This window comes from Paraburkholderia aromaticivorans (assembly GCF_002278075.1).
Classification (GTDB): Bacteria; Pseudomonadota; Gammaproteobacteria; order Burkholderiales; family Burkholderiaceae; genus Paraburkholderia; species Paraburkholderia aromaticivorans.
Window position 1 is genome coordinate 634,096 of the sequence record NZ_CP022990.1, and the last position, 114,390, is coordinate 748,485.

Annotated in this window: 98 protein-coding genes, 4 pseudogenes and 1 riboswitch (2 of these 103 cut by a window edge); of the genes and pseudogenes, 39 read left to right on the forward strand and 63 right to left on the reverse strand. The window is 63.7% G+C overall.

What is annotated here, in order from left to right; translation table 11 throughout:
• Positions 1-146, reverse strand: partial view of a ligase-associated DNA damage response exonuclease gene (locus CJU94_RS22585; RefSeq protein ID WP_095420919.1) — the start only. Its footprint begins 1,033 nt before the window's first position; 146 of the gene's 1,179 nt are visible here — the first part of the coding sequence; it begins with the start codon at positions 144-146; the stop codon falls past the left edge of the window.
• A 198-nt stretch (positions 147-344) separates the two neighbouring features.
• On the opposite strand from CJU94_RS22585, the gene CJU94_RS22590 reads away from it, so the two are divergent.
• From CJU94_RS22590 to CJU94_RS22610, 5 genes and pseudogenes are all read left to right on the forward strand, one after another.
• Entirely contained in the window at positions 345-1,247 is a 903-nt protein-coding gene (locus tag CJU94_RS22590) for a YihY/virulence factor BrkB family protein (protein WP_095420920.1), read from the forward strand.
• Positions 1,248-1,545: 298 nt separating this feature from the next.
• A complete protein-coding gene (locus CJU94_RS22595) occupies positions 1,546-2,349 on the forward strand; it encodes an alpha/beta fold hydrolase (protein WP_095420921.1) in 804 nt (267 codons plus the stop codon).
• A gap of 4 nt (positions 2,350-2,353) precedes the next feature.
• Positions 2,354-4,684: a hybrid sensor histidine kinase/response regulator gene (locus tag CJU94_RS22600; RefSeq protein ID WP_095420922.1), complete on the forward strand. Its 2,331-nt coding sequence runs from the start codon at positions 2,354-2,356 to the stop codon at positions 4,682-4,684.
• A 127-nt stretch (positions 4,685-4,811) separates the two neighbouring features.
• Positions 4,812-5,918 (forward strand): cell division protein ZapE, encoded by a 1,107-nt coding sequence (gene zapE / locus CJU94_RS22605; protein ID WP_095420923.1) that lies wholly within the window; start codon positions 4,812-4,814, stop codon positions 5,916-5,918.
• A gap of 139 nt (positions 5,919-6,057) precedes the next feature.
• Positions 6,058-6,308 (forward strand): annotated as a pseudogene (locus CJU94_RS22610) (hypothetical protein); the annotation flags it as partial.
• Positions 6,309-6,431: 123 nt separating this feature from the next.
• On the opposite strand, the gene tkt reads toward CJU94_RS22610, so the two are convergent.
• The 5 genes from tkt to CJU94_RS22630 form a co-directional block, all read right to left on the reverse strand.
• Positions 6,432-8,516, reverse strand: coding sequence for a transketolase (gene tkt, locus CJU94_RS22615; RefSeq protein WP_095420924.1), 2,085 nt, complete (start codon positions 8,514-8,516; stop codon positions 6,432-6,434).
• A gap of 267 nt (positions 8,517-8,783) precedes the next feature.
• Complete coding sequence (locus CJU94_RS22620) at positions 8,784-9,329, reverse strand: cupin domain-containing protein (protein ID WP_095422746.1); 546 nt, start codon at positions 9,327-9,329, stop codon at positions 8,784-8,786.
• A 265-nt stretch (positions 9,330-9,594) separates the two neighbouring features.
• Positions 9,595-9,765, reverse strand: a complete 171-nt coding sequence (locus CJU94_RS41450) for a hypothetical protein (RefSeq protein ID WP_167397568.1) — start codon at positions 9,763-9,765, stop codon at positions 9,595-9,597.
• Positions 9,766-9,815: 50 nt separating this feature from the next.
• On the reverse strand, positions 9,816-10,076 hold the full coding sequence (locus CJU94_RS22625) for a hypothetical protein (protein ID WP_095420925.1): 261 nt from the start codon (positions 10,074-10,076) through the stop codon (positions 9,816-9,818).
• Between the two features lie 147 nt (positions 10,077-10,223).
• Positions 10,224-11,471 (reverse strand): ISL3 family transposase, encoded by a 1,248-nt coding sequence (locus CJU94_RS22630; protein WP_095417046.1) that lies wholly within the window; start codon positions 11,469-11,471, stop codon positions 10,224-10,226.
• On the opposite strand from CJU94_RS22630, the gene CJU94_RS22635 reads away from it, so the two are divergent.
• Together CJU94_RS22635 and CJU94_RS22640 are read left to right on the forward strand one after the other, a co-directional pair.
• Entirely contained in the window at positions 11,470-11,889 is a 420-nt protein-coding gene (locus CJU94_RS22635; protein WP_095417045.1) for a hypothetical protein, read from the forward strand. The two genes, CJU94_RS22630 and CJU94_RS22635, sit on opposite strands and share 2 nt — an antisense overlap.
• 60 nt (positions 11,890-11,949) lie before the next feature.
• Positions 11,950-12,186 (forward strand): hypothetical protein, encoded by a 237-nt coding sequence (locus CJU94_RS22640; RefSeq protein WP_095420926.1) that lies wholly within the window; start codon positions 11,950-11,952, stop codon positions 12,184-12,186.
• 40 nt (positions 12,187-12,226) lie between these two features.
• On the opposite strand, the gene CJU94_RS22645 is transcribed toward CJU94_RS22640, so the two are convergent.
• Positions 12,227-12,472, reverse strand: coding sequence for a DUF6723 family protein (locus tag CJU94_RS22645; protein ID WP_095420927.1), 246 nt, complete (start codon positions 12,470-12,472; stop codon positions 12,227-12,229).
• 152 nt (positions 12,473-12,624) lie between these two features.
• On the opposite strand from CJU94_RS22645, the gene CJU94_RS22650 reads away from it, so the two are divergent.
• Together CJU94_RS22650 and CJU94_RS22655 are read left to right on the forward strand one after the other, a co-directional pair.
• A complete protein-coding gene (locus CJU94_RS22650; RefSeq protein ID WP_244221051.1) occupies positions 12,625-12,879 on the forward strand; it encodes a hypothetical protein in 255 nt (84 codons plus the stop codon).
• Positions 12,880-12,978: 99 nt separating this feature from the next.
• A complete protein-coding gene (locus CJU94_RS22655; protein WP_095420928.1) occupies positions 12,979-15,339 on the forward strand; it encodes an FdhF/YdeP family oxidoreductase in 2,361 nt (786 codons plus the stop codon).
• A gap of 34 nt (positions 15,340-15,373) precedes the next feature.
• Here CJU94_RS22655 and CJU94_RS22660 read toward each other — a convergent pair whose 3' ends face one another.
• Complete coding sequence (locus CJU94_RS22660; RefSeq protein WP_095420929.1) at positions 15,374-16,480, reverse strand: porin; 1,107 nt, start codon at positions 16,478-16,480, stop codon at positions 15,374-15,376.
• 175 nt (positions 16,481-16,655) lie between these two features.
• Here CJU94_RS22660 and CJU94_RS22665 point away from each other — a divergent pair, with 175 nt between their 5' ends.
• On the forward strand, positions 16,656-17,885 hold the full coding sequence (locus CJU94_RS22665; protein ID WP_095420930.1) for an AAA family ATPase: 1,230 nt from the start codon (positions 16,656-16,658) through the stop codon (positions 17,883-17,885).
• A 5-nt stretch (positions 17,886-17,890) separates the two neighbouring features.
• The gene (locus CJU94_RS22670; RefSeq protein ID WP_095420931.1) at positions 17,891-19,648 is read left to right on the forward strand and encodes a cobaltochelatase CobT-related protein; all 1,758 of its coding nucleotides are present in this window, start codon (positions 17,891-17,893) and stop codon (positions 19,646-19,648) included.
• A gap of 18 nt (positions 19,649-19,666) precedes the next feature.
• On the opposite strand, the gene CJU94_RS22675 is transcribed toward CJU94_RS22670, so the two are convergent.
• The 3 genes from CJU94_RS22675 to CJU94_RS22685 all read right to left on the reverse strand — a co-directional run bounded on the left by CJU94_RS22675 (position 19,667) and on the right by CJU94_RS22685 (position 22,126).
• Positions 19,667-20,527, reverse strand: coding sequence for an MBL fold metallo-hydrolase (locus tag CJU94_RS22675; protein WP_095422748.1), 861 nt, complete (start codon positions 20,525-20,527; stop codon positions 19,667-19,669).
• A 17-nt stretch (positions 20,528-20,544) separates the two neighbouring features.
• Positions 20,545-21,378: a class II glutamine amidotransferase gene (locus CJU94_RS22680; RefSeq protein WP_095420932.1), complete on the reverse strand. Its 834-nt coding sequence runs from the start codon at positions 21,376-21,378 to the stop codon at positions 20,545-20,547.
• 70 nt (positions 21,379-21,448) lie between these two features.
• The gene (locus tag CJU94_RS22685) at positions 21,449-22,126 is read right to left on the reverse strand and encodes a MarC family protein (RefSeq protein WP_095422749.1); all 678 of its coding nucleotides are present in this window, start codon (positions 22,124-22,126) and stop codon (positions 21,449-21,451) included.
• 353 nt (positions 22,127-22,479) lie between these two features.
• Between CJU94_RS22685 and CJU94_RS22690 the strand changes: the two genes are divergently transcribed.
• The gene (locus CJU94_RS22690; protein ID WP_095420933.1) at positions 22,480-22,695 is read left to right on the forward strand and encodes a DUF3311 domain-containing protein; all 216 of its coding nucleotides are present in this window, start codon (positions 22,480-22,482) and stop codon (positions 22,693-22,695) included.
• Entirely contained in the window at positions 22,692-24,164 is a 1,473-nt protein-coding gene (locus tag CJU94_RS22695; protein WP_095420934.1) for a sodium:solute symporter family protein, read from the forward strand. Before CJU94_RS22690 ends, CJU94_RS22695 begins: the two co-directional genes overlap by 4 nt.
• Before the next feature lie 405 nt (positions 24,165-24,569).
• Here the strand turns inward: CJU94_RS22695 and CJU94_RS42515 are convergent, their stop codons facing one another.
• From CJU94_RS42515 to CJU94_RS42690, 6 genes and pseudogenes are all read right to left on the reverse strand, one after another.
• Positions 24,570-24,854 carry an Imm50 family immunity protein gene (locus CJU94_RS42515; RefSeq protein WP_095420935.1) on the reverse strand — a complete coding sequence of 95 codons (285 nt, stop codon included), beginning with the start codon at positions 24,852-24,854 and terminating at the stop codon, positions 24,570-24,572.
• Positions 24,855-24,866: 12 nt separating this feature from the next.
• A complete protein-coding gene (locus CJU94_RS42520) occupies positions 24,867-25,154 on the reverse strand; it encodes an HNH/endonuclease VII fold putative polymorphic toxin (protein ID WP_095420936.1) in 288 nt (95 codons plus the stop codon).
• Between the two features lie 141 nt (positions 25,155-25,295).
• Positions 25,296-25,586, reverse strand: a complete 291-nt coding sequence (locus CJU94_RS22710; protein WP_095420937.1) for a colicin immunity domain-containing protein — start codon at positions 25,584-25,586, stop codon at positions 25,296-25,298.
• Positions 25,576-25,701: a colicin D domain-containing protein gene (locus tag CJU94_RS42525; RefSeq protein ID WP_095420938.1), complete on the reverse strand. Its 126-nt coding sequence runs from the start codon at positions 25,699-25,701 to the stop codon at positions 25,576-25,578. The genes CJU94_RS22710 and CJU94_RS42525 overlap by 11 nt, the downstream gene beginning before the upstream one ends.
• Positions 25,701-25,874 (reverse strand): colicin D domain-containing protein, encoded by a 174-nt coding sequence (locus CJU94_RS22720; RefSeq protein WP_157763799.1) that lies wholly within the window; start codon positions 25,872-25,874, stop codon positions 25,701-25,703. The genes CJU94_RS42525 and CJU94_RS22720 overlap by 1 nt, the downstream gene beginning before the upstream one ends.
• Before the next feature lie 739 nt (positions 25,875-26,613).
• Positions 26,614-26,673 (reverse strand): annotated as a pseudogene (locus CJU94_RS42690) (hypothetical protein); the annotation flags it as partial.
• 3 nt (positions 26,674-26,676) lie between these two features.
• On the opposite strand from CJU94_RS42690, the gene CJU94_RS42695 reads away from it, so the two are divergent.
• Entirely contained in the window at positions 26,677-27,057 is a 381-nt protein-coding gene (locus CJU94_RS42695) for a hypothetical protein (protein ID WP_244221052.1), read from the forward strand.
• 715 nt (positions 27,058-27,772) lie between these two features.
• Here CJU94_RS42695 and CJU94_RS22745 read toward each other — a convergent pair.
• From CJU94_RS22745 to tssF, 5 genes are all read right to left on the reverse strand, one after another.
• Positions 27,773-27,991, reverse strand: a complete 219-nt coding sequence (locus CJU94_RS22745; protein ID WP_095420942.1) for a DUF2283 domain-containing protein — start codon at positions 27,989-27,991, stop codon at positions 27,773-27,775.
• Positions 27,992-27,993: 2 nt separating this feature from the next.
• On the reverse strand, positions 27,994-32,388 hold the full coding sequence (locus CJU94_RS22750; protein WP_167397569.1) for an RHS repeat-associated core domain-containing protein: 4,395 nt from the start codon (positions 32,386-32,388) through the stop codon (positions 27,994-27,996).
• Positions 32,389-32,507: 119 nt separating this feature from the next.
• Positions 32,508-32,957: a DUF1795 domain-containing protein gene (locus CJU94_RS22755; RefSeq protein ID WP_095420944.1), complete on the reverse strand. Its 450-nt coding sequence runs from the start codon at positions 32,955-32,957 to the stop codon at positions 32,508-32,510.
• A 36-nt stretch (positions 32,958-32,993) separates the two neighbouring features.
• Positions 32,994-35,024 carry a type VI secretion system Vgr family protein gene (locus CJU94_RS22760; RefSeq protein ID WP_095420945.1) on the reverse strand — a complete coding sequence of 677 codons (2,031 nt, stop codon included), beginning with the start codon at positions 35,022-35,024 and terminating at the stop codon, positions 32,994-32,996.
• 174 nt (positions 35,025-35,198) lie between these two features.
• Positions 35,199-37,088, reverse strand: coding sequence for a type VI secretion system baseplate subunit TssF (gene tssF / locus CJU94_RS22765; RefSeq protein WP_095420946.1), 1,890 nt, complete (start codon positions 37,086-37,088; stop codon positions 35,199-35,201).
• A gap of 463 nt (positions 37,089-37,551) precedes the next feature.
• Here tssF and glgA point away from each other — a divergent pair, with 463 nt between their 5' ends.
• Together glgA and CJU94_RS22775 are read left to right on the forward strand one after the other, a co-directional pair.
• Positions 37,552-39,141: a glycogen synthase GlgA gene (glgA, locus tag CJU94_RS22770; protein ID WP_095422751.1), complete on the forward strand. Its 1,590-nt coding sequence runs from the start codon at positions 37,552-37,554 to the stop codon at positions 39,139-39,141.
• Positions 39,142-39,231: 90 nt separating this feature from the next.
• The gene (locus tag CJU94_RS22775) at positions 39,232-39,621 is read left to right on the forward strand and encodes a VOC family protein (RefSeq protein ID WP_095420947.1); all 390 of its coding nucleotides are present in this window, start codon (positions 39,232-39,234) and stop codon (positions 39,619-39,621) included.
• 75 nt (positions 39,622-39,696) lie between these two features.
• Here the strand turns inward: CJU94_RS22775 and CJU94_RS22780 are convergent, their stop codons facing one another.
• The 11 genes from CJU94_RS22780 to CJU94_RS22830 all read right to left on the reverse strand — a co-directional run bounded on the left by CJU94_RS22780 (position 39,697) and on the right by CJU94_RS22830 (position 50,759).
• Positions 39,697-40,563, reverse strand: coding sequence for a phytochelatin synthase family protein (locus tag CJU94_RS22780; RefSeq protein WP_095420948.1), 867 nt, complete (start codon positions 40,561-40,563; stop codon positions 39,697-39,699).
• A 214-nt stretch (positions 40,564-40,777) separates the two neighbouring features.
• Positions 40,778-41,842, reverse strand: a complete 1,065-nt coding sequence (locus CJU94_RS22785) for a GGDEF domain-containing protein (protein WP_095420949.1) — start codon at positions 41,840-41,842, stop codon at positions 40,778-40,780.
• 40 nt (positions 41,843-41,882) lie between these two features.
• On the reverse strand, positions 41,883-42,455 hold the full coding sequence (locus CJU94_RS22790; protein ID WP_244221053.1) for a hypothetical protein: 573 nt from the start codon (positions 42,453-42,455) through the stop codon (positions 41,883-41,885).
• Between the two features lie 921 nt (positions 42,456-43,376).
• Entirely contained in the window at positions 43,377-43,721 is a 345-nt protein-coding gene (locus CJU94_RS22795; RefSeq protein ID WP_095420951.1) for a cupredoxin domain-containing protein, read from the reverse strand.
• Between the two features lie 31 nt (positions 43,722-43,752).
• Positions 43,753-44,697: a metallophosphoesterase family protein gene (locus CJU94_RS22800; protein ID WP_095420952.1), complete on the reverse strand. Its 945-nt coding sequence runs from the start codon at positions 44,695-44,697 to the stop codon at positions 43,753-43,755.
• A gap of 460 nt (positions 44,698-45,157) precedes the next feature.
• Positions 45,158-47,341, reverse strand: coding sequence for a M1 family metallopeptidase (locus CJU94_RS22805; protein WP_095420953.1), 2,184 nt, complete (start codon positions 47,339-47,341; stop codon positions 45,158-45,160).
• Positions 47,342-47,930: 589 nt separating this feature from the next.
• Entirely contained in the window at positions 47,931-48,920 is a 990-nt protein-coding gene (locus CJU94_RS22810; protein WP_095420954.1) for an aldo/keto reductase, read from the reverse strand.
• 129 nt (positions 48,921-49,049) lie between these two features.
• On the reverse strand, positions 49,050-49,259 hold the full coding sequence (locus CJU94_RS22815) for a hypothetical protein (RefSeq protein ID WP_095420955.1): 210 nt from the start codon (positions 49,257-49,259) through the stop codon (positions 49,050-49,052).
• Between the two features lie 37 nt (positions 49,260-49,296).
• Positions 49,297-49,935 carry a glutathione S-transferase family protein gene (locus tag CJU94_RS22820; protein ID WP_095420956.1) on the reverse strand — a complete coding sequence of 213 codons (639 nt, stop codon included), beginning with the start codon at positions 49,933-49,935 and terminating at the stop codon, positions 49,297-49,299.
• Between the two features lie 39 nt (positions 49,936-49,974).
• On the reverse strand, positions 49,975-50,427 hold the full coding sequence (locus tag CJU94_RS22825) for an SRPBCC family protein (protein WP_095420957.1): 453 nt from the start codon (positions 50,425-50,427) through the stop codon (positions 49,975-49,977).
• Positions 50,424-50,759, reverse strand: coding sequence for an ArsR/SmtB family transcription factor (locus tag CJU94_RS22830; protein ID WP_095420958.1), 336 nt, complete (start codon positions 50,757-50,759; stop codon positions 50,424-50,426). Before CJU94_RS22830 ends, CJU94_RS22825 begins: the two co-directional genes overlap by 4 nt.
• A gap of 160 nt (positions 50,760-50,919) precedes the next feature.
• On the opposite strand from CJU94_RS22830, the gene CJU94_RS22835 reads away from it, so the two are divergent.
• The gene (locus CJU94_RS22835; protein WP_095420959.1) at positions 50,920-51,783 is read left to right on the forward strand and encodes a LysR family transcriptional regulator; all 864 of its coding nucleotides are present in this window, start codon (positions 50,920-50,922) and stop codon (positions 51,781-51,783) included.
• A gap of 86 nt (positions 51,784-51,869) precedes the next feature.
• Here CJU94_RS22835 and CJU94_RS22840 read toward each other — a convergent pair whose 3' ends face one another.
• Complete coding sequence (locus CJU94_RS22840; protein ID WP_095420960.1) at positions 51,870-52,484, reverse strand: HAD family hydrolase; 615 nt, start codon at positions 52,482-52,484, stop codon at positions 51,870-51,872.
• Here CJU94_RS22840 and CJU94_RS42285 point away from each other — a divergent pair.
• Both CJU94_RS42285 and CJU94_RS22845 read left to right on the forward strand, forming a co-directional pair.
• Positions 52,483-52,608, forward strand: a complete 126-nt coding sequence (locus CJU94_RS42285) for a hypothetical protein (RefSeq protein WP_279636655.1) — start codon at positions 52,483-52,485, stop codon at positions 52,606-52,608. The genes CJU94_RS22840 and CJU94_RS42285 overlap by 2 nt on opposite strands.
• Positions 52,609-52,709: 101 nt before the next feature.
• Complete coding sequence (locus CJU94_RS22845) at positions 52,710-53,795, forward strand: TIGR03118 family protein (protein WP_095420961.1); 1,086 nt, start codon at positions 52,710-52,712, stop codon at positions 53,793-53,795.
• Positions 53,796-53,840: 45 nt separating this feature from the next.
• Here the strand turns inward: CJU94_RS22845 and CJU94_RS22850 are convergent, their stop codons facing one another.
• A complete protein-coding gene (locus CJU94_RS22850) occupies positions 53,841-54,815 on the reverse strand; it encodes a hypothetical protein (RefSeq protein WP_095420962.1) in 975 nt (324 codons plus the stop codon).
• Positions 54,816-55,345: 530 nt separating this feature from the next.
• The gene (locus CJU94_RS22855) at positions 55,346-56,509 is read right to left on the reverse strand and encodes an epoxide hydrolase family protein (RefSeq protein WP_095420963.1); all 1,164 of its coding nucleotides are present in this window, start codon (positions 56,507-56,509) and stop codon (positions 55,346-55,348) included.
• 222 nt (positions 56,510-56,731) lie between these two features.
• On the opposite strand from CJU94_RS22855, the gene CJU94_RS22860 reads away from it, so the two are divergent.
• From CJU94_RS22860 to surE, 3 genes are all read left to right on the forward strand, one after another.
• Positions 56,732-57,103, forward strand: coding sequence for a CidA/LrgA family protein (locus CJU94_RS22860; protein ID WP_095420964.1), 372 nt, complete (start codon positions 56,732-56,734; stop codon positions 57,101-57,103).
• The gene (locus tag CJU94_RS22865) at positions 57,100-57,840 is read left to right on the forward strand and encodes an LrgB family protein (protein WP_095420965.1); all 741 of its coding nucleotides are present in this window, start codon (positions 57,100-57,102) and stop codon (positions 57,838-57,840) included. Before CJU94_RS22860 ends, CJU94_RS22865 begins: the two co-directional genes overlap by 4 nt.
• A 125-nt stretch (positions 57,841-57,965) precedes the next feature.
• Positions 57,966-58,745, forward strand: coding sequence for a 5'/3'-nucleotidase SurE (surE, locus tag CJU94_RS22870; RefSeq protein ID WP_095420966.1), 780 nt, complete (start codon positions 57,966-57,968; stop codon positions 58,743-58,745).
• A 144-nt stretch (positions 58,746-58,889) separates the two neighbouring features.
• On the opposite strand, the gene CJU94_RS22875 is transcribed toward surE, so the two are convergent.
• Together CJU94_RS22875 and CJU94_RS22880 are read right to left on the reverse strand one after the other, a co-directional pair.
• On the reverse strand, positions 58,890-59,879 hold the full coding sequence (locus tag CJU94_RS22875) for a hypothetical protein (RefSeq protein WP_095420967.1): 990 nt from the start codon (positions 59,877-59,879) through the stop codon (positions 58,890-58,892).
• A 337-nt stretch (positions 59,880-60,216) separates the two neighbouring features.
• Positions 60,217-61,116: a DMT family transporter gene (locus tag CJU94_RS22880; RefSeq protein WP_095420968.1), complete on the reverse strand. Its 900-nt coding sequence runs from the start codon at positions 61,114-61,116 to the stop codon at positions 60,217-60,219.
• Between the two features lie 329 nt (positions 61,117-61,445).
• Between CJU94_RS22880 and CJU94_RS41850 the strand changes: the two genes are divergently transcribed.
• The 5 genes from CJU94_RS41850 to CJU94_RS22895 all read left to right on the forward strand — a co-directional run bounded on the left by CJU94_RS41850 (position 61,446) and on the right by CJU94_RS22895 (position 65,722).
• A complete protein-coding gene (locus tag CJU94_RS41850; RefSeq protein WP_244221054.1) occupies positions 61,446-62,204 on the forward strand; it encodes a hypothetical protein in 759 nt (252 codons plus the stop codon).
• Positions 62,201-62,719: a hypothetical protein gene (locus tag CJU94_RS41855; RefSeq protein WP_244221055.1), complete on the forward strand. Its 519-nt coding sequence runs from the start codon at positions 62,201-62,203 to the stop codon at positions 62,717-62,719. Before CJU94_RS41850 ends, CJU94_RS41855 begins: the two co-directional genes overlap by 4 nt.
• Positions 62,694-62,987 carry a PA14 domain-containing protein gene (locus tag CJU94_RS41860; RefSeq protein WP_244221056.1) on the forward strand — a complete coding sequence of 98 codons (294 nt, stop codon included), beginning with the start codon at positions 62,694-62,696 and terminating at the stop codon, positions 62,985-62,987. The genes CJU94_RS41855 and CJU94_RS41860 overlap by 26 nt, the downstream gene beginning before the upstream one ends.
• A gap of 360 nt (positions 62,988-63,347) precedes the next feature.
• On the forward strand, positions 63,348-65,021 hold the full coding sequence (gene treA / locus CJU94_RS22890; protein WP_095420969.1) for an alpha,alpha-trehalase TreA: 1,674 nt from the start codon (positions 63,348-63,350) through the stop codon (positions 65,019-65,021).
• A gap of 119 nt (positions 65,022-65,140) precedes the next feature.
• On the forward strand, positions 65,141-65,722 hold the full coding sequence (locus CJU94_RS22895) for an alpha-ketoglutarate-dependent dioxygenase AlkB family protein (protein WP_095420970.1): 582 nt from the start codon (positions 65,141-65,143) through the stop codon (positions 65,720-65,722).
• 45 nt (positions 65,723-65,767) lie between these two features.
• Here CJU94_RS22895 and CJU94_RS22900 read toward each other — a convergent pair whose 3' ends face one another.
• The 6 genes from CJU94_RS22900 to CJU94_RS22925 form a co-directional block, all read right to left on the reverse strand.
• A complete protein-coding gene (locus CJU94_RS22900) occupies positions 65,768-66,883 on the reverse strand; it encodes an alkene reductase (protein ID WP_095420971.1) in 1,116 nt (371 codons plus the stop codon).
• Between the two features lie 150 nt (positions 66,884-67,033).
• On the reverse strand, positions 67,034-67,753 hold the full coding sequence (locus tag CJU94_RS22905; protein WP_095420972.1) for a carbonic anhydrase: 720 nt from the start codon (positions 67,751-67,753) through the stop codon (positions 67,034-67,036).
• A gap of 121 nt (positions 67,754-67,874) precedes the next feature.
• Positions 67,875-68,510 (reverse strand): carbonic anhydrase, encoded by a 636-nt coding sequence (locus CJU94_RS22910; RefSeq protein ID WP_095422752.1) that lies wholly within the window; start codon positions 68,508-68,510, stop codon positions 67,875-67,877.
• 453 nt (positions 68,511-68,963) lie between these two features.
• Positions 68,964-69,272 carry a DUF4148 domain-containing protein gene (locus CJU94_RS22915; protein ID WP_095420973.1) on the reverse strand — a complete coding sequence of 103 codons (309 nt, stop codon included), beginning with the start codon at positions 69,270-69,272 and terminating at the stop codon, positions 68,964-68,966.
• A 235-nt stretch (positions 69,273-69,507) separates the two neighbouring features.
• Positions 69,508-70,659 (reverse strand): porin, encoded by a 1,152-nt coding sequence (locus tag CJU94_RS22920; protein WP_095420974.1) that lies wholly within the window; start codon positions 70,657-70,659, stop codon positions 69,508-69,510.
• 352 nt (positions 70,660-71,011) lie between these two features.
• On the reverse strand, positions 71,012-71,272 hold the full coding sequence (locus tag CJU94_RS22925) for a DUF1488 family protein (protein ID WP_011492023.1): 261 nt from the start codon (positions 71,270-71,272) through the stop codon (positions 71,012-71,014).
• Positions 71,273-71,487: 215 nt separating this feature from the next.
• On the opposite strand from CJU94_RS22925, the gene CJU94_RS22930 reads away from it, so the two are divergent.
• Positions 71,488-72,981, forward strand: a complete 1,494-nt coding sequence (locus tag CJU94_RS22930) for an MDR family MFS transporter (RefSeq protein WP_095420975.1) — start codon at positions 71,488-71,490, stop codon at positions 72,979-72,981.
• A 118-nt stretch (positions 72,982-73,099) separates the two neighbouring features.
• On the opposite strand, the gene CJU94_RS22935 is transcribed toward CJU94_RS22930, so the two are convergent.
• Positions 73,100-74,032 (reverse strand): LysR family transcriptional regulator, encoded by a 933-nt coding sequence (locus CJU94_RS22935; RefSeq protein WP_095420976.1) that lies wholly within the window; start codon positions 74,030-74,032, stop codon positions 73,100-73,102.
• A 135-nt stretch (positions 74,033-74,167) separates the two neighbouring features.
• Between CJU94_RS22935 and metE the strand changes: the two genes are divergently transcribed.
• Positions 74,168-76,462 (forward strand): 5-methyltetrahydropteroyltriglutamate--homocysteine S-methyltransferase, encoded by a 2,295-nt coding sequence (gene metE, locus CJU94_RS22940; protein ID WP_095420977.1) that lies wholly within the window; start codon positions 74,168-74,170, stop codon positions 76,460-76,462.
• 84 nt (positions 76,463-76,546) lie between these two features.
• Here metE and cobM read toward each other — a convergent pair whose 3' ends face one another.
• Genes cobM through cbiE form a run of 4 tightly spaced genes read right to left on the reverse strand, consistent with a single transcriptional unit; the run spans position 76,547 to position 80,537 of the window.
• Positions 76,547-77,272, reverse strand: a complete 726-nt coding sequence (cobM, locus tag CJU94_RS22945; protein WP_095420978.1) for a precorrin-4 C(11)-methyltransferase — start codon at positions 77,270-77,272, stop codon at positions 76,547-76,549.
• 57 nt (positions 77,273-77,329) lie between these two features.
• Complete coding sequence (locus tag CJU94_RS22950) at positions 77,330-78,055, reverse strand: cobalt-precorrin-6A reductase (RefSeq protein ID WP_095420979.1); 726 nt, start codon at positions 78,053-78,055, stop codon at positions 77,330-77,332.
• Positions 78,052-79,149 (reverse strand): cobalt-precorrin-5B (C(1))-methyltransferase, encoded by a 1,098-nt coding sequence (locus tag CJU94_RS22955; protein ID WP_095420980.1) that lies wholly within the window; start codon positions 79,147-79,149, stop codon positions 78,052-78,054. The genes CJU94_RS22950 and CJU94_RS22955 overlap by 4 nt, the downstream gene beginning before the upstream one ends.
• The gene (cbiE, locus tag CJU94_RS22960; RefSeq protein WP_095422753.1) at positions 79,149-80,537 is read right to left on the reverse strand and encodes a precorrin-6y C5,15-methyltransferase (decarboxylating) subunit CbiE; all 1,389 of its coding nucleotides are present in this window, start codon (positions 80,535-80,537) and stop codon (positions 79,149-79,151) included. Before cbiE ends, CJU94_RS22955 begins: the two co-directional genes overlap by 1 nt.
• Before the next feature lie 84 nt (positions 80,538-80,621).
• Positions 80,622-80,800: riboswitch (cobalamin riboswitch) on the forward strand.
• A 53-nt stretch (positions 80,801-80,853) separates the two neighbouring features.
• Between cbiE and cobG the strand changes: the two genes are divergently transcribed.
• The 4 genes from cobG to cobJ are packed head-to-tail and all read left to right on the forward strand — an operon-like array spanning position 80,854 to position 85,586.
• Positions 80,854-82,464, forward strand: coding sequence for a precorrin-3B synthase (gene cobG / locus CJU94_RS22965; protein WP_425272230.1), 1,611 nt, complete (start codon positions 80,854-80,856; stop codon positions 82,462-82,464).
• On the forward strand, positions 82,457-83,083 hold the full coding sequence (locus CJU94_RS22970; protein WP_095420982.1) for a precorrin-8X methylmutase: 627 nt from the start codon (positions 82,457-82,459) through the stop codon (positions 83,081-83,083). The genes cobG and CJU94_RS22970 overlap by 8 nt, the downstream gene beginning before the upstream one ends.
• The gene (locus tag CJU94_RS22975) at positions 83,083-83,814 is read left to right on the forward strand and encodes a precorrin-2 C(20)-methyltransferase (protein ID WP_095420983.1); all 732 of its coding nucleotides are present in this window, start codon (positions 83,083-83,085) and stop codon (positions 83,812-83,814) included. The genes CJU94_RS22970 and CJU94_RS22975 overlap by 1 nt, the downstream gene beginning before the upstream one ends.
• Positions 83,811-85,586: a precorrin-3B C(17)-methyltransferase gene (gene cobJ, locus CJU94_RS22980; RefSeq protein ID WP_095420984.1), complete on the forward strand. Its 1,776-nt coding sequence runs from the start codon at positions 83,811-83,813 to the stop codon at positions 85,584-85,586. The genes CJU94_RS22975 and cobJ overlap by 4 nt, the downstream gene beginning before the upstream one ends.
• Positions 85,587-86,228: 642 nt before the next feature.
• On the opposite strand, the pseudogene CJU94_RS42535 reads toward cobJ, so the two are convergent.
• The 3 genes and pseudogenes from CJU94_RS42535 to CJU94_RS23000 form a co-directional block, all read right to left on the reverse strand.
• A pseudogene (locus CJU94_RS42535) lies at positions 86,229-86,816 on the reverse strand (type VI secretion system tube protein Hcp).
• A 269-nt stretch (positions 86,817-87,085) separates the two neighbouring features.
• Complete coding sequence (locus CJU94_RS22995) at positions 87,086-89,710, reverse strand: AAA family ATPase (RefSeq protein WP_095420985.1); 2,625 nt, start codon at positions 89,708-89,710, stop codon at positions 87,086-87,088.
• Complete coding sequence (locus CJU94_RS23000; protein WP_095420986.1) at positions 89,707-90,849, reverse strand: metallophosphoesterase family protein; 1,143 nt, start codon at positions 90,847-90,849, stop codon at positions 89,707-89,709. Before CJU94_RS23000 ends, CJU94_RS22995 begins: the two co-directional genes overlap by 4 nt.
• A 204-nt stretch (positions 90,850-91,053) precedes the next feature.
• Here CJU94_RS23000 and CJU94_RS23005 point away from each other — a divergent pair, with 204 nt between their 5' ends.
• Together CJU94_RS23005 and CJU94_RS23010 are read left to right on the forward strand one after the other, a co-directional pair.
• On the forward strand, positions 91,054-92,334 hold the full coding sequence (locus CJU94_RS23005; RefSeq protein WP_095420987.1) for a DUF445 domain-containing protein: 1,281 nt from the start codon (positions 91,054-91,056) through the stop codon (positions 92,332-92,334).
• A 138-nt stretch (positions 92,335-92,472) separates the two neighbouring features.
• Entirely contained in the window at positions 92,473-94,425 is a 1,953-nt protein-coding gene (locus CJU94_RS23010) for an AI-2E family transporter (RefSeq protein WP_095420988.1), read from the forward strand.
• 120 nt (positions 94,426-94,545) lie between these two features.
• Here the strand turns inward: CJU94_RS23010 and CJU94_RS23015 are convergent, their stop codons facing one another.
• From CJU94_RS23015 to CJU94_RS23035, 5 genes are all read right to left on the reverse strand, one after another.
• On the reverse strand, positions 94,546-96,942 hold the full coding sequence (locus tag CJU94_RS23015; RefSeq protein ID WP_095420989.1) for a carbohydrate-binding family V/XII: 2,397 nt from the start codon (positions 96,940-96,942) through the stop codon (positions 94,546-94,548).
• Positions 96,943-97,041: 99 nt separating this feature from the next.
• The gene (locus CJU94_RS23020; protein WP_095420990.1) at positions 97,042-98,508 is read right to left on the reverse strand and encodes an efflux transporter outer membrane subunit; all 1,467 of its coding nucleotides are present in this window, start codon (positions 98,506-98,508) and stop codon (positions 97,042-97,044) included.
• Between the two features lies 1 nt (position 98,509).
• Positions 98,510-101,752, reverse strand: a complete 3,243-nt coding sequence (locus CJU94_RS23025) for an efflux RND transporter permease subunit (protein ID WP_095420991.1) — start codon at positions 101,750-101,752, stop codon at positions 98,510-98,512.
• Positions 101,753-101,777: 25 nt separating this feature from the next.
• Complete coding sequence (locus CJU94_RS23030; protein ID WP_482811956.1) at positions 101,778-102,983, reverse strand: efflux RND transporter periplasmic adaptor subunit; 1,206 nt, start codon at positions 102,981-102,983, stop codon at positions 101,778-101,780.
• A 231-nt stretch (positions 102,984-103,214) separates the two neighbouring features.
• The gene (locus CJU94_RS23035) at positions 103,215-104,378 is read right to left on the reverse strand and encodes a porin (protein WP_095420993.1); all 1,164 of its coding nucleotides are present in this window, start codon (positions 104,376-104,378) and stop codon (positions 103,215-103,217) included.
• A gap of 467 nt (positions 104,379-104,845) precedes the next feature.
• Between CJU94_RS23035 and CJU94_RS23040 the strand changes: the two genes are divergently transcribed.
• The 3 genes from CJU94_RS23040 (at position 104,846) to CJU94_RS23050 (ending at position 107,950) form a co-directional block, all read left to right on the forward strand.
• Positions 104,846-105,781, forward strand: a complete 936-nt coding sequence (locus tag CJU94_RS23040; RefSeq protein ID WP_095420994.1) for a LysR family transcriptional regulator — start codon at positions 104,846-104,848, stop codon at positions 105,779-105,781.
• A 213-nt stretch (positions 105,782-105,994) separates the two neighbouring features.
• The gene (locus tag CJU94_RS23045) at positions 105,995-107,740 is read left to right on the forward strand and encodes an FAD-dependent oxidoreductase (protein ID WP_095420995.1); all 1,746 of its coding nucleotides are present in this window, start codon (positions 105,995-105,997) and stop codon (positions 107,738-107,740) included.
• An 18-nt stretch (positions 107,741-107,758) separates the two neighbouring features.
• Positions 107,759-107,950 (forward strand): hypothetical protein, encoded by a 192-nt coding sequence (locus CJU94_RS23050; RefSeq protein ID WP_095420996.1) that lies wholly within the window; start codon positions 107,759-107,761, stop codon positions 107,948-107,950.
• 57 nt (positions 107,951-108,007) lie between these two features.
• Here the strand turns inward: CJU94_RS23050 and CJU94_RS23055 are convergent, their stop codons facing one another.
• The 3 genes and pseudogenes from CJU94_RS23055 to CJU94_RS23065 form a co-directional block, all read right to left on the reverse strand.
• Positions 108,008-108,991, reverse strand: a complete 984-nt coding sequence (locus CJU94_RS23055) for a 2-dehydropantoate 2-reductase (RefSeq protein ID WP_095420997.1) — start codon at positions 108,989-108,991, stop codon at positions 108,008-108,010.
• 4 nt (positions 108,992-108,995) lie between these two features.
• Complete coding sequence (locus tag CJU94_RS23060; protein WP_095420998.1) at positions 108,996-109,787, reverse strand: class II aldolase/adducin family protein; 792 nt, start codon at positions 109,785-109,787, stop codon at positions 108,996-108,998.
• Positions 109,788-109,831: 44 nt separating this feature from the next.
• Positions 109,832-111,029 (reverse strand): annotated as a pseudogene (locus CJU94_RS23065) (amino acid aminotransferase).
• 239 nt (positions 111,030-111,268) lie between these two features.
• Between CJU94_RS23065 and CJU94_RS23070 the strand changes: the two are divergent.
• A complete protein-coding gene (locus CJU94_RS23070) occupies positions 111,269-112,210 on the forward strand; it encodes a LysR family transcriptional regulator (protein ID WP_095420999.1) in 942 nt (313 codons plus the stop codon).
• A gap of 92 nt (positions 112,211-112,302) precedes the next feature.
• Here the strand turns inward: CJU94_RS23070 and CJU94_RS23075 are convergent, their stop codons facing one another.
• From CJU94_RS23075 to CJU94_RS23085, 3 genes are all read right to left on the reverse strand, one after another.
• Positions 112,303-113,121 carry a helix-turn-helix transcriptional regulator gene (locus tag CJU94_RS23075; protein WP_095421000.1) on the reverse strand — a complete coding sequence of 273 codons (819 nt, stop codon included), beginning with the start codon at positions 113,119-113,121 and terminating at the stop codon, positions 112,303-112,305.
• Between the two features lie 91 nt (positions 113,122-113,212).
• On the reverse strand, positions 113,213-114,340 hold the full coding sequence (locus tag CJU94_RS23080) for a hybrid sensor histidine kinase/response regulator (protein WP_095421001.1): 1,128 nt from the start codon (positions 114,338-114,340) through the stop codon (positions 113,213-113,215).
• A 9-nt stretch (positions 114,341-114,349) separates the two neighbouring features.
• Positions 114,350-114,390, reverse strand: partial view of a chemotaxis protein CheB gene (locus CJU94_RS23085; protein WP_095421002.1) — the end only. Its footprint extends 586 nt past the window's final position; 41 of the gene's 627 nt are visible here — the last part of the coding sequence; its start codon lies off the right edge, out of view; it ends in the stop codon at positions 114,350-114,352.

A 114,390-nucleotide genomic window follows, 5' to 3' on the forward strand; every position in this document is an offset into this window, starting at 1 on the left:
GCATGATCGGAATGCGCATGGGTAATCACAGCCCGTTCGACGGGTCGCCACGGATCGATATAGAAGTCGCCGGGCGGGCAATACAGTCCCTCGGGCCGTGCAACCACCAGGTCCACGAGATCCGCGTGGTCAGAGGCTATATTCAAGTGGAGGTCCTGAAAGCAGGTTGATGCAACGTCGACACAGCCGCGAAGCAAGCTGCATTCCCGGCGCACTTTGCCCGCGCCGCCGACGCCGGTACAACAGCGGCAACCAGTATGGCCGCATACTTGCTTAAGTGACAAGGCAAGCGCGTTGACACGGCCTGCATTCCCGCAGTCCCGCAACGCGCGCGGTGAGATCCCATGCAAACCATCATCGACGATCACGCGTTGTTCGTGGCGAAACATCCCGGCGCGTTCCTGCTGCAAACCTTGAAGGCTTTCCGCGCGAACCAGGGCTTGCTGCTCGCGGGCGCGGTCGCGTATTACGCGTTGCTGTCGATCGTGCCGCTGATGATCCTGATCGTGATCGTGCTGTCGCGCGTCGTGCCGCAACATGTGTTGCTGGCGGCGCTCGCGCATCTGTTGCAATGGCTGGTGCCGGGCCAGTCGAATGCGCTGGTGCGCGAGCTGGCCAATTTTCTCGCGCATCGCGCGGTGATCGGCTGGGTCCTGCTGCTCACCATGATCTTCTTCAGCTCGCTCGCCTTCACCGTGCTGGAGAACGCGATGTCGCTGATCTTCGTTCACCGCGTGGTGGTGCGTCGGCGGCACTTCCTGTTGTCGGCCATGCTGCCGTATTGCTACATTCTCTTTCTCGGCGCCGGCTTGCTGATCGTCACCTTCGTGTCGAGCGGTCTCGAGGCGATCGGCGCCGAGGGCATCGAGCTGTTCGGCCTGCATGTTTCGCTGCAAGGACTCTCACGTGTCGTGCTGTATCTGCTCGGCCTCGCGGGCGAAATTTTCGTGCTCACTTCGATCTATATGGTGATGCCGGTCGGGCGCCCTTCGCTCAAACATGCGCTGTTCGGCGGGGTAGTCGCCGCCGTGCTGTGGGAAATCACCCGGCACGTGCTGGTCTGGTATTTCGCGACCCTTTCGCAAGTCAGCGTGGTGTACGGGTCGCTGACCATGGCGATCGTGATCCTGTTCAGTCTGGAATGGCTCGCCACCCTGCTGCTATTCGGCGCTCAGGTGATTTCGCAATACGAACGATTCGGCATCGAGCCACTCGAGGCGCCGCAGCCGAAGATCGAGACCGGTTGATGCAACCCGGAACGGAAATCCAGCCGCGTTCCGACTGTCAGCCAACCTTCGCCGCGCCGAGGGTTCATGCGGATTGCATCGCACATGGCGGCCGCTCACGGATCACCCCCGTTCGGAACCAAACCCCGGTCGCCGCGTCAGACGCACAACCTCTCGCTCCGCGTCACCCGCGGCCCCCGTGCAGAGACACAGGCACACGGCCTCGCGGCAAGACTGCGGTAACATTCTGCTGAATACCGGCTCAAGCGCGCGCCTCGCTCAATCGCCGCTTCCATCCGGCAGGCTTCAGGAACAGACCATGAGCATCACCCAGCGCAACAACCTACAGATTTCCGGCAGCGGCAAACGGACCATGGTGCTCGCGCACGGCTTCGGTTGCGATCAGACCATGTGGCGCTACCTCGCGCCGTCGTTTCATGGCGACTACCGGACCGTGCTGTTCGACCATGTCGGCAGCGGCTCGTCGGACCTGGCCGCTTACGACGTCGACAAATACAACTCGCTCCAGGGTTACGCCATCGATCTGATCGAGATCATCCGCGAAGTCGCCGAGGGCCCGGTCGTGTTCGTCGGCCACTCCGTGAGCGCGATGATCGGCCTGATCGCGAGCCTCGATGCACCGGAACTCTTCCGCGCGCATATCATGGTCGGCCCGTCGCCGTGTTATGTGAATGACGGCGACTACATAGGCGGCTTCTCTCGCGAAGATGTCGAAGACCTGCTGCGCACGCTGGAGAGCAACTACCTCGGCTGGTCGAGCACGATGGCGCCGGCCATCATGGGTGCGCCGGAGCAGCCGGAACTCGGCGCCGAGCTGACCAACAGCTTTTGCCGCACGGATCCCGACATCGCACGGCAATTCGCGCGCGTCACGTTTCTTTCCGATCATCGCGAGATCCTGCCACGCACCGTCACGCCCACGCTGATCCTGCAATGTAGCGACGACATCATCGCGCCGCGCGCGGTCGGCGAATACATGCACCGCATGATGCCCGGCAGCACCTTGCATCTCATCGAAAACGTCGGCCACTGTCCGCACCTGAGTTCGCCCGGCGCGAGCGCGGCGGCCATGAACGAATTTCTCGGGCCGATGCGCCTGTAACGCAATGCAAAGCACGCACTACCCGCTGCCCTCCGCCGATACGTTGTTCGAGCACGCCGCCTGCGGCCTGCTCGTCACGGATGTGAACGGCCGCATTCTGCGCGTGAACGCGACGTTCTGCGGCTGGCTCGGCTATGAAGCAACGGAGCTTGCCGGAGCGAGGCAAATCCAGGATCTGCTGAGCGCCGGCGGCAAGGTGTTCTATCAAACGCACTGGGCGCCGCTGCTGCAAATGCAGGGTTCGGTCGCTGAGGTCAAGCTGAACGTGATGCATCGCGACGGCCACATGCTGCCGATGCTGCTCAACGCGGTGCGCCGCCGTCATGGCGAGCTGACCTACCTCGAATTGGCGGTGCTGGTCGTCGCCGATCGCCATAAGTACGAGCAGGAGTTGCTGCTCGCGCGCCGCAATGCCGAAGCGTCCGTCGCCGCGCATCAGCTCGCGCAAAAAGAGTTGCAGGAAAGCCGCGATGTACTGAGTCTCGCCATGCGCGGCGCGCGCATGGGCGCGTGGTCGCATGAGCCGAAGTCCGGCAAGTTCTGGTGGAGCCGCGAACTGGAAGCGCTCGCGGGTTACGCCGAAGGACGCTTTGCCAACACGCCCGGCGGCTTTTTCGAACTGATTCATCCGGGCGACCTGATCGCGCTGAACGAGGCCGTGGATCATGCGGTGGAAACCGGCGACGATTACGTCGCCGAGTTCCGCTTTCTGCATGCGAGCGGCGACTGGTGCTGGATGGAAGGCCGCGGCCGCGCCGCCTACGACCGCCACGGCGAGCCGCTGATGATCTACGGCCTCGGCATCGACATTACCGAGCGCAAGGAAGCACAGACCGTGCTGCTGCGCCAGGCCGCGATCTTCGAGCACCTGAGCGACGCGATCGTGATCACCGATCTGCGCGGCAATATCACCGACTTCAACGTGGGCGGCGAACGCATGCTCGGTTATCGCATGCGCGAGATTCTCGGCAAGCCCGTCGCGATTTTCCTCGCGCCGGAAGATGCGCTGAAGATCCGCCGGGAAGCGCTGGCGGCGCTGGCCGCCGACGGCACGTGGCGCGGCGAGTTGCCTTTCGTGCGGCGCGACGGTTCGCGCGGCGTCTGCGAGACCGTCGTCAAACCGCTCGCGAACGCGCGTGGCGACATCTACGGCGCGGTCAGCATCAATCGCGACATTACCGAGCGCCGGCGTGCCGAACAGCAACTCACGCGGCTCAATCTCGAACTCTCCAAGGCCGACCGCCGCAAGGATGAATTCCTCGCCACGCTCGCACATGAGCTGCGCAATCCGCTCGCGCCCATGCGCAACGTGCTGGAGATCTTGCGCCTGAAGGAGTTCGCCGATCCGCAACTGAACTGGTCGCGCGACGTGTTCGACCGGCAACTGCAACACATGACGCACCTGGTCGACGATCTGCTCGAAGTCTCGCGCATCACCCAGGGCAAGCTCGAGTTGCGCAAGCAACGGCTCGAACTGGCGCGCTCGATGCAATCGGCCATGGAAGCGGCGCGGCCGACCGTGCAGGCCTCGTCGCATCATCTGAGCGTCACGCTGCCGCGCGAGCCGCTCTATCTGATCGCCGACCCCACGCGCCTGTCGCAGATGATCCTGAATCTGCTGAACAATGCGGCCAAGTACACGCCGCCGGGCGGCACCATCTCGCTCGCGGCCGAGCGCGAAGGCGACGAAGCGGTGATCGTCGTGCGCGATTCCGGTATCGGCATTCCGCACGAGCATCTGGACAGCGTGTTCGAAATGTTCTCGCAACTCGCGCCGGCGCTGGACCGCTCGCAGGGCGGCCTCGGCATCGGTCTCGCGCTGGTGCGCGGCCTCGCGGAACTGCATGGCGGCACGGTCGCGGCCTTCAGCGAAGGCCCCGGCAAAGGCAGCGAATTCGTGATCCGGCTGCCGGTGACGACCCTCGCCACGCAGCCTTCCGACAGCGCGCCGCCGGAAGCGCCGAACGCGGCCGGCCTGCGCGTGCTGGTCGTCGACGACAACGCCGACGCCGCCGAGAGTCTCGCGATGGTGCTCGAACTCGAGGGCCACGAAGTGCGCACGGCCGGTGACGGCATTGCCGGTCTCGAACTGATCGACGCGTTTGCGCCGCAGGCGGTGATTCTCGATATCGGCCTGCCGCGTCTGAACGGCTACGAAGTCGCGCGGCGGATTCGCCGCGATCATCACGACGCCGGCATTCTGCTGATCGCCGTCACCGGCTGGGGTCAGCAGCAGGACAAGCAAACCGCCGTGGAAGCCGGCTTCGACCACCACTTCACGAAACCGGTCGATCCGCGGGAACTGCAACGGGTGTTGAGCCGGCAGCGGGTTTGAGCGGCGGGCGCGGCTTGTTAAACTGACGCGATTTCCGCCACCCGCCCCGTTATGCTCAGCCACGCCTTTTCCACCTTTGCCGCCGCCCCCTTTGGCGCCGGCTCGCCGCAAACCGGCACGCTGCCCCATGTTTGACGAAGCGCAGGTGACACGCACGCTGGCCGCGCGCGGCGTCGTGCCCGATGCGAGCCAACGTGCCGCCATTGCAGCGCTCGCCAGTCTGCTCGGCGCACACGGCCAAAGCGCGAGATCGTCCGGTGGGGCATTAGCGCTTCAAGGCGTGTATTGCCATGGCCTGCCGGGGCGCGGCAAGAGTCTGGTGGTCGATACCGTGTTCGAACTGGCTAACTGCCGCAAGCGGCGTTTGCACTTCCACGAATTTCTGCGTGAGATGAACCGGCGGCTCGTGAGCGAGCCACGCGGCGACGACCGGCTCGGCTCGGTCTCGCGGCAATGGCTCGATGGTAGCGAGTTGCTGTGCTTCGACGAATTCCACGTGCACGATATTGCCGACGCGTTCCTGATGGGCCGCTTTCTCGATACCGCGATCGAACTGGGCACACGTATCGTGCTCACCTCGAACTACGCGCCGGACGGCCTGCTCTGCGACCAGGAGTTTCACGAGCGGTTTCTGCCGACCATCGATCAGATCAAACGCGGCTTCACCGTGATTCATTTCGACGGCGCGCGCGACTACCGTTTCGGTGGAGAACAAGCGGAAGCGCCGCGTTTCTTTGCACCGCTCGGCTCCGCCACCGCTGACGCGCTGCGCCAGGTTTTCGTGCGCTACGAAGGCAACGAAACGTTGCATCCGGTCACGTTGAGCGCGGCCGGCCGGCCACTCGCCGCGCGCGCGGCGGGCGCGGCCTTGCTATGGGCCGACTTCGAGAACCTGTGCGTGGCGAGCCGGTCGCATCTCGACTATCTGGAGCTTGCCGAGCAATGGCACGGTCTGATGCTCGACAATCTGCGCACCGAATGGCTGACGCACCCGCATACGCTGCAACGGCTCGTCTGGCTGGTCGATATCTTCTACGACCGCAAGCGCGCCCTGTTCATCGCGTCCGATGCGCCGATCGCAGCGGCGCTCGGCGGGCTCGAAGGCGCGCATGATTTGTCGCGCACGCTGAGCCGCCTCGCTGAAATGCAATCGCGCGCGTATCGCAGCACGCTCGACCGTGCGCGCGCGACGTCCGCGGATATGCCCGAGGACGCAGTAGACGATCCCGTGTAATCCGGCCCGCAGGCGTGTGCGATCCGCACGCACGCGACGCGCGCGTTGCTGCAAATATTGCAACGCGATAGCAAATCCTGCTCGCTGCCCGATCGTTCGACCCGGGCGAATGTATCGCGGATTCATCGGATGAAACGGCATCAGCGATGGATCGACCACGCCGACCGTAGGCCTGATCGGCGGCGAGACGCGGCCGACCCTCATCGCGTGCTCGGTCAGACGCCGCATGAGTACGCGTATGTGATGATCGCTTATGGTCCGTGGACGTATTGGGTCGATCGCAACGACTTCGATTCGAAATACGCATTCACGGTGGTGCAGAATCTGATGGCGCTCGCTGAGGCTCGATACGAGCAGCAAGGCGCCGGTGTGGCGATTCCGGCGAATTGATGCGGCGGATGTTGCCGCGCGTGATGCTGTGGCGGTAGCGGCGTGCCAGTCCCGGCTGCAATTGAAAAAACGGCGGTGTGAACTGCCCCCGCCGGTCATTTTTTTAGCGCAGCGCGCCCGGCTTCACTCCTCGCCGCGCCCGGACTTCACCCGCGCGATCTGCTGTTTCGCCGCTTCGTACACATGCTCCGGCGTGAAGCCGAACTTCTTCTTCAACTCGGCAAGCGGCGCGGAAGCACCGAACGTATGCATCACCACCTGCGCGCCGGGACGCCCGACATAGCGATCCCAGCCCAGCGACGCGGCCTGTTCGACCGCGACCCGCGCATTTACGTCCGGTGGCAACACGAAATCCTGGTACGCTTCGTCCTGACGCTCGAAGAGATCCCACGACGGCATCGAGACCACCCGCGCCGCGATGCCCTCGCTCTTGAGTTTTTCATACACGTCCACGCAAACCGACAGTTCGCTGCCCGTCGCGATCAGGATCACCTCCGGTTTTTGTCCGTCGGCTGCATCGGCGAGCACATAGGCGCCCTTGCGCGTGCCCTGCGCGGACGCATAGCGGTTGCGGTCCAACGTGGGCAACGGCTGACGCGACACGACGATGCAAGACGGCCGCCGCGGCTCGGCCAGCGCCGCCCGCCACGCTTCGGCCACTTCGTTGGCATCGCCCGGACGCAGCACCGTCAGTCCTGGCACGCCGCGCAGCGACGCTAGCTGCTCGATAGGCTGATGAGTCGGACCATCTTCGCCTACGCCGATCGAATCGTGCGTGAACACGTAAATGGCCGGCACTTCCATGATCGCCGAGAGGCGGATCGGCGGCTTCATATAGTCGCTGAAAATCAGAAAGGTCGAGCCGAATGGCCGCAGACTCGATAGTGCAAGGCCGTTCACCGCCGCACCCATCGCATGCTCGCGGATGCCGAAATGCAGATTGCAGCCGCCGTAGTTGTCGTGTTCGAAGCTGCCCGCGCCTTCGAACTTCAGATTGGTTTTGGTGGACGGCGAGAGGTCGGCCGCGCCGCCGATCATCCACGGCACGCGCGCGGCAATCGCGTTGAGCACCTTGCCCGACGACTCACGTGAAGCCACTCCCTTCGGGTCCGCGTCGAAGGTCGGGATGTCGCTGTCCCATCCCGCCGGCAATTCGTGCGCCTCGATCTGCGCGAATTCACGCGCCAGTTCCGGGTGTTTTTTATTGTAGGCGTCGTACCTGGCCTGCCATTGTTCGCGCGCCGCCTTGCCTCGCGCGCCGATGCCCGCCGCGAAGCGTTCGTGCACCCCGTCTGGCACATAGAAGAATTTGTCCTCGGGCCAGCCGTAGGCCTTCTTGGTGAGCGCCACTTCTTCGACGCCGAGCGGCTCGCCGTGCGCCGCCGAACTGTCCTGCTTGTGCGGCGCGCCCCAACCGATAATGCTGTGCACGACGATCAGCGTCGGCCTGTCGGTAATGCTTTTCGCCTCGACAAAAGCCGCTTCGAGCGCGGCGGCGTCGTTTGCGTCGTTCACGCGCAGCGTGTGCCAGTTGTAGCCGCGAAAGCGGCTTTCCACATCGTCGCTGTACGCGAGGTCGGTATGGCCTTCAATCGTGACGCGGTTGCTGTCGTAAATCCAGATCAGATTCGACAGCTTCAGATGACCCGCGAGCGATGCCGCTTCGTGCGATATCCCTTCCATCATGTCGCCGTCGCCACACAGGGCGTAGACGCGATAGTCGAACAACGACGCATCGGGCTTGTTGAAATGGCTTTCGTACCAGCGTGCCGCCATCGCCATGCCGACGCTGTTGCCTAACCCCTGCCCGAGCGGGCCGGTGGTGGTCTCCACGCCTGTCGTCATCCGGTACTCGGGGTGGCCCGGCGTCTTGCTGCCCATCTGGCGGAAGTGCTCGATGTCGTCGAGCGAAACCGCGGGTCCGTCGGTCGGCTTGCCGTCGTCATCCACGGCTTTCACGTTCGCGAGGTGCAGCAGCGAATACAGCAGCATCGACGCGTGCCCCACCGACAGGACGAAGCGATCGCGATTCGGCCACAGCGGTTCGTCAGGGTCGTAGCGCAGATGGTTTTGCCACAGATGGTAGGCGACGGGGGCCAGCGCCATTGGCGTGCCCGGGTGACCGGAATTGGCCTTTTGCACAGCGTCCATCGACAGCGTGCGGATCGTGTTGATGCACAGCTGATCGAGGGCGGGATCGTTTTGCATGGGACACTCCTTGTTCGGCATTGAAGAGACGGCGGGGTCGCGCCACCTGCTTGCGCGCGCCCGGCGAACCGTGTTGATGTGGCAGAACGCATGAGGAACCGCTGCGAGGCTCAACGATGATGCGCCGATGCGCGCGAACCTGCACGGAGCGTGACACGCGGCGTGGACAGGGTCGCTCGCGAAACGCGGACCTTCTTTCAGCGGGCTTGCAGTGCGAAGCCGTCCGGCTCGTCGCATGCGCGCGCGAGCAAACGATGCCAGCCAGCCTCAGGCGGCGCGCAGCCAGTGTTCGACCAGCGGACCCTGTTTGCCGTCGATCGGATCGAGCGGCGGAAACGGCAATGCCTCCATGGCCGCCAGTTCCTGCGGCGTGAGCGCCTCGCGGCGGATATCCCACTGCTGGCCCTCGGGGTAGCCCGCCACCACCTGGAAATGCCGCGCGAACGATTGCAGGCAGTGGCCGGTGCCGGCCGGCAGCAGGATCGCGTCGCCGGCGCAGAGCGTCACCACCCTGCCTCCCGGGCCGCCCACGATCACCTGCGCCGAACCGTCCGTCACGCCCAATATTTCGTGGGCGGTGGCATGGAAATGATGGTAGTCGAAAATGCCGTCGCGCCATTGCGGCGGCCATGCATTGCGCTCGAAGAGGATTTCGAACCCGGCCGCGAGGTCACCGCTTTCCGGCATGAGCGCGCGCCGGTAGATCACGACCGGCAGCTTGCGGTTATTCGGCACCCAATCGTGCGGGCTCAGCAGGAATGCTTCGAACTCCGTCTGGGCGGCGTCGAATCCATGCTTTAACTCGTTGTACATGGTTTGCTCCTTTGCGTCCTGCGGCTCGCCGCACTCCTCGCTGTACTCCTCTGAGGCCGACGCGTGCGCCGCTCCCGGCGCGCCTGTCAGCGCCGCATAAAGCGCGCCCGCGTGCGCGAGAGCGGTCTTCCGGGCCGCCTTGCGAGCGTGGCCGTGTCGATGGACGAATCGTGCAAACATATGAAGTTAATGATCCTGTGTCAGTGTTTGCGGGCGCTGCATCGATGCTTGGGATCGCGTGTCGTGCAGTCGCGCCGCGATTAGATCAGCCGCCGCCGATGCCTTGCAGCGCTTTGCCCGTGCCGCTGCATACCGTGCACTGCGCACCTTCGACCCGGCCAGTGCCATGGCGCGCGCGGCAAATGTCTTCGCCGGCGCCGGGTGCGTCTGGCGCTGCCTCATCGCCGGGGTTCGTCGGTAGGTTGTCCTGTTGCATGAGGTTCTCCCTTCGCGCTTACCGGCGCTTGCCGGACGGCACATGCCGCCTCAATCCTTGCGCTGCGGCTCGCGTCCACCGCCTCCGGGCGGTTCGGCATGAGTGCCGGTGCCCAACGGCACTTCCGCGGTTTGCGCCGGGCGGTCGCTCGAACGCGGCGGATTGGTTTGCTTGTCCACGCCGGTCTGCTCGACTGGCTCGATACCGAGCGGACTGGGTTCCACATAATGCGTGCCGCTCGGCTTGTTGCGCTGCTTTACGGCCTCGGCGGTTTGCGCGTCGGAGCTTTCCTGGGGTTTGCTGTCCGGCATGTCGCCCTCCTCATGGTGACGGGTGTTCCATCAGTGCAGCAACATCCGGTCCCTCTCCGTCAATCGTGCCCGGGGCGCACCTGCCACGAAGTGGGCACGGCCGTTGCGCTACTTCCTATGGAGGTCTGGGCCAACATTTGAGGTTCGTCAGTAAAAAGTGTGGGTTGTCGGCGGCTCGGGCAAATTGCCAAGTGCATGATATAGCGCGATTTCCGTCGTTCGAAACGTCCGGAAGCCGTACGCTTTTCTCATGGTGACTTTGGCCTTGTTGTTCAAACCCTCGACGATTCCGCTGGAGAACTGCTTGCGCGCATGAAAGTAGTTGAGAATCAGTTCTCGATGGGCGCGCACGGTGCGTGCGAACTTCTTCATTGGTTCGATGCGTGAGCGCATGACCCGGGTGCACCACTGATCGAGGAACTTGCCTGCCCAGACAGGCGAGATGTAATCCCAGATCTGCTGGAACTCCTCCTTGAGAAGATAGGCGCGGACACTGCGCAGGTTGTAGTGCAGCAGATCGCGCAGGCGCAGTCGCTGATTGTCAGTAAGGTTCTCTGGCCGCTTGAGCAAACACCAGCGGGACTTCTTGAGGACTGGCTCATAGCCGTCGCGGGTCATGCGGCGAGCTTCCTCGGCGCGAACCTCGTCGATCGCCTTGTTCATTTTGGCAACGATGTGGAAGCGGTCGAGGATGTTCAGCGCGTTGGGGCAATGTAGTGCGATCATCTCGATGTAGGGCCGCCACATGTCCGAGCAGACGAACTCGACCTGCTCGCACAACCGTTTGCCGATCATGACGAAGAACTTTGCGAAGCTTTCCTTCGTGCGCTCCTGGCCAACCCAAAGCAGGCGCACGCAGCTGGCCTCGATCTGATAGACCAGCGTGAGATAATTGTGCCCTCGGCCATACTGGATTTCATCGACGCCCAAAGCGCGGATGGTGCCGAGTTCGCGATGGGCCAGCCCCCAGTCGACCACCCACTCCACCGCCTGGGCAACCTTCTCCCAACTGGTGCGAAAGCTTTGCGCTGTCTCTTTCCAGGAGAGCTTGCGTGCCCACTGCGCGAGAAACAGCATGTAGGCCTTGGTCAGCGTGTGCTTGCCGATGGCCCACGGCACCGTCTCGACCTTCACGCCGCACTCACGGCAGTCGACGCGGCGCATGGCGTACAGCAAAATCACCGCGAAGCCCCAGATCGGAATAAATTCGAAACTACGCGATGCGAGCGTGTCATAGCCGCTGCCAGGCCGGTTGCAACACGAACAGATCGGCTTCGAACCCTTGCGTGGCCGCACGTCGATCTCGATGGTTTTGGACTGCTCGCACAGTCGGGCACTTTCATAGACGAAGCCGGGAAAATGATGGCAGGCATTGAGCAGGCGGGTCAGCAACATGGTTAGCAAGCGCGCGGGAATCAGTAAAGACGCTATTGTTACCTCAGATCCGCACGCACTGGAGCGCTACGTCCCGGACTTGCAGAACTGGCCTGCCTCATGGCGCTTCGAGGACGAGGACATCCCATTCGGACAGGCGCTCGTGAAGGTCTTCACACCTTTCCTGCAACACCTGCTGACCCACGGCTATGCCCGCAAAACGTTGCACCGCCACCGCGATCACCTTTGGATGCTTGGTGGCCATCTCATCGAAGTCCGTCACGTCGATCCGGACTTAGCCGCCATGGATGCCCGCACACTGCTTCTCAATGAGATCCACGAGTTCGGTGGCCCGCTTTCGAGGCACCTCTCCGAGCACGAGCAGAACGCCTTTGACGCTACCTGCAAGAAACTCTATCGCTTCCTCTGTCCCTCATGAATCGCATCAAACCACCCACAGATTCCGCCGACGAGCCACATTTGAAAAAAGGAGAACCTCATGACAATGACGACGATTCGCTTATCCGACACCGAAGTGCAGGTCGAGCGCACCCTGTACACCTTTGCGCAAAAGAACGACGCGGACGCATTTCAACGCTGCCTTGCCGACACCTCGATCGACAGTTGCTATCGCGCGCATCCGCCCGTATCGGCACGGCCGACCGTGCCCGACGAACATCCCGACGATACCCGTCGGGGCAGCACGATTTCGCCGTCGCTCGGCGGGATGCCATAACACCCTGCGCTTTTACGGCGGCGCGTACGTGCCGCCATCATCATTTTTCCGGGGCCGCGCGATCCGCGGCCACGATCTCCCGGCCATAGTCGATCGCCGCGCGGCGAGCCTCATCGGCGGTCGCGTATGGCCCGATCTCGGGCGCGCCGTCGAATGGAAACAGAAGCTTTCTGTCCGATTTTCTGACAACCTTCAGTCCACCTACGTAACGGCCGTCGCCTGTTCCGTGATAGCTGGCGTAAATCTCGAAGTCGTCGTCGACAACGTCGGCCTTATGTCGCGCCATTTGTGTTTCCCTTATCCCTGCACCTCAGTGCGTCATGTTCGGTTCGATATGACGGCGCGTATCGCCGCTCGGCGCGACGCGCATGTCGTGACCGAGCAATAGCCGTTCCACACGGGGGGCGCCCGCATTCGCAGCGAATCGAGACGAGTGGCATGCCGGTTGCACCCCACACACGCATGCCCACCACGGAGATCGCAATGAATCCGACGAGCACGCATTACATGGCGACGCCGCATCTGCATACGCCGGGGCCGCCCGAGGTCGATCCCGACGCGCCCCTCCCGACCAGCGACCCCGACCCGTCGCCCCCGCCCGACGATGTGCCGCCGCACGACCCGGCCCGTGCGCCGGACGGCGATCCGCCGCTCCAACCGCCGCCGGTCAGAGCCGCGTGCGGCCGGCCATGACGATGGTTGTGAGCGCAATTTAATGCAGTGGTCCGGTAATTGCGCACTCGTCTGGGACGAACCGGCGTTCCATCACCGGCCAACCCGCGAGGAGTCAGCATGAGCACGGATCAGATCACAGACACGGCGCCCGATGGCGCAGCGGCTCCCTCGACCGACAGCGAGCCGATCAAGGAATACCGCAACGCGGCGGGGGGTTGGGGCTCGGTGAAAGCGGTCGCCTCGATTCTCGTGCAGGAACACGTCACGTTGAACGGCAGCCGCATTCTGGCGCAGCAGAACAAGCCTGACGGCTTCGCCTGCGTGAGCTGTTCGTGGGCCAAACCGGCGGACCCGCACCTCTTCGAGTTCTGCGAAAACGGCGCGAAGGCGACCGCGTGGGAGCTCACCAGCAAACGTATCGACGCCGACTTTTTCGCGGCGCATACCCTGAGTGAATTGCGCTCATGGAGCGGCCTGGAACTCGAGTCGCGCGGCCGGCTAACCGCGCCGATGCGATGGGATGCCACGAGCGACCGTTACGTGCAGACCAGCTGGGAACATGCATTCGCGGAGATCGGGAAAGAGCTGCAAGCCATTCAGCCGAACGAGGCCGTGTTTTACACGTCCGGGCGCGCGTCGCTCGAAACCTCTTACATGTATGCGCTGCTCGCTCGCCTCTACGGCACGAACAATCTGCCCGACAGCTCGAACATGTGCCACGAGAGCACCTCGGTCGGCTTGCCGAAAACGATCGGCGTGCCGGTTGGGACCGTGCAGCTCGAAGACTTCACGCACACCGACTGTATGCTCTTCTTCGGCCACAACACCGGCACGAACGCGCCGCGCATGCTGCATCAATTGCAGGACGCGCGCAAACGCGGCGCGGAGATCATCACTTTCAATCCGCTCAAGGAACGCGGGCTCGTCACGTTTGCGAACCCGCAGTCGCCGCTCGACATGCTGACTCCCGCCGACACGCAGATCAGCACGCAATACCATCAGGTGAAGATCGGCGGCGATGCGGCGGCGATCGCCGGCCTCTGCAAGCTGCTGATTGAATGGGACGACGACGCGCAACGCAACGCGGCGCCGCGGGTGCTCGACGTGGCGTTCATCGCCGAACACACCCACGGCTTCGAGGCGTTCGCCGACGCCATGCGCGCCACCTCATGGGCGGAAATCGAGCAGCGCTCGCAACTCAGCCGCGCCGCGCTCGAACACGCGGCACGTGTCTATGCGAACGCGAAGGCCGCCATGGTGTTGTACGGCATGGGGATCACGCAGCATCGCAACGGCGTGCATAACGTGCAGATGCTGTCGAACCTGCTGCTTCTGCGCGGCAATATCGGCCGGCCGGGCGCGGGCATCTGTCCGATTCGCGGCCACTCGAACGTGCAGGGACAGCGCACGGTCGGCATCACCGAAAAGCCCGAGCTCGCCCCGCTCGACAAGCTGAAGCAACTGTATGGCTTCGAGCCGCCGCGCGACAAAGGCCTGAGCACGGTCGAAGCCTGCCGTGGCGTGCTCGACGGCAAGGTCAAAGCCTTCCTCGGCTTAGGCGGCAATTTCCAGGTGGCGATCCCCGATCATCATGTCATGGACCCGGCGTGGCGGCGGCTGCGGCTCACCGTGCAGATCGCCACCAAACTCAACCGCAGCCATCTGTTGCATGGCGAGGTCGCGTATCTGCTGCCATGCCTCGGGCGCATCGAGATCGACCGCCAGGCGAGCGGCGAGCAATGGGTCAGCGTGGAGGACAGCACGGCCTGCGTACACGGTTCGCATGGACTCGCGGAACCTGCCGGCGACATGCTGCTGTCCGAGCCCGCCATTGTCGCGGGCATCGCCAAGGCGCTATTGCCGCGCAATCCGAATCTCGACTGGGATGCGTGGGTGGGCGATTACGCGCTCGTGCGCGAGGCAATCGAGCGCACCTATCCGGATCAGTTTCAGGACTTCAACCAGCGCTTCAGGCAGCCTGGCGGCTTTCACCGGCCGCTGGCGGCTTGCGGGCGCAAATGGAACACCGACAGCGGCAAGGCGAATTTCATCGTGCCGGATACGCTCGACGAAGACGCGGATATGCCCTCGCGCGGCCCCGACGTGTTGCGCCTGATGACGACCCGCGGCGACAGCCAGTTCAACACCACTGTCTACGGTCTCGACGACCGCTTTCGCGGCGTGAGCGGCAGCCGCGAGGTGCTGCTCATGCATCGGGACGACATGACGCGGCTCGGCTTGGCGGAGGGCGACGCGGTATGCATCTCCACCGACTCGAACGATGGCATCGCGCGCGAGGTCGATGGCATGTATGTTCACGCGTTCGACATTCCGCCGGGCTGCATCATGGGCTACTTCCCGGAATGCAACCGGTTGATTCCGCTCTCGCATCACGCGAAATCGAGTCTGGTGCCGGCCTCGAAGTCGATTCCGGTGCGGCTGCGCAAATCGGCGGTGGTCGCGCCAACGGCGGCTTGATCACGCCGTACCGAAGTCAGCGAAGTCAGCGAAGTCAAAATTGATGCAGCATGCCCACATAAGCGCCGGTTTGCGATTCGCCGGCGAGCGGACTGGTATTGCCGGCCGCGTCGCGCGGCGACGCTTCGAGTGAAAAGTTCGAGTTGCTGCCGTTGTGCACGTAGCCCACGGTGCCGTACAGGAAGGTGCGCTTGGAGAGGTTGTAGGTGGTGCCGAGCACATACATCATCGCGTGCCCTGCGGGATCGTGCGCGGCATCGCCCGAGCCGTCGCCGACTTTGATGTAGTAGCCGCCCGCCGTTACCGCCCAGCGCGGCTGGAAAGTGTAGGTGGCGCCCAGCCAGTAGTGATCCGCGGTGTCGGCCACGCCCACCGGCGAATCGGGTGCCGAGTAATGGGTGTAGGCGCCCTGCACCTTCAGCGAGCCAAGGCGCGCATTGGCGCCCACGAAATATTCGCGCGACGCCTGGAAGATGTTGCTGAAACGGCCGTTGACATCGCGCAGTTCGTCGTAGATGCCGCGCACGTCGAAGAGCGGCGAATGATACGTCAGCATGATGCCGTCCGAGCGGCCGAACTCGCCGGCCGCGCCGCTATTGAACGCACCCGGCTGGTTGCCGAACGCATACTGCCCCTGCACGTCGAAACCCCAGAACACCGGGCTGTGATATTCGACGTTGTTACTGGTTTGCTGCCAGTTGCGCCCGCGCACGAGCGAAGCCGACGAAAACGCCTGCTGCACGAACGGGTCGAATTCCCACACGCCGTCGCTGTCGATAAACAGATTACGGCCGGCCTGCAACGTGCCCCACTCTTCGCTCTTCAAACCGGCGAACGCGCGCCGCGACCAGAGCCGTCCGCCGCTTGTCGTGCCGTTCATCACCTGCAAACCGGTTTCGAGGTTGAAGATTGCGTTCAGGCCGCCGCCCAACTCTTCATTGCCTTTGAGGCCCAGCATACTGGTGCCCCAATCGCCGCCTTCGGCGCTCCAGCGGTTCGAACTGCCACCCGCGCCGTTGCTGACGTGATTCAGATATTCCAGGCCGGCATCGAGGCGGCCATATAACGTCACGCTTGTTTGGCCATATGCGAGTGGACTTGCCAGTGCGAGAGCTGCGATGAGTTGTATAGGTAATCTCATTGTTGTGCCTTGAATTTATTCTGATGCGAGTTCTGATGCGAGATAGGGCAAAGCGAACCGCGGACCGTCCGGCACGGAAACAGAAGATCGAAAGCCGCTCAAGATAAGATAGTCGGTCATTGCGCGTCAGCCAAATCGCCACGCATTATTCGTTATTGACTATTCAACCCCTGCCATGAACGCGCCCGAACTGACCGAAGACGAAAACCTTGGCCTTTACCAACGCGTCACGGAACACGGCGCCGAATGGTGGCGAGTAAGTGTGGCCGACCGGCCGGAAAACTATCGCCTCGAACATGGCGTCGCCAACGGCGGCGGACCCGGCGTGGTCGATATCGATCTCGTGGTGGACGCGGAGAATCTGCGCGCGAAGCTCAAGAAATGGCGTCGCGAAGGCTTCGCGATCGACACCGACAAGAACGCAAGCGAGCAGTCCGCGGCCGGCCGCGTCGCATTCATGCCGGAATTGCAGCGCGCCGCGGCACGAGCCGCGGCGGCGAAACCCCGGCCGCCGGCAGAGACCGGCGAAACCGTGCGCATCGGCCACGTGGATGTGCCTTGCGGTGCCGGCAATCCGCTCGTGCCGCGCGTGAACCCGGCCTATCTGTTCTCCGGCCGCTTTAACGACATTGTCGAGGACATCGTCGAGAACCGGCGCGTGATGCTGATCGGTCACACCGGCGCCGGCAAGACCAGCCTGATCGAACAGGTCGCCGCGCGTTCGCATCACGGCGTGCTGCGCTCCAACATGAACGGGCAGACCACCGTCGGCGACTTTGTCGGCTTCTGGACGGTCAAGGGCGGGGAGACGATCTGGGTGGACGGCGTGCTGCCCACGGCCATGCGCGAAGGTCTGTGGCTGATCGTCGACGAAATCGATTTTGCCGAACCGTCGATTCTCGCCGCCCTCACCGCCGTGCTCGAACCGCACGGCCGCCTCGTGCTCAAAGAGAAAGGCAACGAGATCGTCACGCCGCATCCGGCTTTCCGGCTGTTCGCGACGGCGAACGCAGTGGGGGCAATGAGTCAGTTCAGGCATCTGTATCAGGGCGCCAATCTGATGAACGAGGCGTTTCTGGATCGCTGGCGCGTGTACCTGCTCGACTATCTGACACCCGCCGAAGAAGCCGACGTGCTGCTGGCCACGCTCGCCCCGCACATGACGCGCGCGCTCGCCACCACGCTCGCCGCGATTGCCGCCGACTGCCGCGCGGCGTTCGCTCGCGAAGACCTGTCGAGCGCGTTTTCCACCCGGCGCCTGCTCGATTGGGCCGAGTTGATGCTACGCACGGGCGACCCTGAACGCGCCGCCGGTCCAGCCATCTACGCGAAGGTGAGCCCGGAAGACGCCGCATTGATTCGCGGCATCATCCGCCATCACATCGCGCCGACCGCGGACGCGTGAGCGCCATGCACGCCACGCGCGATACCCGCAATATGCGCGATATGCGCGGCTTCGCGTTCGAGTCCACGCTCGGCAAGGTTGCCCGCGTGTTGACCGGGCAATACGGCGTGACGGTCGTGTTCAGTCCGGACGGTCCGCGCGTCGAGCCCGGCCGTATCGTGATTCCCGACTATGAGCTCGATGGCGACATCGAGCGCGATGTGCTGATCGGCTATCTGGACCTGCTGGTGGCGCGCGCGAAGCATGCGTCACTCGCGCAGCTCGACGCGCTGCCCTCGGGGGTCGCCGCGAATCTCGCGCAAGTGATCGAAGACCGCCGTGTATGCGGTCAATTGCTCGACGAATATCCGGGCGCGCGCTGGTTCATCGGCAAGCTGCGCCTGCATGCCGCCGAGCGCGTACGGCAACGCTGGCCGAAGCTTCATTGGCGCGACCGGCTGGTCTGGCTGGTGGAGCGCGCCCTGTGGGACGAACCGCCCACCCTGACCGAGGCGAGCCATTCGCTGCGCGCCGCCTTGCACGCCGCGCAGGATCTGCTGCACGAGGCCCGCGCGAGCCGCTCGACCACGCAGAGCATCGCGGCGGCGCGGGCGCTCGTGGCGCGTGTACGCGCGCTGTCGGCAGGCGAAGTGAACAGCATGGCGTTCACGGCGGATCCGCTTGAGGACATCGACACGGAAACGGCGGCGTCCTCCGCGCAGTTCGACGACGACACCGTGCTGCCGGATCAGGACAGCGCCCATTCGCCGCCGTCCGATCGCAGCGGTGGCGCACAGGCGGACGAAGCGGTCGGTATGGGGCAATCATTGGCGCAGGCGCAACAGCCGTCTGAACGCTCCGAAGGCGAAGCCGCCGCCTCTGCGACGGATGCGTCGCGAGCCCGGCTGTCGATCCCGCTCGCCACCGAATTCGACGAGATCCGCGATCTCACGGGCGACGGCGACAGCACCGCGTGGCGCGAGCTGCGGGCGCAGGCTCGCGCGGACACCGCGCCGCTCAAGGACAAGCTCGAGCGCGCGCTGAGCGCCGACGAACGCACCCGCTGGCGCCGCGAACAGGAGCGCGGCGAGATCGATCGCACCGCGCTTGCGAAGCTCGCGACCTCGCCCGGCTACCGCACGCCGTTTCGCACGCAGCGGCCCGCCAAAGGACGCGACGTGGCCGTGACCCTGCTGATCGACCGCAGCGGCTCGATGGCCGGGCGCAAGATCGAGCTGGCACGCCAGTGCGCGGCCGCCTTGTGCGATGCGCTGACGCAACTGTCGTTCGATTGCGAAGTACTTGGGTATTGCTCGGTCGAATCCGCGCCGATGAAGCAGCTCTACGCGCGGCAGCTTGCCGCCGGCGCGGATTTACGGCGCTATAACCGCTTCGTTGAACGGCTCGATCTGAAAATCTATAAACGCTTTGGCGCGACCGATTTGAGCGCAATCGCCGCGATCGACTGCGGGCACGAGAATCCGGACGGCGAAGCGCTGGCCTGGGCCGCGACACGGCTTGCCGACCACCAGGCCGAACGGCGCATTCTGATGGTGTTTTCCGACGGCTACCCGTCCACCGGCGACGGCGACCCGCAGGTGCTGCGCAGCGATCTGCGCGAGCGCGTCGCGGCCATCGCCAAACGCGGTATCGAACTGGTCGGGATCGGCGTGCTGACCGACGCGGTCGAGGACTTCTATCCGCACAACGTGGTGGTGAGCCGTCTCGCCGAACTGCCGTCGACGGTGTTCTCCGTGTTGAGTTCGATGCTGCTCACGCGCTGACACCCGCACACATCTCGCTCAAAACGCATTCAGCGGAATTTTCAGGTAACGCACGCCGTTGTCTTCCGGCTCCGGCAACCCGCCCGCGCGGATATTGATCTGGATGGCCGGCAGAATCAACGTGGGCATGCCGAGCGTACGATCGCGCGCGGTGCGCATCGCCACGAACTCCGCCGCGCTCACGCCGTCGTGCAAATGAATATTGCCGCGCCGCTGTTCGGCCACCGTGGTCTGCCACTGCGGCCCGCGCGACGGCGGCGGGTAGTCGTGACACATGCACAGCCGAGTGTCCGGCGGCAGCGCGAGCAGCGTGCGCACGGACTCGTACAGCATATGCGCGTCGCCGCCGGGAAAGTCGCAACGCGCCGAGCCGACGTCCGGCATGAACAGCGTATCGCCGACGAACACGGCGTCGCCGATCCGGTACGCCATGTCCGCCGGTGTGTGGCCGGGCACATGCAAGGCCTCGCCGCTCAACTCGCCGATGCTGAAAGTCTCGCCGGGCGCGAACAGATGGTCGAACTGCCGGCCGTCCACAGGCATGTCCTCGCCGAGGTTGAAGATGCGCCTGAAGGTGCTCTGCACGGTGCGAATGCTCTCGCCTATCGCGATCTCGCCGCCCAGGACCTCCTTCAGATATTGCGCGGCCGACAGGTGATCGGCGTGCGCATGCGTCTCGAGCAGCCATTGCACACGCAGCCCATGCGCCTTGACGAAGGCGATGACGCGATCCGCCGATACGGTCGACGTGCCGCCCGACTTCGGATCGTAGTCGAGCACGGGATCGATCACCGCGCACAGCGAACCTTCGCACGCGTAGACGACATACGTGAAGGTGCCGGTGGTGGCGTCGTAAAAGGCTTCGATCAGAGGCGTCATGGTCGGCTCCCCGCGGTTCATGCGAATTGCGGCTTGAACGGATACTGTTCGATCTGGCCGCCGCGCGCCACCACCACCGTGCTCTCGGGAATCTCTTCCCACCAGCCCGGCAAGTCCGCCAGCGGCTCGGACAACACCAGAAACGCATTCTCGCCGGCCGCCGCGATACGCGGATCGTCCGGATATAACTCGTGCAGATGACGAAACGAGGTGCTGTGAAACAGCGAGCGCGACTGCCCTTCGCTCGAATAGCGCACTGCGACGATCTGCTCGCCGTCGGTGACGCATACCGTCATGTTCAACGGCTCGTCCACGCCGTGCTTGCGGCCGGTTTCCTCGACGAAACCCACCATCCGCTCCAGCGCGGTGACCGGCGCCACCTCCAGGCCGAAGGTCAGCGCGAGGAAAAACATGACCTCGGAATCCGTCGACCCCTCGATGGAGGGAAACAGATCGGGCTCGATCATCACCATCAGATCGCGGCGCACGGCCGGATAGTTGCGGATCAGGCCGTTATGCGCGAACAGCCAGCGGCCGTGGCGGAACGGATGACAGTTGGTTTCCTGCGAAGGCGTATCCGTCGCCGAACGCACATGCGCGACGAACAGCGGCGCGCGAATCGCCCGCGCCGCTTCGCGCAGATTGCGATCGCTCCACGCCGGCTGGATGCAGCGGTAGCGAAACGGGATATCGGTCGGCTCGCCGTACCAGCCGATGCCGAAGCCGTCGCCGTTGGTCGTGGTGTAGCCGAGCCGCGAATGCAGACTCTGGTCGATCAGCGAATGTTTGGCGTTGAACAGCACCGTCTCGAGCTGAAGCGGGTTGCCCGTATAAGCGAGCCAGCGGCACATGAGGTGTTCTCCTGTCGGGTGCGTGAGCGCCCCCGGCGCCGGATGCTGCGATGGGCCGCCGGGTGCGCGTCTATTTGACCACCGGTTGCATGGTCGCAATCGGAATCAGGAATTCGGAGAAGCCGGTCAGCATGATCTGCACGCCGATGCACAGCAACAGGAACGAAGATACACGCATGGCGACCTTGGTTCCTTCCACGCCGAGGTACTTGGCGAAAATCACCGCGCGGCTATAGACCAGATAGACCGTGACGGCCACCGCCAGCGAGATCACCACCGACGCAATGCTCGAAATCACGAACGCCGAGAGCTTATGCGTGCGGTTCGCGGTCAGCGCGATGGCCGTGGCGATCGAGCCCGGCCCGGTGGTCAACGGAATGGTGAAAGGGAAAAACGCCTTCGACATCGCGTTTTCCGCGTCCACCCGTTTGACCGCCGGCTGCTCGCCCGGTTGCGTGTCCGGGGCATTGAGCATCTGCCAGCCGCCCACGGCGACGGCGAGGCCTCCGCCGATACGCAGCGCCTGCATGGAGATGCCGAAGAAATGCAGGATCGGCGTACCGATGAAAAATGCCACCAGCAGCACGCACAACACGTTGATGGCGATTTTACGGGCCAGCACCGTGCGCTCTTCCGTGCTCAGCGAAGCCGTCCGGTCGAGGAAGACGAAAGCAATGCCGATCGGGTTGATGATGCTGATCAGCCCGGTAAAGCCAAACAGAATGTCCGGGATCAGACTTTCGACCATAGGTGTTTCCGTGTCGAGCGGCGGCTCGGGAAGCTCGTCTGAGAACCCGGCGCGCCGCGCCATGTTGATAAAACCGGAGTCTCTCCGGCGTTTCGGATGATGCTCGCGCTGCGTGGCGAGATCATATCGCGGCGCGCCCGCCTGCACCGTAAAAAAGGCCGCCGCGCCGCGGCGCGGCACGCCGCGTGCTCGACCTTGCGATGCAGCAACCGAATCCATGAAGATGCGTTCGCAACTTTCAGAAAGCCTACACTTTTTTGACCTGCTTTACGCGACCAAAGCATCCGGCATACAGTCCCCAGCGAAGCCGCACTTTCAACGAGACGTACTTACTGGTTCGAGGAGTTGCCCCTATGTTGCTTCGTGTACTCGCCGCGCTGCCGTTCATCGGCATTCTGCTCGGTGTTCCGTTTGTCAATCGTGTCGAGCCGCTGATGCTCGGCATGCCCTTCGTGCTGGCCTGGATCGTCATGTGGGTGGTGCTCAGTTCGATCATCATGGCGATCATCTACCGTCTCGACCCGTCGAACCGTCAGCTCGCCGTGGACGGCGAGGAGGTGGGTTCATGAGCGCACTCATCATCATTGCGGCGATTACCCTGTTCGCGCTTTACCTGGGCGTGCGCGCCAAGCGCGGCCACGACATGAGCCTCGAACAATGGACCGTGGGCGGCCGCAGCTTCGGCACCGCCTTCGTGTTCCTGCTGATGGCCGGTGAAATCTACACGACCTTCACCTTCCTCGGCGGCAGCGGCTTCGCGTACGGCAAGGGCGCGCCGGTCTATTACATTCTGGCGTACGGCACGCTTGCCTATATTCTCTCGTACTGGATGCTGCCGCCGATCTGGCGTTACGCGAAGAAACATCGTCTTGTTTCCCAGCCGCACTTCTTCACGCGCAAGTACGAAAGCCCGGCGCTGGGTACGCTCGTTGCGCTGGTGGGCGTCGCCGCGCTGATCCCCTACCTCGTGCTGCAACTGAAGGGGCTCGGCATTATCGTGGCAACGGCCTCGTACGGCGCGATTTCGTCTACGGCGGCAGTATGGATCGGCGCGTGTGTCGTGACGGCTTATGTGATCGTTTCGGGCGTGCGCGGCTCGGCGTGGAATTCGGTGGTGAAGGACCTGCTGATTCTGGCGATCGTGCTGTTCCTCGGCATCTATTTGCCGCTGCACTATTACGGCGGCTTCGGCGAAATGTTCCACGCAATCGATGCCGCGCGCCCCGGCTTCCTGACCTTCCCGGCCAAGGGCTCGAGCGTGACCTGGTTCCAGTCGACGGTGCTGCTCACGGCGCTGGGCTTTTTCATGTGGCCGCATACGTTCGGTTCGATTTTCACCGCGAGGGACGAACGCATTTTCCGCCGTAATGCGATGGTGCTGCCGCTGTACCAGTTGATTCTGCTGTTCGTGTTCTTCGTGGGCTTTGCCGCCACGTTGAAGGTGCCGGGTCTGAAGGGCGGCGACATCGACCTGTCGCTGTTCCGCCTGTCGTTGCAGACCTTCGATCCGTGGTTCGTCGGCGTGATCGGCGCGGCCGGAATTCTGACCGCACTGGTGCCGGGCTCGATGATCCTGACCTCCGCGTCCACCCTGCTCGCCAACGACGTCTATCGCGGCATGGTGAGCCGCAACGCTTCGGACGCCACGGTGGCGACGCTTGCGCGTGTCCTCGTGCCGGTCGTAGCGCTGGTGGCGGTCGGCTTCACGCTGCAAGGCGGCGAAACCATTGTCGCGTTGCTGCTGATGGGCTACAGCTTTGTGACCCAGCTCTTTCCCGCCGTGATTTGCAGCCTGCGTCCGAATAACCGCGCGACCAAACAAGGCGCGTTTTGCGGGATTCTGGTGGGCGTGGCGGTGGTGGCCGTGACGACTACCATGCATCTGAACATCGGGCAGTTGATGCCGTTCCTGCCCGACGCGTTGAAGGACGTCAATATCGGGTTCCTGGCGCTGGCGGTGAATATCATCGTCTTCGCGGCGGTGAGCGCGGTGACGCAGCCGCGGCCGGTCGAGCAGACGCATGCGCCGGTGCATTGAGGTGGGAGCGGGTTGGAAGGGGTCACGGTACGGTGACCCCCGAATACGATGACCCCGCCAGAGCACTCGAACGCGCGCAGAACGGACCATTGAACTCAAGGCCCAGAGCGACCAGTTGCGCAACGTGTGGTTCGCACAAGTCACTGGGCGCTGAAACAGGGGGATTGGCACAACTGGCGAAGCAGGCTTTACACGAGGGCCGCGCGTAAAAATCAACATTGAACACGGACGATTGACCATTACCGCCGAGTAGCCGTAGCAAGGGCCGCTTGCGCGGCCTTCGCTACTTTTAATACCGGTTGCCAATATAGGCTGAGATAGAGGTCACGTCTAAAAAATCAGATTTAATACCGATGGAGAGTCCATCACCATTCAATGCAAGATCTATCAATTCACCATCGCGATTCAAATCAATGTCTGCAACGAATGACGTATTATTCCACCCTGAAGAGAGGAATATCTTACGCCAGAGCATGAAAGTTGAATTTGAACTGTATTGAATTTATTTTCAACCCAATTTTTTGGAGGGGATAGCGGATAATCTCGCAAATCAATTCGAAAGGTAACGGTTGGCCCGTCACGATGAAAGGTGACATCGTGAACATTTACTTTATCAAGAGATGGAAAATCTTCTCCGTAAATGAATGTTACTTTTCTTTTGTCTACCAAAAAATCCGTCCAATGCGACATTGCTCATCCCTTTTAAAATGGATAGTGCTCAAGCGTACCAGGTACTGTGCCTACTGTGCCATTGCGGGTATCTTCAATGGGTCTCACATTGATATGTGGCCCTTGGTTCCCCGGCGTGCCTGGTGGACCGTAACTATGGCCAGGACAATGATCCTGAATCACAACTTGAGAACCATCTTCGCGAGTGAATGTGTATTCACGTGTTTTCATCGGTTGATGACTTTCGCTCAAAATATTTTTACCATTTCTCTCAGTAAGATTTGCGAGATTAACCCGATCAGGTCGTTGCCTCATTGGCATTCTTGCATCTCTCTTTGCTGCTATAAATGCAGCATTTCGTGACTGAAAGCTCGGAGGAGATTGTCCTTCCGATGGCGTACACGACAGCCCCCACGGATCGATCCACGATATCGGATTGGGCGCATACGCATATAACCTACCCTAGCTGGCTCCCCATTGAGAATTTATTTTAAAAATCTCACCCAAAAGCATCTGATCATCAAATTCACCCTCATCCCTTAATTCCGGATCAGAGCAGTAATTGTCTACAGCACAAAACACCGCATCAAAGTATCGTTGATCAGTTGCTGGAGCATCCTGCAACTGGCCATTGTCCCTACAGGCCCTCCACGTCGCCATATATGCCCTTTCGAAAGCGACTGCCGAAATTCCTCTTGAGGCAAAGCGCTCTACCAAGATAGTCAAATCTGCTTTTGTGTATCTAGAAGACATTTCCTAGGCTCGTAAGGTCAGATACCTGTCCAGGTGACAGCTTCCACCCAGATATGAAATTCCCAGACTGATCAGTCATGACATTTAATCCAGTTTCAGGATTAAAGTAATGCATCACATCGTCGGCCCAACGATATTTTCTTGAATCGCCTGGGTTGAAGGTAAATCAACATGATCCTTCATCGCTTTCTCAAAAGCTCCAATGTTAGAGCCATTTTTATTTCCTGTAACGCTGAAATCCACAGCATGCTTGAACTTCTTGTCGAGTTGCTTCCTCGTGAAATTCACACCTTCCGAACACGCAAGTCCCAACGGATCGATCCAGCCTATCGGATTAGGCGCATACGCATAGGTGGTTAGGCGCGGAGTCGTTGTTCAAGGCCGGCCAGCGCTTCCATGTCTCCATTGACTACATCCGGCAACGCCTCACGGTGCCCCCGAATACGATGATGCCAGAGCGCGCGAGCGCGCAGAACGGTCCATTGAACTCAAGGCCCAGAGTGACCAGTTGCGCAGCGTATGGCGCGCGCAAATCACTGGCCGTTGAAACGAAGGGCCGCGTCAGTGGCCCTTTACTATTTCACTCACTTTCTACATAGCTTTTGAGATGTACCCAGAAGTCACAATCAAAGATACTCTCCCGGCTTAAACCAAGCAACTCCCCAATTATCAGATACTCCTTCATATCAATATCTTGCGGATTGAAGTTAATTTTCATTAATTCGATAAACAAACCCTCGTACCTCATTTCATATTCGTCATGCTAAATAAAATGGCGCACAGACTCCGATGTCTCCTTGTCCAGTACGTTTTCATACTTTTCAAGAAGCACTGCAAGCCTATCTTTAACAAAAAAACAAGCTCTTCTTGCATCCATTCCTCGCGGTGGGTTGGGCGCCACATTAATCGGATAGGCAGTCGAAATCTGACCGGCATAAGTCGAATGTGTTGAGGGAAAAAAATCAACCCGTATCTCAACGCCGTCTCGAACGCCAATCGCATAAGGTGAACTCCACTTTCCAACACCTCAAGTAGACTTGGGATCCGTAGCAACATCTGACACGTGCCGCAAAATATCAGCATCACTCCAATGGGCAGGAAACTCCGTTTTTCCTGGCTTTCCTGCACCATATTTATGCCGATTAAGAATATGGTCTTCTATGCCCTGTCAGATCACAAGACAACCCTAACGGATCAGCCCACCCGAATGTATTTGGCGCATACCGATATGTGGCTCGCAACAACGGGATTCTTTAAAGCCGGCCAACGTGTCAATGTCTCGGTCGATTACATCCGGCAAAGCCTCACGGTGGCACCCGAATACGATGACGCCGCCAAAGCGCGTGAACGCGAGGAACGGACCATTGAACTCAAGGCCCAGAGCGACCCGTTGCGCAACGTTTGGCGTGCACAGGAAGCCGAGCGCCGACAATGCAGAAACCGCTCCGCCCCGCTCAACTCGAGTTGCTGATCCTGCAGCAACCAATAACGAAGGGCTACGCAAGTGGCCCTTCGAGATGCCATTCGGGACTTACGGGCTCCAGGTGTACCGTCTATTTATAAGAATCCGGAATATTCTGAAACTGACGATCCCAGTCCCAATCTGCTGGCCTTTCTTTATTTTCAAACCACTTCTTACCATTCAAAATCCATTGATTACGTTTCCTTCTCGCACTTGCCGGCGTGCAATCTTCGTAGCCAAATTCAGTGCCGCAACACGGACATATTTCCCATGTCGGCGTACTCCCATCCTCACCCCAAGGAGGCGAGGACAATCCATAACCACACACTCGACAATAGCAATCACTGTGCATTGTAGTAATCCAAATTACTCGGGAAGCCATGCTACGCGGGATCGGGCCTGAACATCGACTTTGGCGTGCCATTTGACGTCGTGACCGCAAATGTGTTGCTTCCCGGATCATAAAAAACAACCTCTCCGTTTGGTCTTATTTTCGTGAGCGTTCCTGATGGTGGTCCGCTAACAAAACTCTTCGTTCCTTCAACATATTGTTTGGCATTTTGAAATTCCGGAAACTCCGCTCCGTGTTTTTTCCAATGCCCATAAGCATTTTCCGCTGACGACTTCGACGATGTCGAAGTCCAGCAACTCACCCCCCACGGATCAATCCACGAGATCGGATTAGGCGCATACGCATAAAGGGCCGCGTCTGCGGCTCCATCTTTTAATCCGCCTGCTCCAATAAAAATTCCATCCCGATAAGCACCCCATTTTTATCAAAATCAAGATATATTTCAGGCCCCTTGTATTCTTTTATTATCGAGTGGAGACTTATCTGTTTTGCAACCACACCAGGACTTCCTTTCCCAGGGTGGTCTGGCAGGGACAAATAGGCAACATCTCCATCTTCATTCACCACCATATCAATCTTTCGGTCAGCCATTTCTACTCCAACAGATTAATCAAGACCGTTTTTATTTTTGCAGTTCCGTTCTTTGCCACTTGGTACACCGCCATACCGTTATTTCCGGTGGGCACCAGAACTCGATCTGCATGAGCAGTATCCACAATTGTCCCAACAGGGTAACCGTCCTTTTCTATTTGCTTTGATAACGCCTTCAGAGCATCTGATGCTGTGTTCTTATCCGGATAAACACCTCGCTCAACAGCCCTCTCCACCGCGTGCGGCATGTTTGAATTTACTACCTTCTTAGGCTTGGACAATAAATCACAAGACAGCCCCCAAGGATCAATCCAGCTTATCGGGTTCGGCGCATACGCATACAGATTCACCCCACCCGCCAACCCAATCGGATCAGGCGTAGTAAACCTCCCAATATCCGGATCATAATACCGCAGCGTGTTGTAATGCAGCCCCGTTTCCCGGTCCAGATACTGCCCCTGGTACCGCAAATTCTGGCGCACCGCGTAGCTCTCCGGCTCGCTCTCGCGCACGGTGTTGCCCCACAGCTGGTACATCGCCTGCCACACGATCCGTCCGTCCGCGCTGGTCAGTTCCTCCGGTGCGCCATTGATATCCGTGTGATAGTAGTAGGTGCTACGCCCGAGTCCGTTGCGGCCATCGATCCGGGCCACCGGCTCATAACTGCCTTCGCCGTTGTACAGGTACAGGCTATCGGCGCCGTCCGCCCGCACCTCCTGCACCATCCGCATGCCGTCCCACACAAAGCGGGTCCGCTCGATAGGCTGTCCATCCCCGTCGATCGCAAACTTTGCAACACGCCGCCCCACCGCGTCGTACGCGTAACCGTAGCGCCGAACCGGGCTACCGGTCTGCTCGATACTCACTTCCACCAGCCTGTGTTCCGCATCGTACCGATAGCGTTGCAGTCCCGTCGCCGTCAGCCGGCTCGCCGTGCGCCCGTGGGCGTCGTATTCGTAGCGGCGATTCCGAAAACGCAGCACCCGGTTGAAGCGGACCACGTTGCCTTCCCGCTCAACCGGGGCCGGTTCGCCTTTCACGCGTGCACGCTCCCGAACTTCAACCAGATTCGCCGCCGCGTCGTACTGCAACGTGTCCCAGTAAGCCTCGTTGCGGCACCCGCTGATGCGCCCGCTTTCGTCGTACCGATACGCGGTTTGCTGCTGCAGGCTATGCCGCTTGCTCACCAGACGGTCCAGCGCATCGTAGTGATAGTCCCGGTCGATCACCCTGTCCGGCACCACGCCATTCATGCCGCGATAACTCTGCCGGCGCGCCAGCCGCCCGTTCACGTCGTACAGGCTGCGCGTGTCCAGCTTGCCCTGACTGCGCAGCACTTCACGATGCAAACGGTCGCGCTGGAAGTCGCTGACCGTTTCGCCGTCCACATTGATCTGATGCAGGTGGCCGCTGCCGTAATACAGATGATTGATCGTGCGTCCATCGGGCAGAGTCGTTGCGATCCGGTTGCCCAGCACATCGTATTCGTGACGCAGTTTCCCCTGCGACGTCGCTTCCTCCAGCAGTCGCCCCAGACGGTCGTAACGGAATGCGATCACCTCCACGTCCCGCTTACGCGGCGCGTCGTGCCGCTTGCGTGAGATCGTCAGCAGGTTGCCGCTGGCATCGTAGTCGTGGAAAGTGATCGCATCGGGCGTGTACCGGCCAATCAGGCGGCCGAGCGCGTCACGACCGAACGTATGCTCGATCTGTGCGTCGCCGCCGGCGGCGTATCGCACCGCCGCCACCTGATCCAGCGCGTCGTAATCCGTCTCCTGACGGCGGCCATCCAGATCCGTCTGCCGCGTCAGGCGGTTTTTCGCGTCATAGGCAAAGCCGTAGCGTTCGCCGTTCTCGTTGATGAGCGCCAGCAACCGTCCATAGCTGTCGTACTCGAACCCCACGCGATGCCCCGCGCCGTCGATGCGCGCCTGCACCAGGCCACGCCGATCACGCTGATAACGGGTAGTGCGTCCGCTGGCATCGGTATGCGTCAGCAGTTGTCCGGCCGCGTCTACCGTGAAGCGCTCTTCCCTGCCGTCGGGATGCACCACGGTGACGAGTCGCCCCAATGCATCGCGCCGATAGCGGATGCGGTCGCCTTCGGCATTGGTCACGCACTCGAGGGCGCCGCGTGCATCGTAATAGAACGCCGTTACCGAACCTGAGCAATCGGTATGGCTGCTCAACTGGCCATCTTCATTCCAGCGCAGATGGCGCTCGCCGCCGCGCGCGTCGGTGATCTTCATGACCAGCCCGCGCGCGTCGCGGTGATAGAGCGTGCGTTGCATCAACGGGTCTATCGTGACGATGCGGTTACCGCGCTCGTCGTAGACCTGCCGCCACGTGCTGCCGCCCGTGTCCGTTTCAAGCGTGGGAAGCGCCCACACCGGGTGCCATTGCGTCTGCTCGACCCGACCGAGCGGGTCAGTGACCGCGCTCACACGGCCCGCTTCGTCGTAATCCCAACGCCATACGCCGCCCTTCGCATCCGTCACGGCCAGCAATTGCCGCTCGCGACTCCACTCGAAGCGCGACACATGCCCGAGTTCGTCTTCGAAGCAGGTGATCTGATACAGCTCGTCCCATTGCCGGAAGGTGCTGCGCCCGAGGCTGTCACGGACCCGCAGGGTGCGCTCCTGGATCTGATAGTCCAACCAGTAGTGCTCGCCGGTATCGGTCCAGTGTTCGACGACGCGCCATTCTTCGCCATCCGGGCCGTCGAAGCGCCCCCAGCCATAGTGGCATTCCATGCCCGCCGGCAGCCGGTGCATCACCATGCGACGGCCGCCATCGTATGCAAACTGACGCAGGATCGCATCGTCGCGGTTGCGCACCTCGGCCAGATTGCCGGCAGCGTCATAGCGATAGCGCACGAGCACATCACGCTGTTGCAGGTCTTCGCCGTAGCGCCGCGCGAGGCAACTCACGCGGCGTGGATGGACCGGCTCCTCATAGTGAAGCCGCACACATTGATGACCCGCACTGTCGGCGATCGCCTCGAGCCGGCCGGCATCGTCGTAGTGCAGCCGCAACGCATTGCGATTGCGATCGCTCAACCGCAACAGGCGCTGACGTTGAGCATTGTGCGGGTCGGGCTCGAACACCCGGTAAAGGCCTTCGTCGCTTTCCACCAGCCAGTGCCCCGCAGCGCTGCGGCGAACGCCCAGGCCTTCACCCGGGCTGCGGAATCCGTGGCCCGGCCGCACCGCCTGCAGATCCACGCGCCGTCCTGTTTCGTCGATATAGGTCCAGCAGTCGGCGTCCTCCGCGCCCGGGGTCATCTCCATCGCCACTTCGAACGGCACGCTCCAGCCGGTGCCGAACATGCCGTCGTGACGCTCGTCGCGGCTGTTGTAGAGTCGCCGCCAGTCCAGCGGAAAGGGGCCAGGCAGACTGAAGTCGAGGTCCTCCTCGCCGGCGAGATATTTGGCGCCCGTTGCGGCATTCACCGGCTGCAATACGGCGTTGCCCGCCCGGTGGTACAGCCCGCGCAGTGCCTCGCCGGCTTTCTGCGTCAAGACGCTTACACCGGTGCCGAACAGGAAACAGCCAAACTTCGAGGTCGCGCTACCCTTGCCCATGAATGCAAGGACGACCGCAACCGTCAGCGCAACGGGCGACTTGCCGCTGCGAATGTCTCGCACGACGGCAAGCGGTCCGCCGATCCTGACATCGGGTGAAACATCCACGCCGCCAGCCGGCTCATCGACCACCCTGGCTTCGCAGGTGGTACGGGCGCCGCTGCGGGCGGCGGGCTGACCGTTGATGGTGACGTGCTTCACGCCCTCGGCGAGGTATTCCGATGCGCCAGTGATCGCACTGACCGCCTTGAACCCGGCATCCAGCGCACCGACGCCAGATACGACATTGAAAACCGCCGTGCCCACCGAAGTATGGGCAACATCCTCGGCCATCGCCGTGATGGAACTGGGGTGTTTCTCGCAATGCACCTTGTCGTCCGGACAGGGATTCGCAGGCTCCGGCGCGGCCACGGCCGGGCGCCACATCTGCGAAATGAACTCTTGTCCCCACTGCAATGCCTCGCCCGCGATATCGACGATCGACTGCTGCCTGGGCGGCGCCTCCGCGGCGGCCTGCGCCTGCGCCTCGATCTCCTCCTGCGTCATCAGAATGCCGGCCGCGCGCGCCGCACGTTTGCCGTTGACATACGTGTCAGCCGATCCGCTCGAAATATGCCCTTGCACGGTCGGGGGAAATATTGCGTTACCGACATCCGAGCAGAACGAAGATATGCCTTCGCTCATGCCGGACGCCGACATGCCGATACCGACGCCGACACCGACGGCCAGCCCCACCGCGAGGCACGCACTGGCGCCGAACGTGAATGGCGCGGCGGCAATGGCGGCCCCGACCGCGAGATCCACCGCGATCATGATGGCCGCATTGATTGCCACGTCGAGCACGCCGCCCGCGATATCGGCCATCAGCGACGTGTGCAGCAGCGCGTCGCCCTCGCGGGCGGCCCAGAACGCCTCTCCCATGACGTCCCCCGTCAGTCGCGCGTGGCACTGCGAAAATCGATACTCGCCTTGATGGCGCTCCAGTGTGCCGCGTCGATATCGGTCAGCGCGGTGGCTCGCGTGTAGCTGAGCGCCATCATCGTGCGCGAGCCGGGCAGCAACCACGCCAGCTGATACTGATAGACCGGCTCCTTGCCGCGCATGAAGCGGTTCTGCATCTCGAAGCCGGCCACATCCTGCCGCAGGCCGATCGTGACAGGCTGCTTCGCGCTGTAATGCAGTTCGGCCACCTGATCGGCCAGCCGGCGCATCTGCGCGTCGAGACTGCTTTCGAGCGTTTCGCCGTCGTTCAACGCGCCGCGGCTGATCACGAGGTTCGCGTTCAGTTGCGGCAGCCGGATCACATTGAAACTGCTATCGACATAGCTAGCGTCGGGCAGCGTGAACGCCGCCTCATGGGTGTAATAACGGGCTTGTTGCATCGATATGATTGATTGTGAATAGGGTCGCGGGAGAACCTACTTTTCTGGAAAGACGGCGTCGACGTGTGACTGGATGGATGCTTTCTCACCAGAACCGCGAGGCGCCACGCCCGCCTCCTTACCGCCCATATTCAGGTCGAGGTTGCCTGCCTGCGCATTGATCTTTCCGCTCTGCCTCGCGGTCAGGTTGAAGTTGTTACAGGTGACATTGATCTCCCCGTTGCTCTTGAGCTCGACGATGCTGTCGCCACAGGAAAGCGTGATGCTGTCGCCGGCCGCACAGAGCAGATTGTTCAGGACCTCGACCACACGGTCCTTGCCGACGAGTGTCCCGTCGTCGGCCTTGACGCAGCGCTGGCGCGTGTCGCCGATCGTCACAAGCTCGTTTCGCGCAACCGTTCTGATGCGGTCGTTGCCGACCGTATGCAACGCGTCGTTCTCGACCTCGGTACGCATGTCCCGTTCGGCCTGCAGCCACAGTTCCTCCGCCCCCTCCTTATCCTCGAAGCGGATCGCGTTGGCTGTACCGTAGTGGCCTTTCATGGAGCGGGAGAGCATGCCGCTTTGCGTCGCGTTACCCGGCAACTCCCATGGCGGCATGGAGGCTGCATTGAACACGCGCCCCGTCACGATCGGCCGGTCGGGATCACCGTTCTCGAAATCGACGATCACCTCCTGGCCCACGCGCGGTATGTTCACGCCCCCGAAGTTGCTGCCGGCCCACGGATACGACACGCGCACCCAGCACGATGAATTCTGGTCGTTCACGGGTGAATGGTCCCAGTGGAACTTCAGCTTCACCCTGCCGTATCGGTCGGTCCAGATTTCCTGTCCCGGCGGTCCCGTCACGATCGCCGTTTGCGGTCCGGTGGTGCGCGGCCTCGCCACCGTGCGCGGCGCGCGGAACATCGTGGTGGCCGGCTGCAACTCGAACCACGTGTTAAAGCGGTATTGGCCCGCGCCCGTTTGCTCGCCGGTTTCTTCCGCCATCAGCTTCGCGCCGATCACGAGGTATTCCCGGTTTGCCGCCTCCTGCGGATAGCCCGCGAGCGTAAAGGTCGTGCCGCACACCACGTTGCGCAGATGACCCTGGCCCGTGGCGCGCTCACCCCGCGCGCGGATTTCCTCCATGCGCACGCGTGCGAACTGCGCGCCATCGCTCGCGTCGCTATAGTCGCCCGGCCATTCGTAGACGCTCAGCCGGTTATGCGCTGTCTGCCGCGGCAGCGCGTTTTTCACGGCGAGATCCGCGCCCGGTCGTGTGAAGTCGAAGTCGTCAGTCGTCCAGACGCCCGACTGAATGCAATCGGTCGTATGGAATGCCTCGATGTACTCGCGATCGATCTTGTGTCCCGGCGGGTAGTACCACAGCGTCCGATACGCGAGACTCTCCACGGGTGTGTGCGCACCGAGATTGTCGACCAGCACCATCCGGTGTATCTCGCCGGAATGTTCGAAAAACCAGTAGATGCCGTGCTCAGCCATCAGGCGCTGAATGAAGGCGAAGTCGGACTCGCCGTACTGAACCTGATAGACCAGGTTCGAATACCTGCCGCCCAGACGCTTGACATACGAGTAGAGGTAATGGCCCTTAAGCACCTCGTCGATAATCTCGACGACCGTTTTGTTCTGGAAGATCCGGTAATCGGTGCGCCGCTCGGCAAGCACGATCCACGGCTGCAACTTCAAACGGTAGAGATACTGGCGGTTCAACTGGCTCACCAGACTCGCCGCGGTCACAATGCCGCTGATCTCACGAATCCCGGCGCCGAAATTCGCCGCACCGCCGGCGCCTGCCATGCCCGGCACGAATGTCCCCATGCCGTCGAGCTGGATGGTGACCGTTAGCTCCTTGCCGATCATCTCTTTCAAGTCGAAGTTGGCGGCCGTGCTGTCCGGCAGCAGCGGATCGACGGGCGTGACGAGGCTCAGCTCGTATTCGTAGATGATCGACAGGGTTTCTTCGCCTGCGATGGCACGTAACTGCAATGCCGGCTCGCCGTGGGGCAACCTCGGCAGCGCCGCGCCGCTGACCGTCAGGGTACGTGGCGTCACGAAGTTCAGCATGGGTAGCACCTTTGCCGTGCGACCGGCTCCCCGCAGGTGTCGCCGGGCGCGTCGCGCTGACCGCATGTCACCCGACGCCCTATCTTCAATCCTCTCATGTTCGTAGTCATCCTAAATATTTTGATTAAAACTAAGACACCTCACTGTCCGATCCGTACGCTGCGCTTGTTCGGTTCAGGCTACGCCACGCGTGCCCATGCGCACCGGCCACGCCGCCACCCGGCCGCGCTGCACCGAATGCAGGTCGGTCTGTGTAAACGAATGCGCCGATACATGCCGCGCGAGGTAGTGTTCGAGAACCAGGCCGAGCAAATAGGGGCTGACGCCGCCGAGACCCGACTCGTCCACGGTCAGCGAGCATGCGATACCGCGTCCGATGGCAAGATCGCTGGAACGCGGAAGCTTGCGTGTCACCGCCCGGCTCCCGACTTTCACCAGACTCTCGATCTGCTGCCGATAGGCCGTATCGTCGGCGGCAAGGAACAGTTGCAGCAGCTTACGCAGGCTCGCGCCCGATGCCTCGCCAGGTCGTGCCTCGAGCGTGAGGTAGTTGAAGTTCAGCTGGCGGATCAGCCGCCACGCCGCCTCACGCTCCGCATACGGGGCGCGCGGGACACTGGGCGCCCGGATCAGACCCACTTGCCGAACCGGCGAGGATTGCACCAGCGTGAGATCGCTAACGCCGTTGCACGGGATCAGGTTGGGCAAGTCACGGTTGGTCAGCCACGCGTCAATCGAGGCGTAGCGTATGGGCTGTTCATAGGGTAGTTCGTCCTGATCCACTAATGAAACGAAAGCCTCCGTGCCGATGTACGGCGTGCGCGTGCCGTAGCGGCGCAACGAGTCTGAAGCCAGCGTGCGCTCGCGGCGCAGCGTGAAAAACCGCCCGTGATTGCCCTCGTCGTCAGTCAGCTTCTGGTACAGCGGACGGAACGCGAGCGGCTCCGAGTCCTTGCTGACCTGCCCATACAACGCCTCGATTGAAAACACTTCGTAATCGCGCGGCGCGAGCCGGTCGGGAACCAGTTGGAACTCGGCGCCCCTGCCATGCACTTCCACCGAATCAGACCTGCTCGTGAACAGATTGATGACCGGCGTGCAGAACAGCGCGAACTGCGAGGCATCCACGCGATCGGCCAGCGCGCCGGGCGAGCGGTCCAGCAGCACGACAATCTCCGCTTCCCGGCTGCGCACCCGGCGCAGGCCGGCCTCGAGCCCGGTCAGCGCGAAAAAGTAGAAACGCGACGGGCATGCCGCGAACTCGTGCAGCAGATTGTGTCCGTGAAGCTTCGGCGAAACGAGCGGAAGCAACCCCTGCCCGGGATCCAGCCCCTCGTGGACCACTGCCTCGTCACCGACCGCGTGAAACGGAGCGCCCGCCGCGCCGAACTGGCCCGGCTCGCCGATGATGGACGCGATACCGGCCGCGTGCAGCAGTTCGAACAGGTGGGAAGCAGTCTGCTCATCGCCGGCCAGATACACCGGCAGACGGCGCAGTCCCCGGAGGCTGCCGATGGCTGCACCGTTGGTGGTGCGCAGGCGCAGCCGCAACGCCCCCCGGACCTCGGCGCCGTAGCGCACGTAACGGTCGAGCGCGGGAATGTCGGGCGGGACGCCGGTCAGCCGCGCGCTGGCAATCTCAAGCGGATACAGCGTCACGTCCTGGCTGCTACGGAACTGGCAGCGCGTACTCCCGCCACCGGGCGCACCACTGATGAACGCCGCACCGCGTGCGATAGGCATGCCTTCGGCGAGATTGCCCTCCGTGTCGCCAGGAAAGAGCCGGACGACCGCCATGGATGGCGTGGGCGCCGTGTAGTTCGGATAGACGACTTCGAGCAGCCGTTCCGTGAGGCGGGGAAAGTCAGCGTCGAGCCGCAACTGCATGCGCGCGGACATGAAACAGAACGATTCGATCAAACGCTCGACGTACGGGTCGCCAATCTCGCCCGCCTGCATGCCCAGGCGCCGGGCAATCTTGGGATGAGCCTGCGCGAACTCGCCTGCCAGTTCGCGCATGTAGACGAGCTCACTCGTGTAGTACTCCAGCAGTCGCGGGTCCACTTTGGCTCCGTTTCGTCAAGTGCGGGGCCAGATACGCAGCAGCGTTTTGCCGTAACAGACTCAGTGAACGGATCGACGCCGGGCGGCCTTTTCGATACGGCTATCTTGCCCACCTTTGCAGCCCGCATCGTGTGCCCCGGGAGAGAAAGCAAGGCTAACCGATATTCATCGGATGAATTGTCAAGATGTGCAACGATCAGCGCATGCGGGCAGATGCGTCCTATCTTTGCGCCTGAATGTCAAATCTACACACGAATGAAAAAACGCCTTTTCAGACAAACGAGGTGTCAACGCAAAAAAATAGGCCGAGCACGCCAAAAGATTCGCCGCCCGCACTGCAGCACAAATCCGTCTCTGCGCCCCAATCGAAGTTCAAACTTCAGGCACACCCCTTGCTGAACAGTCGCGTCCACGCATCTCATCGCACTGTGCAAGTGCACAAATCCCGTCCTTGGGGGCCGCTTTGCCGCTCAACGTTCTTCTCGTCGCTTCCGAAGCCCTGCCGCTCGCCAAATCCGGCGGCCTGGGCGATATGATCAGCGCCTACGCCGCCGCTCTGCGCGATGCCGGCGTCGATGTCTCGATCCTGATGCCCGCTTATCCGGCCGCGCTGGAACGCGCCGTCGAGGTCGCGCCCGTCGCGCGCATGACCGGCCTGCCCGGCGGCGACGCGCGGCTGCTACGCGCCCAGATGCCCGACACCGGCGTGCCGGTGCTGCTTCTGCAGATGGATCATCTATTCGCGCGTGAAGGCCTCTATCGCGATCCGCGGGGGCGCGACTATCTGGACAACCTCACGCGCTTCGCATCGCTCGCGGCAGCGGCCGCGCGGGTGGCGCGCGGCGTGCGCAACGTGAAGCGCCCCGACATCGTGCACGCGCACGATTGGCATGCAGGACTCACGCCGTTATATCTGCGGCTCGCCGGGGTTGCCGCGAAAAGCGTGTTTACGATTCACAACCTCGCGTTCCAGGGCAACCATCCGCTCGCCATGGGCGGCTGGATCGGCGTGCCGCCCGAATTGCTGGCGCCCGCGCTGTCCGACGAACGCAGCATCGAGTTCTATGGCTCGCTCAGCATGATGAAAGCCGGCATCGTCCATTCTGATCGCGTCACCACTGTGAGCCGCCGCTATGCACGCGAAATCCTGACGCCGCATTTCGGCCACGGCATGGAAGGCGTGTTGCAGGCGCAGGCCGGCAAGCTGTCGGGCATCGTGAACGGCATCGACACCACGGTATGGAATCCGGCTACCGACAAACATATCGCACGCCCCTATTCCGTCGACGACACCGTCGGCAAGCAAGCCTGCAAGCGTGAACTGCAGCAGGCCTTCGGTCTGACGCGCGATCCGTTCGCACCGCTCGTCGCCATCGGCAGCCGGCTGACCGAACAGAAGCTCGCCGATGTCGTCGTGCATACGCTGCCGGCGCTGCTCGAACGGCACCCGCGCTTGCAGTTCGCGATACTCGGCGAGGGCGAGCACGGTATCGAACAGGCGCTGCAGGGCATCGCGGCCGCCTGGCCGGGACGCGTCGGCGTGCAGATCGGTTATGACGAGCGGCGCGCGCACATGTTGCACGCGGGCGCGGACATTCTGCTGCACGGCAGCCGCTTCGAACCTTGCGGCCTCACGCAGCTCTACGCAATGCGCTACGGCACGATTCCGGTGGCCTCGCGCGTCGGCGGCCTGGCCGACACGATCGTCGACTATCTGCCGCACGACCCGCGCGGCGATCGAAAGGCCACCGGCTTTCTGTTCGACGGCGAAAGCCCCGATGACGTCATGCATGCGCTCGGCCGCGCGCTGGACGCGTTCGTGGAGCCGTCGTCCTGGCACGTGCTGCAGCGTAATGCGATGAGCCGCGACTTCGGCTGGCAAGCATCCACCGCGAACTATCTCGCGCTATATGCGGATCTGGTGGATGCACGCCCGGCCCTGCGCGACACGCGGGTTCGCAAGGCCCCGGTCCGGTCGCGAACTGGCGCGGCAGCGGGCGGCCGCCGGGAAGACTTCAATGCCGGGCTTGGCGAGATGGCGCGCAGCGCATGATCGCTTTAAGGCACCGGGCTAAGCTTCTCGCCCGCGCGGCGCAACCGGCACGGTATGCTGTGCGGCTTTCCCCCTTACGTGGAGTCGCCGATGTCATCGCCCGTTCTCCGGGTCGCCCGCCCGACTAACGATCTGCAAAAGGTCGCCGATTTCTACACCCGTGGGCTGGGCTTCGAGGTGCTCGCGAGCTTCGAGAATCACGCGGGCTTTGATGGCGTCGTCGTAGGACGACGGGGTTGCGGCTGGCACATCGAGTTCACGCATCAACACGGTGTGACCGTGGACCGTGCGCCGACCCACGAGCACCTCCTCGTGCTCTATCTACCCGAACGCGACGTGTGGAGCGCGGCCGTCGAACGGCTCGAGGCGCTCGGCGCAGTGGCCTGCGAATCGGAGAATCCCTACTGGGACCGCGAGGGCAAAACGTTCGAAGATCCGGATGGGTATCGGATCGTTTTGCAGAATGCGTCGTGGGGATAACGCGCGCGTAGTCGGCGGACAAGACCGGCACGGCGGACGGCAGTGTGATCGGATGGATGCATCGGCCGGCGGCTGCTAATTCTGCCGCTTGCCGACAATCACGATGCCGCGTGAAAGTCCGCTCACGCTATCCACCGCCAGCGCGGCCGCGTACAGCTGCGCGACCGGCACCCAGAGAGCCGGATATTTATAGCGCGCCACGTCGAGCAACAACGCGCTGTCGCTCGCGGCGTCGTAAGCGGCGAGCGGTGACCAGTGTCCGCCGCCTGTCTCGCCGATTTCCATGCGTCTGAAATTCAACAGCACGAAGCGGTCGTTGCGGCCCGTGGTGGCGCGCACGAGATCACGGAACTGGTCGAGCGACAGGTCCGAGGCGTGATATTTGCCGACCGCGACCGGAAATGCGTTGAGGGCCGCGCTGAGCTGGTCGAGCGTCATGCCCTCTCTCGATACCTGCGCCGCGTTGGCCACCAGCGGTTCGATCCCGCGGAAAAAATCCTCCTGCGAGAAGAACGGAAAATCGGGGTATTGCGTCGATTCGGGGCGGCGGATGCCCAATGCGTTGAGCGCCATCACCGAGGTCGCGACGGAACAATAGGCTTCGTTACGCTGGGTTTCGAAATACTGCGAGAGCGGCCAGTACGACTGGTTGGACACGGAACCCAGCAACCGTTTCTGGCCGGCCGGCTGCGCCAACGCAACGAGGTTTGGCGGGACGGGAAGCGGCCCGTCGGCGGGCCGCGCAGTGGCTTGCGCGCCGGCCCGTGTGCCAGGTTGAACCGCCGGCTGAATGGCGGCGGGTTGAACCGTGGGTTGAACCGCGGGTTCAACTGTAGCTGGCGGCACCGGCGCGCAAGCGGCGAGCGCCGCGACCAGAACGGCCACGACCCAATCGGGCCGGCTCAAGCGCCGCATGGCGCGCATCGACGAATATGTGGACATGGACCTTTCCGCTGGGGACGAACTCACCTTGACCGCAGTCGCGCCGGCGCGTAAATCGTCATGCGCCGACGAGCCCCGATTTTGTAACACGAAATAAAGCTCAGCGTGCGCGAGGCCGGCGCGCAGCCGTCATTCAACGGCCGGGTCGGGATGCGAGGCTGAAAGGTGAAGCGAAACACGCGACGCAAAAACCGCGACGGTGCGAAGGCCGCACTCAGTCGTCCTGAGCCGTGAACGCGTAACCGTTCTTGCCGCTACGCTTGACGCGATACATCGCCTCGTCCGCCGCGGCAACAAGGCGTTGATAATCGTCGACGAGGTCGGGAAAGCTGGCAATGCCGATGCTCGCGCGGACCAGCCCGATCCCCATCTGTTCGTCGGTCGCCACCACACACGCAATCAGGCGCCGAGCAACCTCGGTCAGTTCGTCGGCCGTCGAAAATTCGTGAATCAGTACCGCGAACTCATCGCCGCCAATGCGCGCGACGACATCCCCTTTGCGCACCGACTCGCGAAAACGCCGCGATACGGCGATCAGGAATTCATCCCCGGCACGGTGGCCGAGCGAGTCGTTGACCTGCTTGAAACCGTCCAGATCCACATACAGTACGGCGATTCTGCCCGGCGCCGTACCGGCTTGCAGCCTCGCGGCTGAGTCGTCGAGCACGGCGAACAGCTTGCGCCGGTTCGGCAGCCCGGTCATGGGATCGTGCAACGCGGCGTACTCGAACTCATACGATTCGCCCACCAGTTGACGATTGCGTTTTGCGTACATGCCAAGCGCGGTGAGCAGCAGACAGAACAGCAGCGCGGCCAGCGCGATCAACACGTTCGCGACGTGGGTGATCCGCAGGCGTATGTCAGCGGCGTCGGTATCGCGCTGCGCCAGCCAATACGTCGTGACCGAGGCAAGCAGCGCATCGGCCTCGGTCAGACTGGCAGCCGGCATCGACGCCGAGGCGGGCATGCGTGGCGCGGCGGACGGGCTCGCGTTCACCAATGCGGCGAGCGAGCCGAGGCGCGCGGCAAGTTCGACGCGTGCATGCCGGTAACCCTGCGCTCGCGCTTCGCTGTCACCCGGACGTGGCTGCCATGCGTCGAGCGTCGCACGCGCGCTGTTTGCGCGCCCCGCCGCTTCGAGCACGAGCCCGGCGTATTCCTGCTTCAACTGATCGGAGAAGATCGTTCTGATCTGCAAGGCGAGATAAAGAAGGCCAATCAGCAGACACAGCAAGGAGGCGCCGGCCAGCAAGGCTGGCGCCCGCCTGAATCGGGTCATCAAGGCGCCTGCCGGATCGACGCGAACCCGAAAACGTCGCTCACGGATGGGAATAGAGGTCTTGCCGATTTGCGTTGCCATGCTGCCGATAGTCCACACGACGAAAGAAGAGGCCGATGCGAGTGAACGCATTGTCTTTGTGTTTTGCGTTCGTGAATGTCGTGCGGCGCTCTTGCGGCGCACGATTATCCTTGCCCACTCGCGACGGCGCCATTTGCTGCGCGGGTGGATTGCCGGCGCTTGCCGAACGGTGAGCGGACGCGGGGGAAGATGCAGGGTCAGCGGACGCCGCATCCGTTACGAAAGTCGTCTGAAGATTCGATCGCGAACGCCGCGTGACCTCACCGGACCAGGAGGCCAATTGCCCGCCGGCCTCCGGATCGCCCACGTTCGGCGATGCCGTCGTCGCCGGGCCGGTCGCCGCCGTTGGTGGCAACGAGCCTGCGCCGGTGGTGGCCGCTACGGCCGCACTTGCCGACGCCCCACTGCCCAGCGCTTGCCGCGCGCCGGCGATGGCTTCGGCGTAGGCCTGCTGATCTTGATTGAACCAGACACTGTACGCCACCGTACCCATTACGCCGATGGCGAGGGCACTGGCCACGGCCACGCACATGGCGAGCCTTCCGAACCTGGGCGGCGCGGCGGAAAGCGGCAAACCGTTTAGCGGGCCGCCGGCATCCGGGCCGGCGGCCAGAGAGTTTCGCAAGTCGGGATCATTGAACATGGAAATACGCTCCGGAATCCTTATGTCTGATGTGTCGGCAGACTTTATTCACACGATTTCGCGCGTGGATACAAAGCCGCTCGACGAATCTATGCCTCCTCATTGCACGAGAACAACACGGCAATGCTGCGCTTTAAACGGCATCTTGGCGAGGCGGGGGTTGCGTCCAGGAAACAGGTAAAAGTTCTAAGACGTCGGCTCGTCACGCGCTATGTCGACAGGCCTCGCAGATGCATCCACAAGCCGTCGAGTCCGTGCGCGACGGGCATGGAGCCCGAGGCTGCAGGTGTTGCGACAGCCACACCGGGGGCGCAGTTGCGTGCTCGCAGTTTGCGACCGGTGCTTGAAACGCACGTGACATTCCCGATTACCACCCGGAAGCGCAAGTGCCGTTCCCGACTGCTTGCGGGCGACGGCAATCCGTGGCGGGTAAAGGTGGCAAGGCTTAAAGGCGAGACCGGCACGTATCGCGCGGCGGACGGCTTGTGTCAGTGGGCTCGGCCAGCACAGTGCCTCTAACGCTGCCAGAGAGTAACTGGCGCGCAGTCGTGCGGGCGGAGCACGCATGTGGAGAGTGGCGTCTCCATGCTCGGTTTCGGCGGCAACCACCTGGCTGCGCTAACACATAGTATCCAACTCAGGCACCTGCATCCGACCGGCACTGCCGCGCAGGAAGGGAGGCGCTGATAACGGGCGCGCGGCCGGGATCGGCGTGCGTATGTCGCCCATCCGGCGCGAGGCACGCGGCAGAGCTGCAGGCTCTGCCGCGAATGCCCCGGCGCTGTCCGTCGAGGTCGTTCAAGACATGACTTACTGCACGGTAATCGTCTCCTTCATATTCGGATGGATGCCGCAGAACACCTTGTACACGCCCGGCTTGTCGAACTTGAACTGATACGTGTCGTTCTGATCGAGCGCGGCGGAGCGAAACATGCCCGCGTCGTTCACGACGGTGTGCGGTTCGCCGTCGAGATTTTTCCAGGTCACGGTCGAGCCGGCTTTAACCGTGAGTTCCATCGGCGAGAACATGAAATTCTTGATGACGACCGCGTTCGGGGTTTGCGCCCATGCCGCGGAAAACCCGGACGATGCCGCGATCAAAGCCGACGTTGCCGCCATCACGAGAAACACACGGCGAAACTTTTTAGTTGGCATAACTGATCTCCTGCTATAAAAGATCTGACCATTAAACCAGTGTCGTGTCGTCGAGCGTCGCCTTGAGCGGATGCTGCGTCACCTTGATGCTGGTCACGCCGAGCATTTTCGGCAACTGGTCGCTAGCCACCGTCAATGGCCCAGGGCCGGGGCCGTTGCCGGCGGTCGGCTGCGGATAAGCCGTCGAGCGCGCCGTGTGGAACGTAATGTTGCCCTCCACCTTCGACACGATCTGATGAATGTGGCCGTTGAGCACCGTCACTGAGCCGAAGCGTTTCAGATAGCTCATGGCCTGACCGGCGTCGCCGGTGCCCCAGCCCCACGGTTCGTAGATCGTCCACATCGGCATGTGCGCGAATACGACGATCGGCGTGCTGGACGAGCGCCCCTTCAAGTCGTTTTCGAGCCATTCGAGCTGTTCGTCGCCGAGGCCGCCCAGACCGTTCGGCTTGAAGTGCATCACGTTGACGAGGCCGACGAAATGCACGCCCTGGTGGTCGAAGCTGTAATACCCCTTGTTGTCCGAAGCCTTGCCGAAGCGGCTGAAGTATTCCGTTCCGGGGCCGTCGGTCACGTCATGCTCGCCGGGCACGGTGTGCAGTTCGGTGATTTTCAGGCCGGACATCAACTGGGCCGCCAGATCGAACTCCGCGGGCTTGGAAAGGTGCGTGATATCGCCGGTATGGATAGTCAACGCGGGCTTGACCGGCATCGCGTTGACATATTCGATGGTCTGCTTCAGCGTGCCCGCCACGTCCGGGTTGGCTTCCTTGTTAAAGCCGATGTGCGAGTCGCTGATCTGCAGGAAGAGCGGCACGCCCGCCGTCGCCGTGGACGATTTTTCGCCGGCGGCGAGCGCCAGTTCCACCGGCGTAAGAATGCCGCCCGACAGAACGAACACGGTGCCCAAGCCACCGAATGCAAGACACTTCAGCGCGCCGCGCCGCGACGCGTCGAACGAATGATCTGACGACATGTTGACCTCACGTTAAAGACTCGCAGGCGGACCACGGATCATCCGGTGGCCCTCGCGAATCGGTTCGTGAGGCATGACTGGCGGGGCGTCGGTTTTATTCCAACGGCGGTCGGCCCAATCTGTGGCTTTTCGCCATCCAATACGGGGCTCATGCCCGCTGAGCATGCCTACCGGCTTGTAGAGTCTTCTTCTAGTCCGACCGGTGATCGCTAAATTGCACCGAGTTCAATAATCTGGAGCGGATCAGAAGGTGCCGCCACGGTGACGTCCCGCATCGCTGCCATGACGAAATTGCATACCTTGAAGGAAAATGAAAGTGAGGCGGTGTGTCATCCCGACCTGCGCCGCACTCACCGGCATCGGTCGCAACGTGCGGCAACGGGAGGTGAAGCGGCAATGAAACGGCGGCCCGCATCGCAGCATCACGATGCGGGCCGCCGCGCTACACACTCGGTCCTGCTTACTGAGCCTGCTGCGAGGGTTGCTTCTGCCGCAACTTACCCTGATAGCGGATCGCCGGCCGCAGCGACTGCGTGGTCGGTGCCGTCATCAGCAACTGATGGGCGAGCGGCGCGGCCGCAGGACTCAGCGAGCCGATACTGGTAGCGCGCGACGGGTCCGCCAGACCGTTCTTCACGAGCAGTTTCGCCTCGAGTTGCAGACTGGTCAGCAGCACCGGATCCTTCAGCGCATTGCCCTGCGCGAGCAGCTGGCTCCACGCGTTGTTGCCGTAATTGGTCACGTAGTAGTCGAGACCGCTCGGATCGGCGAGGACCGCGGAACAGCCGTTCAGACGCACCTGGGTTTGCGTGTCTTTCATCGCCACCGTCTTGCGCGAGGTGAGCCCGTCGCCGTACGCAAGCGTCAGCGGAATGGTCCACTGCGTGCCCGGATACTGGTTCTGGTTCGGGAACGGCTGCTGTTTCAGCGTCACCACAGTCTGGTTGGTCGTCAGATCGCACTGCGTATCGAGCGAAATCAGCGGCACACCCGTTTGCCGCACGAAGCTGTCGCCGATCGCCACCATCGGCTGGCCGCTGACCTTCGCCAGTTCGTCCCACAGGCGTTTAGGCGTGACGTTGCCGAGCGAATAGTCGGCAAGATACGACTGCAGGCCCTGGCGCATGACCTCTTCGCCGAGGTAGTTCTCCAGCATCTTCAACACATGACCGCCCTTGTCGTACGTGAAGGCGCTCGCACTCAGCACGAAGTCGTTCGACGCCCAGCCGTTGAAGTTCGGCTGCACCGGGAACGAGGTGGACTTCAGGTCCGCATTGATCACGGCGTACTTGTTCTTCACGTCGTCGACCCAACTGAAGCGGTCCGGGAAGAACCGCACCTTGGTCTTGTTCTCGAAGAATGTCGCGAACGATTCGTTCAGCCAGACGTCGTCCCACCAGTCGAGCGTGACGAGGTCGCCGAACCATTGGTGCGCGGCTTCGTGCGTGAGCACCGTCACGCCATAGTCCGACATGGTCGTGCCAGGCGCCGGCAGAATGTCGTCGGCGAATTCCAGAATCGCGCCCCAGTTCTCCATGCCGCCGAAGTTCAGGTCCTTCTGCTCCTTGAACGCGTCGTTGGCCGCGATCGTGTCGAACTTGGTGAGCGGCAGCGGAATGCCGGTGTAGCGATAGTAGTAATCGAGCGCCTGCTTGGTCTGCTGCATGGCCGGCTTGGCCCAGTCACGCATGCCGGGCGGCGTGAAGATGCGCAGATGCAGACCCTTGCCGTCAGGCAGCGGGCTCGAGAAGTCGTCTTCGAGAATGTCGAACTGCCCGCCGCCGAAGAACAGCAGATACGACGGCATGGGCGGCGTCTTCTCGAACGAGACCAGCTTGTAGCCGGCGTCCACGTTCACCGCGGGTTTTTCCGCCGCGTTCGAGACGACGTTCCAGTTCTGCGGCACCTCGGCGCTCACCTCGTAGGTCGGCCGGAAAGCCGGCTCGTCCCAGCCTGGGAACCATTGGCGCGCCAGGTTCGATTCGCCCTGCGTGAGAATCGCGCCGCTCGTCGTGCCGTCCGTCGACTTCAGATCGACGCGGAACACCCCTTCGGCCGCGGAGCAGCCCGGATAGGGATCGTCGCCGCAACTGCCGCCGGTCTTGGCGACCGGGTCGTCATAGGTCTTGAAGTTGATGATGCCGCTCCACTCCATGTGCAGCGAGTAGTTGCCGGCGGCGATCTGCCCGCTCACGGGGCGAAGCTGATAGAAATCGCCGTCGTCCTGAGGCGTCGCAATCAACGGAATGTTGCCGGGCTGAAGTGTGATCGTGCCGTTGGTGAACTTGATCCGGTGCCCGGCAATCGTGATCGCATTGACCGCCTTCTGCACCTTGATCTGCACGTCGGCGCGGCCGTCGAACGAAGAAAGCGCGGGGTTCGGCCGGAACCACAGCTTGTAGTTGACAGGCGTAACCGTGTCGGGCAATTCGACCGGCGGCACCGTCTTGTTGATCGATGTATCCGCAACGACCGGCGCGGCCGGTGGAGTCAGCGCCACCTCAGAGGCAGCCGGCGCGGCCGTCGGCGTCTGCCCGGATTTACTCGTCAATGAAGACGAGCCGTCGCTGCCGCCGCATCCCGCCAGAACCACGATTCCGGCTAACGCCAGGCACTGTATCTGCAATCGGAAATTTATACGCATTATTAATCCTCGACTGACAAAATCGGCATAAAGAAAGTGCGTTGAGTGTTTCAGCTTGTTTTCTCTGTTTTTCAGAGAAAAGGTCTCCCGCACCAGCACCGAATTGCTAGCGAGAATATAGGGACGTGTTGGCGCCTCAGCACTTGTGGCTGATTTTAAAATTGCGATACACGTTTATTACAATACTTTCACTCAGACAGCTTGGGCCGTTTTCTTCGGCTTCCATTCGATCGCCTGACTGACCGGCAAAGCGCGGCTTACCTGCGTCTCCGGGCAGGTAGAGAAATCCCGAATCAGTTTTTGGCGACAGTGCGTAGCCTAGTTTGGCAAACGTTCCCGTGTCAACTTCCTTTCACAAACTTTCTTTCACTTGGAAAATATGTATGCGAACCGAATGCCTCCGGTAATGCAACCGAGTTAATACTCTAAGCGTCGCAATATCGGTGTTGACTACGGGAAAGGTTATTTTTCTTCGCGCCGGATTATGCTATGGCGCATTCGCAGAAGCGAATACCCTCGAACGAAGTTGAATTTGAACTAGCTGGAGAGTTCACCGAGGATTTAGCGCGAATAATACGCAGGCCATTAGCTAGCCGTTCACCGCCGCCGCGATTCGTGCGCACATCGCCTTGTCGGGTATTGGGCCCGAACCGGCCCGCACATTGTCCGCCATGTAGTGTGGACGCCCTGTGCCCGGAATCACCACCGTCACCGCCGGTTGCGCGAGCACGAACTTCAAAAGAATCTGCGCCCAGCTCGTGCAGCCGATTTCCGCTGCCCATGCAGGCAGCGGTGTTTTGCCGACGCGGGCCAGCAGTCCGCCGCCTCCGAAAGGCTGATTGATCACGACCGCGATGCCCGACTCCGCGGCGAGCGGCAAGATGCGCGTTTCAGCGGCGCGGTCGTCCGCTGCGTAGTTGATCTGGACGAAGTCGGGTTTTTCGCGGCTCATCACCGCCGCGACTTCGTCGAATGCGCTCGACGTATAGTGCGTAATGCCGATATAGCGAATCCGGCCGCGCGCTTTCCATTCGCGCAGGGTGGCGAGTTGCGTGCGCCAGTCGAGCAGGTTATGCACCTGCATCAGGTCGATGCGCGGCTGCTGAAAACGGCGCAACGATTCCTCCATCTGCGCGATACCCGCCTCGCGTCCTTCGGTCCAGACCTTGGTGGCGACAAAGGCCCGCTTGTGCGCGTCGAGCTGCGTGAGCAACGCACCGGCGACCGCTTCGGAGGACCCGTACATCGGTGAGGAGTCGATCGCCGAACCACCCGCCTCGAACAGGATGCGCAGAACGTCGGCGAGTTGCGCGCGAGCCGCGGGATCGTTGCCGACATCGAAGGTGCGCCACGTACCGCAACCAATCACGGGTAACCGCTCGCCCGTGGCGGGAATCACGCGTTGCGCCATGCGCGGCGGCGGGGTCGTGGCTTCGGATTGGGATTGAGTCGGCGTTTGCGCCGGTGCCGCCCTCGGTAAAGCGAGCGAGGCCGACAGACCCATTGCCGTGCTGCCCGCTGCGAGTAGAAAACGACGTCTCCCGCAAAGCTTTGCGGCGTTTTCGGATGAAAGTGCCATGACGTGCCCTCGATTCGCGCGCAGTACAGTGACTCAGTACGATACGGCAAATCAGCACGGCGCGTTGAGCGCGGGTTAAACCGGCACAACCGCAAGGGATCCGTTTGCGCGCCGAAGCGCTACTCACCACTAGCGGATGAAGCGACCACAGATCGGCATGCTGCCAGGCCGCGCGATCACAGACGACTCGCCACCGCTCGCCGCCGCGAACCGATCCGCCGCCATCGCGGACCCCGCTGCGGCGCCGATCGCGATGACCGCGATCGCGATCCCGCGCAGCCGTCCGGTTCGGCCCGCAAGCGAGCCCGACACGCTTCGCCAGCTGGCAAGCAAGGTCATCGCCAGTGCAACTATCGCGCAGCACATGACGCATCCTTCAGGCATTCGCCGCGGCGCGCTCCTCGCGCACCGGAAACGGATTGCGCCATGCCTCGATCGCATTCAATTGATCGTGCCAGCGCTGTACTTCCGGAAACTCGTCGAGAGGCATCGCCGCGCTCTTCGCGTACGGAAGCGTGACGCCGACGGAGAAATCCGCGACCGACATGTCATGACCCAGCAGCCACTTGCGCCCCTTCAAATGCTGGTTGAGGACGGCGGCATGTTTGCGGAAAAACCCCTGTGCTTCAGCGACTTTCGCCGGTTCGGGCGCGCCGAGTCCGACCCACGGTTTGATCAGATACTCGAAGTAAAGCGAGCCGGCGTGCCGGTATAGATGCTGATTGTTCCAGCTGAACCAGCGCATGATTTCGATCTGCTGCTGCGCGTTCTGCGGCCACAGCCCGGATTCCGCGCGCTGCGCAAGGCGGCAGATCACCGCGTCGGATTCCCATATGCTTTTATCGCCGTCGACGAGACACGGCACCTTGCCGTTCGGATTGATCGCGAGGTAGTCCGGTCTGGTTTGCTCGCCCTTGCGCAGATCGACAAATACATATTCGATTGGCAAGCCTAAATACCCCGCCATGGCGCAGGCTTTTCTGGGGGACAGCGTTTCAGCATAGTAGAGCTTCATGGTCGACCTCGATCTGCGTTGAACTGCCTGGAACCAACTTTATTCGCCCGCGTTTTCCAGCTCGGCAATCAATGTGTCCAGCTTCTCGAATGCTCCGGTCCAGCCGGCCAGATGGCCATCGCGCGCGGCCTCGTCGAAGAACTGCGCGTGCGTAAAATTCAGTTCGGTGCCTTCTTCGACCGGGCGAAAGCGGATGGTCACCAGCGACCGGCGTTCAGGCAGCGTTACCCACTCCCAGGTGAAAACGAGCTTGCGGTCCACTTCGACTTCCCGGTACTCGCCGCGGCAGTCGTGCGTTTCGCCGTCCAGCGTCTGGAACACCACGCGAAAACGGCCGCCCACGCGCGGATCGGCTTCGGCGCTCAGCACCGGTCCGGCGTCGGGCCCCCACCAGCGCGCCATCAGTTCGGGCCGCGTCCACGCTGCATAAACTTTTTCGGGCGCTGCCTTGATGCGCCGCACGATGGTCAGGCTGGGCTTTTGCCGGATCATTCCTCGTTCCTCTCCACGAAATCGGCAAGCCGGTCGAGGCTCGCGGACCAGAAGCGATCGTAGCGCCGCAACCACGCCATGGCTTCTTCCATCGGGCCGGCGACCAGTTCCACCGTGACGGTTCGGCCATGCTTCGTGCGCGCCACCAGTCCTGCGTCGCTCAGCACGTCGAGGTGCTTCATGACGGCAGGCAGTTTGAGCGGCAACGGACGCGCGATTTCCGACACCGAGAGGCCGGGCTCGCGCTCGAGACGCGCGAGGATGGCCCGCCGCGTGGGGTCCACGAGGGCGGAAAACGTGCGATCGAGTTGGCTGACTGGAGACTTCACCATATGGTGAACTATAGTCTCCGGGAGCAAGGAGTCAAGGTCTTTGGCGATGGAGTCCGTGAAACCGTAGGCCGCCTCGTACTGTTCTTCGCGAACGCTGGGCGGCTATGATTCCAACGATTCGCGGTTACGGCTTCACACGGTTTCCAGAGGACAGCACTGTATGGACATCCTTCAGGGCATGGCAGTGTTCAAGCGCGTAGTGGACGCGTCGAGTTTCTCGAAGGCCGCCGACTCGCTGGCGATGCCACGCGCCTCGGTGTCGACGCTGGTGCAGAATCTGGAAACTCATCTGGGCACGCGTCTCATGAACCGCACGACGCGCCGCGTGCAGGTCACCGAGGACGGCGCGCTTTACTACGAATACTGCACGCGCATTCTCGCCGAAGTGTCCGACGCCGAGTCGGCGTTATCGAGCAAGCGTCAGAGTCCGCGCGGCACGATCCGGGTCGATACGTCCGCCTCGTTCGCGTCTAACGTGCTGATTCCGGTGATGCGCGATTTCCACGCACGCTATCCTGACATCACGGTGAAGCTGGGACTGGCCGACCGTAATGTGGATCTCGTGCAGGAAGGCGTGGACTGCGTGATCCGCATCGGCGTACTCGACGATTCGAACCTGGTGGCACGTTCACTCGGCAGCGTGCGCATGACGACGTGCGCCGCCCCCGCCTATCTCGAACAGATGGGCGAACCCGCAACTCCGGACGATCTCGACCGGCATTGCGCGGTGAATTACTTTTCCGCGCGCACGGGACGGGTCTATCCGTTCGAGTTCGAAGCGCACGGCGCAGTCGCCAGAAAGCAGTTGAATGGCAAACTCGCGGTCAACGACGCTCAGGTGTATGTGATGTCCGCGCTGGAAGGCTTAGGCTTGATCCAGGTGCCGCGCTTCATGGTCGCGAAGGCGATTGAAGCCGGCGCGCTGCGTGAAATTCTCCGCGGCCACCTGGGTCCGCCCGCACCGCTCTCGATTCTCTATCCGCAGCGTCGCTTGAGCATGTGCGTGCGTGTGTTCAGCGAGTGAGTGCACGAACTGGTCCAGAACGATCAGAATTTCAGCGGCTAACGAATGCCAAAGAACGCTAACGAACCCGACTCTCAACACAGCCGTCAGATCAGTCCGCGAGATTGCAACTCGCGCGACAGAGCCTCGACGCTGACGAAGCGGTGTCCGTGCAACCCCGCATCGATCGCGCCGCTCACATTGGCCGCCGTGTCGTCGACGAAAAGCGTTTGGGCCGCCGGCACGCCGAGTTGATCGAGGCAGCGCAGATAGGTCTGCGCCGCCGGTTTCGCGGCGCCGTAAGACGCCGACGAATAAACATGCGGGCCGAACAGCCGCGCCACCGGCGGATTCAGATAGCCGATGTGCTCGGTCAACAACCGGCAATTGTTCGTCAGCACTGCGATGCGGTGGCGTTCGGCAACCTTGGCGGCAACTTCGAGCGCCGCCTCGTTGGGCGTAATCGACGCGCGACGGGCTGCGAGCCAATCGTCACGGTTGATCGGGCAGTTCAACAGAATGCCTAACTCGCGCAGATAGTCGTCATCGCCGATCTCGCCCGCGTCCGCGCGCGCTTCAAGGCCCGATCCCCAGATCGCGTAACGCACGGTTTCGGGCGTGCGGCCCACGCGTGCCGCCAGATGCTCGGCCCGCGCCGTGCGGTCGTAGTGAGACAGAACCCCTTCCATGTCGAACAGAACCAGCGTGATGGATACGGTCATGCTGTCGGCCTCGCGTCGCAACATTTCAGAAATGAAGGAACCGTGCAGCGCGATCACGCCGAACGGTCGCCGCCTGCTATTGTGCATCGCCAAAACCACGACTGCCCGCGGCGAGCAACTGTAGGCACACGGCGCTCAAAAAACTTTTCGGCCAATGGAATAAAGCCGCAACGCCGCGCGTTCAATAGGCGCAATGACCATCGGTCAGGACAGAGAGGTGCGACCATGAATTCTGTGCTTAAGGCATTGAGTGCCGTCGTGGGCGGCGCGGCATTGGTGAGTCTCGTCGCAGCGTGCGGCGGGTCTGATTCGGTGAGTATGCAATCGTATACATCGACCGCGCTCGTATCGGACGGCGCCGTCGCGGCAGCGCATACGGACCCTCACTTGAAGAACGCGTGGGGCGTTGCGTTCAATCCGAAAGGCTTCGTCTGGGTGGCGGACAACGCCACATCGGTCGCCACGCTCTATGACGGCAACGGCACGCCACAGTCGCTGGTCGTCAGCATTCCGAATGGAACCAATGGACCAGCGAACCCGACCGGTATCGTGTTCAACGGCACGACTGACTTCGTCGTGACGCAAGGCGGCAAGTCCGGCGTGGGCGCTTTCATCTTTGCCGGAGAAGGCGGCACGATCACCGCGTGGGCACCGACTGTCGGCCCGACCACCGCGTTCGTCGTGTTCGACAACGGCAGCAGCGGCGCTGTCTACAAAGGCCTCGCGCTAGCCAGTAACGGCGGCGCCAACTTCCTTTATGCCGCCGACTTCCACAACAACCGCATCGACGTATTCGACAAGAGCTTCGCGAAGGTTTTAACGCCGGGCAAGTTTCAGGATGCGTCGATACCGGCAGGCTTCGCGCCGTTCGGCATTCAGGCAATCGGCGCCAAACTCTTCGTGACCTACGCGAAACAGGACGCGCAGGCGCACGATAACGTCGACGGCGCCGGCCTCGGCTTCGTCGATATCTTCGATACGGCGGGCAACCTGTTGCAGCGTTTCGCTTCGGCGGGCGCGTTGAATGCGCCGTGGGGCGTGACGCAGGCGCCGGCCAATTTCGGGCGGTTCAGCGGCGACGTGCTGGTCGGTAACTTCGGTGACGGCACGATCAACGCATTCGATCCGGTGAGCGGCCAATCGCTCGGCGCCATCAATCTGCCTGACGGCAGTCCGTTCGTCCAGCACGGTCTGTGGGGCATCGCGTTCGGTAACGGGCTCAGCAATCAGCCGGTCAACACGCTATTTTTCGCCGCAGGGCCGAACGATGAAGCGGACGGCGTCTATGGACGCATCGACGTGAAGATGTGACCGACGGCGCGAGCGTTTACCGCCACATCTACCTGAGCGAGGCGGCTAGCTCTTCACGCTGCGCAGCGCATACGCGGACAGCGTCGCGAGCCGCTCCACGCTCAGCATCCTCGCGACGCGCTTCACCGCGTGGCGCACGCGGCCGCGCAAATGCGCCACGCGCAGGTGACGCCAGAAACGGTCCGGCGCGAAATCGTCGAAACGGGCTTCCTTTTCGAGCAGCGTCTTGCCGCCTGGCAAATGAACGAAAGAACAGCAGCGAAACCACCGCAGATCGCGATAGTTGTTACCGGGCCAATGACGACCCACGGCCTGGTACGCGCCCACTTCGATCAGCGCCTGGCCCTCGTCGACCAGCGCATTGAGCGCGGCCGAAATAAACGCCTCGTCACCGTGATGCCTCAGACGCGCGCTTTCGCTGAGATAGCGCGCGTAACTGGCCCGCGCGCGCGGCACGAGCCGCCGCAGCGACGCGGGCGTCGCAAGCAGAAACTCGCCGCCATACCAACGAGGATTCCTGAGCCGCCCGCCCGCGACGATTTCCAGATCGGCGACCACGCGTTCACTGCCGTACGCCGGAAAGACCTGATCGGAAATATCGAAGGCGCCGACGCCGGCTCGCGCGCATCGCTCGATCAGGTCGGGCTCGAGCGGAAGCAGCGCCACCATGTCGGCGTCGAGCAATAGCATCATCGTGTCGGCGGGCAAGGTCTCTGCCACCTGGTCCATCAGATCGAGTTTGAAATGCGCGGCGTAGAACGGCGTGTTCTTCGGCAGCTCGATCGTCGCTGTGAGTGTCGTCACCGCCGGCCGGTTCGCCGCCGGCATGTTCGCGAGACGATGCGCGACCAGCGCGGGCGCGTTCGTCATGATGGTCAGTGCCGGCATGCCCACGCGCCGCAAGCTGTTATTCAGGCAGATTGCCTGGCTCACGTACGAGAGCGGGTCGCGATTCGTCGAGTTGGGACCCGGCTTCGCCTCGACATCCACATAGACCAGAGTGCAAGGGAATAGATTCACACTGCTCCTCACCCCATGTCGGCGACAGTCCGCTATTTCAGCGCGCCGCCGTACTGCCGGAGGTTGATCACCTGTTTTCACCGTGGGGTCGAACAGCTCCCGCAAGGTGCGCTGTAGTGGAAACCGCAGCTCGTTCACATGCGAGCCGGGCACGCTGATCTGCGGCGATGGAGTCGGATGAGCCGGGGCGCAGATATCACGTATGACCTATCGTTTCACGTCCGTGCGGCACCTTTCCGCCAAAACGCAGAGAGACGCGACGCGGATGCCGTCGAGGTTGATGTGGACCTTCGGCTCCTCGCAATAATTGCGGATGCGTTGTTGTGGATGCGCGAATAACTTACTTGTTAGCGATTGCGTGCGGGCTTGATTCCCTTTGCCCGGGAGCATCCCTCGTAACTTTTAAAGTCAGATGAATGCGCGATGCCGACATATCAGCCTGTGCTTTCGCCATTGGTCGAGTCAGAGAAAAACCTCGCTTGCGCGCCAGCAATAACACCGCTTCGCGCAACAGGATGGTCGCGTTCGAATTAGCGCCGCTGCTGTCGCAGCGGTCTGAAGAACCGCCGAACCTCCGCGGCGAGCAGATCGGGTTTTTCCATCGCCGCGAAATGACCACCGGCCGGCATGTCGGTCCATTGCACGACGTCGAAGGTTCTTTCGAGCCAACTGCGCGGCGGATGATGGATCTCCTTCGGAAAGTGCGCGAATCCAACGGGCGGTACGACGCGCTCTCCTTCGCCGAAGCGCATCGGCTGCAAGCGGTTTTCCCAGTACATCTGCATCGCCGGGCCGATACACTGGGTGTGCCAGTAAAGCGAAATGTTAGTGAGCAGTTCGTCTTTCGAAAACACGCGCTCGACGTCGCCCTCGCAATCGCTCCATGCGCGAAACTTCTCGCCGATCCATGCCGCCAAGCCCACGGGCGAATCGTTGAGCGAGGCCGCCAGCGTCCGCGGTTTGGTGGTGTGCATGTGCGCATAGCCGCCTTCGAGGGCGACCCATTCGTTTTTTTCCCGCAAGAATTTTTCTTCTGCCGATGTCAGCGGTTTCTGAGCCGCCCCTTCGGCCGGCTCGTACGAACCCGGCAGGAAGTTCAGATGGATGCCGTCAACGATTCGCGGATGCCGCGCGGCGAGCGCGATCGATACGCCAGCGCCGAGATCGCCGCCTTGAGCGCCGAAGCGCTCGTAGCCTAGCCCGCGCATCAGCGACGCCCACAGGTCCGCCACCTGAAACGCGGACATGCCGGGTCGCGCGGGTGCTGGCGAGAACGCGAAGCCCGGCAGCGAAGGCGCGACGACATCGAAGGCGTCGGCGGCATCGCCACCGAAGGCGGCCGGGTCGCACAAGCGGTCGAGCAGGTGACGGAACTCGACGAACGACCCAGGCCAGCCATGCGTGATCACCAACGGATAAGGCGCCGGGCCCACGCCACGCCGGTGGACGAAATGCACGCGCTGCCCCGCGACGTCAGCGAGGAATTGCGGCTGCTGATTCAAGCCGCGCTCGGCGGCACGCCAATCGAAATGCGCGGCCCAATACTCGGCCAGTGCGCGCAGCCACGCAGCATCGACGCCCTGCTGCCAGGCGGGCGACGGCGTGGCCGGCGCCCAGCGGGTCGCGCGAATGCGCCGGCGAAGATCGTCGATGTCTTGATCCGCAATTGCAATCTGAAACGGTTCTATGTGCATGGCAAATCGTCCGGCACAGTGGGAGGGTTGACGTGCGCGCCCGCGCTCGACAGCGAAGTCCGCGCGGCGTTCATTGAGGCTGACTCAAGCAATTGCCCCGAGCAATCGACCCAAGCAACGAAGTCAAGCAACGAAGTCAAGCAACCAGGTCAGCGAGCAAGCACGAGGCAAACTGCATGGTACACAATGGCGCATTTTCCGTTTTGCGTCCTGGAGACTGCCATGCTTGGAGCGCTCGCTGTCCTGCTCACCTTTCAGTGCCTCGGCGAAGGTGTTTCGTACGTGTTCCACATACCGGTGCCAGGGCCTGTGATCGGCATGCTGCTGTTATTCGGCTTCGTCATGCTGCGTCCGCAGACCGCCGATGCGATCGAGCCGACCGCGCTCGAATTGCTGCGCCATCTGTCCTTGCTGTTCGTGCCGGCGGGTGTCGGCATCATGATGTCGGCGAGCCGGATTCGTGGCGACGCCGTCGCGGTGATCGTCTCCATCGCGCTCAGCACGACTCTCGCCATTGCCGTGGCGGCGCTCGTCACACGCGCGCTGATGCGCCGCCAGCACCGTGACCCCGGCGCGACGGAGGCCGCGCAATGACGGCCATTCCGAAGCTCGGCGCCATCTGGGTCTATCTCGCCGCGACGCCCCTGCTCGGGCTGACGATCACGCTGATCGCTTACCTGATCGCCCAGACCCTCTATGCGAAGGCGCGCTTCAATCCGCTTGCCAATCCGGTGCTGATCGCGGTGGCGCTGCTCGTGGCACTGCTCGAAGTGACGCGCACACCGTACGCGACCTACTTCGAAGGCGCGCAATTCGTCCACTTTCTGCTTGGACCCGCGACAGTGGCGCTCGCGCTGCCGCTCTACCGGCAGTGGCCGAAACTGCGCCGCTTTGCCGTGCCGCTCTTCGGCGGGCTCGTCGCCGGATCATTGACGGCCATTGTCTCGGCGGTCGGTGTGGCCGCGCTGTTCGGTGCCTCGCATCAAACGATCGCATCGCTTGCACCGAAATCGGCGACCACGCCGATCGCCATGGCGGTCGCTTCCGGGATCGGCGGCATTCCCTCCTTGACGGCCGTGCTCGTCATTTCGACGGGCGTATTCGGCGCCGTGTTCGCACGCGCCATTCTCAACACGCTGCGCATTGTCGAACCCGAGGTGCGTGGTTTCGCGCTCGGTATTGCGTCGCATGGCATCGGCACGGCGCGCGCTTTTCAGGTGAGCGGGGAAATGGGCGCGTTCGCCGGGCTGGGCATGGGGCTCAATGGCGTGTTCACCGCGTTCGTCGTGCCGGTCTTGATGCCGCTCGCAACGCGATGGTTGACTGGTTGAGCGCTCCGCTGGCCGACTCGGCAACTGGAGGGCCCGCTGAACGCCGCTCGCTGCGCTTCAACGCGCCCACCGGGCGTTGGCTGGATAATGACGCTTCCCTCACCGACCGAACGGAGTTTGCCGCGATGTCTGCCTATGAATCCAGAGTGCCGCGCGTACTGTTGACCAACGACGACGGTATCGACGCCCCCGGCCTCGCCGTGCTCGAAGCGGTCGCCGCCGAACTGGCGCACGAAGTCTGGGTGGTCGCCCCCGAGCACGATCAGAGCGGCACGTCGCATTCGATCAGCCTGCATTCGCCGCTGCGCGTGAGCCGCCAGGGCGAGCGGCGTTTCGGCGTGGCCGGCACACCCGGCGATTGCGTCGTGATGGGCGTGCGCCACCTGATGCGCGACGCGCCGCCCACGCTGATTCTTTCCGGCATCAATCGCGGCGGCAATCTCGGCGTGGAGACAATGTTCTCGGGCACCGTCGGCGCCGCGATGACGGGCCTGTTGCTGGGCTTGCCGTCGTTCGCGCTGAGCCAGACCTTCAGTGACCGCGACAACGTGCGCTGGGACACGGCTCGCGCGCTCGCGCCCGGCGTGATCCGCCAGTTGCTCGCCATCGAGCATGCCGCGCCGACCTGTCTGAACATCAACTTTCCGGATGTCGACGCGGCGCTTGCCGGCCCGCTCACGCCGACTCGCCAGGGGGTTGGACTCGTCGAAGATATCGGCGTGTTGCCGCAAGTCGATCCGCGCGGCATGGCCTATCACTGGTTGCGCTTTCAACGGGGCGCGCGCGCGAACGATTCCGACAGCGAAACGGCGGTGGTGGCCTCAGGCCGCGTGTCGGTCACGCCGCTCGCCTTCGAGCGCACCGACGAACCCGTCTTCGCGCGGCTCGCGGCGTCGCTGGGGTAGCCGTGCGCTGAGTTCGCTGAGTTCGCTGAGTTCGCTGAGTTCGCTGAGTTCGCTGAGTTCGCTGAGTTCGCCGAGGTCGCCGAGGTCGCCGATAGTGAGCGGGTCAGCCCGTTAGCCCTTCGTTATTCGCCCGCTTGCCGTGCCTCACGGACGTGGCGCGCCGGTCAGGCTCGGCGCCCCGCCGGGCCCCGCGGGATCGGGATTGCCGAACGCGGGGAGGCTGCCGTTTCCGCGCGCACGTTCGATCTCCGCGCGCACCTGTGCGCGGGTTTTCGGGCCGCCGTCTGTTTTCGCCGTCGTGTCGCCGGACGACGTGGACTGAACCAACGGCGCTGACAGCACCGTGGTTTGCGCGGTCAGTTCGGCCTGCGGGCGCGCCGGCGAAGTGGAGGCCGCTAGCGGCGTCGGCGTACGCTGTTGGCCAGACGATGCCGACGCTGCGACGGGAGCGCTGCTCGCGCTCTGTGGCGCTTTCGCCCTTGCAGCGAGAGCCGACGGTTGACTTGCCTCAGGCGGTCCGACACTAGCGCGCGTTTTCGCGCTGGGCGCGCCATTGCTGTCGAGACGCGCCACCAGGTTGTCCAACGCCGCCTGACTCCTCGCATCGCTCGACCCATCGAGGCTCTGGTTGTGGGAGGCAAAACGGTTCTCGCGCGACCGGCCGTGCCGCATCGGTGACGACGACTTCCGCGCCGGCTTCGAAGCAGGTCGCAGCGTCGTCCCGGCTCGCTCAACCGCCAATGCGCGCTGAGCAGCGTCGGCGCGCGCCTGCACGTCGCCTTGCAATGCGCGCACCCGAGCGTCGTCCCGATGCGCGGCACGAATCGCGTCCAGTTGAGCCTGCGCGGCGGCGAGGTCGTTGCGCTGCAGACTATCGCGCGCTGCCTGCAGGCCGCGGGCCGCCGCGCCCGGTAAGCTCGTTCCGCTCGCTGCATCGCTGCGGGCGGCCGGCCCCGCTATGACCACGCCGCTGATGGTGTCGCCCCGCGTTCGATGGACCGGCACGTCATCGCGCGCCGCGCCGAATTCGTCTGTCGACAGCCACGCTTTGCCGGCCTGCGAGACATATGCCGCGATTGCCAGTGCGCTGACGACGAGTCCTGTCAGAACGATCTTCCTGGATTCGCCATGCATGAAATGCCCCCTTCCTGTCGTGGAGCGTGCGCGCCTGCGGGTTCGCAAACGCGCCCGAAATCATCAGAGGGTCAGCGGCGATCGAGCGCGCGATGCCACTGCAACGACTGCGAATGCGCAGCCGCAAGGTCCGGCCGAATACGGCACCTACGAGAGCGCGCGCGAACTGGATGCGTCCATTGTCTATTGATATCCTTCGGACGTCGAATAGTCCGATCAGGCCTGACTCGTTGGCCGAAAAAGCCTGATTCGCGCCGCTTCCTTCCTGGGACCGCTGGAACTGCGAAACGAACCGGCGCACGGCGCCTGCGGGTTTCCGATGGACGGCCGGTCGCGCTTATACGAGCGCCCCCTCGGCCTGCTTTGCGCGCACAGCAACGGCAATCGAGCTGCCGACTATCAACGCAATGCCGAGCAGCGACGCCGCGCCGATCGTCTCACCCCACATCACGTAGCCGAACAATGCCGCCCATACGATGCTCGTGTAGTTGTACGGCGCGAGCGCGCCGGCATCGGCCTGACGGAACGCCATGGTCATCAGCAACTGCCCGGCCGTGGCGAACCCGCCGAGCAAGGCCATGACCGCGAGCGCCTGCGCAGAAGGTGTACGCCACGCAAAAAACAGCGAAGCGCCGGTGACGATCGTGCCGAGCGCCGTGAAATACAGCACCGTGGTGCGCGAATCGTCGGTGGCGCGAATGCGCTTGATCTGAATGATCGACAGCGCGCCAAAGAAGGCGCTCGCGATCAGCAGCATGGGGCCGAGCCAGTTCGAATGCGAGCCGTCCGGGCGCACCACGAACAGCACGCCGACAAAGCCGACCGCGGCGGCGAGCGCATCGCGCGGCTTGAGCGTTTCCTTCAGCAACGGCGGAGCAAGAACGATCACCAGCAAGGTCTCCGAGTACACGATCGCCACCGCGTCGCCCAGCGGCATGTAGGGCAGACCCGCGAAAAAGAGACCCGATGCGCCGAGCAGCGTCAGCGCGCGAAGGGTCTGCCCGCGCACGTCCATGTGCCGGATCCGCTCGCCGATCGGCTTGCCGTGCAGGCACACCGCCACGGCCGGCACCAGGCCGAACAGCATGCGAAAGAACGTCACCTCGTTGGCGGGATAGGCGAGCGCCACGGACTTGGCGAGCGCGTCGACCAGCGCGAAGCTGAACATCGCCACGAGGATCAGCGCAACGCTGCGCAGTGGCACGGCGCTCGAGCGGATGGCGGTGATGGGCGGCATGAAGTTTCCTCGCGCTGCGCGCTGCGGCGCAACGGCTCGTTTTGGCGTGCCGGCTGCGCAGCCAGCGTCGTTGGAACACGGATTATGCCTGCGCACTCGCGAAGGATCGACCGGCAGCGCGACATCGATCCAATCCGCATGACGGCGCCGCTTTCCACTTCGCCTAGCGCGATCTTCGCCGTCGGACAATCCGGGGGGAATCACTGATACAGGTTCCAGAAACTAACCTCGCACCGGGATCGATGCAAGCCTGGGGCCCCGGCGCCGACAACTCGACCATCGCCATTCCCGCGCCGCCCACCAACGGCACAGGCGCGGGAGACAAAACCGTGGCGCTCGCCAGCACCTACGCCACCGCGTCTTACGAAGCGGACGTGACGGTCAGCGCGCCGGTCGGCGGCAGCACGCACCATCTGAAGGTCACGGCGAGCGACACGGCCATCACCGTGGACCTCGACCAGCAGCGCGTGATCAACGTGAACGACGCCACCAACGCCCTGCCCGCCGTGTTCCAGTCGGGCAGCTTCGGCCTGCGGCGTTTCGGCGTCGGCGCGGGCTTCAGCAACATCACGATCCGCACGTACCCGACCGTGAAGTCGCCGAGCTACGACTTCTCCAAGGTGGTCGGCGCGGTCTATACGCCCTCCAACGCGGTGAACGCGATCGACTTCCCGGAGAACTACGATCCGGAGATCGTCAACCGTGAACTGACCTATGCGCAGACCTACGGCCTGAACACGATCGCGGTCTACCTGCATTACCTGGTATGGGCGAACGATCGTGTGGCATTCCTGAGCAAGTTCGAGAACCTGCTGAAAATCGCCGCGCGTCTGGCATCAAGGTCCCACCGATCTTCTACGACGACTGCTGGAACCCCACGACGCAATACGGCCCGCAGCCGGCGCCGGTTTGGGGCGTGCACAACAGCCAGTGGGTGCAGTCGCCCGGCACGCCGGTGGAACAGGCGTATTTCCAGCCGACGGCGGCCAATTCCGCTGTCACGTATAAGGCCAGTCTGGCGAGCTACATCACCGACTTCGTCGCGCCGCATCGCAACGACCCGCGCATCATCTTCTGGGAAACGATGAACGAACCCGGCTGCAGCGGCAATGGCGCATTGCAGGCCACGCGCGCGGTGCGGATGATCGACGCGCGCGTCGCCATCCTGAACGCGGGCGCCACGCAGCCCGTCAACGCGCCGCAAGTGCAGGAGGACGAAGGCACGTACTTCTCCGACTTCTACGCGTTCCATCCGTACGGCAACCCGTACACGGGTCCGGCGAACGGCGGCACTATCGGCGCGTTGAATTCGGAAACCCTGCAACGGGGCTTTCCGGGCACCACGGGTCAAACCATGGCGGGCATCGTCTCGAACTACGGCGGCAGCACGGGCTTTATCGTGTGGGAGCGGATGATCGGCCGCACCAATACCCGCTTCCACTGTGGCCAGGTGCCGGGCGCGCCGGCCACGGTCGAACCGGCGACGCCCTTCCAGGGGGACGATCTATCCGGACGGCCATCCGTGGCAGACCTCGGAGACTCAAGCGCTGACAGGTGGTTTCAACGCGAAGCTGCCGGTGCTGCAGGTCGGCTACTGCAATGATCCGAGCTTCGCGAGCGCCCCCGTCAAGACCTCGGTTACGCCGTTGATCGACTTCGATCTGAACACCGAGCGCGGCACCGACTCGCCTGACGCCTCCGCGGGCATCAATGCAACGAACTGCGGTGTGCGTTGGACCGGCGCAATCCAGGCGGCCCAGACCGGGCTCTACACGTTCTCGATCGACAGCGACACCGTGGCGCGCCTGTGGCTCAACGGCGTGAAGGTCATCGACGAGAAGACCGCGACGCAAGCGAGCGTGAGCGGCTAGACCTGGCTCGCCGCGAAGCAGCGCGCGTCGATCAAGGTCGAGTATGTGCACGGCACGGGGCCGGCCAGCATGCATCCGCTCTGGTCGAACCCGGCGGCGAACCACCCCGGCGCACTGTGGATCGTGCCGTCCGATTCGCTCGTGACGTCCAACTGAAAGACGTTTGACGGAGCCGGCCGTGGTCGCCCCACTGCCTGCCGGCTTGTGCAGCGCAGCTGCGTGCGCGCGCTGCGCATGCCGCTTGCATAGCCGTTTGAATCGCCCCGTAATGTGTGCGATGCTAGCCACGCCCCGGCCATCATGAGAAGAAAAAGGGGCGCGAGGCAGACCAATCCTGTTGTCCATTCCTCTGGAGGAGACATGATTGAGTCATCGCAATTGCGCGGCGCCGAACGCGCCGGCATCGCAGATCGCCGCTCGTTCCGCATCACTGAATCGGCACGGCTTCACCGCATAGCGGCCGCTTCAAGCTTCGTTTTCCTGATCAGTCTCGCCGGCGTCTGTCACGCCGACACTCAGGCGGGCGGCACGCTGCCGCCCGCGCCCGACAAACTCTACGGCGATCTCTTCGTGGCCGTGCAAACGGCACAGATCTATCCGGACCAAAAGACCTTCGTCGATGCGACGCCGAATGCCGATCCCGCCACGATCGTGCAACTGTACGCGCAGCAGAAAAACAACCCCGGTTTTTCGCTGGCGAACTTCATCAACCAGTACTTCACGCCGCCGGGCGAGCCGGTCATCACGCCGCCCGCGAACCAGACGCTGCGTGAACACATCAACTGGTTATGGCCGGCCCTGACCCGCACCACCACGAGCGCGCCGCCGAACAGCTCGCTCATTCCGTTGCCGAAACCGTATGTGGTGCCCGGCGGACGCTTCCGCGAAGGCTACTACTGGGACACCTATTTCACGATGCTGGGGCTGCAGGAATCGGGCAACGAAAATCTCGTCGACGACATGCTCGACAACTTCGCCTACGAGATCGATACCTTCGGGCATATTCCGAACGGCAATCGCACCTACTATCTCGACCGCTCGCAGCCGCCGTTTTTCTCGCACATGGTGGAGCTCGCGGCAAAGGTGGAAGGCCATGGCGTCTACCAGAAGTACTTGCCGGCGTTACGCAAGGAATACGCGTACTGGATGCAGGGAGAGAACACCACGCAACCCGGCTCGGCGACCCGCAATGTGGTCGTGATGCCGGATCGCACGGTGCTCAACCGCTACTGGGATGAACTCGACACGCCGCGCGACGAATCGTATCTGGAGGACATTCAGACCGCGCAGCAGGCCACTGGCCGCAATCCGAACGAGGTCTACCGCGAATTACGGGCCACCGCCGAGAGCGGCTGGGATTTCAGCTCGCGCTGGTTCGGCGACAACATGACGCTCGCGACGGTGCGCACCACGTCGATCATTCCGGTCGACCTGAACAGCCTGATGTTCCACCTCGAGATCACGATCGCGAAAGGTTGCGGCGAGACGCGCGATTTCCGCTGCGTCGGCGAATTCGCGCAACGCGCCGCGAAGCGTGCGCTCGGCATCAACCGCTATTTGTGGAACGCCAACGGCTACTACGGCGACTATGACTGGAAGCTCGCGAAAGCACGCGACAACAAGACCGCCGCGATGGTGTTTCCGCTGTTCGTGGGCGCGGCGTGGCCGGATCGCGCGCTGAAGACGGCGCAGCAGGTGCAGTCCACCTTGTTGCAACCGGGCGGTCTCGTCACCACGACTTACGACACGACGCAGCAATGGGACGCGCCGAACGGCTGGGCGCCGCTGCATTGGGTCGCCATCCAGGGTTTGAAGCGTTACGGGCAGGACGCGCTTGCAAAACAGATCGGCACGCGTTTTCTCACCGACGTCAAAGGCGTCTATGCGTCCGACCGGAAACTGGTCGAAAAATACGTGGTAGAAGGCGCGGGAACGGGCGGTGGCGGCGGTGGCGAGTATCCGCTGCAGGACGGTTTCGGCTGGACCAATGGCGTGACGCTCCAGCTGCTCGATCTATACAGCCCCGGCCAATAAGGCTGCGCGAAGGGCGGTCGCGGCAAACCAAAATACTGTATAAAAACACAGTATAATGATTTTACCCGCACCGCCCTTCGCTTCCTGATCGGGCGGCGGCTGCCAGCCAAAGTCCGCACATGGTGTTCCAGCAAGCCCTATTCGCGCCCGAGCCTGTCTCCGTTCTGCACGACGCGGAAGGCGGAATTCGCTATTTGCCCGAGTCGATCGCGGCTGGCACGGCGCAACAGTGGTTCGAGGCGTCGCTGCACAATATCGGCTGGCTCAGCCAGCAGCGCATGATGTACGACCGCGAGGTGGCCGTGCCGCGCCTTATCGCCACCTTCGCGCGCGAAGCCGGCAATCTCCCCGCGCCGTTGGGCGAAGCCTTCGAGGCCGTTCGCGCGCTCGTGGGCGCGCCGTTCAATCGCGTCGGCCTCAATCTCTATCGCGACGGCAGCGACAGCGTCGCGCCTCACAGCGACAAGACGGACAAGCTCCTGCCCGCTCAGCCCATTGCGATCGTCTCACTCGGCGCGAGCCGCCGCATGTCGATCCGGCCAAAGGCAGGCTCCGGCCGGACCGTGCATATCGAACTGGAGCCCGGCAGTTGCCTTGTCATGAGCTATGCGTCGCAATTCACTCATGAGCATAGCATTCCCAAACTGGCCGACATAACCGGCCCGCGCATCAGCCTCGCGTTTCGCTGCTACAGCGGCTGACTAGTCGGCCGACCACCCTAACGGGCCGAGCAACAGGCGCGGCCCTCAGCGTTGCGCCTCCTGCTCGATCGTCGGGTAATCGATATAACCTTCGGCGCCACCGCCATACAGGGTGTCTTTATCCGGCTCGTTCAGCGGCGCGCCGCGTTTAAGCCGCTCCACCAGGTCGGGATTGGAAATGAAAGGGCGTCCGAAGGCAATCAGATCCGCCCGCTTCGCCTTGAGCGTGCGCTGCGCGAGTTCCATGTCGTAGCCGTTGTTGGCCATGAAGAGGCCGTCGAACGCTTCGCGCAGAACCTGCAGGTCGAAGCCGCCCGGCACTTCGCGCGGGCCGCCCGTGTCGCCCTCGATCACATGCAGATAGACGAGTTTGCGGGTGTTGAGCTGCTGCACGACATGTTTGAAAAGCGGCTCGGGATTGCTGTCGGCAATATCGCCGAAACTGCTGAGCGGTGAAATCCGCACGCCTACCCGCTCGCCGCCCCACACGCTGGTCACCGCATCGGCCACTTCCAGCAGAAGGCGCGCGCGATTCGCGATCGAGCCGCCGTATTGATCGGTCCGCCGATTGGTCTTGTCGCGCAGGAACTGGTCGAGCAGATAGCCGTTTGCCGCGTGAATCTCCACGCCGTCGAAACCGGCGGCCTTCGCGTTTTGCGCAGCCACGCGATATTGCTCGACGATGCCCGCTATTTCCCCCGTTTCGAGCGCGCGAGGGGTGACGAGCGGCACGAAACCTTCGTCGGTATAGGCCTCGCCTTCAGGTTTGATCGCCGAGGGCGCGACCGGCAACGCGTGGCCCGGCTGCAATGACGGATGGGAAATGCGGCCGACGTGCCACAGCTGCAGGAAAATATGGCCGCCTTTCCGGTGCACGGCCTCGGTAATGCGCTGCCACGCCTGCACCTGGGCGTCGTCATAAATGCCGGGCGTAAACACATAGCCTTTGCCTTGCGGCGAAATCTGCGTCGCCTCGGCAATGATCAGTCCCGCCGACGCGCGTTGCGCGTAGTACTCGATGGCCAGTTCGCCCGGCACGTCGCCCTCCTTCGCGCGACTGCGCGTGAGGGGCGCCATCACGATGCGATTGGGCAGTTGCAGCGGTCCTAGCTTGACGGGTTCGAACAGGTAACTATCGATACGCGCGGAATCAGTTGACATGGCATTCCCTGGAAGAAGAGGCAAAGCATTGCAAGGCGGCCCGGCGTTGTTGCGGGGCATTCCTGCAATCGGCGCCGGAATTGGCTTGCCGGATGAAGTCAAGTTGACAGGCAGAGCGAGCACAGACAGCAAGATGCGGACCGCGGCGCGTCAGAGCAGCGCGATCTTGCCCGTTGCCAGATCGTAAATGCCGCCGACAACCTTGACCTTCCCGCTCTTCACATATTGCCCGATGAGCGGTTTGGACAGCGCCAGCCGGTTGGTGTTCAACCTGACGTTCTCGATCGTGGCTTGCGCGACGAGATCGGCGCCCTGATGCGCCTGCGCCATTCGCACGGCCGGCTTGATCGCGCGGACCAGTTCGGGAAGATGGCCGGGCAACCGTGCGCCCTCCTGCACCACCTTGACCGTGGCGCTCACCGCGCCGCACTGCGTGTGTCCGAGCACCATGATGAGCGGCACGCCGAGGAATTCGACGCCATACTCGAGGCTCGCGAGAATATCGTCGTTGACGAAATTGCCCGCCACGCGCACCACGAACAGATCACCCGGCCCCTGATCGAAAGCCAGTTCCGGCGCGACACGCGAGTCCGCACAGCCGACAATGGCGGCGATCGGATATTGCGCGGCAACGCGCGCCGCGCGGCCCGCGGAATAGTCCTTGTTTGAAGCGGTATTCGCGGCGTAGCGGGCGTTGCCCTGCATCAACCGTTCGAGCGCTTGAGCAGGTGGAATCGAATTCGGCGCATTGGCGGCCGGCGGGTCCGCCGCTATCGCATCGTGCCGGGACCAGCCTGCCAGCGTGATCGCCGACGCACCGGCCAACAGCAGATCGCGCCGCCCCGGAGAAGACAGATGACGCTCGCACATGGCTCGCCTCCCATGTCATGGGCAATGCCCGGCGGCGCAGCGCAGATCGGCCTGAACCGTGCAAGCCTGAGCGCGCACGAGCAAACGTCTCATCGTGCGCCTCACAGGTTCAAACTTCAAGTTACACGGCGTAGATGTCCGGGTTGTCCACCAACGGCAGGAACTCGCCGGTGCGCCCGTCGAGCGCGAGCATCACACCGCTTTTGATATCGAAGATCCAGCCGTGCAGTTGCAGCTTTTTGTTCGCAAGTCCGACCGCTACCGAAGGATGCGTACGAATGTTCGCGAGCTGCGCAATGACGTTGTCTTTGACCAACGCCTCCAGACACTCCGCATCCGAATGATAGGTGCGCGACGCGTTGATGGCTTTGGCCGCATCCGCGTGACGCAGCCAGCTCGCCACCGCCGGCAGATGGTCCATGTTCATGCACGTGGAGATCGCCGTCATTGCGCCGCAATTGGAGTGGCCGCAAATCACGATATCGCGAACGCCCAACACGGCCACGGCGTACTCGACAGTGGCCGAGACGCCGCCCGGCTCGGGACCATAAGACGGCACGATGTTGCCCGCATTGCGGATCACGAACAGCGAACCGGGTTCGGTCTGCGTCAGCAGTTCCGGCACGACCCGGCTGTCCGAGCAGGTGACGAAAAGCACACTGGGACTTTGCGCCGCGGACAAACGTTTGAACAAGGCGCTCTGCTGCGGAAAGACTTCGCGTTGAAAACGGATCAAACCCTCGATGATTTCCTGCACGGTGTTCTCCAAGATCGAAGAATGAGCCTGCGTGCCCGAAACCGTGACCACGGTCCAAAGCAAGCAGGCGGTCTATCCGCGCGACTATACCGCAGCCGCGGTCTCGACGGCCTCCCATGCATGAACGGCAACGAGGCATCGTCGATCACGCGTTGATTTCCCGCGCCCAATAAAAAAGCCCCAGCTGTCTCCAGCCGGGGCAAACTCTCTCGCTCGCACACCGGGAACCGTGCGTGCATGACTACTTTACCCATGCCGACGAAGCGGATATATACGCCACGCTGGAAGAGTCCTTTCCAACCCCCGGCGACGCGCGCAGCACTGCGCTCAGGCAGGTGTGCGCAGGCGCATGAGCGCGCATCGTCGCATCGCTAAAACGCATCAGCGCAACGCAGGCAGCCACGCGGCACCTCGTTGCGCCCCATCCCGCACAATTGCGTCGAAGCCGTCGAATCAACGGCTGTACATCGCGTTCCAGTCGGCCGGCGACACAGCCGGACTGCCGTGTTGCGACGAACCCGCCACGCTGCCGCCGTAACCGCTGGCGGCGCTGTTGCGCATGGCAATGCGGGCTTCCGCGGCCTGAATCGCGTCCGGGTAATGGGCTTGGTCGCCATCGCCGACGTGATAGCCGGCCTGTTCGAGCTGAACCAGTTCGGCGCGCACCTGCGCGCGCGTGATGCCGGAATTCGATTGGGCGAAGACGGCCGCCGAAGCAGCCAGCGAAGCGACGATGACGACGGCCTTGATCAGGGACTTCATGGTAATAACTACCTCCGATAATTGATGATAAGCGGCGCTTTGAATCACTCTCCGCGCAAGCACTGAACTCAATATAGGAGCCGAATCCGCCTGGAATAACGGCCGGCGATCGAAGGAATTGTTGTTGAATCTGGAGAAATCGCCGGCCGGGCACCGCGCGGTATCAAGCGGTATCAAGCGGTATCAAGCGACATCGATCGATATCGACCCGCGCCCGGCCAGACGATCATCACGCTCAGAAGCGCGCGCGCAGCCCCACGGTGCCCACCACCTGATTGCCCGTCGAAGACGCGCCGCCCGCCGTGTTGATAAACGCGGTGTAGCCCTTGCCGCTCACGTGCTGGTACATGGCTTCGGCGTAGACATCGGTGCGGGTCGAGAGCGCATAGACCGCCTGCAGGTTCACCTGATTCCATTTCGGATCGGAACCGTACGTCGACGTGCCGCCCACGTGCGCGTCCGTATAGGTGTAGGCCGCACCGAGCGTCACCGCCGGCGTGACAGCGTACTTGCCGTTCACTTCGTAGTTATCGAAACGCATCGAGCCGTGCGTCGCGCCGAACGACGCGGTGTTCTGGAACTGGCTGTGCGTATAGACGAAGCCCGCCGTCACCGGGCCGAAGCCGTAGCTCAACGCGGCGCCGGCCGTGCGCTGCACATCGGCGCCGAGCTGGAAGCCGCCCGTGCCGTTGGCGGTGGATTCGCCGAGATCGACCGCGCCGCCCGTGTTGGTGGTCGAGTTCGAGCCGTTGATCTGCAAATAGCCCGCAGCCGCCTTGAACGGGCCATTGGCATAGCTCACGCCCGCGCTGTAGGCACGATTGATCGCAAAATCGGTGTTGTTGGAAAACGCGTACAAGCCGCCGAACTTCAGACCGGCATAGTTGGCGCTCATGTACTTCACGGCGTTGCTCATGCGCACCGAGTGGTTCAGATTGTCGTTGTCGAACGGGTGCGCGAAGCCGGTATCGCCGAAGGTGCCCGCCGTGCCCGAGAGCGGCGCGACGAAGTCGACCAGCGAGTCGTACTGCCGGCCGAGCGTGACCGTGCCGTATTCCTTGTTGCTCAAGCCGACATAGGCCTGACGCCCGAACATGCGGCTGTTCTGGCCGAGCTTGCCGTTCTGCACGTTGAAGCCGTTCTCGAGCACGAAGATCGCCTGCAGGCCGCCGCCCAGATCCTCCGCGCCGCGCAAACCGAAGCGGCTGCCGTTGATATTGCCGCTCGTCGCCTGAACCAGCGCGCCTTGCGAGCCGCCCTTCTTCACGTTGTTGGTGTACATCACGCCGGCATCGATGAGGCCGTACAGCGTGACCGAACTTTGCGCATGCGCCGCGGTGGCAGCGAGGCCTACGAATGCCGCAACTGCGGTGGAAATCTTTTTCACGTCAATGCTCCTGCGTAGCTGGAATGTCATGTTGAACAGCGACGCGAGTATAGAAACGCGAGCAGTGAAAACGAACGCTCGCGCCCTGGAGCAGACCTTTACGAAATCTCGAAGAATCCGTCATCGAAATGCAGCAATCGCGGTGCGTTGCGCCCCGACGGGATGTTTGAAAGGTGAAGCGACGCGTAAGGTGGGCTTGCGCTGAATGAAAGGGTTGCATCGGTACAACAGCCGTGCGCGGCACGGTGAACCATTGCGAGGACGGCGAGGCAGCGGCCCCGCCGCGATCCGGATCGCGAGCCCGGCGCATACGCCGGACTCGTCGTCACTCAGGAATCTGGCGAGCCAGGGCTCAGTTGAAGTCGCCGGACTCGAGCTCCACGGACTGTCCGCCGTTTTTTTCGAGGACCCGCCGGGTAGCGTTTTCAATCCGCGCGCGGTTCGCTTCGAAAGTGTTGACAAGATTGTGGGCCGACGGACCGTCGTTGCCGAAATGGTCGTTCAGCGCGTCCAGCGACACGCTGCACCAGACGTCTGCCCCATCGACGTTGGCTTCGAAGGCGACGCGTGCCGCCGCCACCACTTCGCGGCGTCCGGTGAATTCGATCCTCATAATGCCCCTCCATTTGCTGAAAGAAAGCTTCAAATCCGCAAACGCTGTGCCAAGGCGGCGCGGTTTTGCCTCGCTGTCCGGCCCAAGCGCACATTCCCGCCAGGGTGCATACTCGACACCGGCCGTCCTCTCACGGCCGTGCTGATGCGTCACGCGTGGCCGCCAATAGTCACGCTGCCCGACGTGCCTTACATCCTAATACTAACTTCCGGCCCATGTCCCGCAACCCGCACTCGTCGCGTCCTCTAGTCATTGCCGCCGTCATGGCGTCCATGGCGATGGTCGCCATCGAAGCCACCATCGTTTCCACCGCCATGCCTCAGATCGTCGCGCAACTCGGCGATCTGCATCTGTATAGCTGGGTGTTCTCGTCGTTCCTGCTGACCCAGACCGCGATGACCGTGGTCTTCGGCAAGCTCGCCGATCTGTACGGCCGCAAGCCGGTCATGCTGGCCGGCATCGCGATCTTTCTGCTCGGCTCGGTGCTGGCCGGCTTCGCCTGGTCGATGCCGGCGATGATCGCGTTTCGCCTGATTCAGGGTGTCGGCGCGGGCGCGATCCAGCCGGTCACGCTGACCATCGTCGCCGATCTCTACCCCGCGCGCGAACGCGGCAAGGTGCAAGGCTATCTCGCGAGCGTATGGGCCATTTCGGCGGTGGTGGGTCCGATGGTCGGCGGCTTCATCATTCACAACCTGTCGTGGGCATGGATCTTCTGGATGAACGTGCCGATCGGCCTCGCCTCCGCGGCGGGCTTCATCGCGTTCCTGCGCGAGTCGGAACGGCATGCGCGCCCGTCGATCGACTTCGGTGGCGCGGCGCTGTTCATGGCGGCCATTGCCGCGCTCATGATGGCGCTGACCTACGCCGGCGACGACATGGTCGCGCAAGCCTCGCTGTCAGGCGGCGTGTTCGCGCTGTGCGTGCTGGCGTTCGTCTGGCAGGAGCGCCGCGCGGCCGAGCCGATGATCTCCTTCGCGCTGTGGAGCCGCCGCCCGATTGCCGCCTGCAATGGGGCGACCTTGCTGTCCGGCATGATCCTGATGGGCGCCACCACGTTTCTGCCGATGTACGTGCAGGGCGTGCTGCATCGCTCGCCGGTGATCGCCGGCCTCGCGCTGACGATGATGATGGTCGGCTGGCCGGCCGGCGCCACGTTCGCGGCGAAGTCGTTTCAGCGCCTCGGCTTGCGGCGCATTCTGATCGGCGGCAGCGCGTTCGTTCCGCTCGGCGCGGTGTTGCTGCTGTTTCTGTCGCCCGGCGGCTCGCCGCTCGTCGCCGCGTTCGGCTCGCTCATCATGGGCTTCGGCATGGGCACGTCGAGCGTCAGTTCGCTGGTGCTGATCCAGGAGATCGTCAGAATGGACGAACGCGGCAGCGCCACCGCGTCGAATCTGTTCTCGCGCAATCTCGGCAGCACCTTGGGCGCGACGCTGTTCGGCGCGGTGCTCAACTTCGGATTGAGCCACGCGAAGGGGGTCGCCGTGGTCACGTCGGACCAGTTGAGAGCGTTGCTGCAAAATCAAACCGCCAGTCTCGGCGACAGCGGCACGATCCGCATGGTGCTGCATCAGTCGCTGCACCTGACTTTTCTCTCGATCTTCGTGATCGCCATCTTCGTGGTCGTGCTGCTGGCCTTCGTGCCCCCGATCAGTATCGGGGCCGAGAAGAAGGTGCCGCTCGAGGCGTTCTCGCCGCTGGAGGACTGAAATGGATGGCGGGCGCGGCGGCGTCGGTCAGCCGTTGCGCCGCTTGCGAGCGCGTCACGCCCACACGCATTCTCGTTCGAGCGGGCTTCTTGACGCTGCCGCACGAGGCGGACGGCTGTCAGGCCGCTTCGCCTTCCACCGCCAGCAACTCGATGCCGTCGAGTTGCGCCGCGCACGTATCGCGCACGATCGTGACGAAATCATCGAAGTAAGGCCGGCTCGCGAAGCCTTTCGCGGCCACCGCGTACAACTCGCTCCACAGGCCCTGCGTACCGACCCGTTTGGCCAGCACGTAATCGTGATCCACGTAGTTCTTCACGCCCCAGTTCGGCAGCGCCGCGATGCCGCGGCGGCTCGCCACCAGTTGCATGACGGCGATGGTCAGCTCCGCCGTGCGCCGTTCGAGTTTGATGCCGGCCGGCTCCAGCACCTCCCGGATCAGATCGATGCGTGCCTCGGGCACCGGATAGGTAATCAGCGTCTCGTCGCGCAGATCGTCCGCCACCACGCGGCGCTTGTTGCGCAGCCGGTGCTCGTTGGCCATCACCACCAGAATCTCGAAGCGGAACAGCGGCGCGATATGCAGGCTGCGCCGCGTCGCCGGTTTCGAGCCGATCACCACGTCGGCCTTGCCGTCGCTCAGCAGACGCAGTGGGTCCGCGTGGAACCCGGCGACCAGGTCCACTTCGACTTCCGGCCAGCGGCGGCGGAACTCGTCCATCACCGGCATCAGCCAGTCGAAGCAGGTGTGGCATTCCAGCACGATGCGCAGCTCGCCGCGTGTGTCGCCCTTCAGCCGCACGAGGTCGCGCTCCGCCGCGCTCACCGCCGCAATCGTCTCGCGCCCGAGCGCGAGCAGCCGCTCGCCGGCGGCGGTAAAGCGCAGACCCTGTTTGGTGCGCTCGAAAAGCGAAACCTCGTAGTGCGCCTCGATGTCGCGAATCTGATGCGACAACGCGGACTGGCTCAGATGCACACGCTCGGCGGCGGCCACCAGCTTGCCCGAATCGGCAATGGCGATCAGCGAACGCAGGTGGCGAAGCTCAAGCATGGAATGGCTCCGCGTCGAACGAATCGGTGTGGATATGAATCTGGCTCATACATTGGTGAAAACATGTCGCTTGATGAATCATAGCGCGACTTTCACACTGGGCGCCAATTCATACAATGCACAACAGGACTTCACATGGCCCGCACGCACATTTCCGGCTTTCCTCGCATCGGCGCGCAGCGCGAACTGAAATTCGCGCAGGAATCGTTCTGGCGCGGCGAATCCGACGAACCGCATCTGCGCGGCGTCGCGCGCGAATTGCGCGCCCGTCATTGGCAATTGCAGCAGGACGCCGGGCTGGATTTCGTCACCGTCGGCGATTTTGCCTACTACGACCCGATGCTCAATCTGAGCGCGCTGCTCGGTGCGTTGCCGCAGCGTTTCGGCTTCGACCCGAAGGCGCTGTCGCTCGCCCAGTACTACGAGCTCGCGCGCGGCAACGCCGCGCAGCCGGCAATGGAAATGACCAAATGGTTCGATACGAACTACCACTACCTCGTCCCCGAGCTCGGGCCGCAGACGCGCTTCGACGGCGGCGTCGAGTGGCTGTTCGAGGAGATCGACGAAGCACTCGCGCTGAATCTGCCGGTCAAGCCGGTGCTGATCGGGCCGATCACTTACCTGTGGCTGTCCAAGAGCCCTGTGGCCGGCTTCGACCGCCTGTCGTTGCTGCCGAAGCTCGTGATCCGCTACAGCCGGCTGCTGGACAAGCTCAAGCAGCGCGGCATCGAATGGGTGCAACTCGATGAGCCGGCGCTGTGCGTGGATCTGCCCGCGGCATGGCTCGAAGCGTTTTGCGCCGCGTATGACGTGCTCGGCACGTCGGGCGTAAAGGTGTTGCTCGCGACGTACTTCGAGAGCGCGGCCCAGCACGCGCCGCGGGTGGCCGCGCTGCCCATCGCCGGCGTGCATCTGGACCTCGTGCGCGCCCCGCGGCAGCTCGACGCCTGGCGCGCGGCATTGCCTGCGCAGGCGGTGCTGTCGGCCGGCGTGATCGACGGCCGCAATATCTGGCGCGCGGATCTCGGCGAGATCGTCGAATCGTTGCAAGGCTTGCATGCCGAATTCGGCGAGCGCTTGTGGATCGCGCCGTCGTGCTCGCTGCTGCATGTGCCGGTTTCGCTCGACGCGGAGAACAAACTCGACGCCGAACTGAAATCGTGGCTCGCCTTCGCCACAGAGAAGCTCGCTGAAGTCGCCACGCTCGCCCTCGCCTTGCGCGATCCCGCCGCGGCCGAACCGACGCTCGCCGCCGCCGACCGCGCGCTCGCAGCACGCCGCCATTCCAGCGCGGTGGTCAACGCACTCGTGCAAAAACGCGTGGCCGCCGTCAACGACACGATGGCGCAACGGCACAGCCCGTTCGCCGAACGCAACCGTCTGCAGCGCGAAGCGCTCGGCCTGCCGCTCCTGCCGACCACCACGATCGGTTCGTTCCCGCAAACGGCGGCGATCCGCCAGGCGCGCGCCGCCTACAAACGCGGCGAACTGCGCGCGCTCGACTATCTGCAGCGCATGCGCGCCGAGATCGAGGTCGCCGTGCGCAAACAGGAAGAACTGGGCCTCGACGTGCTGGTGCACGGCGAAGCCGAACGCAACGACATGGTCGAGTATTTCGGCGAGCAGTTGTGGGGCTACGCGTTCACGGAGAACGGCTGGGTGCAGAGCTACGGCTCGCGCTGCGTGAAACCGCCGATCATCTACGGCGACGTCTACCGTCCCGAACCGATCACGGTGGAAACCACGCGCTACGCGCAATCGCTCACGCAGCGGCCGATGAAAGGCATGCTGACCGGCCCGGTGACCATGCTGCAATGGTCGTTCGTGCGCGACGACCAGCCGCGCTCGACCACCGCGCTGCAACTCGCGCTCGCGATCCGCGACGAGGTGGCGGATCTGGAAAAGGCCGGCATTCGCATCATCCAGATCGACGAACCGGCTTTTCGCGAAGGCTTGCCGTTGCGTCGCGCGGATTGGGCCGCGTATCTGGAATGGGCGACGCGCGCGTTCCGCATTTCGGCAGCGGGCGTGGCCGATCAAACGCAGATTCATACGCACATGTGCTATTCGGAATTCAACGACATACTGCCGTCGATCGCCGCGATGGATGCCGACGTGATCACCATCGAGACCTCGCGCTCGGCGATGGAACTGCTCGACGGCTTCGGCGCCTTCGCGTACCCGAACGAAATCGGCCCGGGCGTCTACGATATCCACTCGCCGCGCGTGCCTGGCGCGGACGCGATCCAACGTCTGCTGGAACGCGCCTGCGAAGTGATTCCGGCCGAGCGCCTGTGGGTCAATCCGGACTGCGGGCTGAAGACGCGCGGCTGGCCGGAAACGGAAGCCGCGCTCGCGAATATGGTGCAGGCCGCGAGAGCATTGCGCGCGAAGCTGGCGGCGCAGCAGCCGGAAGCATTGACCGCGTGATGTGACCAGCCGTCGAGCCGGCGTCGAACGCCCATTTGCGCGCCGTGTTGTGTCGCGCGAATAGGCGTTCGCGCGTAGGCGGGTTCACTCTTTCGCGTACAGCGTCGAGTCCGCGAAACCCTCCGCGGCGAGCACGTGACCGACCAGAATCAGCGCGGTCCGTTCGATCGAACTCGATTGCACCTTGCTGACGATGTCGTCGAGCGTGCCGGTGAGCTTCTCCTCGTCCGGCCAGCTCGCGCGATAAATCACCGCGATTGGACATGCGCCGCCGTAATGCGGCCGCAATTCATCGACGATGCGCGCAAGATGCCGCACGCCGAGGTGAATCGCCATGGTCGCGCGGTGCCGGGCGAGATCGGCGAGCTGTTCGCCTTCGGGCATGCGGGTCTTGCTCGCGAAACGCGTGAGGATCAGCGTCTGCGACACCTCGGGCAGCGTGAGTTCGCAACCCAGCGCCGCCGCGCACGCGGCCGTGGCGGTGACGCCCGGCACGATCTCGTAGGGAATGTTCAGCTCGCGCAGTCTGCGAATCTGTTCGCCGATCGCGCCGTACAAGGACGGATCGCCGGAATGCACGCGCGCCACGTCCTGGCCTTTGGCGTGTGCGGCCGCGAGCAGCGCGACGATCTGGTCGAGGTCGAGTTCGGCGGTGTTGACGACCTGCGCGGCCGCGTGACCTTCGAGCACCGCGGCCGGCACGAGCGAACCCGCGTACAGGATCACCGGGCAACTGCGCACGAGGCGCTGCCCTTTCACCGTGATCAGTTCCGGGTCGCCAGGACCCGCGCCGATAAAAAACACTGTCATTCACTACTCCATGATTCGTTGGGTCGGCGTGACACGCACAGGCGATTCGGGCGCAATTCAAGCCGCCGCTTGCAGCGCTTCGAGCAGGTCGGCAACGTGGTCGAATTCCCGATCCGCCGGCGGCAACTCGGGCCGGCGCAACATCACGACCGGCAGACCGCGTTCTCGCGCGACTTCGAGTTTCGCTTCGGTCGCATTGCCGCCGCTGTTTTTGCTGACCACCACATCGAAGGCTTGCAGCGCGAACAACGCGCGCTCGCCTTCGAGCGTGAATGGGCCGCGCGCCGCGAGTATGCGCGCACGCGGCGTGTCCTCGTGCGAATCGAGACAACGCACCGTCCAGAACTGATGCGAGGGGATGTCGTCGAGATGCGCGAGCGGCTCGCGACCGAGCGTGAAGAGCGGCTTTCTGAACGGCGCCAGCGCATCCGTGAGCTCGTTCCAGTCGCCGGCCATACGCCAGTCGTCGCCGGCTTGCGGCTGCCAGGCCGGGCGACGCAGCGCCCAATACGGCACGCCCGTGGCGCGGCTCGCCTGCGCCGCATTCGCGCTGATTTGCGCGGCATAGGGATGGGTCGCATCGATCACGAGGCCAATGCCCTCGCTATTTAGGTAACGCGCCATGCCCTCACTACCGCCGAAGCCGCCCACGCGCACCGCGCACGGGAGATCGTCCGGCACCTTGCCGAGGCCGGCAAGACTGTACACGTGGGCGGGGTCGCCGAGTTGCCGCGCGATCCGCAGCGCGTCGCCGGTGCCGCCGAGCAGCAGAATCCGCCTCATTGCGCGGCTCCGATCAGGTTGCCCTGACGGTCGATCGCGAACATTTCCACGGTGACCTGCGGCGGCACGATGGCGCGCGCCAGCGTCAGCGCATGCCGGCAGACGATATCGCCGAGCGGCACCTGCTGCGCGCGCGCCAACGCCACCGCCTGCTGGCTCGTATTGGCCGCGCGGATCGCCGCCTGAAGCGCGGCGTCGGCGCCATATTCGGCCGCCCATTGCGCGAGCCGTTCGAGGTCGATGCTCGAATTGCGGCTATGCAGATCGAGATGCCCCGCCGCCAGCTTGCTGAGTTTGCCGAAGCCGCCGCACACGCTGAGGCGCTCGACCGGCGCGCGCTTCATATGCTTGAGCACCGCGCCGACGAAGTCGCCCATTTCGATCAGCGCGATATCCGGCAGACCGTAATGCGCGCGCATCGCCTCCTCGCTGGCGTTGCCGGTGCAGGCGGCCAGATGCGTGTAGCCGTTGGCGCGCGCGACGTCGATGCCCTGATGGATCGACGCGATATACGCCGAGCACGAGAAAGGCCGCACGATGCCGGTGGTGCCGAGAATCGACAGGCCGCCGAGAATGCCCAGGCGCGGGTTCATGGTTTTCAGCGCGAGCGCTTCGCCGCCTTCCACGCCGATCGTCACCTCGAAGCCGCCGCCATATCCGTGCTCCGCCGCCAGTTCGGCAAGGTGCTCGGTCATCATTCTGCGCGGCACCGGGTTGATCGCCGGTTCGCCGACCGGCAGCGTCAGTCCCGCGCGCGTCACCGTGCCGACGCCGGGCCCCGCGCGAAACTTCACGCCCGGTTCGGCGACGAGGCGCACGCGCGCGAATACGACCGCGCCGTGCGTGACGTCGGGATCGTCGCCGGCGTCCTTGACGGTGCCGGCTTCGGCACCGCCGTCGCCGTTGCCGATCAGACGGCAGAACACCAGCGGCATCGGCACATGCTGGCCCCTGGGCAGCACGATCTCCGCCACGTTGCTAACCACGCCCGCCAGCAACAGACGCGCCGCCGCCAGCGACGTCGCGGTGGCGCAACTGCCGGTCGTGTAGCCGCTACGCAGCGGCGCGGGTTGTTCGGGCGTTTCGTCGCGCATCAGGGTTCTTGCGGTGAGTCGGTGTTCAAAGCGTTGGTGGCGTTGGTGGCGTTCGCGCCGTTCGCGCCGTTCGCACCGTTCGTGCCGTTCGTGCCGTTCGTGCCGTTCGTGCAGTTCGTGCAGTTCACGCCGTTCGTAGCGTTCGTTACATCGGCCGGGTCAATGGTGTTCCTGGCGCCCTCGCCGCTCGGCTTCGTCACGTCCAACAGCGTGATCGGCAACGCCTGCCGCCATGTATCGAAAGCGCCGAGCGGCTGGGCGTCGGCCAGCGCGATCCGCGTCAGCGTGCCGCCGTGCCGCTCGCGCCAGGCGACCAGCGCCGCTTCGCCCTGCAACGTAACCGCGTTGGCGACCAGCCGGCCACCCTCGCGCAGAGCGGCCCAACATGCCTCCAGCACGCCCGGCACGGTCGCGCCCCCGCCGATGAACACCGCATCCGGCAGCGGCAGCCCCTGCAGCGCGGCAGGCGCGCGGCCTGCGACGAGTTGCAGACTCGGCACGCCCAGCGCGTCGCGATTGTGTTCGATGAAGCGCTGACGCTCGGCGTGTCCTTCAATCGCGATCGCGCGGCAGGTCGGATGCGAGCGCATCCATTCGATGCCGATCGAGCCGCTACCCGCGCCCACGTCCCACAGCAGTTCGCCGGGCGCCGGCGCGAGGCGCGCGAGCGTGATGGCGCGCACATCGCGCTTGGTCAACTGGCCGTCGTGGCGAAAAGCGTCATCGGGCAAGCCGCAGGTCAGCGGCAAACGCGGCGCGCCCTCGGTGGCGCGGCAGTCGAGCGCGATCAGATTCAGCGCGGCCACTTCGCCCGCCGGCCACTGATCCGCGCGGCCGTCGATGCGCCGTTCCAGCTCGCCGCCCAAGTGTTCCAGCACGCTCATGCGGGTCGCCCCGAAACCGCGGGCGTTGAGCAACTCCGCGAGCGCCGCGGGCGTGCGTCCGTCCGCGCTCAGCACGAACACGCGCGCGCCGTCGTGCAGATGCGCGTTCAACGTCGCCAACGGCCGCCCCACCAGCGACACCGTCGCGACGTCCTGCAACGGCCAGCCGAGGCGCGCGGCCGCCAGCGACAACGACGACGGCGCGGGCAGCACCCGCAACTCCCCCGCCGGCAACTGCCGCGCGAGCGTCGCGCCTACGCCGAACAGCATCGGGTCGCCGCTCGCCAGCACGCACACCGCGCCGCCGCGTTCGGCCAGCAAAGGCGAGAGATCGAACGGACGCGGCCACGCGGCGCGGCGCGCGGCGAGGCGCGCGGGCAGCATCGCCAGATGGCGTTCACCGCCGTAGACCACCGACGCTTGCAGCAAAGCGCGCCGCGCGGGCCTTCCCAAACCGGCGAAGCCGTCGTCGCCGATGCCCACCACCGTCAGCCACGCGGGCATGCATCCATCCTCATTCTGTGTCTTCAAATAGTCCGCTGTGCCGCGCCGATCAAAGCGCCCAGCCTCGTTGTGCGGTTCGAAAAAAGGCATAATACAGCCGCCGGTGCCCTTCGGGGCCGAAGAGGGAACACAGTGCCACTGTGGCTGCCCCCGCAACTGTATGCAGCGAGTCCGCCTGCGCTCCACGCCACTGGTTCGACCGGGAAGGCTGCGGCGGACCATGACCTGCCAGCCAGGAGACCTGCCGGCAAGACTGTTCGTGCCAGCCAACATCGGGCGGGGTGTACCGATGCCGCAGCCATGCCCGCCTGACGGCATGCTCGGGCCGTCGCGCGACGCTAAACCGGTGTCCGTCTTGAATCAAGCTTCGCCTTCCACCGTTGTGTCCGACGCAGCCGCCACGCCGCGGCCCTCGGCGTGCCCGGGGCTGCTGCGCATCGTCGCCGCGCGCGACGGCGGGATTTGCCGCATCAAACTGCCCGGCGGCGAGTTGAGCGCGGCGCAGGCGCGGGCGATCGCCGATGTCAGTGCACGCCATGCGGCCGGCGTGATCGAGCTGACCAATCGTGCCAATGTGCAGGTGCGCGGCGTGAAGCGTGGTGAGGAAGCGGCGTTGATCGCGGCGCTGGTCGCCGCCGGTCTCGGGCCGATGCCGTCGGCGGGCGCAGCGAAGGCGGTGGCAATCGGTCCGGCGGACGTTGCGGACACGATGGCGGTGAGCGCAGTGGACCGGGCGGCAGCGAACGCAGTGGAGACGGTTTCGTCGAAGCTGCCGGACGCATTGGACGCGTCAGCCGCAATGGCGATCGCCGCCGACGACGTGCGCAACGTCATGATCAGCCCCGCTGCCGGACGCGATCCCTGCTCCCTGTTCGACACCCGCCCGCTGTGCGCCGAATTGCTCGCGACGCTGCAAAGCGAACCGCGTTTCGCGGCGCTGTCGCCGAAATTCGCGCTGTTGCTGGACGGCGGCGAACGGCTCGCGCGAGTGGATCATCCGCATGACGTTTGGCTGGCGGCGTCGCAGGAAGCCGACGGCGTGCGCTTCGTATTCGGCCTGGCGGGTTGTCCGCCTGCGAGTGCGTGGGCCGGCTCGCCGGCGCAAAATGAGTGCATCACGACGGACGAGTCCCACGCCAACGGCGCGGTCCCGCTAGCCGCGATACTCCCCTCGCAAGCTCCGGCTCTGGTACGCGCGCTGCTGCTCACATTCCTCGACCTCGCCGCCGCCGACGCCACGCGCATGCGTCACCTGCTAGCCGTGCATTCCGCCGACGCGCTCCTGCATCACGCTCAACGCTACCTCGACTTCCCGCTGACGCGAAACGCAGCGCTGGCCGGCTGGCATCGCCGCACGCCGGCCGATGCCGGCCTTCGGCTGGGCGCTCACGCGCAACGCGTGCCCGGAACCTGGCACGCAGGCGGCCAGCCGCCGCTGGGACGCCTCGACGCCAACACCCTCGATGCCCTCGCCGCGCTTTCGCAGCAGCACGGCAACGGCACGCTGCGCGTCACACCCTGGCAAAGCGTGCTGCTGCCCGACATCGCAACGCATGCCGTTCCAGCCGTGCTATCCGGTTTGGCGGCGCTCGGTCTCGCCTGCGATCCCGCGCAAGCCATCACGCGTCTGATCGCCTGCGCCGGTTCCAGCGGCTGCGCGAAAAGCCTCGCCGACACCAAGGCCGACGCGCTGCGCCTCGCCGCCCGCCTGGCTGCCGGCGTCGACGCGCACCTGAGCGGCTGCCCACGTTCGTGCGCCGCCGCGCATTGCGCGCCGTACACGCTGCTGGCGGCCGCGCCCGGCCTCTACGACCTTTATCGACGCGACGGCCGGCCCGGTTTCGGCCTGTGCGTCGCGCGCCAACTGACGATCGACCAGGCCGCCGACATGCTCGAACGCCTGGCCCGGAGTAACCCCGATGCTTGATTACATTCGCGACGGTCAGGAGATCTATCGCCAATCCTTTGCGACGATCCGCGCGGAGGCCGACTTGTCGCGCATTCCCGCCGACCTGGAAAAACTCGCGGTGCGCGTGATCCACGCGTGCGGCATGGTCGATGTGATCGACGACCTGCGCTTTTCCGAAGGCGCGGGCGCCTCGGGCCGCACGGCGCTTGCGCGAGGCGCGCCGATCCTCTGCGATGCCGGCATGGTCGCGCAGGGCATTACGCGTGCGCGGCTGCCGGCGAACAATGCGGTCGTCTGCACCCTCACGCATCCCGACGTGCCCGCGCTCGCGCGCGAACTCGGCAATACGCGCTCCGCGGCCGCGCTGGAATTGTGGCGGCCGCAGCTGGCGGGCAGCGTCGTCGTGATCGGCAATGCGCCGACCGCGCTGTTTCATCTGCTCGATATGCTCGACGCCGGCGCGCCAAGACCCGCGCTGATACTCGGCTTTCCGGTGGGCTTTGTCGGCGCCGCCGAATCGAAGGCCATGCTCGCGGAAGACAGCCGCGGCGTGCCTTACGTGGTGGTGCATGGTCGGCGTGGCGGCAGCGCCATGGCGGCGGCCGCCGTCAATGCGCTGGCAACGGAGGTCGAATAATGACGGTGCAAGGACGTCTGTTCGGACTTGGTGTCGGGCCCGGCGACCCCGAACTCATCACGCTCAAGGCGCTGCGTTTGCTGAAGGCAGCGCCGGTGGTCGCGTACTTCGTCGCCAAGGGCAAGAAAGGCAACGCGTTCAGCATCATCGAGGCGCATTTGCACGACGCGCAGCAGCATCTGCCGCTCGTGTATCCCGTCACGACCGAAGCGCTCGAACCGCCGCTTTCATACGAAGCGATCATCGCCGATTTCTACGACACCGCCGCGGAAATCGTCGCCGCTCACCTCGACGCGGGCCGCGACGTCGCCGTGATCTGCGAAGGCGATCCGTTCTTCTATGGCTCGTACATGTATCTGCACGACCGGCTTGCGCCGCGCTACGCGAGCGAAGTCGTGCCCGGCGTGTGCTCGATGCTCGGCGGCGCGGCGGTGCTCGGCTCGCCGCTCGTGTATCGCAATCAGAGCCTGTCGGTGCTCTCGGGCGTGCTGCCCGAAGACGAGTTACGCCGGCGTCTAGCCGATGCCGATGCCGCGGTCGTGATGAAACTGGGCCGCAACTTCGACAAGGTGCGGCGCGTGCTGGGTGAACTCGGCCTCGCGGACCGCGCGCTCTATGTCGAACGCGCGACCATGGGCAATCAACGCATCGTGCCGCTCGCCGACGTGGATCCGATGGCGTCGCCGTATTTTTCGCTGCTCGTGCTGCCGGGGGAAAAATGGCAAGGATGAACGCGCCCGCGATCGTGATTCTCGGCGCGGGCGCATTGGCGACCGCACGCCGCATTCAGGCGCTGTATGCGGATAGCCAGGTGCATGCGTTGCAGGGGCGCGTCGAGGCGGACGTGCCGTACAGCGAACTCGGCGCGCATCTGCTCGCGTTGTATGCGCGCGGCACGCCGATCGTCGCGTTGTGCGCGGCGGGGATCGTGATTCGCTGTGTCGCGCCGGCGTTGTCGAACAAGGGAGTCGAGCCGCCGGTGCTCGCCGTCGCCGAAGACGGCAGCGCAGTGGTGCCGCTGCTCGGCGGTCTCGCCGGCGTCAACGTGATGGCGCGCGAGATTGCCGCGATGCTGGCCGTGCCGCCCGCCATCACGACGAGTGGCGAATTGCGTTTCGGCACCTGCGTGCTCAATCCGCCCGACGGTTACACGCTCGCCGATATCGGGCAGGGCAAACGCTTCGTGTCGGATCTGCTGGCGGGTGAGAGCACGCGCATCGAAGGCGAAGCGCCGTGGCTCGACGACGCGCAACTGCCCCGCTCCGCTTCGGCGCGCCTCGCGATTCGCGTGACGCCGCGTGCGTGGGACGGGCGTGCGGATGAGCTGGTGATTCATCCTCGCAGTGTGGTTGTAGCGGTGATGGGTGGTGGTGCGGGTGTTAGTGTCGGGGCGGGTGCGGGTGCGGGTGCGGGTGCGGGTGCGGGTGCGGGTGCGGGTACTGCCGCCGAGATTGTCACCCGCGTGCGTGAGGCACTGGACGCTCACGGTCTCGCGCCACTATCGCTCGCGGCTTTGCTCACCTCGTCAGACCGCGTGGCCGACCCGGCGCTCGCCGAGGCCGCGGCGAACTTGAACGTGCCGCTACGCTTCGCGCTGACACGCCCCGAAGATGGCGCCCCCCCCGCCAACCTGCTGCATGCCGCATTGCGCATTCCCTACGAGACGCTGCACAACGATTCGACGACAGGCGTCGCGCTGGCGTTGGCGCCGCTCGCGATCGATCCGGACACGATCGGCCGTGCGCGCGGCCGTCTGACGGTGATCGGCCTCGGTCCGGGCCGCGCCGATCTGATGGTGCCCGCCGCGCGCACGGCGCTCAACGACGCCACCGACATCCTCGGCTACGACACTTACGTGAAAATGGCAGGCCCGTTGCGGGCCGATCAGCGCGTGCACGGTACGGACAATCGCGAGGAACTGCAGCGCGCGCGGCACGCATTCGAACTCGCCAGTGAAGGACGTTCCGTCGTGATGGTGTCATCGGGCGATCCGGGTGTGTTCGCGATGGCGGCGGCGGTCCTCGAAGCGCTCGAGTCGTCGCACAACCCGCAGTGGGCCGCGGTGGAACTGGCGATCGTGCCCGGCGTATCGGCGGCGATGGCAACAGCGGCGCAAGCGGGTGCGCCGCTGGGTCACGACTTCTGCATGCTGTCGCTATCCGACAACCTGAAGCCCTGGACGATCATCGAAAAGCGCCTCAGACATGCCGCCGAAGCGGATCTGGTGATGGCGTTCTACAACCCGATTTCGCGCGCACGGCCGTGGCAACTGGATAAAGCGTTGGACATCGTGCGGGAATATCGCGCGGCGCAGACTCTGGTGGTGCTGGGGCGCGACATCGGCCGGCCCGGCAGCACGCTGCGGACGATCACGCTAGGCGAGCTGCGTTCGTCCGATGTGGATATGCGCACGATGGTAATCGTGGGGTCGTCCACGACGCGACGGTTCGGCAACGGGGACGAAGGCGGCGAGTGGGTTTATACGCCGCGCTGGTATGAGTGAGTGTGGGCTACGAGGCTTTTCTGCGCATGAACCGACGTATCGCCAGACAGCAAAAATGACCGGTACGCCGATGCACAGCGTAGCGATCGCCCAATAAAGGTCCATGACGTACACAATCAAGTTCTCGTCGAGATCTGACCGGGCGCCTCGGCCTGTCACTGATAGGTAGTATCTGATTATTGCCTTGACGGGAGCCGGTATGTGAAGTGGATAGGTCGTAAAGGGGCTCGACACGGACCAACCAGGAAAGCTGATAACAACGAGCCCGAGCAGCGACGCAGCAAGCGTTACCGGCAAAGGCAGTTTGGGACTCGCTTCAGCGCTCTTCCTCGCAATGAGGTAGCGAGATAGCCATCGTTTGAACCCAACCAGTACTATCGCGCTCAGCAGTGTGGCAATCGCCCAGTAGAGCAGCAACGCGAGCATTTTTCCATATCGTCGGCATTTGCCAGATCATCATTGCCGGTGATTGAGAGTGCAAAGCGAATGGAAGTGTCGACGGAAACCGGCATTGCCATAGGCAATAGCGTGAAGAGACACGTTATATGCCAACCGCCAACTACAGAGCCTAAAAGATACGCAACGACGCAAAATGTTCTCAGTGCGTATTTTCTCATTTCACTTCGGCCGTTCCGTAGGCCTTCATTGTCGTTCGAGGGACCGGCAGCGTGCGCCCGCGCGAACGAATGTACTTTTGCAACCGGTCGAAATCGTTCGGATCCTGGACGTAATACAGCCTTCGCTCAATCGGAGCGTACCCATGGGGTGCAACCTGAAATTGCCTCGTTTAATACCGTCAATGTTAGTCGTGTCTCCAGAGACGGGATTCCACAACGTGAACCAGCTCCGCCTGTCGGTGGAGCCGCCATGCCGATTGAATAAGTCACGCGTTGGCCCGATGAAGCCGCCTGATTGCCGATCGACCAGATAATAGACACCCTTGGGTAAAGGGCCGATATTCGGCACGGCCACATCATCAGGATTCGCCTCGTCGATATGTTTGCCGGTGAAGCAGTATCTGGTCAGATTCGGACTGGCACGATCCAGCTGATGCGTGAATTCCAGATCCGAAACCGTAGCCTTGCCCGCGCCACCGCCGGAGCCCGACATCATGGTCGAATCCTGCGAAACCCTCTAGCGCCAACCGATCACATCGATTTCATTCAGATGCGAAGCGTCCTGCGACTCACCGCCGATGCCGTTGATCTTGATGAAAGTATCCTGCGCCATCCGCCATCCCCGTGGTCTGTCCGACTATTCAGACGGTCGTCACGCGGGACATGCACGAGCATTCGACCCAAACAGCGCTAACTCATAGGGGCAGACGGCTCCGACCGCGACTCAGACTGGAATCGCCAGTTTCGGGGGAAATGTCGATCTGCCGAGATACGAACTTTCTGCAAGTTTGCGAGAATTTACGTTGATTGATCGATCGCACGACACGGGTCATGCGATCTGGCCCACTCGTTCGTTGCCGCGGTGCTCGGCCGGCCCGACGCCTAGGCCGCCACCTTCAGATCCTCGATCGCCCGCTGCCTGACGCCGAGGTCGTCCCACAACTCAGGATGGCAGGTGAACACCAGAATCTGATGCCGCGTAGCCGCGTCGATCAAGGCGCGTTTGATCGCATCGCGCCGCGCGGCGTCGGTATGCACCGCCGCGTCGTCGAGCATGAGCAAGGTCGGCCGGCCCGATGCTTTCAGCAAATCCGCGTACGCAAGCCGAGTCAGAATGCCGAGTTGCTCGCGCGTGCCGAAGCTCAGCGCCTCGAGCGTATCCGCGCGGCCGTAGCGATCCAGCGTGGCGGGACTCAAATCGTCGCCGAGCGCGAGCGTCGACTGCGGGAAAATCCGTTTCAGATAATGCCCGAGACGTTCGGTCAAAGGCGCGCGCAACTGCGCCACCGCGGCATCGCGTTCGTCGACCAGCACTTCGTCAAGCAGACTCAGCGCACTCGCGCGCAAGCTGAGTTCGTCCTTGCGCCGCGTGGCCTGTTCGACCTTGGCCTCCAACACCGCGAGACGCTCGCCGAGTCCCGACGCACCCACCGTTTCCAGTTGGCTCCGCAGTCCCGCGATCCGTACTTGCCGCTCGTTCTGCTCGCCGCGCGCGAGTTCCGCCGACGCGCGATAACGCTTCGCCTCGGCCGCCGGGTCATCGAGCCGCGCCGCTTCCAGCTCACGCTCGCGTCCTTCGCGCTGTTTGCGCAGCGCCTCGACCTGCACGCGCTGTTCGACAATCTTCGTCTGCCACTGCTCGCGGTTCCGGCGGAAGGCTTCGTCGCTCAACTGCGCGTCCTTGCGCTGCAGCTGGGTCGCGAGTGATTCCTCATTCGCCATGCCGGTCGATTTTTTATCGGCTGCCTGCGTCAATACATGTCGCGCAGCCTCCAACGCATCGCGCGCGATCGCGGCGTTGCGGCGCGCGTCGTCGAGCGGCACGGCGCTCGACACGTCAGGCAGACCCGCGAGCCGCTCATTGGCCGCCCGCATGCGCGCCGACGCCGATGCCGACGCCGCGTGCAGCGCCTCGATGCCCTGCGGCGCATGCGCGTCGAGAATCTTCGCCTGGCTCTTCTGCTGCGCGAGCAGCGCCTTCCACTGCTCGTGCCTCGACTCGCCCTCGCCGAACGACGCCACGCCGAGCACCTGCAACAGCTGCGCATGTTGGGCTTCGAGCGACGCGAGTTCGGACAGGCGCGCCGGCAGATCGGAAACGCCCGGCACCACCCGCAATTCGCCGAGCGCGCCGAGGCCGATCCGCTTCTCCCCGTCCAGACGCAGCACGCCTTCGCCGCTCACCGGTTGATCGTCGACCGTCATCGCGCCGGTCAAGCGGTATTCGATGCGCGTCATCGCCGCTTCGGTGCGGGCACGCAGCACGGTCAGCTCGCCGGCAAGCACACCGAGCCGCTTCAGTTTCGGCTCGTCGATCTCGAGCGCCGCCGCCTCGCGCGCGGCCTCCAGCACGGCCTCGTTCGCTTTGCTGGCCGCTGCGATCGACGCTTCGAGCCGCTCGCTTTCGGCGCGATAAAGGCCGATCTGGCTGCGCAGGTCGGCCGCGGTTACCGCCGCGTTGGCCAGTTCGAGCGCGCGGTTTGCATCGGCGAAAGCCTGCTCGAATTGCGCCACGCTGGCCGCGGCTTGCGCGTGCTCCGCCTGAACCGCCGCCACGCTTGCCCGCGCCGCGTCGAGTTGCTGCCGCTCGCGCGCCACGGCCGCTTCCAGTTCGAGCGCGTTCTGCTCCTGTTGCAACGGCAACGCCAGTTCGGCTTCGCTCGCCTTCAGCGCTTGCGCCAGGCCTTGCAGGCTGCGTTCGAGTTCCGCCGCGGCATCGGCGCGTTGCTGCGCCTGCGCGGCCTTCTGCTCATGGAGCTCCCAGGGGCGCTTGCGCTGCGTGTCGTCGAATGCCTCCTGCTGTGCGGCCAGACGAGCGATGTTCTCCTCGAACTGTCGACGCTGCTGTTCCAGCTCGTCGCGCTCGTCGATCAGCCGGGCGAGCGCCTGTTCCGCTTCGGCGAGCGGTCCGGTGGACTTCTGCGTGCGCGCGGTGAGCAGTTGCCGAAGTTCGCGCTGCACGGCCGCGATCAACGCATCCTCGCCGGCCGATTCACTGCCGCCCGAGAGTTGCGACAGCGCATCGCGCAGATACTGCGCCGCGTGGCCGGTGGAATCGCGCATTTCCTGCGTGCCGCCTTGCTGCACCCACAACAGACCGGGAACGCCCGAGTTCTCGGCCTTCAGCGGCCCACGCGCGGCGCGCGAAAAACCGAGCAAAGCCGCGAGCTTGTCTTCGGCTTCATCCTCGCCGAACACGCTCTGACCGATCTTCAGCTCGCAGCGCTGGCGCGTGACGAACTGCTTCGACAGCCGGCACGCCGCGCCGTCCAGATCGAAGCTCACCTCCACCGACGGCTGCCCGCTCGCCTTGCCCCACGGCAACAGGTCTTTCAGATGCGAGGCCTTGTAACGCTCCAGAAACACGGCGCGCACGGCCTCGGCAATGGTGCTCTTGCCAGCCTCGTTCGGGCCGACAAAAAGATTGAGACCGGGCTGCAGATCGTCGATGACGAGCCGTCCGGTGAACTGCTTGAATTCCTGGATCGCGATACTTTGCAGCTTCATGCGGACCTCGCTTCGCGCGGCAGTTCACGTTGAAAACGCGCCAGAAGCAACAACGCCTCGGCAGCGCGCTTGGCCTCCCGCGGGTCGGATTGCGGGTCTTCCTGCAAAGCACGCAGACGCGCCACCACTTTCGCGAGATAGCCGCTTTGCGCACCGAGTTCGGCGAGGTCGTCGGCGGTAGGCAGCACTTGCAGGCCGCTCAGATCGACGCGCAATGCCCGCACGCGGGCGCGCGCTTCTTCCACGGCAACATGAATCGCTTCGGCGTCGGCGAGCGCGGCGGTGCCGCCGACCGCGACGCGCAGCACGTCGTGGCTGCCGAGGGCCGCGAGGCGCGCCTTGAGCGAGTCCACGTCGGTCGGCACGGCGATGGTTTCGTCCCAGCGATGCCACTGATATTGCCCGACCCGCACCGGCTCGACCTCCGGCGACGCCCCCGGCTCACGCAGCGTGACGTCGAGCATGAAACCCGGATCGTTGGCGCGGAAGCGGTCCTGCTCGTGCGTGCCGGCGTACCAGGTGCGCTCGTCGACGCGCAGATGGCCGTGCCAGTCGCCGAGCGCCAGATAGTCCAGACGCGCGCTCGCGGCCCGCGTCGGCGCGATCGGATTGGACGAGTCGATGCCTTCCTGCAGAATCCCGCTCACGCTGCCGTGCGCGAGTCCGACGCGGTGATAGCCGGGTGGCGTCTCTGTGGTATCGAAGAAACCGGTGGTGTCGTCATAGGTGATGCGTTGCGTCAGCGGCGCGCACAGCAACGCGCACCGGCAGGCGTCCAGCAGCACCACGCCGGGTTCGAGCACCACGCGCACATTCGGCGCGATGCAGTTCAGGCGCTGCGCACGCGTCCAGACGCTCTCGACGAGCGCGGCGTCGTGATTGCCCGGCAGCATGATCCACGGCCCGGTGAAGCCTTGCAGCGCACCGAACAGACGGCGGATCACCGTGTCCGAGACGGTTTGCAGATCGAAGACGTCGCCGGCCACGAGCACGGCGTCGACCTCGCGCGCGGCGGCTTCTCCGGCGATCCGGCGCACGGTCTCGAGACGCGCCTCGGCAAGGTGCGCCGCTTCGTCCGGCTCGAACTGGCCGAATTGCGTGCCTATCTGCCAGTCCGCGGTGTGCAGAAACCTGATCACTGTGCCTCCATTCCGTTCCATTGCAATCTGCCTCGCCGGGCAAGCCCGCGCAGTCTAACCGCAGATGTTACCGTGACGGCGCGGCAAAGATAGTCCCATGCGGTTGGCGCGTGGGCTGACGGGCGGCGCTACACTCGCGGTTCTGGACGCGCGTGAAGCGCGCCGCATGATTCCAATCGACCCGGACCTGCCGCCCTGCCGCCGATGAACAAAGCCATCGAACTGAAGAAAGCCAAGCGCACGCCTTTACTCCTGTTGCTCGCCGCCGCCTGCGTGTTCGTCGTGACCGCGTTCATGCCGCGCGGCGTCTGGGTGGACGGCATCAAGGCCGTTGCCGAGGCCGCGATGGTGGGCGCGCTCGCCGACTGGTTCGCCGTGGCCGCGCTGTTCCGCCGCGTGCCGATCCCGATCGTGTCCGCGCACACCGCGATCATTCCGCGGAACAAGCACAAGATCGCCGACAACCTGGCGGTCTTCGTGCAGGACAAGTTTCTGGATGTGCCCTCGCTGGTCGGCCTGATCCAGCGGCACGATCCGGCGCAAAGCATCACCGGCTGGCTGACGCAGCCGGCCAACACCGCGCGGCTCGGCGACTACGTCGTCAAACTCATCAGCGGCATTCTTGAACTGACCGACGACGTGCGCATTCAGGTCTTCATCAAGGACGCGTTGCGCGACGTGCTGGCCAAGGTGGATCTGTCGCAATCGATGGGCGCCATTCTCGACACGCTCACCAAGGACGGCCGCCACCAGGAACTGCTCGACGCGGGTATCGAACAGGTGATCGCGATGCTTCGCGAACCGCAGGCGCGGGAGTTCATCGCCGAGCGCATCGTCGAATGGGTCAAGAGCGAATACCCGAAGATGGAGAAGATCCTGCCTTCGGCATGGCTCGGCGAGAAAGGCGCCGAGGCGCTGGCCAACGCGGTGAACCGCATGCTCGAACAGATCAGCGAGAACCCGACGCATCAGCTTCGCCAGAAGTTCGACGACGCCGCGCACAAGCTGATCGTCAAGCTCAAGACCGATCCGGCCTTCCTGCAAAAAGGCGAGGAACTGAAACGCTATCTGGTGGAAGGCGACGCGCTCAGCTCGTATGTGAAAGACATGTGGGGCGAACTGCGCGCGTGGCTCAAGCGCGATCTGCAGAGCAGCGACTCGGCCTTGCATGCGCGGGTGGTGGCGATGGGCCAATGGGTCGGCCGCGAGCTCGCGAACGACCCGGCGTTGCGCCAGTCGCTCAACGACCACCTCGAGGAAGCGGCGCGCGCCATGGCGCCGGACTTCGCGCAGTTCCTCACGCGGCATATCAGCGACACCGTCAAGAATTGGGACTCGCGAGACCTGTCACGGCAGATCGAGCTGAACATCGGCAAGGATCTGCAATACATCCGCATCAACGGGACGATTGTCGGCGGCTTTATCGGCCTGCTGCTGTATGCGAGCTCGCAACTGTTCGAGTTGCTGCGCGTGCACATGGGATGAGCGATAGACCGGTTCCCCGACAAAGCGCCTACAATCCGGGCATATGACTTGCTCAAGCGCATTTGCCCGGACAGCCTCCTTCTGTCCGCGAGCGGCCAGCATAAGAACGACAGCGCTTCTCAATCGGAACGTGTGCTCATGAAAATATCGTTACCGCCGCACGGGCGGCCGAACCGCGTTTACCCGCCGGGCACGCCCAGCCTGCATGGCCTCGCGTCGGTGATTACCGGCGTGGTGGTGGTGTGCGGACTGTATTTCGGCCGCGCGGTGTTGATCCCGATTACGCTGTCCGTGCTGCTCAGCTTCCTGCTCGCGCCGCTCGTGCAGATGTTGCGGCGTTTGCACATGGGGCAATTGCCGTCCATCTTCATCGCCGTGCTGTTCGCCCTGGCGAGTCTGCTCGCGGTCGGCGCGCTGATCGGCGCGCAGCTGGTGCAACTCGCGGGCGACCTGCCGCAGTACCAGGTGGCGATCGAACAGAAAATCGAAACGGTTCAGGAAAAGACCGTCGGCCGCGCCGATTCGCTGATGAGCCGCGCCGCCGTCGCACTGCAGCGCGTAGCCCCGTCCAAACCGAACCCGCCGCGTCCCACGGGACGCGCCGCGCGCAACGCGCCCGCCGTGCCGCAGCCGGTCGAGGTGCACGAGCCCTCGCCCACGCCGTTGCAGCTCGCGCAACGTGCGTTGTCGCCGGCCATCGCGCCGATCGAGACCACCTTTATCGTGCTGGTTGTGACGATTTTCATCCTGCTGCAGCGTGAGGATTTGCGCGACCGTTTGATCAGCCTGTTCGGCTCGCGCGATCTTCACCGCACCACGACCGCGATCAACGACGCCGCCGTGCGCCTGAGCCGCTACTTCGTCGCGCAGCTGGGCGTGAATCTCAGCGCGGGCGGCGTGATCGCCATCGGGCTCGCCATCATCGGCGTGCCGGGGGCGCTGCTGTTCGGCGTGATCGCCGCCTTGCTGCGTTTCGTGCCGTATATCGGCATCTGGATCGCCGCGATTCTCGCGGTCTTTCTGGCTGCCGCGATTCAGCCGCAATGGACCATGGCCGTCTATACGCTGATCCTGTTCATCGTGGTCGACCTGGTGGCCGGGCAGATTGCCGAGCCGCTGTTGTACGGTCACCGCTCGGGGCTGTCGCCGCTCGCCGTGGTGGTCGCGGCGATTTTCTGGAGCTGGCTGTGGGGGCCGATCGGCCTCGTTCTGTCGACGCCGCTCACGCTGTGCGTGGTCACGCTGGGTCGCTACGCCGACCGGCTCAACTTTCTCACGGTGCTGCTCGGCGACCAGCCCGCCCTCACGCCGGCGCAGAACTTCTATCAGCGACTGCTCGCGGACGATCCGCACGAGGCCATCGTGCAGGCGGAGCGGTTGCTGCGCGAGATGTCGCTGATCGACTATTACGACAAGGTCGCCCTCGAAGGCCTCAAGCTCGCCCGCAACGATGCGATGCGCGGCGTGCTGATGCCGGACCAGTTGCAGCGCATCAACGACGCGCTGGTGGACATCGTCGAAAACCTGGAGATCGCGGACGGCTTACCGGAGCGCCTCGCGCGCACCGATCCCGCCGACGCCGCGAGCGCGCTGCTTGCCTCGGCCTCGGCCGATCTTTCCGAGCGGCACGATAGCCCGGCTTCGGCAAACCCGCAGATACCCCGTTCAAGCGACAAAACGTCCGTGCTGTGCGTGCCCGGCCGCGGCTCGTTCGACGAAGTCACGACCGCGATCGCCGTGCAATTGCTCGGCCGCCAGGGTCTCGCGCCGATGACGGCCACGCACTCAGGCTACCGGAGCGCGCGCGCCGACGAGCCGAGTTTCAAGGACGCGTCGATCATCTGCATCGTCTCGCTCGACGCGCCCGAATCGCCGCCGTATCTGCGCAACATGCTGCGGCGCACGCGGGAATGGCGACCCCGTGCCACAGTCGTGGTCGGCGTGGGCGGCGCACCGGAAGGCGGCCCGGAGATGGGCGCGACCGGCGCCTCGCACGCGGCCCCCACCTTCCGCGCGATGATCGAGGAATGCCTTTCGGCCGCGAGCGTGCAGCATGCGCGCCAGCCCTTGCATGTGGGCGGGGCGGACTGAGCGAGCCGCGGCAACCCTGCGCGACGAGATGGATTGGGTGGGTACGTGTGCCCGCCCGGCCTCTTTCGTGATCTGATTCGTGATCTGATCGTGGCCCGCCAAAGATAGTCGCCGGGACGGTTACCGGCGAAATCCTCCTCGCCTCATCCCGCCGCCAGCAAAGCCTCCCTCGCCACCGAAACGTCCGCCTCCCGGCGAACCTCTGCCGTCGCCCCACTGACTCGCGGAGTGATCGAACCTTTGCTGGCCGACATCGCGCGCCTCACGCTGCCGTTCCAGATCGCCGCCGACGTCCGCTTTCGGCTGGATGGGTTGCCAGCCATTGGCCGTATGTTGTTGCCAGCCGCCGCTCTGGCTGTGTTGATAGACGTTGCCGTCATGCCCAGCGTAGACGTCGCCGTTATTCCAGGCCACGGTGTTGCCTTTCGACTGATTGGTCACGAAGCCCTTGCCGGCGCTCGCGTACTGGCCGGTTTGCGTGTTGCCGGCCACGCCGAACTCGGCGGCGCCCGCCCGGCCGGTCTGCGCGTTATACCCCGCCACCTGACGGCCGCCCGCAAAGTTGCCGTTGTACTGATTGCCGGCAAAGCCGCCGCGCGCCACCCCCGCCCGCCCGGTCGACGGGTTCGCGAATGAACCCTGCCGCCCGGCCGCGTAGTTCCCCGAGTAGGGGTTGAACGCGGCACCCCGGCTGCCCTGAAAGTGCGCGCCGGTCGCCGGGTTGTAGCCGGCCGCCGCCGAGCCGCGCCATTGCGTGCCGGTCCACGGGTTCCAGCCCGCAGCATGCGTCACCGTGCCTTGCCCCCAACGCCCATAGAAATTCGCCTGATTCACGTTGACGTTGTTCCACCCGCCGCCGCCCCAGTATGGTCCCCAGTAAGGCTCGGCCGCGCCCCAGATCGCTCCCGCCGCGAAACCGAAGGCGAACCCCGCCGCCGCGTTGAGGGCGAAACCGGCGTCGTAACCATAGGTGGGCGGATAACCGTAGTAGACCGCGCCCACGTATGGCGGATAGACATAGCCTGTGCCGTAGACCACGGTGCCCTCCGCGTTCACCACGACGCCCATGTAACCCGGCGTATAGCCGACGACCACGGTATCGGGTGTCACGGAATAGATCCGCACGTACACCACGTAATGCAGCGGTGAACTGGCCGGAATGGCGTAGATCGCGCTGGGCACTTCGGTCGCCACGCGCCATGCGCCATCCGGCGCAGAGGCGGTAAACCAGATGCCGTTCGATACGGCGTAGTAACGGGCGGAATCCACCTTGATCACCGGTGTGCCGGTGTTGACCGCATAACTGAGCGTCGTGCCGGCGATGGGTGTGAAGCGCGGCGCACCGTCATAGGCGACGGCCAGCGTGGCGGCCGCGCGCGAGACCGTCGCCGTCTGCGCAATGGTGGCCGCGATAGCGGCCTCCCTCGCCTGAGGCGTACCCGGTACGGAGACCAGGACGTCGGCTTTGGGATCGTGGGGCGAAATCCTCGCGAAATCGGCGGGGAGTTCGCTGCCGGGGACGTACTGCCACGGGCCGCCTTCAGAGGCGGCCCGGAACCATCGCCCGGAGACCAGCACGTAGTACTGATTCGTTGCGGGGTCCACGAAGACGGCATGGTCGGCGTTGGTCACCGACAGCAGGCTGACGCCCTCGACCGGCGTCAGTTTCATCTGACCGTCGGTGACGATCAGCTCCGTCGGCGCCGTGGCGACCAGCACGCCCGGCGCGCGCGCCGGGCGCTCGCCGTTGGACGGCAGCAGAGGATCGGCGGCGCCGCTCGCCCCGGCGACGTGCGCCGCATCCAGCAGAGCGGGCGGCGCCGCCAGCACGCCCCATTGACCGCTTGCCGACGTAGCGCAATACCAGTAACCCGCCGCATGCAGATACAGCGTGCCGCTTCCGTCTTGCAGCAGCAACGCCCGGCTGTTCAGCGCCCGTTGATAGCCCGTCCCGCTCACCGGCCGCCAGACCGGCGGGCCGTCCACGAGAACCAGCACCGTCGGCCTCGTGGCGAAAACGATGCGCGGAGCGACGTTCTGGACGGCCATGCCCTGCGTGGCGGCAAGTTGCTTCGACGCGGCGTAGCTTGTCTGCAGTTCATCGAGCGACGTGGTCAGCCCAGCCGAGGGCAAATGCGCCAGCAGCACCTGGCGGATTTGAGCGGCGATGCCCGGGTTAGTCGGCACATCCACACTCGCGATTTCGATCTGCGTGAGTTGCGCGAGCCCCGACGTTTTGTCGACGTCTGCGATCGCGGAAAAATGCGCCACGCCATAGGTCGGCACGCCGCCGCTCGCACCGACGGCTACCGCGGCGCGACCCGATATGCGGTTGCCTTCCCATGTCTCGATCTGCGGCTGATAAAGTTCGACGTGCTGCTTGTCGGCATCGAAACTGCGCGGCCAAACCGGCGCCGCCGCCGGGCGAGGAGGATTCGCCGCCTGCACATACATGCCCCAGCAGGCCAGACACGTCGTAGCAAACAGCATGGTCAGGCGTTGACTGATTCTGGACATCTCATCGTTCTCCCTGTTTTTCACGTTCTACCGTTGCACCCGTCGCTGCCGGCGCCCCCTTCGTCCGCCATGAGCTATGAGCCGCGAGCGGCGTGGGTACTATCTTGTTTCGGTTTGTGGAATAGTCCGACCCTGCTCCGCTGCGGCAAGCGCTTCGGCGCCCCAACCGCCGCCCAGCGCCTTGTAGAGGGTGACGAGGGCGGTGTATTCATTGCTGCGGGTTTGCGTATCAGCCAGTTGCGCACTGAACAGACTTCGCTCGGCGTCGAGAACTTCCATATAGCTGCTGTAGCCGCCTTCGTAACGTTGTCGCGCGAGCCTTGCATAGGCACTCAGCGCGTCCACCTGACGGCCTTGCGCGGTCAACCGTTCGCGTGACTTCTCGACGCCGAGAAGCGCGTCGCTGACTTCCTGGAATGCGGACTGCACGGCCCGCTGATAGGCGTACAGCGCCTGTTGCTGGCGCGCCCCGGCCTGCTCGACCTGGCCGGCAATGTTGCCGGCGGAGAAGATCGGCTGCGTCAGTGCGCCTGCAAAGGCCCAAGTGTTCGCCGGTCCGCTAAACAGCCTGCTCAACTGCGTGCTCGACGAACCGAGCAGGCCCGTGAGCGAAATCTGCGGAAAATAAAGCGCACGCGCGGCGCCGATCAAAGCATTGGCGGAAACCAGATTCTGTTCGGCCTGCAGCACGTCCGGACGGCGCTCGAGCAACTCCGATGGCAAGCCCGCCGGCACGTTGGGAGACTGAAGCTCGTCGAGCGTGCGACCACGGAGAATCGGACCGGGATTGCGGCCGAGCAATACCGAAAGCGCATCTTCCTGTTGCCCGATCTGCGCTTCAATGGCCGGAATGTCCGCGAGCGACGCTTCGTATTCCGATTGACTCTGGGCCAACTCCACCTGCGAGATTTGCCCGCCCTTGAAGCGCAGTTCGAAGACTTTCACCGAACTCTCGCGACTCGCCGCGGTTGCCTTCGCAATCTCGAGTTGCTGATCGAGACTGCGCAGATTGATATAGGACGTGGCCACCGACGCCACGAGCGTGAGGAGGGTGGCCCTCTGCCCTTCCTCGCTGGCAAGCAGATTCGCGCGCGCGGCTTCGGTCTGACGCCGCACACGGCCGAACACGTCGATCTCCCATGAGATGGGTAACGTGGCGTTGAACGAGCTATAGTCCGCCCCGAGACCGGTCGGCAACGACGCCTGCGCAAGCGGCGAGACGCGCTGGCGACCGGCGTTGAAACCGGCGCTCACCTGTGGAAACAGTTGCGAGCGCGTCGTGACGAATTGTCCGCGAAACTCGTCGACTCGCGCCGCTGCGATTTTCAGGTCGTTGTTCTGCGCGAGCGCCGTCGCAATGAGTTCGTTCAGCACTGGATCGCCGAATTGCGCCCACCACGTCGTATCGACGATTTGCGCCTGCGTACTATCCGAAAAGCGGAACGTGGCCGGCGTTGCGATTGGCGGCCTCGCGTAATCGGGGCCCATCACGCAGCCGCTCAGACACAGACACAGGCAAAGCCAGAGTGCCGACAGCCAGGAAAAATTTGAACCGATTGGACGCATGTCAATTGCCCCGCTTCGTGCCGGGGGCCATGCCGGTCGATCTGTTAGTCACCGAGTGCGAGTCGGACACTGCCCGTTCAACTTGTGCGTCCCGCATGACACCCACGTTCTGATCCACGTTCTTTTTGCCGGCGCGCCGCTCGTTCACCGATTCGAGCAGGAAGAAGAACATCGGAATAAAGAAGACGGCGACGCCGGTCGCCCCCAACATGCCGCCAATCACCCCGGTGCCGATGGAATGCCGGCTGTTCTGCGACGCACCGGTCGCGATAGCAAGCGGCACGCAGCCGAGAATAAAGGCGAACGACGTCATGACGATCGGCCGCAACCGGTCCCGGGCGGCGGTCACCGCGGCATCGAACGCCGATGCGCCTTGTGCGCGATTCAGCACGGCAAACTCGAAAATGAGAATTGCATTCTTCGCGGCGAGAGCGACCAGCATGGTGAGGCCGATCTGGAAATAGACGTCGTTGTTCAAGCCTCTGAGCAAGATGGCCAGCAAAGCGCCGAACAGGGCGAACGGCACCGCCATCAGAACGCCGACGGGCAAGCTCCAGCGTTCGTATTGCGCGGCGAGAATCAGGAACACCATCACCAGGCCGAACACGAAGACAAGGCCGGAGGTGCCGCCCGACTGGCGGGCTTCATACGCTTCGCCGCTCCACCCCGCGCCGTACCCTGCGGGCAGGGTTCGCGCAAGCTCCTCCAGCACGGCGATCACCTCGCCCGAGCTGTGGCCCGGCGCCGCGTTGGCGGTAATCAGCACGGCGGGAAAGTCGTTGAAGCGTGTCATCAGGGACGGGCCGGTCACGTACTGATACGTCACCACCGATTTCAGCGGCACCATCGTGCCCGTCGTGCTGCGCACGAAAACCTGTTCGAGGTCCGCTGGCTTCAGGCGGTATGACGGTTCGGCCTGAAGGATCACCTGCCACAGACGGCTCGACTGATTGAACTGCGAAACATACAGCGAGCCGAACATGGTCTGCATCGTGCTGTAGACCTCGTCGATCGGCACGCCGAGTGTGGCCGCCCTGTCACGGTCGACATCGACACGCAACTGCTGCGAAGAGGCATTGAAGGTCGACGTGACGCCTGCCAGTTCGGGCCGCGCCTTCGCCCTGGCGACAAAATCCTGCACCACCTGCGCGAGCTGCGCCGTAGTCCCGTTACCTTTGCTCTGAATCCACATCTCGGTGCCGCCCGTCGTGCCAAGCCCGGGAATGGACGGTGGGTTGACCGGCACGACAATGCCTTCCTTGATGCGTGACAGCGCCCGGTAAGCGCCGAGCAGCAAAGCATGCGCATTCTGCGTGCGAATGTTCGCCCAGGAATACCGCTCGTCGAAACCCTTCAGTCCGACAAAGAACGTTGAAGCGTTATTCATTGTCTGATTGTCGAGCAGGCTGTAACCGTCGACCACGGTTACACTGCCCACCCCCGGCTGCTTCGCGAGGTAGTCGGTCACGCGTGACGACACTCGCCCGGTGCGATCGAGACTCGCCGAGTCGGGCATGATGACGGCGCCGAGCAGGTAGCCCTGATCTTCCGGCGGAAGGAAGGCGCGCGGAATGGACCGCATCATCGTGACGGCGAGCAGAATCATGCCGGCGAATAGCAGCAGCGCGACGCCAAACCGCCTGATTGCGAGCGACACGGCGCGACCATAGCCCGCCGTGACGCGAGCAAACGCGTGATCGAACCACTTGAAAAAACGATGCTTTGCACGCGCTTGCGGTTTCAGCAATACCGCCGCGAGCGCCGGCGACAACGTCAAGGCCACGATCCCGGAAAGGACCACGGAGATGGCAATGGTGATGGCAAACTGCTTGTACATCTGCCCTGTGATGCCGCCCAGAAATGCAACCGGCACGAACACCGCGCACATGACCAGTACGATCGTGACGACCGGTCCCGACACTTCGTCCATGGCTCGCTTGGCCGCGGCATTCGGCGAGAGGCCGAACTCACGCATGTTGCGCTCGACGTTCTCGATCACCACGATCGCATCGTCCACCACGATGCCGATTGCCAGCACCATGCCGAACATGGTCAGCATGTTGATCGAGAAACCCAGGGCGGCCATGCCCATGAATGTCCCCAGGATGGAGACCGGCACGGCGAGCACTGGAATCAGCGTCGCGCGAAAGCTTTGCAAGAAGAGGAATACGACCACGACCACCAGCACGACGGCTTCGAAAAAAGTCTTCACCACGTCCGCAATCGAGGCACGCGTGAAGTCGGTGGTATCCATTGCGATGTTGTAATTGATCCCCTCCGGGAACGACCGCTTCATGTCCGCCAGAGTCGCGCGCACCTGTTTCGAGACATCCAGCGCGTTGGCGCCGGGCTGCTGATAGATGGCGATGACCGTGGCGGGCTTGCCCTGAAATCTGCTGCGTATCGAATAGTCTTTCTGCCCGAGTTCGGCACGGCCGACGTCTTTCAAGCGCACGATCGCCGCGCCGCTGCCCGACGCGCGAATAATGATGTTGTCGAACTCGGCGGGGCTGGAAAGCCGCCCGCTCGTCGTTACCGCGAACGATTGTTCAACTGGCGTGCCGGTCGGCGCCTGGCCAAGACGCCCGACCGCGAACTGCTGGTTCTGGTTGGCCACGGCATTCTGCACGTCGGTGGCGGTAATGCCGAGCTGCGCCATGCGGTCGGGCCGCAGCCAGATACGCATGGCGTAGTCCGGCGTGCCGAAGATGCTCGCCTGGTTCGCGCCCGGAATCCGCTTGAGCGCGTCGAGCACGTACACGTTCGCGTAGTTGGCGACGTACGTGGAATCGAAGCGGTTATCGGGCGAGTACACCGCGACGACCATCATGAACGCAGACGATTTCTTTTGCACCTGCACGCCCTGCGACTGCACGGACTGCGGCAGTTGCGGCAACGCGAGGTTGACGCGGTTCTGCACGTCGACCTGGGCCAGATCCGGATTGGTGCCGTTGCGAAAGAACGCGTTGATCGTCAGGCTGCCGGTGGATGAACTCGACGATGTCATGTAGATCATGTTGTCCGCGCCATTGACCTGTTGCTCGATGGGCGCCGCGACGTTATTCGCCACCACGTCGGCACTTGCGCCCGGGTAGCTGGCGGTAATCGTGATTTGCGGCGGCGTGATGTCCGGGTACTGGGCGACGGGCAAGGCAAGCATGGCCAACAGGCCGCCCAGCGCGATGACGATGGAGATGACCGACGCGAAGATCGGTCTGTCGATACAGAAATGGGAGAGCTTCATCCGGTTTGCCGCCTGGTGCGCAGAGTTAGTGCGCGGAGTTTTGATCGGATTGTTGTTGCGCCACGGGCGGCATGACGTTTGCGCGATGCGCCGCAGGAGACCCGCTCCCCGTTATGCTGATCGTCGCATTGGGTGACAACCGCACCGCTCCGTCCAGCACGACTCTTTCGCCGGCGCGCAGGCCGTCGTTGATGAAGCAGTCATCGCCTTGCCATTCGCCCATCTCGACGAACCGCTGGCGCGGCTTGTTGTCTTTGTCGACCGTCCACACGAAATGACTTTTTTCGCCCTGCTGCACGGCCCGCTGGGGAAGCAGAACGGCGTTCGGCCGCACAGCGCCGGAAACCCTCGCGCGCACGAACTGCCCTGGACGCAACGTGCCTTTTTCATTGGCGAAAACGGCTCGCACGAGGAACGTGCCGGTTTGCGCGCTGAATACGGGATTGGCGAAATCGATATGCCCGCGCGCGGGGAACGTCGACCCGTCTGCCAGCAGCAGCGTGATCTCGAACTGGTTGTTGGCGGGAAAGCGCAGCTGCCCTTTTGAAATCTGATCGCGATAACGCAGCATCTCGTTCTCCGAGATGCTGAACTCGACCCACATCGGATCCATCTGGTAGACATACGTCAACAGGCCGGACTGAGCCGGCGTGACATAGCTGCCTTCCTGCTGTCTCGCATAACTCGACAAGCCGGCGAGCGGCGACTTGATGGTGGTGTAGCCGAGGTTCAACCGCGCGGCCTGGACCTGCCCTTGCGCGGCGATCACGGCGGCTTCGGCCTCGCGCTCGCTGCCGGTCGCGTCATCCAGGTCCTTCTTGCTCAGCGCGTTTTGCGCGGCGAGCGGCATGACGCGCGCGAGATTGGCTTTCGCCACCGCGAGCCGTGCCTGCTGCTGGGCAAGCGCGCCTTGTGCCGATTGCAATGCCGCCTGGAATGGCTTGGGATCCATCAGAAACAGCGTCTGCCCCTGACGGACCATCTGGCCTTCCGTGTACGCCCGTTTGTCCAGAAAGCCGTCCACCCGCGCGCGGATTTCCACGGCACGCGAGCTTTGAGTCTGGGCGACGAACTCAAAGTCGACGGGGGTATCGCGCGGCGCCACAGTCGTGACCGTGACGTCGACCGGCTGGGACACTTCGGGGGCGGCGGGCTTGCCGCAGGCGGCCAGTAAAGCGACCAGACTCAGCATAAGCGCCAGTCGTCTGCGTACCTCGCCGAGCAGGCGCATCGGTTCGTTCAACGAGCGAATCAGGCATCCCAACAGCAAAACTGGCATGAACGTTCCGTGAAAAATGGATCAAGAGCCGGGCGTGCCCGCCAAAGCGATTGCTTGCATCCGGCCGCGCCGGAAGGCGCAGCCGTCAGTTGTTTGCGAATCAATTGTGCTGGCTGCAAACCAGTCGCCCTCCCGAAAGGAGGGCCGGTCGCATTGGCCCGGCATACCGCAACAGCAGGGAGATCAGAACCGGTGACGGATGCCCGTTGTCACGAGAAACTGATTGCTCGCCGTGGACGGCGCGGAGGTGCCGTTGATTTGCACGGTGTTCAGCCCGCGACCGTTGTTCGCGCCAAGCTGCGTGACCGCTTCGGCATAGACGTCGGTGCGCTTGGACAGCGAGTAGTCTGCTTGCAGGCCGAACTGATTCCAGTGGGCCGCGCCGGTATTCGTGTCGGTGGTGCCCGGCGCCGCGCGCAGTGCCTGCGTATAGGTGTAGGCCGCGCCCAGACCCAGTTCCGGCGTCAGGTTGTAGCGTGCATTGACTTCGTAGTTGTTATAGCGAACCGAGATATCCGAAAACTTGTCCTGGAAGCGGCTCTGCGTAAATACGGTGCCGAGAATGACCGGACCGAACGCGTAGCTTCCGCCCAGACCCCAGGTGCGCTGATTCTGAACGCCGCTGATGGCGGACGCCGCGAAGGTGCCGCCGCTGATCGCGCCATTGCTCTGATTCAGGTCCATGCCCTGGTACTGGAGATAGGCGGCGCCCAGTTGCAAGCCACCGTTGCGGTACCCCGCGCCGACGCTGTAAGCGCGGTTGTCCGCGAAGCCCGCATTGTTCGAGAAGCCGTACAGGCCGCTCATCGAGAAGCCTCCGTAGTTCGCGCTCTGGAACTTGACGGAATTGTTGACGCTGATCGAAGAGTTCGCGTTGTCGTTATCGCCCGGATGGGCGAAATACGTGCCGCCCCAACTGCCGGCCGCCGTCAGCGGTGCGAGGTAATCGACCACGGAGTCGTATTGGCGGCCGAACGAAACCGTACCGTACTCGTTGGACAGGCCAACATACGCTTGACGGTTGAACAGCTTGTTGGCGACCGCCTGGTTGCCATTGGCAATGTTGAAGCCGCTTTCCAGGTTGAAGACCGTTTTCAGTCCGCCGCCCAGGTCTTCGACACCGCGCAGGCCCCAGCGGCTCGGCTGGATGTTACCGCCCGTCATGCCGAACATGGCCTTGCCACCGGTGACGCGCCCGTCGGACGTCACGGTGGAATCCTTGCTGACTTCATTGCTCACGTACGTCAAACCGGCATCGACAATGCCGTATAGCGTGACGCTGCTCTGGGCGTGCGCCGCGCACGCAAAAGTGGCGGATACGGCGGTCGCAGTAATGATTTTTTTCATTTTTAATACCTTGGCGTTTAATCTTAGAACTCGGTTGCCGGCATGAGATTAAATCTGCCGTAACCACGATGCACCCGTCTCCAATTCCACTTTAATTCACGTTGAAGACAGATTCTGCGTGCAATCCGGATTTTAGACGCCAGCAACTCAGGCTCTCGCACAAAACAATGCAAAAGTATTTTTGACTTATATTTGAGACGCCGCTAAAACGACAGATGAAGCCCGGCCAACAACGGATATGCACGAGTCCCAACGCGACTCATTGCGGCGGCCGGAAAGGCCGACCGTTGTTGAAGCCCAACAAAATAAAACCCCGTCTTTTTTTGAGAAAGAAATACCGATACCGTAAATAAAATTAAATCACATTTAACCCGCCTATAAATCGCAGGCAGGAGACCATTGATTATCGGTTAAAAAAACAATATCTCAATTTTTCGGCACACATCTGTTACAGCGTTGGTGATATCATGAATCAGCTTCAGGCAATGCGCGTATTTATCAACATCGCAGACACCATGTCATTCGGGCAGGCCGCGGCCAATCTCGGCATTTCGAATGCCATGGCCACGCGTTATCTTGAGCAACTCGAAGCTCATCTCAATACAAGGCTTGTCAATCGCAATACGCGCAGCCTCTCCCTGACCGAAGAGGGTGAGATCTACTCGAAGGGCTGCCGCAACGTCCTCGACGAAATCGAGGAGATCGAAACGGTGGCGATACGCGGCACGGTCGAGCCGTCCGGCACGTTGAAAATCGCGGCCGGCGCGTCGTTCTCACTGTCCAGCCTGACACCTCTGCTCCAGGAATATCTGCGGCAGTATCCGAACGTCAGACTCTCGGTCACGCTCCTGCATCAGCACGTCGATTTTGTGAAGGAGGGCTTCGACGTCGGCATCGTGCTGCCCAAGCAGATCAGCGGCACGACGTTGATCAAACGCTCGCTGCTGAGTGTGCGTCCCATTGCCGTCGCGTCCCCCAGCTATCTCGCCGTCAAAGGGGTCCCGTCGCGGCCGGCGGATTTGAGCCTGCACACTTTTCTCGCCCTCACCGCCGCCTCGCATGACGGCGACTGGATCTTCGTTTCACCGGATCGGCGCGAGAAACGCGTGACGCTCGACGCCACGCTGGTGGTGAACAATGCGTTGATGTTGCGGCAAGCCGCGCTCGCGGGCATGGGTGTCGCGGTACTGCCTGAAAACCATGTGCTGACCGATTTGCGCAATGGCATGCTCATGCAGGTTCTGACGGACTTCCGTATCACGAATGCCGACAAGGAACTGGCGCTGGTGTACGCGGATCGCCGCCATATTTCCGCGAAAACGCGCTCATTCGTCGACTTTTCAGTCGAGTGGTTTCGCATCAATGCGGACCGCTTGACCTCCGTCGCGCCCGTCAGTAAGTAGTTGGCGCGGCCAGAGGCGCCGCCCTTCGGCCGGCCCTCGTCAATCGGCGTCCCAGCGAGCTGGCCAGCGCGGCCCTGCCCTGCGCTTGCGTACCCAAAATGAGGACAGCGCGGCGCGCGCCCTCCTTCATACTGCGTTATCGATTCGCACCGCCCGCGAAGAGCCAGATAGCCCCGGCGGGCAATCCCGGTAGCGAAGATTCAGGAGACGCGCATGAACCGCCCCTTCAAACCCTATCCATTCTCGCCGCGTCGCCACGAAGGCGTAGTGCCACCGCTGGTCGACGGGTGCGACCCGCTCAGGCGGCCGGTGGCGATCGTCGGCGGCGGCCCGGTCGGCATGACGCTGGCGCTCGCGCTGGCTCGCCAGGGCGTGCGCTCGGTGCTGATCGAAGCCGACGACAGCGTCTGCACCGGCAGCCGCGCGATCTGCATTTCGCGGCGCAGCCTCGAGATTTTCAAACGCCTCGGCGTGGTGCAAGGCTTCCTGCAAAAAGGCTTGCCGTGGGCGGGCGGCCGCAGCTTCTATCGCGATGCCGAAGTGTTCCGCTTCGCCATGCATCACGACGACGAACAATCGCTGCCGCCGATGATCAACATCGCGCAATACCAGATCGAACAGTTGCTGCTCGACGAGGTGGAACGGCATGCCGACCTGATCGAGGTGCGCTGGCAGACTCGCGTGACCGGCCTCGAACAGGGCCCGGCGCAAGACAGTCGCGGCGAGCCAGTCCGCGCGGCCGGCGCGACGCTCGCGCTGCGCACCGGTAACACCGCGTGGCGCATGCACGCCGACTGGGTCGTCGCCTGCGACGGCGGTCGCAGCACGATTCGCGAGGCGCTCGGTCTCAAGCTCACCGGCACCACGTACGAAGGCCGCTACGTGATCGTGGATATCGACCTGAACAGCACGCGCGCCACCGAGCGTCTCGCCTATTTCGATCCGCCCTCCAATCCCGGCTCGACGGTGCTGGTGCACAAACAGCCTGATAACGTCTGGCGTATCGACTACCAGCTTCGCGACGACGAAGACCCGGAAGCCGCCGTCAAGCCGGAGAACGTCTTGCCGCGTGTGCAGAGCGTACTCGACTCGATGGGCGAGACGGGCGAATGGTCGCCGATCTGGATCACCGTCTACAAGGCCAACGCGTTGACGCTCGAACGCTACCGGCATGGCCGGGTGCTGTTCGCGGGCGACGCCGCGCATCTCGTGCCGATCTTCGGCGTGCGCGGCGCCAATTCCGGTATCGACGACGCGGACAACCTCGGCTGGAAACTGGCTTGCGTGGTGAACGGGGTGGCTTCGCCGCATCTGCTCGACAGCTACAGCGACGAGCGCGTGTTCGCGGCGCGTGAGAACCTGAGCTACGGCATGAAGAGCACGGAATTCATGGCACCGCCTTCGTTCGCCTTCACGCTGATGCGCGAGGCCGTGCTCGGTCTCGCCGGGCGGCACGCCGCCGTGCGTGCGCTGATCAATCCACGGCAGACGCATGCAATCGCCTACACGCGCTCGCCGCTGAACGAGGCCGCCGCCGACCCGGCCGGTTCGTTCAGCCGGGGCCCGGCGCCCGGCGCCGTGTTGCCGGAGTGCCGGCTCAAACGCATGGACAACGGCTCGAGCGTCGATATCCATCTCACGGATCTGCTCGAACCGTGCTTCACGGCGCTGCGCTTCGGCGCGCACGCCGACCCCGCGCAAGAGCATGCATGGCAGGAACTGCAAGCCACGCTGACCCGACAAGGCATTCCGTTCAAAGCCATCACGCTCGCTGCGGACAAGACTTCACAGGCCGCCCGCCCGACGGTGCTCGATCACGCCGGCCGTCTGCACGACATGTTCGACGCCACGCCCGGCACGGTCTATCTGATCCGGCCAGATGGCCACGTACTCGCCCGCTGGCGCGACGGCAGCGCAGCGGACACGCAGCGCGCCATCAGCGCCGCGCTGACGATCTGACTCACGGAGACTCACTTCATGACCGATAGCGATCTCGACCTGGTCTACACCACGCTGTGCAAGACCCTCACGAACGAAGGCGAACCACAGGCGCCGTTATATCTGGCCCGCCTCGCCATGCTGTGCCTGACCGAACTCGACGACCCGCAGCGGGCGTTGTCGTTGATCGAAGCGGCACGCCTGCCGGCCGCGACCGCGGTGACTGCATAAGGCGAAAAAAAGCCGCCGCGCCGGGTATGGCGCGGCGGCTTTTCCTGCTGGCGGATGTCATTGCTTCGGATATAAGCCCAGCGTGCTCGCATGCAGGCGCGCAAGACCGAGCAACGCATCCGTGTACGGGGTGGCAACGCCGGTCAGTTGTCCGAGCTCACGAACGGCGGCCACCAGCGCGTCGAGTTCGACCGCTTTACCCGCCTGTACGTCCTGCAGCATCGAGGTTTTCATCGCGCCGAGTTTGAGCGTGACCTCGTGGCGGTCCGCTGGCTCCTGTTCGATCGGAATCCCGAAACGCGCGCCGATCTCCTTGGCCTCCAGCATGATGCTCGTCACGAAGTTGCGCGCCAGCTCGTCGCTGAGAATCCGGTCGGTGGTCGCGCCGGTGATGGCGCTGATCGGGTTCATCGTCATGTTGCCCCACAGCTTGTACCAGACGTCGCGCTGAATCTGCGCCGACATCGACGCATTGAAGCCGGCCGCCGCGAGCGTGGCCGTGAGCGACGCGACGCGCTCGCCCGACGGCCCCGCCGCCTCGCCGATAATCAGCCCATTGCCCTGATGATGCCGGATCACGCCCGGGGCCTCGACGAGGCAGCTGGCGTGCACCACGCAACCCACGGTCTGCGTGCCCGGGATCGCGGCGGCGATCGCACCGTCGGGATCGATCGACTTCAGGCGCTTGCAGGCGAAGTCCCGGCCGAGCCCGTCGCAGAACCACCACGGCACGCCGTTCATCGCGGTCAGCACGATGGTCTGCGCGCCGAGCAACGGCGCGATCCGCGCGGCCACCGACGCCATGGCCGGCCCCTTCACGGCGACCACGACGAGATCCTGCACGCCGAGATCCGCGGGCTCGTCGCTCGCGTTCACCTTCACGCCATGGGTCACGCCACCTTCGATCAGACGCAGGCCGTGCTCCCGCAGCGCGGCGAGCGTTTCGCCGCGCGCCACCACGCTCACCGCGTGGCCGGCCTGGGCGAGCTTCACCCCCATCCAGCCGCCGATTGCGCCGGCGCCGTAGATAGCTACTTTCATCGTTTCAATCCTTATAACTCGCGTCGATGCGGTCCACTCGCCGCACCAGTGCGTCGAACACGTCCTGCCCCGCGCCGTGACGCGGATCGAACTGCAGCGCGTCGCGCGAACAGCGAATCGCGACCTCTTCCGGCACCGGCCGCGCGCGGCCCATCGCGAAGGTCGCCATCTGGATTTCGCAGGCCCGGTTCAGCGTCCACAGGATCGCGAAAGTTTGCGGCAAGGTGTGGCCCCACGCAAGCAGGCCATGATTGCGCAGGATCACCGCCTGCCGGTCGCCGATATGTTCGAGCAGGCGCGGGCCTTCTTCCGCGTGCACCGTGATGCCCTCGAAATCGTGATACGCAATGCGGCCGTGCAATTGTGCGCTGTAAAAGTTGGTCTGCTGCAAACCGTCTTCCAGACAGGCCACGGCGACGCCCGCCGTGGTGTGCGTGTGCATCACGCAGTGCGCGTCCGGCAAGCCTTCGTGAATCGCCGCATGCACGACGAAACCGGCCGGATTCACCGGATACGGCGAGTGATCGAGCACGCGGCCCCGCGCATCGATCTTCACGAGGTTGCTCGCCGTCACTTCGCTATAGTGCAGCCCGAACGGATTGATCAGGAACTGCCGCTCGCCGCCGTTCACACTGGCGGGAATGCGCAACGTGATGTGGTTGTAGATCATCTCGGTCCAGCCGAGCATGTCGAAAATGCGGTAGCACGCCGCGAGTTGCACGCGCGCCCGCCATTCGTCCGGATGCATCGCGTGGGTCTTCGGCGCGCCCGGCGCCTGTATGTCGAGAGTGGTCATCTGCGGCTTCCTTGTTATCGTTCTGTTGATCGAAAGAGTCGCGCTCAGGCGTCCGACACCACGGCCGCGATCGACGACGCCACGTAATCCGCGTTGCGCGCGTTCAGCCCGGCCACGCACATGCGCCCGGAGCGCAGCACGTACACCGCGTATTCATTGCGCAGGCGCTCCACCTGGCTTTCGCTCAGCCCCGTATACGTGAACATGCCGCGTTGCGCGACGTAGCGCGCGCATCACTTCATCCACACGGCCGGCCAGTCCGGCGTGGATCGTGCCGCGCATGGCGAGAATCCGCTCGCGCATGGCGGCGAGTTCCGCTTCCCATGAAGCGCGCAACGACGCATCCGCCAGCACGTTGGCGACGAGCCGTGCGCCGTGCGTGGGCGGATTGCTGTAATTCGCGCGCACCGTCGACATCAATTGCCCGAGCACGCGGCCGGCCTCTTCCGCGCTCTTGCAGACCACGCTCAACGCGCCGACGCGCTCGCCGTACAACGAGAAATTCTTCGAAAACGAATTCGCGGCGATCAACGGAATGCCTGCGTCGGCCAGCAGGCGCACGCAGGCGGCGTCTTCCTGCAGACCCGCGCCAAAACCCTGATACGCCATATCGACGAAGGCGATCAGCTTGCGGCGCTGCAATACCGGCACCAGTTCCGCCCATTGCGCCGGGCTCAGATCGACGCCGGTCGGGTTATGGCAGCAGGCGTGCAGCAGCACCACGCTTTGCTCCGGCAAACGGTCGATCGTCTCGATCATGTCGGCAAAACGCAAGCCGCCCGTGTGTTCGTCGTAGTACGGATAGGTGTTGACTGTCAGCCCCGCGCCCTCGAACACGACGCGATGGTTCTCCCAGCTCGGGTCGCTGATCCAGATCTGCGAGCCCGGAAAATAGCGCTTCAGGAAGTCGGCGCCGACCTTGAGCGCGCCCGATCCGCCGATGGTTTGCAACGTCGCGATCCGTCCCGCCTTGCGTGCCTCGCTGTCCGCGCCGAATACGAGTGCCTGCGCCGCATCGCGATAGAGCGGCAGGCCCGCCATCGGCAGATACGAGCGCGGGCCGATCGAGTCGAGCAGCGCGGTTTCGGCCCGACGCACGGCGTCCATGACCGGCAGCTTGCCGGCGTCGTCGAAGTAGATGCCGATGCTCAGATTGACCTTGTTCGACCGGGGGTCGAGTTGAAAGTCTTCGTTCAGGCTCAGAATCGGGTCGCCTGGATAAGCGGGAATGTGCTCGAACATGGTGAATCCTTGAAGGTGGCCTCGCTGCGGCCTCGGTTTGGCGCTATGGTGTGACGACCGCCCGGCGTGAGCCGGTTTTCTCGTGGCGGCTTGCTTGGCCGCCCGCTCACGGCACGGCGAGACGGAAGTCTAAGCGGCTTTGGCTGCGTGCGTCGATTGGGACAAGTCTCCGCGAACGGCCCGCAGTACACAATCAATCGATTTTTCACGATTCGTAAGTTTTTCTTTAGAATCGCCTGATGCCACTCACACGCGTCACCATCCGTCAGTTCGAAGCGTTTCTCGCCATCGTCGATTTGCATAGCATCGGCGCGGCGGCGGAGCGGCTCGGCCTGACTTCGTCGGCGGTCAGCCAGTTGCTGGGCGACCTCGAAACGGAACTCGGCTTTCGTCTGTTCGACCGCACCACGCGGCGTGTGAATCTGTCGAGCGCGGGCCAGGACTTTCTGTCGTCGGCGGAATCGGTGTTGCGCCATGTGCGCGCCGCCGCGCAATCCGCCGACGATATCCGCAACCGCGCCGCCGGCATCGTGCGGATCGGCGCCCCGCTGGTATTGGCGGCGACCGCGCTGCCCGCGGCCATCGCCGACTATGCGCGCGACAAACCGAAGGTGGTGGTCCGCATTTGCGACACCGTGGTCGAGCAACTGGTGGAGCGCGTGGAAAGCGGCGACGTGGACCTCGCGATCGGCCCGGACCGGCAGAGCGGCGCACGCGTGCGGTGCGATCCGGCGTTCGCGAGCCCCTGGGTGATGTGGTGCGCGGCGAGCCATCCGCTGAACGCGCGCCGCCGCGTGCAATGGCCGCACTTGCGCGGCGTGCCGATCATCGCCACCGGCCGCGACCACGAGCGCGCTGTCGGGCAGATGCTGGCGAACCTGCCGGTGGAGGCGCGCATCATCCCCGTGGACGTGGTGGACAACGTCACCACGGCGTTCGGCCTCGCCGCGCAGGGGCTGGCCGTCACGCTCGCGCCCGCCTACGTCGCGCCATTGGCGCGCAGCTTCGGGCTGGTCATGAAGCGGATTGTCGACCCCGAAACGATCCGCGAGGTGTGCGTGTATCGCTCCACCGAGCGCGCGCTGTCGCCGCCCGCCGATGGTTTCGCGGATTTCATCATGCCGTGGCTGAAACGCTGGGATCGCGACACGCAGGCCGATGCGCGGTCAAGGCGCGTATGAGTGGCGCGGGAGTGGCGCATGAGTGGCGCACGACGGGCGCATGACGAGCCTCTACGAGGCGCGTATGAGGCACGGCGGCTGCGCCTGCCGGCTCAGGCGCGCTCGGGCAGCATGCACAACGCGAACAACTGGCGTTGGCTCGATATGCCCAGTCGCGCGTAAGCGCGCTTCTGATACGTGATCACACTGGCGGGCTTGACGCCCATGCGCTGGGCGATTTCAGCGGCGCTCGCGCCTTCGAGCGTGCCGCGCAGCACGTCGAGTTCGCGCGGCGTGAGTGCCGGGCAAGCACGCCTGACGCGCGCCAGCATCGCGGCGGCCGGGCCTTGCTGATGCTGTCCGTTCAGCGCGTAATGGCCCCTGGCCGCGTGCGCGAACAGGGGCGCGAGGCTTTCCACACGCTCCAGTTCGCCCGGTTCAAACGTGCCATAGGCGCGGTCGCGGTACAGATTGATCGACAGCCAGACGCTTTCCATGGGTTGCACGAGCAGCGACAGCCGGTCGGAGACATTCGGCTGCGCGTAGCAGGCCGCGCGATAGGCTTCGTTTTCGATCTCGTCGCTCCGCTGCTGGTGCAGCACCAATGCGTCGCGAGCCTGTTTTTCGTGCGGCCGGCTGATGATCGCGCGATTGCCGTCGAGCGTATGGAAATGCGTGGCGTAGCGATCGGCGATGTCGCGCAGAAAGCGGCCGCCGCGATGATCGGCAGCGGAAACCGTGCGCGGCCTCGCGCCGAACTCATAGGCGAAGATGGTGCACTGCGAAACCGGCAGCGTATCGCCGACCGTTTTCAGCATGCTTGCGGCCAGCGCGTCGGCATCCGCGTGCGAGATCGACATGACGAGTTCGCTCGCGCGCGAGGTGCTGATCTGTGCGCTGCGGTGCGGTGGAGTAATGCGCCAGGAACGCATGATGGGGATCGGTTGCCGTGCTGGGGTTCGGTCCGGCAAGCGTAGCACAGGGCAGCGTGCGAGCCGTTTTCAGCACCCCGGACGAGCGCGCTTACTTCCGGGTAAACGATCCCCGCTGAAACGTCACCATTCTCGGCAGCTCAATCGTAAAGACCGTACCCGTGGCTTCGTCGGAATTCACGCTGACCTTGCCGCCGTGCATGCGCGCGATCTCCTGCACGATATGCAGGCCGAGCCCCAGCCCCTCGCGCGAGCGTGCTCCGCTGTTGTTCGGCCCAAAGGCCTTGAACAGATGCGGAAACACCTCGGACGGAATGGTCCCGCGATTGGCGACCTTCAGGCGCACCGAATCGACCGCTTCGCCGTCCACCTCGACGCCGATATCGCCACCCGGCGCGCCGTGGTGCAGCGCGTTGCTCACCAGGTTCGACACGGCCTGCCAGACGAGGTCCGTGTCCCACGCGCCCGCCGTATTGCCGCGGCTCGCGAACACGATCTGCTTGCCGTTCTCGCGCGACGCGAACTCGTCGATCACCGACCGGCACAGCGCCGCCAGCTCGATCGAGCGCGGCTGCAACGGCAAACGGCCGCCTTGCAGACGGGCGAGATTGAGCAACTGATCGACCATGCGGGCCATGCGCAGCGAACTGTTCTTCACGCGCGTGGCGACGGTGGCCGACTGTTCGTCGGCCGCCGTGCGCATCAGGTATTCCGCCGACGCCAGCACCGCGCCGAGCGGCGTGCGCAAATCGTGACTCAGCACCGCCATCAGCATCTCGTTGGCTTCCAGCATCTGCCGCGTGGTGACGAGCTGCGCCGCGAGTTGCCGCTTCTGCTGTTCGAGCTGCACGAACACGTCGACTTTGGATTGCAGAATGCGCGGATCGAACGGCTTGTAGAGGAAGTCGACCGCGCCGGCCTCATAGCCGCGAAAGGTACGCGAAGCGTCCTGCGCGGTCGCCGTCAGAAAGATGATCGGCACGTGCGAGGTGCGCGGACTGCCACGCATCAGCGCAGCGAGTTCGAAACCGTTCATGCCTGGCATGTTGACGTCGAGGATCGCCAGCGCGACTTCGTGCTTGAGCAGCAGGTCGAGCGCCGCCGTGCCCGAATCGGCGACCAGCACGGTGAGATCCGGCCGCGCCAGCAAGGCCTCGAGCGCCGTGATGTTGTGGACGATGTCGTCGACGATCAGAATGTTCACGGGTGAATTCGTCATGGCATCGGATCAGAAAGAGGCCGGTAAAGCGGCAAGCCGCTGGGCCATGG

What these genes read in the sequence shown, in the direction of transcription:
- CJU94_RS22590 (WP_095420920.1), top strand. Translation starts at nt 345, where the DNA reads ATGCAAACCATCATCGACGATCACGCGTTGTTCGTGGCGAAACATCCC.
- CJU94_RS22595 (WP_095420921.1), top strand. Translation starts at nt 1,546, where the DNA reads ATGAGCATCACCCAGCGCAACAACCTACAGATTTCCGGCAGCGGCAAA.
- CJU94_RS22600 (WP_095420922.1), top strand. Translation starts at nt 2,354, where the DNA reads ATGCAAAGCACGCACTACCCGCTGCCCTCCGCCGATACGTTGTTCGAG.
- zapE (WP_095420923.1), top strand. Translation starts at nt 4,812, where the DNA reads ATGTTTGACGAAGCGCAGGTGACACGCACGCTGGCCGCGCGCGGCGTC.
- tkt (WP_095420924.1), bottom strand. Translation starts at nt 8,516, where the DNA reads ATGCAAAACGATCCCGCCCTCGATCAGCTGTGCATCAACACGATCCGC.
- CJU94_RS22620 (WP_095422746.1), bottom strand. Translation starts at nt 9,329, where the DNA reads ATGTACAACGAGTTAAAGCATGGATTCGACGCCGCCCAGACGGAGTTC.
- CJU94_RS41450 (WP_167397568.1), bottom strand. Translation starts at nt 9,765, where the DNA reads ATGCAACAGGACAACCTACCGACGAACCCCGGCGATGAGGCAGCGCCA.
- CJU94_RS22625 (WP_095420925.1), bottom strand. Translation starts at nt 10,076, where the DNA reads ATGCCGGACAGCAAACCCCAGGAAAGCTCCGACGCGCAAACCGCCGAG.
- CJU94_RS22635 (WP_095417045.1), top strand. Translation starts at nt 11,470, where the DNA reads ATGGTTAGCAAGCGCGCGGGAATCAGTAAAGACGCTATTGTTACCTCA.
- CJU94_RS22630 (WP_095417046.1), bottom strand. Translation starts at nt 11,471, where the DNA reads ATGTTGCTGACCCGCCTGCTCAATGCCTGCCATCATTTTCCCGGCTTC.
- CJU94_RS22640 (WP_095420926.1), top strand. Translation starts at nt 11,950, where the DNA reads ATGACAATGACGACGATTCGCTTATCCGACACCGAAGTGCAGGTCGAG.
- CJU94_RS22645 (WP_095420927.1), bottom strand. Translation starts at nt 12,472, where the DNA reads ATGGCGCGACATAAGGCCGACGTTGTCGACGACGACTTCGAGATTTAC.
- CJU94_RS22650 (WP_244221051.1), top strand. Translation starts at nt 12,625, where the DNA reads ATGCCGGTTGCACCCCACACACGCATGCCCACCACGGAGATCGCAATG.
- CJU94_RS22655 (WP_095420928.1), top strand. Translation starts at nt 12,979, where the DNA reads ATGAGCACGGATCAGATCACAGACACGGCGCCCGATGGCGCAGCGGCT.
- CJU94_RS22660 (WP_095420929.1), bottom strand. Translation starts at nt 16,480, where the DNA reads ATGAGATTACCTATACAACTCATCGCAGCTCTCGCACTGGCAAGTCCA.
- CJU94_RS22665 (WP_095420930.1), top strand. Translation starts at nt 16,656, where the DNA reads ATGAACGCGCCCGAACTGACCGAAGACGAAAACCTTGGCCTTTACCAA.
- CJU94_RS22670 (WP_095420931.1), top strand. Translation starts at nt 17,891, where the DNA reads ATGCACGCCACGCGCGATACCCGCAATATGCGCGATATGCGCGGCTTC.
- CJU94_RS22675 (WP_095422748.1), bottom strand. Translation starts at nt 20,527, where the DNA reads ATGACGCCTCTGATCGAAGCCTTTTACGACGCCACCACCGGCACCTTC.
- CJU94_RS22680 (WP_095420932.1), bottom strand. Translation starts at nt 21,378, where the DNA reads ATGTGCCGCTGGCTCGCTTATACGGGCAACCCGCTTCAGCTCGAGACG.
- CJU94_RS22685 (WP_095422749.1), bottom strand. Translation starts at nt 22,126, where the DNA reads ATGGTCGAAAGTCTGATCCCGGACATTCTGTTTGGCTTTACCGGGCTG.
- CJU94_RS22690 (WP_095420933.1), top strand. Translation starts at nt 22,480, where the DNA reads ATGTTGCTTCGTGTACTCGCCGCGCTGCCGTTCATCGGCATTCTGCTC.
- CJU94_RS22695 (WP_095420934.1), top strand. Translation starts at nt 22,692, where the DNA reads ATGAGCGCACTCATCATCATTGCGGCGATTACCCTGTTCGCGCTTTAC.
- CJU94_RS42515 (WP_095420935.1), bottom strand. Translation starts at nt 24,854, where the DNA reads ATGTCGCATTGGACGGATTTTTTGGTAGACAAAAGAAAAGTAACATTC.
- CJU94_RS42520 (WP_095420936.1), bottom strand. Translation starts at nt 25,154, where the DNA reads ATGCCAATGAGGCAACGACCTGATCGGGTTAATCTCGCAAATCTTACT.
- CJU94_RS22710 (WP_095420937.1), bottom strand. Translation starts at nt 25,586, where the DNA reads ATGTCTTCTAGATACACAAAAGCAGATTTGACTATCTTGGTAGAGCGC.
- CJU94_RS42525 (WP_095420938.1), bottom strand. Translation starts at nt 25,701, where the DNA reads ATGCATTACTTTAATCCTGAAACTGGATTAAATGTCATGACTGATCAG.
- CJU94_RS42695 (WP_244221052.1), top strand. Translation starts at nt 26,677, where the DNA reads ATGGGCAGGAAACTCCGTTTTTCCTGGCTTTCCTGCACCATATTTATG.
- CJU94_RS22745 (WP_095420942.1), bottom strand. Translation starts at nt 27,991, where the DNA reads ATGGCTGACCGAAAGATTGATATGGTGGTGAATGAAGATGGAGATGTT.
- CJU94_RS22750 (WP_167397569.1), bottom strand. Translation starts at nt 32,388, where the DNA reads ATGATCGCGGTGGATCTCGCGGTCGGGGCCGCCATTGCCGCCGCGCCA.
- CJU94_RS22755 (WP_095420944.1), bottom strand. Translation starts at nt 32,957, where the DNA reads ATGCAACAAGCCCGTTATTACACCCATGAGGCGGCGTTCACGCTGCCC.
- CJU94_RS22760 (WP_095420945.1), bottom strand. Translation starts at nt 35,024, where the DNA reads ATGCTGAACTTCGTGACGCCACGTACCCTGACGGTCAGCGGCGCGGCG.
- CJU94_RS22775 (WP_095420947.1), top strand. Translation starts at nt 39,232, where the DNA reads ATGTCATCGCCCGTTCTCCGGGTCGCCCGCCCGACTAACGATCTGCAA.
- CJU94_RS22780 (WP_095420948.1), bottom strand. Translation starts at nt 40,563, where the DNA reads ATGTCCACATATTCGTCGATGCGCGCCATGCGGCGCTTGAGCCGGCCC.
- CJU94_RS22785 (WP_095420949.1), bottom strand. Translation starts at nt 41,842, where the DNA reads ATGACCCGATTCAGGCGGGCGCCAGCCTTGCTGGCCGGCGCCTCCTTG.
- CJU94_RS22790 (WP_244221053.1), bottom strand. Translation starts at nt 42,455, where the DNA reads ATGTGCGTGGCCGTGGCCAGTGCCCTCGCCATCGGCGTAATGGGTACG.
- CJU94_RS22795 (WP_095420951.1), bottom strand. Translation starts at nt 43,721, where the DNA reads ATGCCAACTAAAAAGTTTCGCCGTGTGTTTCTCGTGATGGCGGCAACG.
- CJU94_RS22800 (WP_095420952.1), bottom strand. Translation starts at nt 44,697, where the DNA reads ATGTCGTCAGATCATTCGTTCGACGCGTCGCGGCGCGGCGCGCTGAAG.
- CJU94_RS22805 (WP_095420953.1), bottom strand. Translation starts at nt 47,341, where the DNA reads ATGCGTATAAATTTCCGATTGCAGATACAGTGCCTGGCGTTAGCCGGA.
- CJU94_RS22810 (WP_095420954.1), bottom strand. Translation starts at nt 48,920, where the DNA reads ATGGCACTTTCATCCGAAAACGCCGCAAAGCTTTGCGGGAGACGTCGT.
- CJU94_RS22815 (WP_095420955.1), bottom strand. Translation starts at nt 49,259, where the DNA reads ATGACCTTGCTTGCCAGCTGGCGAAGCGTGTCGGGCTCGCTTGCGGGC.
- CJU94_RS22820 (WP_095420956.1), bottom strand. Translation starts at nt 49,935, where the DNA reads ATGAAGCTCTACTATGCTGAAACGCTGTCCCCCAGAAAAGCCTGCGCC.
- CJU94_RS22825 (WP_095420957.1), bottom strand. Translation starts at nt 50,427, where the DNA reads ATGATCCGGCAAAAGCCCAGCCTGACCATCGTGCGGCGCATCAAGGCA.
- CJU94_RS22830 (WP_095420958.1), bottom strand. Translation starts at nt 50,759, where the DNA reads ATGGTGAAGTCTCCAGTCAGCCAACTCGATCGCACGTTTTCCGCCCTC.
- CJU94_RS22835 (WP_095420959.1), top strand. Translation starts at nt 50,920, where the DNA reads ATGGACATCCTTCAGGGCATGGCAGTGTTCAAGCGCGTAGTGGACGCG.
- CJU94_RS42285 (WP_279636655.1), top strand. Translation starts at nt 52,483, where the DNA reads ATGCTGTCGGCCTCGCGTCGCAACATTTCAGAAATGAAGGAACCGTGC.
- CJU94_RS22840 (WP_095420960.1), bottom strand. Translation starts at nt 52,484, where the DNA reads ATGACCGTATCCATCACGCTGGTTCTGTTCGACATGGAAGGGGTTCTG.
- CJU94_RS22845 (WP_095420961.1), top strand. Translation starts at nt 52,710, where the DNA reads ATGAATTCTGTGCTTAAGGCATTGAGTGCCGTCGTGGGCGGCGCGGCA.
- CJU94_RS22855 (WP_095420963.1), bottom strand. Translation starts at nt 56,509, where the DNA reads ATGCACATAGAACCGTTTCAGATTGCAATTGCGGATCAAGACATCGAC.
- CJU94_RS22860 (WP_095420964.1), top strand. Translation starts at nt 56,732, where the DNA reads ATGCTTGGAGCGCTCGCTGTCCTGCTCACCTTTCAGTGCCTCGGCGAA.
- CJU94_RS22865 (WP_095420965.1), top strand. Translation starts at nt 57,100, where the DNA reads ATGACGGCCATTCCGAAGCTCGGCGCCATCTGGGTCTATCTCGCCGCG.
- surE (WP_095420966.1), top strand. Translation starts at nt 57,966, where the DNA reads ATGTCTGCCTATGAATCCAGAGTGCCGCGCGTACTGTTGACCAACGAC.
- CJU94_RS22875 (WP_095420967.1), bottom strand. Translation starts at nt 59,879, where the DNA reads ATGCATGGCGAATCCAGGAAGATCGTTCTGACAGGACTCGTCGTCAGC.
- CJU94_RS22880 (WP_095420968.1), bottom strand. Translation starts at nt 61,116, where the DNA reads ATGCCGCCCATCACCGCCATCCGCTCGAGCGCCGTGCCACTGCGCAGC.
- CJU94_RS41855 (WP_244221055.1), top strand. Translation starts at nt 62,201, where the DNA reads ATGAACGAACCCGGCTGCAGCGGCAATGGCGCATTGCAGGCCACGCGC.
- treA (WP_095420969.1), top strand. Translation starts at nt 63,348, where the DNA reads ATGATTGAGTCATCGCAATTGCGCGGCGCCGAACGCGCCGGCATCGCA.
- CJU94_RS22895 (WP_095420970.1), top strand. Translation starts at nt 65,141, where the DNA reads ATGGTGTTCCAGCAAGCCCTATTCGCGCCCGAGCCTGTCTCCGTTCTG.
- CJU94_RS22900 (WP_095420971.1), bottom strand. Translation starts at nt 66,883, where the DNA reads ATGTCAACTGATTCCGCGCGTATCGATAGTTACCTGTTCGAACCCGTC.
- CJU94_RS22905 (WP_095420972.1), bottom strand. Translation starts at nt 67,753, where the DNA reads ATGTGCGAGCGTCATCTGTCTTCTCCGGGGCGGCGCGATCTGCTGTTG.
- CJU94_RS22915 (WP_095420973.1), bottom strand. Translation starts at nt 69,272, where the DNA reads ATGAAGTCCCTGATCAAGGCCGTCGTCATCGTCGCTTCGCTGGCTGCT.
- CJU94_RS22925 (WP_011492023.1), bottom strand. Translation starts at nt 71,272, where the DNA reads ATGAGGATCGAATTCACCGGACGCCGCGAAGTGGTGGCGGCGGCACGC.
- CJU94_RS22930 (WP_095420975.1), top strand. Translation starts at nt 71,488, where the DNA reads ATGTCCCGCAACCCGCACTCGTCGCGTCCTCTAGTCATTGCCGCCGTC.
- CJU94_RS22935 (WP_095420976.1), bottom strand. Translation starts at nt 74,032, where the DNA reads ATGCTTGAGCTTCGCCACCTGCGTTCGCTGATCGCCATTGCCGATTCG.
- metE (WP_095420977.1), top strand. Translation starts at nt 74,168, where the DNA reads ATGGCCCGCACGCACATTTCCGGCTTTCCTCGCATCGGCGCGCAGCGC.
- cobM (WP_095420978.1), bottom strand. Translation starts at nt 77,272, where the DNA reads ATGACAGTGTTTTTTATCGGCGCGGGTCCTGGCGACCCGGAACTGATC.
- CJU94_RS22950 (WP_095420979.1), bottom strand. Translation starts at nt 78,055, where the DNA reads ATGAGGCGGATTCTGCTGCTCGGCGGCACCGGCGACGCGCTGCGGATC.
- CJU94_RS22955 (WP_095420980.1), bottom strand. Translation starts at nt 79,149, where the DNA reads ATGCGCGACGAAACGCCCGAACAACCCGCGCCGCTGCGTAGCGGCTAC.
- cbiE (WP_095422753.1), bottom strand. Translation starts at nt 80,537, where the DNA reads ATGCCCGCGTGGCTGACGGTGGTGGGCATCGGCGACGACGGCTTCGCC.
- cobG (WP_425272230.1), top strand. Translation starts at nt 80,854, where the DNA reads ATGCTCGGGCCGTCGCGCGACGCTAAACCGGTGTCCGTCTTGAATCAA.
- CJU94_RS22970 (WP_095420982.1), top strand. Translation starts at nt 82,457, where the DNA reads ATGCTTGATTACATTCGCGACGGTCAGGAGATCTATCGCCAATCCTTT.
- CJU94_RS22975 (WP_095420983.1), top strand. Translation starts at nt 83,083, where the DNA reads ATGACGGTGCAAGGACGTCTGTTCGGACTTGGTGTCGGGCCCGGCGAC.
- cobJ (WP_095420984.1), top strand. Translation starts at nt 83,811, where the DNA reads ATGAACGCGCCCGCGATCGTGATTCTCGGCGCGGGCGCATTGGCGACC.
- CJU94_RS22995 (WP_095420985.1), bottom strand. Translation starts at nt 89,710, where the DNA reads ATGAAGCTGCAAAGTATCGCGATCCAGGAATTCAAGCAGTTCACCGGA.
- CJU94_RS23005 (WP_095420987.1), top strand. Translation starts at nt 91,054, where the DNA reads ATGAACAAAGCCATCGAACTGAAGAAAGCCAAGCGCACGCCTTTACTC.
- CJU94_RS23010 (WP_095420988.1), top strand. Translation starts at nt 92,473, where the DNA reads ATGAAAATATCGTTACCGCCGCACGGGCGGCCGAACCGCGTTTACCCG.
- CJU94_RS23015 (WP_095420989.1), bottom strand. Translation starts at nt 96,942, where the DNA reads ATGTCCAGAATCAGTCAACGCCTGACCATGCTGTTTGCTACGACGTGT.
- CJU94_RS23020 (WP_095420990.1), bottom strand. Translation starts at nt 98,508, where the DNA reads ATGCGTCCAATCGGTTCAAATTTTTCCTGGCTGTCGGCACTCTGGCTT.
- CJU94_RS23025 (WP_095420991.1), bottom strand. Translation starts at nt 101,752, where the DNA reads ATGAAGCTCTCCCATTTCTGTATCGACAGACCGATCTTCGCGTCGGTC.
- CJU94_RS23030 (WP_482811956.1), bottom strand. Translation starts at nt 102,983, where the DNA reads ATGCGCCTGCTCGGCGAGGTACGCAGACGACTGGCGCTTATGCTGAGT.
- CJU94_RS23035 (WP_095420993.1), bottom strand. Translation starts at nt 104,378, where the DNA reads ATGAAAAAAATCATTACTGCGACCGCCGTATCCGCCACTTTTGCGTGC.
- CJU94_RS23040 (WP_095420994.1), top strand. Translation starts at nt 104,846, where the DNA reads ATGAATCAGCTTCAGGCAATGCGCGTATTTATCAACATCGCAGACACC.
- CJU94_RS23045 (WP_095420995.1), top strand. Translation starts at nt 105,995, where the DNA reads ATGAACCGCCCCTTCAAACCCTATCCATTCTCGCCGCGTCGCCACGAA.
- CJU94_RS23050 (WP_095420996.1), top strand. Translation starts at nt 107,759, where the DNA reads ATGACCGATAGCGATCTCGACCTGGTCTACACCACGCTGTGCAAGACC.
- CJU94_RS23055 (WP_095420997.1), bottom strand. Translation starts at nt 108,991, where the DNA reads ATGAAAGTAGCTATCTACGGCGCCGGCGCAATCGGCGGCTGGATGGGG.
- CJU94_RS23060 (WP_095420998.1), bottom strand. Translation starts at nt 109,787, where the DNA reads ATGACCACTCTCGACATACAGGCGCCGGGCGCGCCGAAGACCCACGCG.
- CJU94_RS23070 (WP_095420999.1), top strand. Translation starts at nt 111,269, where the DNA reads ATGCCACTCACACGCGTCACCATCCGTCAGTTCGAAGCGTTTCTCGCC.
- CJU94_RS23075 (WP_095421000.1), bottom strand. Translation starts at nt 113,121, where the DNA reads ATGCGTTCCTGGCGCATTACTCCACCGCACCGCAGCGCACAGATCAGC.
- CJU94_RS23080 (WP_095421001.1), bottom strand. Translation starts at nt 114,340, where the DNA reads ATGACGAATTCACCCGTGAACATTCTGATCGTCGACGACATCGTCCAC.